The 111000-nt window shown below is 67.8% G+C and carries 116 protein-coding genes, 3 tRNA genes and 1 pseudogene (1 of these 120 only partly in view); 65 read left to right on the top strand and 55 right to left on the bottom strand.

Annotated elements, in window-relative coordinates:
* Both Q8K49_RS01595 and nhaA read right to left on the bottom strand, forming a co-directional pair.
* A protein-coding gene (locus tag Q8K49_RS01595) for a TonB-dependent receptor (RefSeq protein ID WP_305303674.1) crosses the window boundary here: on the bottom strand, window positions 1-1991 show its 5' portion. The gene continues 634 nt to the left of window position 1, outside the view; only the first 1991 of its 2625 coding nucleotides appear in the window; it begins with the start codon at window positions 1989-1991; its stop codon lies beyond the left edge, outside the window.
* Between the two features lie 228 nt (window positions 1992-2219).
* Window positions 2220-3434, bottom strand: coding sequence for a Na+/H+ antiporter NhaA (nhaA, locus tag Q8K49_RS01590; RefSeq protein ID WP_305303673.1), 1215 nt, complete (start codon window positions 3432-3434; stop codon window positions 2220-2222).
* 204 nt (window positions 3435-3638) lie between these two features.
* Between nhaA and Q8K49_RS01585 the strand changes: the two genes are divergently transcribed.
* Together Q8K49_RS01585 and Q8K49_RS01580 are read left to right on the top strand one after the other, a co-directional pair.
* Complete coding sequence (locus Q8K49_RS01585) at window positions 3639-5054, top strand: protein adenylyltransferase SelO family protein (RefSeq protein ID WP_305303672.1); 1416 nt, start codon at window positions 3639-3641, stop codon at window positions 5052-5054.
* A 174-nt stretch (window positions 5055-5228) separates the two neighbouring features.
* Window positions 5229-5657: a DoxX family protein gene (locus tag Q8K49_RS01580; RefSeq protein WP_305303671.1), complete on the top strand. Its 429-nt coding sequence runs from the start codon at window positions 5229-5231 to the stop codon at window positions 5655-5657.
* Window positions 5658-5849: 192 nt separating this feature from the next.
* Here Q8K49_RS01580 and Q8K49_RS01575 read toward each other — a convergent pair whose 3' ends face one another.
* Together Q8K49_RS01575 and Q8K49_RS01570 are read right to left on the bottom strand one after the other, a co-directional pair.
* Complete coding sequence (locus Q8K49_RS01575; protein ID WP_305303670.1) at window positions 5850-6671, bottom strand: FTR1 family protein; 822 nt, start codon at window positions 6669-6671, stop codon at window positions 5850-5852.
* A 2-nt stretch (window positions 6672-6673) separates the two neighbouring features.
* Window positions 6674-7024, bottom strand: a complete 351-nt coding sequence (locus tag Q8K49_RS01570) for a cupredoxin domain-containing protein (RefSeq protein WP_305303669.1) — start codon at window positions 7022-7024, stop codon at window positions 6674-6676.
* Between the two features lie 97 nt (window positions 7025-7121).
* On the opposite strand from Q8K49_RS01570, the gene Q8K49_RS01565 reads away from it, so the two are divergent.
* Window positions 7122-7880 carry a hypothetical protein gene (locus Q8K49_RS01565; protein ID WP_305303668.1) on the top strand — a complete coding sequence of 253 codons (759 nt, stop codon included), beginning with the start codon at window positions 7122-7124 and terminating at the stop codon, window positions 7878-7880.
* 60 nt (window positions 7881-7940) lie between these two features.
* Here Q8K49_RS01565 and Q8K49_RS01560 read toward each other — a convergent pair whose 3' ends face one another.
* Entirely contained in the window at window positions 7941-8111 is a 171-nt protein-coding gene (locus Q8K49_RS01560; protein WP_305303667.1) for a DUF2256 domain-containing protein, read from the bottom strand.
* Window positions 8112-8160: 49 nt separating this feature from the next.
* On the opposite strand from Q8K49_RS01560, the gene Q8K49_RS01555 reads away from it, so the two are divergent.
* The 3 genes from Q8K49_RS01555 (at window position 8161) to Q8K49_RS01540 (ending at window position 11784) form a co-directional block, all read left to right on the top strand.
* Entirely contained in the window at window positions 8161-8646 is a 486-nt protein-coding gene (locus tag Q8K49_RS01555) for a MerR family DNA-binding transcriptional regulator (RefSeq protein WP_305303666.1), read from the top strand.
* Between the two features lie 4 nt (window positions 8647-8650).
* Window positions 8651-10435: an acyl-CoA dehydrogenase C-terminal domain-containing protein gene (locus Q8K49_RS01550; RefSeq protein WP_305303665.1), complete on the top strand. Its 1785-nt coding sequence runs from the start codon at window positions 8651-8653 to the stop codon at window positions 10433-10435.
* Between the two features lie 185 nt (window positions 10436-10620).
* The gene (locus tag Q8K49_RS01540) at window positions 10621-11784 is read left to right on the top strand and encodes an acyl-CoA dehydrogenase family protein (protein ID WP_305303664.1); all 1164 of its coding nucleotides are present in this window, start codon (window positions 10621-10623) and stop codon (window positions 11782-11784) included.
* 3 nt (window positions 11785-11787) lie between these two features.
* Here Q8K49_RS01540 and Q8K49_RS01535 read toward each other — a convergent pair whose 3' ends face one another.
* On the bottom strand, window positions 11788-12153 hold the full coding sequence (locus Q8K49_RS01535; protein WP_305303663.1) for a hypothetical protein: 366 nt from the start codon (window positions 12151-12153) through the stop codon (window positions 11788-11790).
* Window positions 12154-12234: 81 nt separating this feature from the next.
* Here Q8K49_RS01535 and Q8K49_RS01530 point away from each other — a divergent pair, with 81 nt between their 5' ends.
* On the top strand, window positions 12235-13062 hold the full coding sequence (locus tag Q8K49_RS01530) for a 16S rRNA (uracil(1498)-N(3))-methyltransferase (protein ID WP_305303662.1): 828 nt from the start codon (window positions 12235-12237) through the stop codon (window positions 13060-13062).
* A 56-nt stretch (window positions 13063-13118) separates the two neighbouring features.
* Entirely contained in the window at window positions 13119-14480 is a 1362-nt protein-coding gene (locus Q8K49_RS01525; RefSeq protein WP_305303661.1) for a glutamate--cysteine ligase, read from the top strand.
* A gap of 16 nt (window positions 14481-14496) precedes the next feature.
* On the opposite strand, the gene Q8K49_RS01520 is transcribed toward Q8K49_RS01525, so the two are convergent.
* The 3 genes from Q8K49_RS01520 to Q8K49_RS01510 all read right to left on the bottom strand — a co-directional run bounded on the left by Q8K49_RS01520 (window position 14497) and on the right by Q8K49_RS01510 (window position 15855).
* Complete coding sequence (locus tag Q8K49_RS01520) at window positions 14497-15078, bottom strand: hypothetical protein (protein ID WP_305303660.1); 582 nt, start codon at window positions 15076-15078, stop codon at window positions 14497-14499.
* A 223-nt stretch (window positions 15079-15301) separates the two neighbouring features.
* The gene (locus Q8K49_RS01515) at window positions 15302-15553 is read right to left on the bottom strand and encodes a LuxR C-terminal-related transcriptional regulator (protein ID WP_305303659.1); all 252 of its coding nucleotides are present in this window, start codon (window positions 15551-15553) and stop codon (window positions 15302-15304) included.
* Window positions 15550-15855, bottom strand: a complete 306-nt coding sequence (locus Q8K49_RS01510; protein ID WP_305303658.1) for a hypothetical protein — start codon at window positions 15853-15855, stop codon at window positions 15550-15552. The genes Q8K49_RS01515 and Q8K49_RS01510 overlap by 4 nt, the downstream gene beginning before the upstream one ends.
* A 108-nt stretch (window positions 15856-15963) precedes the next feature.
* On the opposite strand from Q8K49_RS01510, the gene Q8K49_RS01505 reads away from it, so the two are divergent.
* The 6 genes from Q8K49_RS01505 to Q8K49_RS01480 all read left to right on the top strand — a co-directional run bounded on the left by Q8K49_RS01505 (window position 15964) and on the right by Q8K49_RS01480 (window position 20293).
* On the top strand, window positions 15964-16536 hold the full coding sequence (locus tag Q8K49_RS01505) for a TetR/AcrR family transcriptional regulator (protein ID WP_305303657.1): 573 nt from the start codon (window positions 15964-15966) through the stop codon (window positions 16534-16536).
* Window positions 16537-16548: 12 nt separating this feature from the next.
* Window positions 16549-16692, top strand: a complete 144-nt coding sequence (locus Q8K49_RS01500; RefSeq protein WP_305303656.1) for a hypothetical protein — start codon at window positions 16549-16551, stop codon at window positions 16690-16692.
* Window positions 16693-16709: 17 nt separating this feature from the next.
* Complete coding sequence (locus Q8K49_RS01495; protein WP_305303655.1) at window positions 16710-17459, top strand: DUF72 domain-containing protein; 750 nt, start codon at window positions 16710-16712, stop codon at window positions 17457-17459.
* Between the two features lie 59 nt (window positions 17460-17518).
* Window positions 17519-18577 (top strand): NAD(P)-dependent alcohol dehydrogenase, encoded by a 1059-nt coding sequence (locus Q8K49_RS01490; protein ID WP_305303654.1) that lies wholly within the window; start codon window positions 17519-17521, stop codon window positions 18575-18577.
* A 129-nt stretch (window positions 18578-18706) separates the two neighbouring features.
* Entirely contained in the window at window positions 18707-19432 is a 726-nt protein-coding gene (gene phbB / locus Q8K49_RS01485; RefSeq protein WP_305303653.1) for an acetoacetyl-CoA reductase, read from the top strand.
* A 24-nt stretch (window positions 19433-19456) separates the two neighbouring features.
* Window positions 19457-20293 (top strand): DUF4908 domain-containing protein, encoded by an 837-nt coding sequence (locus Q8K49_RS01480; RefSeq protein ID WP_305303652.1) that lies wholly within the window; start codon window positions 19457-19459, stop codon window positions 20291-20293.
* On the opposite strand, the gene gloB is transcribed toward Q8K49_RS01480, so the two are convergent.
* Window positions 20290-21012, bottom strand: coding sequence for a hydroxyacylglutathione hydrolase (gloB, locus tag Q8K49_RS01475; RefSeq protein ID WP_305303651.1), 723 nt, complete (start codon window positions 21010-21012; stop codon window positions 20290-20292). The genes Q8K49_RS01480 and gloB overlap by 4 nt on opposite strands.
* 45 nt (window positions 21013-21057) lie before the next feature.
* Here gloB and Q8K49_RS01470 point away from each other — a divergent pair, with 45 nt between their 5' ends.
* The 5 genes from Q8K49_RS01470 to Q8K49_RS01450 all read left to right on the top strand — a co-directional run bounded on the left by Q8K49_RS01470 (window position 21058) and on the right by Q8K49_RS01450 (window position 25813).
* Window positions 21058-21831, top strand: coding sequence for a class I SAM-dependent methyltransferase (locus Q8K49_RS01470; protein ID WP_305303650.1), 774 nt, complete (start codon window positions 21058-21060; stop codon window positions 21829-21831).
* Window positions 21800-22345 carry a histidine phosphatase family protein gene (locus tag Q8K49_RS01465; RefSeq protein ID WP_305303649.1) on the top strand — a complete coding sequence of 182 codons (546 nt, stop codon included), beginning with the start codon at window positions 21800-21802 and terminating at the stop codon, window positions 22343-22345. The genes Q8K49_RS01470 and Q8K49_RS01465 overlap by 32 nt, the downstream gene beginning before the upstream one ends.
* Window positions 22342-22698 (top strand): DUF952 domain-containing protein, encoded by a 357-nt coding sequence (locus tag Q8K49_RS01460; RefSeq protein WP_305303648.1) that lies wholly within the window; start codon window positions 22342-22344, stop codon window positions 22696-22698. The genes Q8K49_RS01465 and Q8K49_RS01460 overlap by 4 nt, the downstream gene beginning before the upstream one ends.
* Window positions 22689-23726: a quinone-dependent dihydroorotate dehydrogenase gene (locus tag Q8K49_RS01455; protein ID WP_305303647.1), complete on the top strand. Its 1038-nt coding sequence runs from the start codon at window positions 22689-22691 to the stop codon at window positions 23724-23726. Before Q8K49_RS01460 ends, Q8K49_RS01455 begins: the two co-directional genes overlap by 10 nt.
* A gap of 65 nt (window positions 23727-23791) precedes the next feature.
* Window positions 23792-25813, top strand: coding sequence for an ATP-binding protein (locus Q8K49_RS01450; RefSeq protein WP_305303646.1), 2022 nt, complete (start codon window positions 23792-23794; stop codon window positions 25811-25813).
* On the opposite strand, the gene Q8K49_RS01445 is transcribed toward Q8K49_RS01450, so the two are convergent.
* Both Q8K49_RS01445 and Q8K49_RS01440 read right to left on the bottom strand, forming a co-directional pair.
* Window positions 25756-26217 carry a very short patch repair endonuclease gene (locus Q8K49_RS01445; RefSeq protein WP_305303645.1) on the bottom strand — a complete coding sequence of 154 codons (462 nt, stop codon included), beginning with the start codon at window positions 26215-26217 and terminating at the stop codon, window positions 25756-25758. The genes Q8K49_RS01450 and Q8K49_RS01445 overlap by 58 nt on opposite strands.
* Before the next feature lie 141 nt (window positions 26218-26358).
* The gene (locus Q8K49_RS01440; RefSeq protein ID WP_305303644.1) at window positions 26359-26844 is read right to left on the bottom strand and encodes a peroxiredoxin; all 486 of its coding nucleotides are present in this window, start codon (window positions 26842-26844) and stop codon (window positions 26359-26361) included.
* A 127-nt stretch (window positions 26845-26971) separates the two neighbouring features.
* On the opposite strand from Q8K49_RS01440, the gene Q8K49_RS01435 reads away from it, so the two are divergent.
* Together Q8K49_RS01435 and Q8K49_RS01430 are read left to right on the top strand one after the other, a co-directional pair.
* Window positions 26972-27541, top strand: coding sequence for a YqgE/AlgH family protein (locus Q8K49_RS01435; RefSeq protein ID WP_305303643.1), 570 nt, complete (start codon window positions 26972-26974; stop codon window positions 27539-27541).
* A 92-nt stretch (window positions 27542-27633) separates the two neighbouring features.
* Window positions 27634-28437 (top strand): DUF2262 domain-containing protein, encoded by an 804-nt coding sequence (locus Q8K49_RS01430; RefSeq protein ID WP_305303642.1) that lies wholly within the window; start codon window positions 27634-27636, stop codon window positions 28435-28437.
* 56 nt (window positions 28438-28493) lie between these two features.
* Here Q8K49_RS01430 and Q8K49_RS01425 read toward each other — a convergent pair whose 3' ends face one another.
* From Q8K49_RS01425 to coxB, 11 genes are all read right to left on the bottom strand, one after another.
* Window positions 28494-30161, bottom strand: a complete 1668-nt coding sequence (locus tag Q8K49_RS01425; protein WP_305303641.1) for a bifunctional diguanylate cyclase/phosphodiesterase — start codon at window positions 30159-30161, stop codon at window positions 28494-28496.
* 30 nt (window positions 30162-30191) lie between these two features.
* A complete protein-coding gene (locus tag Q8K49_RS01420) occupies window positions 30192-30782 on the bottom strand; it encodes a GNAT family N-acetyltransferase (RefSeq protein ID WP_305303640.1) in 591 nt (196 codons plus the stop codon).
* 160 nt (window positions 30783-30942) lie between these two features.
* Window positions 30943-32154 carry a pitrilysin family protein gene (locus tag Q8K49_RS01415; RefSeq protein ID WP_305303639.1) on the bottom strand — a complete coding sequence of 404 codons (1212 nt, stop codon included), beginning with the start codon at window positions 32152-32154 and terminating at the stop codon, window positions 30943-30945.
* Window positions 32155-32204: 50 nt separating this feature from the next.
* On the bottom strand, window positions 32205-32945 hold the full coding sequence (locus Q8K49_RS01410; RefSeq protein ID WP_305303638.1) for an SURF1 family protein: 741 nt from the start codon (window positions 32943-32945) through the stop codon (window positions 32205-32207).
* Entirely contained in the window at window positions 32946-33449 is a 504-nt protein-coding gene (locus Q8K49_RS01405; RefSeq protein ID WP_370867713.1) for a DUF983 domain-containing protein, read from the bottom strand.
* Entirely contained in the window at window positions 33446-34354 is a 909-nt protein-coding gene (locus Q8K49_RS01400) for a cytochrome c oxidase subunit 3 (RefSeq protein WP_305303637.1), read from the bottom strand. Before Q8K49_RS01400 ends, Q8K49_RS01405 begins: the two co-directional genes overlap by 4 nt.
* Before the next feature lie 51 nt (window positions 34355-34405).
* On the bottom strand, window positions 34406-34978 hold the full coding sequence (locus tag Q8K49_RS01395; protein WP_305303636.1) for a cytochrome c oxidase assembly protein: 573 nt from the start codon (window positions 34976-34978) through the stop codon (window positions 34406-34408).
* Entirely contained in the window at window positions 34975-35154 is a 180-nt protein-coding gene (locus Q8K49_RS01390) for a hypothetical protein (RefSeq protein ID WP_305303635.1), read from the bottom strand. Before Q8K49_RS01390 ends, Q8K49_RS01395 begins: the two co-directional genes overlap by 4 nt.
* Window positions 35155-35159: 5 nt before the next feature.
* Window positions 35160-36128 carry a heme o synthase gene (cyoE, locus tag Q8K49_RS01385; protein WP_305303634.1) on the bottom strand — a complete coding sequence of 323 codons (969 nt, stop codon included), beginning with the start codon at window positions 36126-36128 and terminating at the stop codon, window positions 35160-35162.
* A 167-nt stretch (window positions 36129-36295) separates the two neighbouring features.
* Window positions 36296-37966 (bottom strand): cytochrome c oxidase subunit I, encoded by a 1671-nt coding sequence (gene ctaD, locus Q8K49_RS01380; RefSeq protein WP_305303633.1) that lies wholly within the window; start codon window positions 37964-37966, stop codon window positions 36296-36298.
* A gap of 23 nt (window positions 37967-37989) precedes the next feature.
* Window positions 37990-38970 carry a cytochrome c oxidase subunit II gene (gene coxB, locus Q8K49_RS01375; protein ID WP_305303632.1) on the bottom strand — a complete coding sequence of 327 codons (981 nt, stop codon included), beginning with the start codon at window positions 38968-38970 and terminating at the stop codon, window positions 37990-37992.
* Window positions 38971-39225: 255 nt separating this feature from the next.
* Here coxB and Q8K49_RS01370 point away from each other — a divergent pair, with 255 nt between their 5' ends.
* From Q8K49_RS01370 to tldD, 4 genes are all read left to right on the top strand, one after another.
* Entirely contained in the window at window positions 39226-39609 is a 384-nt protein-coding gene (locus tag Q8K49_RS01370; RefSeq protein ID WP_305303631.1) for a PadR family transcriptional regulator, read from the top strand.
* Complete coding sequence (locus Q8K49_RS01365; RefSeq protein ID WP_305303630.1) at window positions 39606-40190, top strand: DUF1700 domain-containing protein; 585 nt, start codon at window positions 39606-39608, stop codon at window positions 40188-40190. Before Q8K49_RS01370 ends, Q8K49_RS01365 begins: the two co-directional genes overlap by 4 nt.
* A 13-nt stretch (window positions 40191-40203) precedes the next feature.
* Window positions 40204-41085, top strand: coding sequence for a GIN domain-containing protein (locus Q8K49_RS01360; protein ID WP_305303629.1), 882 nt, complete (start codon window positions 40204-40206; stop codon window positions 41083-41085).
* A 90-nt stretch (window positions 41086-41175) separates the two neighbouring features.
* A complete protein-coding gene (gene tldD, locus Q8K49_RS01355) occupies window positions 41176-42606 on the top strand; it encodes a metalloprotease TldD (protein WP_305303628.1) in 1431 nt (476 codons plus the stop codon).
* 111 nt (window positions 42607-42717) lie between these two features.
* Here the strand turns inward: tldD and Q8K49_RS01350 are convergent, their stop codons facing one another.
* A complete protein-coding gene (locus Q8K49_RS01350) occupies window positions 42718-43674 on the bottom strand; it encodes a TraB/GumN family protein (protein WP_305303627.1) in 957 nt (318 codons plus the stop codon).
* Window positions 43675-43845: 171 nt separating this feature from the next.
* Here Q8K49_RS01350 and Q8K49_RS01345 point away from each other — a divergent pair, with 171 nt between their 5' ends.
* A complete protein-coding gene (locus Q8K49_RS01345) occupies window positions 43846-45885 on the top strand; it encodes a TonB-dependent siderophore receptor (RefSeq protein WP_305303626.1) in 2040 nt (679 codons plus the stop codon).
* A gap of 115 nt (window positions 45886-46000) precedes the next feature.
* Complete coding sequence (locus tag Q8K49_RS01340) at window positions 46001-48043, top strand: TonB-dependent siderophore receptor (RefSeq protein ID WP_305303625.1); 2043 nt, start codon at window positions 46001-46003, stop codon at window positions 48041-48043.
* Window positions 48044-48150: 107 nt separating this feature from the next.
* Here Q8K49_RS01340 and Q8K49_RS01335 read toward each other — a convergent pair whose 3' ends face one another.
* Complete coding sequence (locus tag Q8K49_RS01335; RefSeq protein ID WP_305303624.1) at window positions 48151-50184, bottom strand: peptide MFS transporter; 2034 nt, start codon at window positions 50182-50184, stop codon at window positions 48151-48153.
* Between the two features lie 282 nt (window positions 50185-50466).
* Between Q8K49_RS01335 and Q8K49_RS01330 the strand changes: the two genes are divergently transcribed.
* From Q8K49_RS01330 to Q8K49_RS01280, 11 genes are all read left to right on the top strand, one after another.
* A complete protein-coding gene (locus tag Q8K49_RS01330; RefSeq protein ID WP_305303623.1) occupies window positions 50467-51363 on the top strand; it encodes a hypothetical protein in 897 nt (298 codons plus the stop codon).
* Window positions 51360-52349: an iron ABC transporter permease gene (locus Q8K49_RS01325; RefSeq protein ID WP_305303622.1), complete on the top strand. Its 990-nt coding sequence runs from the start codon at window positions 51360-51362 to the stop codon at window positions 52347-52349. The genes Q8K49_RS01330 and Q8K49_RS01325 overlap by 4 nt, the downstream gene beginning before the upstream one ends.
* Window positions 52346-53056, top strand: a complete 711-nt coding sequence (locus Q8K49_RS01320) for an ABC transporter ATP-binding protein (RefSeq protein WP_305303621.1) — start codon at window positions 52346-52348, stop codon at window positions 53054-53056. The genes Q8K49_RS01325 and Q8K49_RS01320 overlap by 4 nt, the downstream gene beginning before the upstream one ends.
* Window positions 53057-53103: 47 nt before the next feature.
* Window positions 53104-54168, top strand: a complete 1065-nt coding sequence (locus Q8K49_RS01315) for an isoaspartyl peptidase/L-asparaginase family protein (protein WP_305303620.1) — start codon at window positions 53104-53106, stop codon at window positions 54166-54168.
* Window positions 54165-54536 carry a cupin domain-containing protein gene (locus tag Q8K49_RS01310; protein WP_305303619.1) on the top strand — a complete coding sequence of 124 codons (372 nt, stop codon included), beginning with the start codon at window positions 54165-54167 and terminating at the stop codon, window positions 54534-54536. Before Q8K49_RS01315 ends, Q8K49_RS01310 begins: the two co-directional genes overlap by 4 nt.
* Window positions 54536-55042 (top strand): isoprenylcysteine carboxylmethyltransferase family protein, encoded by a 507-nt coding sequence (locus Q8K49_RS01305; protein WP_305303618.1) that lies wholly within the window; start codon window positions 54536-54538, stop codon window positions 55040-55042. The genes Q8K49_RS01310 and Q8K49_RS01305 overlap by 1 nt, the downstream gene beginning before the upstream one ends.
* A complete protein-coding gene (locus Q8K49_RS01300) occupies window positions 55033-55299 on the top strand; it encodes a hypothetical protein (protein WP_305303617.1) in 267 nt (88 codons plus the stop codon). Before Q8K49_RS01305 ends, Q8K49_RS01300 begins: the two co-directional genes overlap by 10 nt.
* Before the next feature lie 119 nt (window positions 55300-55418).
* Window positions 55419-56180, top strand: coding sequence for a hypothetical protein (locus Q8K49_RS01295; protein ID WP_305303616.1), 762 nt, complete (start codon window positions 55419-55421; stop codon window positions 56178-56180).
* A 44-nt stretch (window positions 56181-56224) separates the two neighbouring features.
* Window positions 56225-57232: a fumarylacetoacetate hydrolase family protein gene (locus Q8K49_RS01290; protein WP_305303615.1), complete on the top strand. Its 1008-nt coding sequence runs from the start codon at window positions 56225-56227 to the stop codon at window positions 57230-57232.
* Between the two features lie 210 nt (window positions 57233-57442).
* The gene (locus Q8K49_RS01285) at window positions 57443-57988 is read left to right on the top strand and encodes a CcdC protein domain-containing protein (RefSeq protein WP_305303614.1); all 546 of its coding nucleotides are present in this window, start codon (window positions 57443-57445) and stop codon (window positions 57986-57988) included.
* A gap of 110 nt (window positions 57989-58098) precedes the next feature.
* Window positions 58099-58183: transfer RNA gene (locus Q8K49_RS01280), tRNA-Leu, on the top strand.
* 63 nt (window positions 58184-58246) lie between these two features.
* Here the strand turns inward: Q8K49_RS01280 and arsC are convergent.
* The 4 genes from arsC to Q8K49_RS01260 are packed head-to-tail and all read right to left on the bottom strand — an operon-like array spanning window position 58247 to window position 60153.
* The gene (gene arsC, locus Q8K49_RS01275; protein WP_305303613.1) at window positions 58247-58657 is read right to left on the bottom strand and encodes an arsenate reductase (glutaredoxin); all 411 of its coding nucleotides are present in this window, start codon (window positions 58655-58657) and stop codon (window positions 58247-58249) included.
* Window positions 58654-59352 carry an MIP/aquaporin family protein gene (locus tag Q8K49_RS01270; protein WP_305303612.1) on the bottom strand — a complete coding sequence of 233 codons (699 nt, stop codon included), beginning with the start codon at window positions 59350-59352 and terminating at the stop codon, window positions 58654-58656. Before Q8K49_RS01270 ends, arsC begins: the two co-directional genes overlap by 4 nt.
* 1 nt (window position 59353) lies before the next feature.
* Window positions 59354-59707, bottom strand: a complete 354-nt coding sequence (locus Q8K49_RS01265; RefSeq protein ID WP_305303611.1) for a helix-turn-helix transcriptional regulator — start codon at window positions 59705-59707, stop codon at window positions 59354-59356.
* Window positions 59707-60153 (bottom strand): ArsI/CadI family heavy metal resistance metalloenzyme, encoded by a 447-nt coding sequence (locus Q8K49_RS01260; RefSeq protein ID WP_305303610.1) that lies wholly within the window; start codon window positions 60151-60153, stop codon window positions 59707-59709. Before Q8K49_RS01260 ends, Q8K49_RS01265 begins: the two co-directional genes overlap by 1 nt.
* A gap of 244 nt (window positions 60154-60397) precedes the next feature.
* Between Q8K49_RS01260 and Q8K49_RS01255 the strand changes: the two genes are divergently transcribed.
* From Q8K49_RS01255 to Q8K49_RS01240, 4 genes are all read left to right on the top strand, one after another.
* On the top strand, window positions 60398-62353 hold the full coding sequence (locus Q8K49_RS01255) for a M1 family metallopeptidase (RefSeq protein WP_305303609.1): 1956 nt from the start codon (window positions 60398-60400) through the stop codon (window positions 62351-62353).
* A gap of 3 nt (window positions 62354-62356) precedes the next feature.
* Window positions 62357-63670 (top strand): serine hydrolase, encoded by a 1314-nt coding sequence (locus tag Q8K49_RS01250; RefSeq protein WP_305303608.1) that lies wholly within the window; start codon window positions 62357-62359, stop codon window positions 63668-63670.
* A 139-nt stretch (window positions 63671-63809) separates the two neighbouring features.
* A complete protein-coding gene (gene hppD, locus Q8K49_RS01245; RefSeq protein ID WP_305303607.1) occupies window positions 63810-64898 on the top strand; it encodes a 4-hydroxyphenylpyruvate dioxygenase in 1089 nt (362 codons plus the stop codon).
* Complete coding sequence (locus Q8K49_RS01240) at window positions 64891-65076, top strand: hypothetical protein (RefSeq protein WP_305303606.1); 186 nt, start codon at window positions 64891-64893, stop codon at window positions 65074-65076. Before hppD ends, Q8K49_RS01240 begins: the two co-directional genes overlap by 8 nt.
* A gap of 249 nt (window positions 65077-65325) precedes the next feature.
* Here the strand turns inward: Q8K49_RS01240 and Q8K49_RS01235 are convergent, their stop codons facing one another.
* Genes Q8K49_RS01235 through Q8K49_RS01225 form a run of 3 tightly spaced genes read right to left on the bottom strand, consistent with a single transcriptional unit; the run spans window position 65326 to window position 70683 of the window.
* A complete protein-coding gene (locus Q8K49_RS01235) occupies window positions 65326-68631 on the bottom strand; it encodes an error-prone DNA polymerase (protein WP_305303605.1) in 3306 nt (1101 codons plus the stop codon).
* Window positions 68604-70214: a DNA polymerase Y family protein gene (locus tag Q8K49_RS01230; protein ID WP_305303604.1), complete on the bottom strand. Its 1611-nt coding sequence runs from the start codon at window positions 70212-70214 to the stop codon at window positions 68604-68606. Before Q8K49_RS01230 ends, Q8K49_RS01235 begins: the two co-directional genes overlap by 28 nt.
* On the bottom strand, window positions 70117-70683 hold the full coding sequence (locus tag Q8K49_RS01225; RefSeq protein ID WP_305303603.1) for a hypothetical protein: 567 nt from the start codon (window positions 70681-70683) through the stop codon (window positions 70117-70119). Before Q8K49_RS01225 ends, Q8K49_RS01230 begins: the two co-directional genes overlap by 98 nt.
* Before the next feature lie 241 nt (window positions 70684-70924).
* Between Q8K49_RS01225 and Q8K49_RS01220 the strand changes: the two genes are divergently transcribed.
* Window positions 70925-72067 (top strand): GNAT family N-acetyltransferase, encoded by a 1143-nt coding sequence (locus tag Q8K49_RS01220; protein ID WP_305303602.1) that lies wholly within the window; start codon window positions 70925-70927, stop codon window positions 72065-72067.
* A 57-nt stretch (window positions 72068-72124) separates the two neighbouring features.
* Here Q8K49_RS01220 and Q8K49_RS01215 read toward each other — a convergent pair whose 3' ends face one another.
* From Q8K49_RS01215 to aroA, 6 genes are all read right to left on the bottom strand, one after another.
* Window positions 72125-72412, bottom strand: a complete 288-nt coding sequence (locus Q8K49_RS01215) for an integration host factor subunit beta (RefSeq protein ID WP_292026284.1) — start codon at window positions 72410-72412, stop codon at window positions 72125-72127.
* Between the two features lie 242 nt (window positions 72413-72654).
* Window positions 72655-74364 carry a 30S ribosomal protein S1 gene (gene rpsA / locus Q8K49_RS01210; RefSeq protein ID WP_305303601.1) on the bottom strand — a complete coding sequence of 570 codons (1710 nt, stop codon included), beginning with the start codon at window positions 74362-74364 and terminating at the stop codon, window positions 72655-72657.
* A gap of 152 nt (window positions 74365-74516) precedes the next feature.
* On the bottom strand, window positions 74517-75164 hold the full coding sequence (gene cmk / locus Q8K49_RS01205) for a (d)CMP kinase (RefSeq protein ID WP_305303600.1): 648 nt from the start codon (window positions 75162-75164) through the stop codon (window positions 74517-74519).
* A 64-nt stretch (window positions 75165-75228) separates the two neighbouring features.
* The gene (locus Q8K49_RS01200) at window positions 75229-75510 is read right to left on the bottom strand and encodes an addiction module antidote protein (protein WP_305303599.1); all 282 of its coding nucleotides are present in this window, start codon (window positions 75508-75510) and stop codon (window positions 75229-75231) included.
* Complete coding sequence (locus Q8K49_RS01195) at window positions 75510-75800, bottom strand: type II toxin-antitoxin system RelE/ParE family toxin (protein ID WP_305303598.1); 291 nt, start codon at window positions 75798-75800, stop codon at window positions 75510-75512. The genes Q8K49_RS01200 and Q8K49_RS01195 overlap by 1 nt, the downstream gene beginning before the upstream one ends.
* A complete protein-coding gene (aroA, locus tag Q8K49_RS01190; RefSeq protein WP_305303710.1) occupies window positions 75797-77116 on the bottom strand; it encodes a 3-phosphoshikimate 1-carboxyvinyltransferase in 1320 nt (439 codons plus the stop codon). Before aroA ends, Q8K49_RS01195 begins: the two co-directional genes overlap by 4 nt.
* 136 nt (window positions 77117-77252) lie before the next feature.
* On the opposite strand from aroA, the gene Q8K49_RS01185 reads away from it, so the two are divergent.
* The 4 genes from Q8K49_RS01185 to Q8K49_RS01170 all read left to right on the top strand — a co-directional run bounded on the left by Q8K49_RS01185 (window position 77253) and on the right by Q8K49_RS01170 (window position 78893).
* Window positions 77253-77711: a TIGR02300 family protein gene (locus tag Q8K49_RS01185; RefSeq protein WP_305303597.1), complete on the top strand. Its 459-nt coding sequence runs from the start codon at window positions 77253-77255 to the stop codon at window positions 77709-77711.
* A gap of 191 nt (window positions 77712-77902) precedes the next feature.
* Window positions 77903-77978: transfer RNA gene (locus Q8K49_RS01180), tRNA-Ala, on the top strand.
* A 150-nt stretch (window positions 77979-78128) separates the two neighbouring features.
* A complete protein-coding gene (locus Q8K49_RS01175; RefSeq protein ID WP_305303596.1) occupies window positions 78129-78551 on the top strand; it encodes an Hsp20 family protein in 423 nt (140 codons plus the stop codon).
* Between the two features lie 81 nt (window positions 78552-78632).
* A complete protein-coding gene (locus Q8K49_RS01170; protein ID WP_305303595.1) occupies window positions 78633-78893 on the top strand; it encodes a DUF1150 family protein in 261 nt (86 codons plus the stop codon).
* Between the two features lie 287 nt (window positions 78894-79180).
* Here Q8K49_RS01170 and ptsN read toward each other — a convergent pair whose 3' ends face one another.
* The 3 genes from ptsN to rpoN form a co-directional block, all read right to left on the bottom strand.
* Entirely contained in the window at window positions 79181-79648 is a 468-nt protein-coding gene (gene ptsN / locus Q8K49_RS01165) for a PTS IIA-like nitrogen regulatory protein PtsN (protein WP_305303594.1), read from the bottom strand.
* Between the two features lie 75 nt (window positions 79649-79723).
* Window positions 79724-80389: a ribosome hibernation-promoting factor, HPF/YfiA family gene (gene hpf, locus Q8K49_RS01160; protein ID WP_305303709.1), complete on the bottom strand. Its 666-nt coding sequence runs from the start codon at window positions 80387-80389 to the stop codon at window positions 79724-79726.
* Between the two features lie 225 nt (window positions 80390-80614).
* Window positions 80615-82153 carry an RNA polymerase factor sigma-54 gene (gene rpoN / locus Q8K49_RS01155; RefSeq protein WP_305303593.1) on the bottom strand — a complete coding sequence of 513 codons (1539 nt, stop codon included), beginning with the start codon at window positions 82151-82153 and terminating at the stop codon, window positions 80615-80617.
* 133 nt (window positions 82154-82286) lie between these two features.
* Between rpoN and Q8K49_RS01150 the strand changes: the two genes are divergently transcribed.
* Complete coding sequence (locus tag Q8K49_RS01150) at window positions 82287-83582, top strand: M20/M25/M40 family metallo-hydrolase (RefSeq protein ID WP_305303592.1); 1296 nt, start codon at window positions 82287-82289, stop codon at window positions 83580-83582.
* Between the two features lie 128 nt (window positions 83583-83710).
* On the opposite strand, the gene lptB is transcribed toward Q8K49_RS01150, so the two are convergent.
* The 5 genes from lptB to Q8K49_RS01125 form a co-directional block, all read right to left on the bottom strand.
* Window positions 83711-84502, bottom strand: a complete 792-nt coding sequence (gene lptB, locus Q8K49_RS01145; protein WP_305303591.1) for an LPS export ABC transporter ATP-binding protein — start codon at window positions 84500-84502, stop codon at window positions 83711-83713.
* 22 nt (window positions 84503-84524) lie between these two features.
* Window positions 84525-85016 (bottom strand): LptA/OstA family protein, encoded by a 492-nt coding sequence (locus Q8K49_RS01140; RefSeq protein WP_305303590.1) that lies wholly within the window; start codon window positions 85014-85016, stop codon window positions 84525-84527.
* A 2-nt stretch (window positions 85017-85018) separates the two neighbouring features.
* Window positions 85019-85675: an LPS export ABC transporter periplasmic protein LptC gene (lptC, locus tag Q8K49_RS01135; RefSeq protein ID WP_305303589.1), complete on the bottom strand. Its 657-nt coding sequence runs from the start codon at window positions 85673-85675 to the stop codon at window positions 85019-85021.
* Complete coding sequence (locus tag Q8K49_RS01130; RefSeq protein ID WP_305303588.1) at window positions 85675-86289, bottom strand: ribonuclease D; 615 nt, start codon at window positions 86287-86289, stop codon at window positions 85675-85677. Before Q8K49_RS01130 ends, lptC begins: the two co-directional genes overlap by 1 nt.
* Before the next feature lie 162 nt (window positions 86290-86451).
* A tRNA-Leu gene (locus Q8K49_RS01125) sits at window positions 86452-86538 on the bottom strand.
* A gap of 175 nt (window positions 86539-86713) precedes the next feature.
* Here Q8K49_RS01125 and Q8K49_RS01120 point away from each other — a divergent pair.
* Entirely contained in the window at window positions 86714-87685 is a 972-nt protein-coding gene (locus Q8K49_RS01120) for a complex I NDUFA9 subunit family protein (protein WP_305303587.1), read from the top strand.
* A gap of 262 nt (window positions 87686-87947) precedes the next feature.
* Here the strand turns inward: Q8K49_RS01120 and Q8K49_RS01115 are convergent, their stop codons facing one another.
* Together Q8K49_RS01115 and Q8K49_RS01110 are read right to left on the bottom strand one after the other, a co-directional pair.
* A complete protein-coding gene (locus Q8K49_RS01115) occupies window positions 87948-88808 on the bottom strand; it encodes an undecaprenyl-diphosphate phosphatase (RefSeq protein WP_305303586.1) in 861 nt (286 codons plus the stop codon).
* 25 nt (window positions 88809-88833) lie between these two features.
* Window positions 88834-89961, bottom strand: a complete 1128-nt coding sequence (locus tag Q8K49_RS01110) for a citrate/2-methylcitrate synthase (RefSeq protein ID WP_305303585.1) — start codon at window positions 89959-89961, stop codon at window positions 88834-88836.
* 189 nt (window positions 89962-90150) lie between these two features.
* Between Q8K49_RS01110 and Q8K49_RS01105 the strand changes: the two genes are divergently transcribed.
* The 3 genes from Q8K49_RS01105 to queG all read left to right on the top strand — a co-directional run bounded on the left by Q8K49_RS01105 (window position 90151) and on the right by queG (window position 92983).
* Entirely contained in the window at window positions 90151-91113 is a 963-nt protein-coding gene (locus Q8K49_RS01105) for a cation diffusion facilitator family transporter (protein ID WP_370867712.1), read from the top strand.
* A gap of 108 nt (window positions 91114-91221) precedes the next feature.
* Window positions 91222-91908, top strand: coding sequence for a glutathione S-transferase family protein (locus Q8K49_RS01100; RefSeq protein WP_305303584.1), 687 nt, complete (start codon window positions 91222-91224; stop codon window positions 91906-91908).
* 34 nt (window positions 91909-91942) lie between these two features.
* On the top strand, window positions 91943-92983 hold the full coding sequence (queG, locus tag Q8K49_RS01095; RefSeq protein WP_305303583.1) for a tRNA epoxyqueuosine(34) reductase QueG: 1041 nt from the start codon (window positions 91943-91945) through the stop codon (window positions 92981-92983).
* Between the two features lie 46 nt (window positions 92984-93029).
* Here queG and Q8K49_RS01090 read toward each other — a convergent pair whose 3' ends face one another.
* Both Q8K49_RS01090 and Q8K49_RS01085 read right to left on the bottom strand, forming a co-directional pair.
* Window positions 93030-93572 (bottom strand): FKBP-type peptidyl-prolyl cis-trans isomerase, encoded by a 543-nt coding sequence (locus Q8K49_RS01090; RefSeq protein WP_305303582.1) that lies wholly within the window; start codon window positions 93570-93572, stop codon window positions 93030-93032.
* Window positions 93553-94755, bottom strand: coding sequence for a threonine ammonia-lyase (locus Q8K49_RS01085; RefSeq protein WP_305303581.1), 1203 nt, complete (start codon window positions 94753-94755; stop codon window positions 93553-93555). The genes Q8K49_RS01090 and Q8K49_RS01085 overlap by 20 nt, the downstream gene beginning before the upstream one ends.
* Window positions 94756-94896: 141 nt before the next feature.
* Between Q8K49_RS01085 and Q8K49_RS01080 the strand changes: the two genes are divergently transcribed.
* From Q8K49_RS01080 to Q8K49_RS01070, 3 genes are all read left to right on the top strand, one after another.
* Window positions 94897-95406, top strand: coding sequence for a hypothetical protein (locus Q8K49_RS01080; protein WP_305303580.1), 510 nt, complete (start codon window positions 94897-94899; stop codon window positions 95404-95406).
* Between the two features lie 64 nt (window positions 95407-95470).
* Window positions 95471-96118 carry a BA14K family protein gene (locus Q8K49_RS01075; RefSeq protein ID WP_305303579.1) on the top strand — a complete coding sequence of 216 codons (648 nt, stop codon included), beginning with the start codon at window positions 95471-95473 and terminating at the stop codon, window positions 96116-96118.
* A gap of 236 nt (window positions 96119-96354) precedes the next feature.
* Window positions 96355-96552 carry a hypothetical protein gene (locus Q8K49_RS01070; protein WP_292026258.1) on the top strand — a complete coding sequence of 66 codons (198 nt, stop codon included), beginning with the start codon at window positions 96355-96357 and terminating at the stop codon, window positions 96550-96552.
* Here Q8K49_RS01070 and Q8K49_RS01065 read toward each other — a convergent pair.
* The 3 genes from Q8K49_RS01065 to rplU form a co-directional block, all read right to left on the bottom strand.
* Complete coding sequence (locus Q8K49_RS01065; RefSeq protein ID WP_305303578.1) at window positions 96549-97082, bottom strand: GNAT family N-acetyltransferase; 534 nt, start codon at window positions 97080-97082, stop codon at window positions 96549-96551. The two genes, Q8K49_RS01070 and Q8K49_RS01065, sit on opposite strands and share 4 nt — an antisense overlap.
* Window positions 97083-97247: 165 nt before the next feature.
* On the bottom strand, window positions 97248-97529 hold the full coding sequence (rpmA, locus tag Q8K49_RS01060; protein ID WP_305303577.1) for a 50S ribosomal protein L27: 282 nt from the start codon (window positions 97527-97529) through the stop codon (window positions 97248-97250).
* A gap of 26 nt (window positions 97530-97555) precedes the next feature.
* On the bottom strand, window positions 97556-98155 hold the full coding sequence (gene rplU, locus Q8K49_RS01055; RefSeq protein ID WP_305303576.1) for a 50S ribosomal protein L21: 600 nt from the start codon (window positions 98153-98155) through the stop codon (window positions 97556-97558).
* A 195-nt stretch (window positions 98156-98350) separates the two neighbouring features.
* Here rplU and Q8K49_RS01050 point away from each other — a divergent pair, with 195 nt between their 5' ends.
* The 8 genes from Q8K49_RS01050 (at window position 98351) to Q8K49_RS01015 (ending at window position 108346) form a co-directional block, all read left to right on the top strand.
* The gene (locus Q8K49_RS01050) at window positions 98351-99826 is read left to right on the top strand and encodes an alpha/beta fold hydrolase (protein ID WP_305303575.1); all 1476 of its coding nucleotides are present in this window, start codon (window positions 98351-98353) and stop codon (window positions 99824-99826) included.
* An 89-nt stretch (window positions 99827-99915) separates the two neighbouring features.
* A complete protein-coding gene (locus Q8K49_RS01045) occupies window positions 99916-100548 on the top strand; it encodes a hypothetical protein (RefSeq protein WP_305303574.1) in 633 nt (210 codons plus the stop codon).
* Window positions 100549-100558: 10 nt separating this feature from the next.
* Window positions 100559-101503, top strand: a complete 945-nt coding sequence (locus Q8K49_RS01040; protein ID WP_305303573.1) for a cation diffusion facilitator family transporter — start codon at window positions 100559-100561, stop codon at window positions 101501-101503.
* A 40-nt stretch (window positions 101504-101543) separates the two neighbouring features.
* The gene (locus Q8K49_RS01035) at window positions 101544-102611 is read left to right on the top strand and encodes a GTP-binding protein (RefSeq protein WP_305303572.1); all 1068 of its coding nucleotides are present in this window, start codon (window positions 101544-101546) and stop codon (window positions 102609-102611) included.
* A complete protein-coding gene (locus tag Q8K49_RS01030; protein WP_305303571.1) occupies window positions 102608-103576 on the top strand; it encodes a WD40 repeat domain-containing protein in 969 nt (322 codons plus the stop codon). The genes Q8K49_RS01035 and Q8K49_RS01030 overlap by 4 nt, the downstream gene beginning before the upstream one ends.
* Window positions 103577-103644: 68 nt before the next feature.
* Window positions 103645-104346 carry a monofunctional biosynthetic peptidoglycan transglycosylase gene (gene mtgA, locus Q8K49_RS01025; RefSeq protein ID WP_370867715.1) on the top strand — a complete coding sequence of 234 codons (702 nt, stop codon included), beginning with the start codon at window positions 103645-103647 and terminating at the stop codon, window positions 104344-104346.
* A gap of 83 nt (window positions 104347-104429) precedes the next feature.
* Window positions 104430-106295, top strand: a complete 1866-nt coding sequence (locus Q8K49_RS01020; RefSeq protein ID WP_305303569.1) for a M2 family metallopeptidase — start codon at window positions 104430-104432, stop codon at window positions 106293-106295.
* A gap of 203 nt (window positions 106296-106498) precedes the next feature.
* The gene (locus Q8K49_RS01015; protein WP_305303568.1) at window positions 106499-108346 is read left to right on the top strand and encodes a ubiquitin-activating E1 FCCH domain-containing protein; all 1848 of its coding nucleotides are present in this window, start codon (window positions 106499-106501) and stop codon (window positions 108344-108346) included.
* Between the two features lie 49 nt (window positions 108347-108395).
* Here the strand turns inward: Q8K49_RS01015 and Q8K49_RS01010 are convergent, their stop codons facing one another.
* Complete coding sequence (locus Q8K49_RS01010) at window positions 108396-109307, bottom strand: isopenicillin N synthase family oxygenase (RefSeq protein WP_305303707.1); 912 nt, start codon at window positions 109305-109307, stop codon at window positions 108396-108398.
* A 239-nt stretch (window positions 109308-109546) separates the two neighbouring features.
* On the opposite strand from Q8K49_RS01010, the gene Q8K49_RS01005 reads away from it, so the two are divergent.
* Both Q8K49_RS01005 and Q8K49_RS01000 read left to right on the top strand, forming a co-directional pair.
* Window positions 109547-110221: an OmpA family protein gene (locus Q8K49_RS01005; protein ID WP_305303567.1), complete on the top strand. Its 675-nt coding sequence runs from the start codon at window positions 109547-109549 to the stop codon at window positions 110219-110221.
* 228 nt (window positions 110222-110449) lie between these two features.
* On the top strand, window positions 110450-110620 hold the full coding sequence (locus Q8K49_RS01000) for a hypothetical protein (RefSeq protein WP_305303566.1): 171 nt from the start codon (window positions 110450-110452) through the stop codon (window positions 110618-110620).
* Window positions 110621-110723: 103 nt separating this feature from the next.
* Here the strand turns inward: Q8K49_RS01000 and Q8K49_RS00995 are convergent.
* Window positions 110724-111000 (bottom strand): annotated as a pseudogene (locus tag Q8K49_RS00995) (UDP-glucose 6-dehydrogenase); the annotation flags it as partial.

Genomic DNA, 111000 nt, shown 5'->3' with positions numbered 1-111000 from the left:
AACCTCTGGTCGAAATAGGTGGCGTTGAGCAGCAGGGAGCGATCGAGCAGGGTCAGTTTGGCGCCGAGCTCATAGCTGTCCACCACTTCGGACGGGAACAGCAGGGAGGCGTTCGGCGTGATCCCGGTCTGCACACGGTCAAGGTTGTAGCCGAAGCTCTTGTAGCCGCGCGCGAACGAGCCGTAGATCATGGCCGCCGGCGAAATCCGGTAGGAGGCCTTGATGGTGCCGGACAGTTGGCCGTCGCTTTCGTTCTCCGAGACGGTGCGCCCGGCGTAGAACGGGTTGGACCAGGGCAGGCACAGCCGCCCGAGGATCAGGGGCGTATTGGCGGCGCCGATCGCCCCGGCGATGGCGGCCTGGTTGCCGAGACCGGCGGCGCAGGTGCCGGACGCCGCGCCGGTGCCGTTCGTCTGCAGCCCCCGGAGGCTCTTGTCGTCGTAGGTGTACCGCAGGCCGAGGGTGATATCGAACTGGTCGGTCACCGCGAAGGTGTTGTTGGTGAAGATGGCGATCGACTCGGAGCGCTGGGCGTAGACGTCCTCGAGCGACTGGCCGGCCGGGAAGGCCGGTCCGGTCGGGGCCAGGGGACTGGGCGAGGGCATGGCGCCGCCAGTGCCCAGGCAACCCTGGATCTGCGCCGACGTGGTTCCGGCCCGGGTGAAGCAGCCGATGATGCCCGGGCTGATTGGGATCAGGGGGTTAGCTCCGTTGAGGGCGGCGCTGAGCTGGAAGGACAGCAGGGGAGCGTAGTCGGCCCCCAGGTAGAAGCTGTCGTTACGGCCGATCTCCTCGCGGGTCATGAACAGGCCGACCAGCCAGTCCAGACGGCCCGTCTGACCTGCCAGACGCAGTTCCTGGGTCACGTTCTCGACGTCAAAGCCGAAATCGCCGTCGGGCAGACGATAGGCCACGTCGGCACCGGTGAAATCTGAATCCTGGCCGTTGACGAACTCCCAGTTACGCCACGACGTGATTGAGGTCAGGGTGGCGTTCATCGACGTGAGGTCGATATTGGCCTCGGCCGAGAGACCCATATCCTCGACTTCCTGGTCCGTTCCGCGGTTGGCGAACGCCGTCCGGGAGAAGGGAAGCGCGCCGAAGCCGGCGGCCGGAGGCGTCTGGCCCGTGCCGTTCGACAGCGCATTGACGAACGGATAGGTCGGGCCGGTGCGGATCTGGGTGCCGACGCAGCAGTACTCGTCGCGCGTCGAATAGTCGGCGATCAGCCTGATCGAGGCGCTGTCGCTCGGCAGGATCAGCAACTGGCCGCGGACGGTCGAGAAATTCTGGTTGCCGTCATCGGTTTCCCCGCGCGGGCCGTCGCCGGTGTCGATGTTCATGAAGCCGTCACGCTCGCGGGTGGCCGCATAGAAGCGGTACGCCACCTGGTCGTTGATCGGGCCGGTCACCGAACCGGCGACGCCCCAGGCGCCGTAGTTGCCCATGGTGACTTCGCCGTTGAAGCCGGGGGTGAACGAGGGCGCCTCGGTGAGGATGTTGATGACGCCGGCCGAGGTGTTCTTGCCGAACAGCGTGCCTTGCGGGCCCTTAAGAACCTCGATGCGGGCCAGTTCGCCCAGGTCGCCGAAGCCGACCGAGTTGCGCGAGCGATAGACGCCGTCGATGACCACGCCGACCGAGCTTTCCAGACCGGGGTTGTCGCCGACCGTGCCGACGCCGCGGATGCGGGCGGTGGTCGAGGCTTCCGACGCCGTCGAGGTGACGGTCATGCCGGGGGTCAGGATCTGCAGGTCCTTGATGTCGCGGACGCCGGCGTCCTGCAAGGTTTCCTGCGACAGGGTCGTGACCACGATGGGCACGTCCTGAAGGTTCTGCTCACGCTTCTGGGCGGTGACGATGATGTCGTCGATGGTCTGTGGTCCGTCCTGGGTCGTGTCCTGGGCGGAGGCGGCGCCGGCGAAGCCGAAGGCGCAGGCCCCGACCACGGCGGCCGACACAGTGGTGCGAAGAAGATTGGTAAGGCGCATGGTGGCTCCCCGACATGGGCCGGGCCCCCGTGATGAACGGCGGCCTCAGCGTTTCCTGATCCCTCGACCGCACCCTTCTGTGGAGCGCGGAAAGTCCAGTCTCCGGGGTAGTCCAAGCCGGACTCAGCGACAAGGCGTGGCGGGCCTCAGCGCCTCATTTCCGCCACGGCGGAAGCCTGACTGTGACGTAAAAGCGACAGAAATCGATGACGCTAGGTCAATATTCACCTAGTCCGTGTGAGTATCCGTGGACGCTTCGGCCAAAATCGTGCGCCGACGCGTCGCCACGGCAAGAACCGCGGCCCCCGCGACGGCGGACAGGAACGAGCCGCCCAGCACCCCCAACTTGGCCTCGACCTGTTCGGCCGAGTCGATGGCTCCCGGAAAGGCCAGGATCCCGACAAACAGGCTCATGGTGAACCCGACCCCGCACAGCAGACTGACGCCATAGAGTTCCAGCCAGGTCGCATCTGTGGGGCGGCGTCCGATTTTGAGGGCCGAAGCGAGCCAGGCGGCGCCGAACACCCCGATCTGCTTGCCCGCGAACAGGCCCAGGGCGACGCCCAGCACCAGCGGCGCGAAGGCCTGCTCCAGCGACAGGCCGGCGAACGATACGCCGGCCTTGGCGAAGGCGAACAGGGGCAGGACCAGCCAGGCGACCCAAGGGTGCAGGTCGTGCATCGCCTCCTTCAGCGGGCTCTGGCCGTCATCCTTGCGATCGACCACGGGCACGATCAGGGCAAAGGCCACCGCCGTCAGCGAGGTCGACAGGCCGGACAGGACCGTCAGATACCAGACCAGGCCGAAACCGAGCACCCAGAAGGGGGCGGCGACCCGTCGCCCCCTCGCGAACACGGCCCCGACCGCCAGCAGGCCGGCGATCCAGGCCAGCGGAACCCAGTCGACTCCGCTGGAAAACAGGACGGCGATCAGGGCGATGGCGCCGAGGTCGTCAACGATCGCCAGGGTCAGGAGAAAGACCCGCAGCGAGGACGGCAGTCTGCGCGCCGCCACGGCGAAAACCGCCAGGGCGAAGGCGATGTCGGTGGCCAACGGGATCGGCCATCCGCCGTGCGGCCCGTTCATGAGGCCGGAGACGGCCAGATAGACCGCGGCCGGAGCGACCATACCGCCCACCGCCGCCAGCACCGGCGTAGCCAGCTTGCGCGGATCGCTGAGTTCGCCCTCGAGAATTTCGTATTTGATCTCCAGCCCCACCACGAGGAAGAAGATCGCCATCAAGCCTTCCTTGATCCACTCAGAGATCGTCAACTCCAGCAGCAGAGGGCCGACCTGCAGGATGTGTTCGCTCGTCAGCCAGCCGAAATAGGCCGGAGAGAGGGGCGAGTTGGCCACGATCAGAGCCGCCACGGCCGCAAGCCCCAGCACCATGCCGGAGGCGGCCTCGGTCTTGAGGAAGTCGAGAGTGATCTTGCGCGCCACGGCGGTCTCCGGAAGTCTGGAAAGGACTGTCGTGGCGTCAGGTTATCGACGGACGCCGGACCGGATTCGCACCATTTTGCATGGGCGCCAGCCTGACCGGGGCGAACCGGCCTGATCTCTGCGTCCCACAATACCCGGGGGCGCGCGGCGTTCAACCGCAGGCCAGTGGTTGCGTCCCAAGGCGGGAGACCGCATCTGCGCCGGATGCCCGTCTCGCCCGCCTATGCCGCTGATCCGCGCTTCTTCGAACTGGGAGGGGACTATGGCGACGCCGTCCGGGCGGCGGACTTCCCGCAGACGATCCTGCGCGTCCGCAACGACCGGGCCGCCGCGAGCGTCGGTCTGGAGGCGCTGACCGACGCCGAATGGATCGCCCATTTCGGCCGGTTCGAGCCTCTGCCCGGCCAGCCCGGCCCCCTCGCCATGCGCTATCACGGGCATCAGTTCCGCACCTACAACCCCGACCTTGGCGACGGGCGGGGCTTTCTGGCGGCCCAGATGCGGGACGCCCGGGGCCGGTTGCTCGACCTGGGAACAAAGGGCTCGGGGCAGACGCCGTGGTCGCGGGCCGGGGACGGACGGCTGACGCTCAAGGGCGGGGTGCGCGAGGCGCTGGCCGCCGCCATGCTGGAGGCGCTGGGCGTGCCGACCAGCCGGGCCTTCTCCCTGATCGAGACCGGAGAGGATCTGGAACGCGGGGATGAGCCGTCGCCGACGCGGTCGGCGGTGCTGGTGCGGCTGTCGCACAGCCATATCCGCTTCGGCACCTTTCAGCGGGCGGCCTATCTGGGCCGGGCCGACATGGTCGAGGCCCTGATCGAGCACGCCCGGGCGCTCTACCACCCGGCCGTGGCGGCGGGAGACGTGCCCGGTTTCCTGCGCGCCGTGGTCGAGGCGTCGGCGCGGCTAGCGGCGCGATGGATCGCGGCGGGCTTCGTCCACGGGGTGCTGAACACCGACAATCTGAACGTCACGGGCGAGAGCTTCGACTACGGCCCATGGCGCTTCCTGCCGCTCTGTGAGCCCGGCTTCACCGCCGCCTATTTCGACCAGACCGGCCTGTATGCCTTCGCGCGCCAGCCCGAAGCGGTGTTCTGGGCCCTGACCCAGCTGGGCGGGGCGCTGAAGCTGGTTGCGGACGCCGAGCCCCTGACCGAAGCCCTGAACGGATTCGGCCCGGCCAATATTCGCGAGCTGCGGGCGGCTTTTCTCGAACGGCTGGGGGTACAAACCCTCGGCGAGGCGGCCGACCAGCGGCTGCTGGACACGACCCTGGCCCTGTTGCGCGAGGGCGGCGAGGCGCTGCGCTGGGAGCCGCTGTTCTTCGACTGGTTCGGCGGCTTCGCCTCCTCGGCGCGGGCGCTGCAGGGACCGCGCGGCAGGTTGTATCAGGGCGAGACCTTCGACGCCTTCCGCTTCGCCCTGTTCGAACACGCGCCGGACCGGCCGGAACGGCTGGAGGCGCCGATGTTCGCCGCTCCCGAGCCCGAGGAAATGTTGATCGACGAGGTCGAGGCCCTATGGGCCGCCATCGACGCGGATGACGACTGGTCCCCGCTGTACGCCAAGCTGGCCCGTCTGGAGACCGCCCGCCAGGTTCTGTCGCTTAACCCCGCCTAAATCGAAGTCAGATTACAAGGAATTATGCATACGGCCACGCTCTGGCCCCGTAGCTCACGCAGAAGGCGGTCACGGATGGTTACGCTCACGCTTCGCACCCTTGCGGGACGGCTATTGCGATCCGACATCGCTGCTGTTGCAAATAACAAGAGCGCCCTCCCCGGCGTAACCAAAATGACTTCTCAGACTCTCTCCCCCTCCCGTTCGCGCCTCAACGCCAGCTACCGCAATCTGACGCTCTGGACGCTCCAGGGGTGGATCGCGATGTTCTTCATCGCCGCCGGCTACGCAAAGCTCAGCGAGCCGATGGCCAATCTGATCGAGCTGATGCGCTGGCCCGCCCTGGTGGCGCCGACCCTGGTCCGCGGCCTCGGCATCGCCGAGATCATCCTCGCCGTCCTGGTGCTGGCCCCGCTGGTGTCCTGGAAACAGGGCCGGCCGTTGCTCGTCATGGCCGCGAGCGGCCTGCTGGCTCTGGAGGTCGTGATGCTGGCCGTCCACGCCACCGGCCTGGATGTCGGCCCGGCGGTGACCAACCTGGTGCTGATCGCCATCACGGCGCCGGTCCTGTGGAAAAGGGCGCGCGAAGTTCGCCAAGGGTGATCGGCTGGGGCTTCGTCCACCTTCGACGAGCGGATATTCGCAATGGCGGGCCGGTCGGGAAGCGGACATCGTTCTAACGTGAGGGTGGACTGGGGATTCACGCTCCAGCTTTCGGGCACACGAGAGCGCCAGATCCATGCGCAGAAGCCCAGACGCCGGATGGATAGGGGCAGGGCTATCCTTGGTGAAAAATCACCCAGTGCCGCGCGGGACCGGGGCGGCCATGCGGCGCTGCAACAACAGCAGGCTGACCAGCACCACCCCGTAGGCAGCCAGCTGAATCCCCATCGGGCGATCGGAATAGCCGACCAGCACATGCAGCGACCGGCCAAGCAGCCCGTTGTCCGGCAACCTGGCCGAGGTGTCCCACATCTGGTCGCCCAGTGGCGGCAGCAGGCCGGCGCGGACCAGATAAACTGCTGCCTGTCCCGCCATGCCGGCGGCTAACAGGCTAAGCAGCAGGTTGGTGACCCCGAACAGCCGGCCGGTCGGAATGATCAACAGGCCACGATAGATCAGCCAGGACAACAGCCCGCCGACGACAATGCCGCCCAGGCCGCCAAGCAGGACGGCCGCCGGGGCCTCGCCGCCGGCGACAACGATGCCGAACAGGAACAGCACCACCTCGGCCCCCTCGCGCAGGATCGCCACCCCGACGACCACCGCCAGAGCCACCAGCGTCCGGTCGCCGACCGCCACCGATCGGCCCAGTGCGGTCATGTCCTGTGACAGGGCCCGGGCATGGCCGGCCATCCAGACGGTGTGCCAGGCCAGCATCAGGACCGCGACACCCAGGACGGCGGCATTGAACAGGTCCTGCCCCGCCCCGGCGAAGGCTTCGGCCAGACCTTGGGCGAACACCGCCAGCAGACAGGCCCCGGCGAGACCCCCGGCGGCCCCGTAGCCGATAAAGCGCAGCCGCCCGGGCGTGCCGACGGTCGCTGCCAGCACAATGCCGATGATCAGTCCCGCCTCAAGCACTTCGCGAAAGACGATCAGGAGCGCCGCCAGCATGACTATTGCCCCGCGACGGCGACGATCTGGCCCTGGGCGGTAAGCGGATGGAACTCGCCGACGAACTCATAGGCGCCCGGCCGCAGCGGGCCGATGAAGAAGCGCACCGTCGCGCCCGGCGTAACCATCTTTTCGATGCGCAGGTCGTGGCTGTCGAACTCCTCGGTGGCGCGATCCTGATTGATCAGCACCACCTGCACCCGCTGCCGTGCCGGCACGGTTACCGTCGCCGGGGTGAAGCGGTGGTCCCGCAGCGTCACCGTCACCGATGGCTCACCACCCGCGAAACTGCCGGTCGCGGAAAGTCCGGATATCAGGGCCACGGCCAACAGCCGCAGGGACAGGCGCTTCATTGTCATAACACTCCAAAACCAGGCGTGGGGGATTACCGCGATTGACAATCGTTCGCAAGATGGAATACGCGATTGCCTCTCAACTACAGGAATGACTATGACGAGAGCACGATCCGCGGCCGCCGGCGTTTTCACCCTGGCCCTGTGCTGGGCCGGCGCGGCCGCGGCCGAACCCGGCCTGGGCCAGACAGTCTATACGCCCTACGTCAACAACGGCCTGACCGAGTTTGAGGTACGCAGCGGACGTTTGTCCGGTGGCAGCGCCGACGGCGACCAGACCACGGTCTACGAGCTGGAGCACGGCTTCAGCGACCGTTTCAGCCTCGCCGTCCTGGCCGAGGTCGAGGACGAGCCGGGGGCCGCACGCAAGCTCGACGCCATCGCCGTCGAGGGCGTCGTCTATGTCGGCCAGATCCCGGGCCTCGGCATCGATGTCGGCCTCTATGGCGAATACGAACAACGCATCCACAATGAATCCGGCGTCGCCGAGGGCAAGCTGCTGCTGGCCAAAACGCAGGACAATTTCCAGGCCCTGCTCAATCTGGTCGTGAAAAAGCCCCTGACCGACCGGCCCGGCGAGAACACCACTGAATACGGCTACGCCGCCTCCACCACCTGGGAGGTCGCGCCCTATCTGCGTCTCGGCCTCGAGGCCTTCGGCGACCTCGGCGTTGCCGGGGCCCTCGGCGGCCGTCAGGCCCACTACATCGGCCCGATGGCCAAATGGGAGACCCACCCGTCCTGGCTGCCCGCCGAACTCGAGATCGAGGCCGGCTACCTGTTCGCCGCCGGCGCCGCCCGCGACCATACCGACGGCCAGATCCGCCTGCTGGTCGCGCTTGAGCGACGGTTCTAGAACCCGGCTGCCGAGCTCGCGCCGCCAGCGTGACCGTAGCTAGGCGGGTATGAGCTGATATTACCGACGTCGCCTAAGGGCCCGGCGACGGTCCGAACAGACCTTCACCGCCTCCCGGTCCCGCGCCCGTTTCCGGCGCCAGGAGAACGGCCGGCCGCAGACGACCCAAGTCTGCTGCGGCAGATCGCGTTTGTCAGGGGCATTGCAGAGGTTGACGTGTTTGCGACCCATGCCGAGCTAAAGGCTTCCCTTTACGTGCACGTCAAGTTATGACGGCTGTATGGCGACCGCCGACGATCATCGCACCTATTCCATCCGTCAGCTCTGTCGCGAGTTCGGGGCGACGGCGCGCGCCCTGCGCTTCTATGAGGACAAGGGTCTGCTGACCCCGGCCCGCAAGGGTCAGACGCGGGTCTATGACGCCCGCGACCGGGCACGGCTGAAGCTGATCCTGCGCGGCCGCCGCATCGGTTTCAGCCTGCTGGAGATCCAGGAGATGCTGGATCTCTACGACCACGATGATCACAACGCCCATCAGATGTCGGTCGCCCTGCGCCGCCATCGGGCCCAGATCGCGGCGCTGAAACAGCAGCGCGAAGACCTCGACGCCGCCATCGAGACGGCCGAGGAAGCCTGCGCCGTGATGGAGCGCAAGCTGGGCGAGCACCGCCCCGACCTGCTGCCCGGCGCCGACGAATACGCCAATCTCCTCAAGGCCCGGCTCAACCCGGACCACCACCACCAGCCCTTCAAAGCGAGAGCATAACTCCATGGCTTACAAGGCGCCCGTCCGTGATCTGACCTTTATCCTCAATGAAGTGCTGGAGATCGACCGCTACGCCAACCAGCCCGGGTTCGCCGACGTCTCCTCCGACCTGGTCGGCCAGATCCTCGAGGAAGGCGCCAAATTCGCCGAGGAGGTCATCGCGCCCCTGAACCGCATCGGCGATCAGGAAGGCTGCAAATGGGATAACGGCAAGGTCACCGGCCCGACGGGCTGGAAGGAGGCCTACAAGGCCATGGTCGAGGCCGGCTGGCCCGCCCTGTCGGCCCTGCCCGAGCATGGCGGTCAGGGGATGCCGGCTGTGGTGGCCATGGCCTTCGGCCAGATGACCGCCGCCGCCAGCGCCGCCTTCTCGATGTATCCGGGCCTGACCGCAGGCGCCTACTGGGGCCTGAACGCCAACGGGTCGGATGAGCAGAAGGCGATGTATCTGCCCAGGATGGCGACCGGCGAATGGGGCGGGACCATGAACCTGACCGAGCCGCAGTGCGGCACGGACCTGGGCCTGATCCGCACCAAGGCGGTGCCGAATGGCGACGGCAGCTACAACATCACCGGCCAGAAGATCTGGATTTCGTCGGGCGAGCACGACTTCACCGACAACATCATCCATCTGGTGCTGGCCCGGATCGAGGGCGCGCCCGAGGGGATCAAGGGCATCAGCCTGTTTGTCGTGCCCAAGGTGTTCGTCAATGAAGACGGTTCGCTGGGCGAGCGCAACGTCGGCGCGGCCTGCGCCGGCCTCGAGCACAAGATGGGCATCCACGGCAATTCGACCTGCGTCATGGCCTATGACGGGGCGAAGGGCTGGCTGGTCGGGACCGAGAACAAGGGCATGGCGGCCATGTTCGTGATGATGAACGAGGCCCGCCTCGGCACCGGCCTGCAGGGCCTGTCGATCGGGACGGCCGCCTATCAGGCCGCCGTCGAGTTCGCCCATGACCGGTTGCAGGGCCGTTCGCTGACCGGGCCGAAGAGTCCCGAGCTGCCGGCGGATTCCATCATGGTCCACCCCGACGTGCGCCGCATGCTGCTGGAGGCCAAGGCCTTCGTCGAAGGCGGTCAGGCCTTCATTTTGTGGACGGCGCTCCAGGCCGATCTTCAGCACTCGGACGATGCGGCAGAGGCGCAGAAGGCCCACGACTATATGGGTCTGATCACCCCGGTGCTGAAAGCCTATCTGACCGACAAAGGCTTCCACGTCGCCAGCCTCGCCATGCAGGTGCACGGCGGCAGCGGCTACACCGAGCATTTCCCGGCGTCCCAGTATCTGCGCGATGCGCGGATCACCATGATCTACGAGGGCGCCAACGGCATCCAGGCGCTGGATCTGGTGGGCCGCAAACTGCCCGCCAACGGCGGCCGGGCCATCATGAGCTGGTTCGCCGAAATCGACGCCTTCGTGTCGGAGAACGGCGGCGACACGCCGATCAAACCCTTCATCGACGGCCTGACCGACGCCAAAAAGAAGCTGCAGGAAGGCACCATGTGGCTGATGCAGAACGGCATGGCGAACCCGGACAATGCGGGCGCGGCCTCGACCGACTATCTGCACATCTTCGGTCTGACGGCGCTGGCCTACATGTGGGCGCAGATGGCCATCGCGGCCCAGAAGCAGATCGACGCCGGGACCAGCGATCCCTTCTACGCCAACAAGCTGATGACCGGCCGCTATTTCGTCGAGCGCATCCTGCCCGATACGGGGGCGCATCTGGCCAAGCTGAAGACCGGCGCCGAGGTGCTGATGGCGATGCCGGCGGAGGCGTTTTAGAAACCCCTCTCCCGAGGGGAGAGGGAGGGGCCCGCTCGCGCCAGCGAGTGGGAGGGTGAGGGCGTCCCGCGGAGGACGTCCGGGCGCCGTATCCCCTCACCCTTTCGCGCAAGAACGATCGCTGGCGCGATCGTGCGCTCAAGCCCTCTCCCGCCGGGAGAGGGGCCATTGAAGCGGATTTGATCATGAACGTCCTCAACGTCCCCGAGCCCGCCTTCATGCAGGAAGAGGAGATCACCCTCTTCTCCGACAGCGTCGGCAAATGGATCGACGAGCATGCGTCGCCTGAGGTTGTGCAGTCGTGGATCGCCAAGGCGTCCGTGCCGCGCGCGCTGTGGAACCAGTCCGGCGAGGCCGGCCTTCTGGGCCTGTCGATGCCCGAGGCCGACGGCGGCATGGGCGGCGACTACCGGCATGAGGTGGTGCTGATGCGCCAGCTGGGCTGGAAGGGCGCGGATCACTTCGGCATCTCGCTGCACAATGCGATCGTCATGCCCTACATCTGGCACTACGGCACCGAGGAGCAGAAGGCGCGCTGGCTGCCGCGGCTGGCCTCGGGCGAGCTGGTCGGGGCCATCGCCATGACCGAGCCGGGCGCGGGCTCGGACCTGCAAGGGGTCAAGACCACCGCCGTCAAACAGGGCAACCAGTATGTGGTGAACGGGTCCAAGACCTTCATCACCAACGGCCAGCTGGCCAACTTCGTCATCGTCGTGGCCAAGACCGATCCGGCCGAGGGCGCCAAGGGCACGAGCCTGATCATCGTCGAGACCGACGGGGCGGAGGGCTTCGAGCGCGGCCGCAACCTCCACAAGATCGGCATGGAGGGCAATGACACCTCCGAACTGTTCTTCAACGAGGTGAAGGTCCCCGGCGAGAACATCATCGGCGGCGGCGAGGGTCAGGGCTTCATCCAGCTGATGCAGCAGCTGCCGCAGGAGCGGCTGAACATCGCCGTCCAGGGCGTGGCCGCTGCCGAGCGCGGGCTTCAGGAGACGCTGGCCTACGTCAAGGAACGCAAGGCGTTCGGGAAACGCGTCATCGACTTCCAGAACACCCAGTTCAAACTGGCCGAGGTCAAGACCAAGCTGACCGTGGCCAAGGTGTTCGTCGACCACTGCATCGGCCTGCACCTTCAAGGCAAGCTCGACGCCGCCACCGCCTCGATGGCCAAATACTGGGTCACCGACATCCAGGGCGAGGTCATCGACGAGATGCTGCAGCTGCACGGCGGCTACGGCTATATGAACGAATATCCGATCGCCCAGCTGTACAAGGATGCGCGGGTGCAGCGGATCTACGGCGGGACCAATGAGATCATGAAGCTGCTGATCGCGCGGACGCTCTGAGGGTCAGCCGGCTTGCGTTCGACGTTTGAACGTCCGCCACGCCCATCGGACTGCAAGGATGATCGCGCCCACCCAGACGATCAGAATGGGCAAGCCGATTATCGGGGCGAGCGGCACGAAGAAGCCCAGCAGCCAGAAGCACCCCCAGGTCAGGTACCAGGCCCATGTGAGAATAGGCTCAACGAAACCGGGAACGCCGTCACCGCAGGCGATGAATACGATGAGTGCGTCGCCGAAATAGCAGCCTTCCAGTGGCGGGCCCCCACGCCAATACGGAAAGGCGAATTGGGCGTAGGTCCCAAGCAACATCACTACGGCAACGATTGACGCCGCGACTGCTCCTAAATAGCGATCCAGGATTCGGAGCATGCACGGTCCAGAACAACCAGCGGCGGTGCGCGATGTTGGATGATATCGAGCTGCACAGCAACGGTGCGCAAGGGTGACCCAATGATCCGCCTCCACGTCCCCACCCCGCTCGCCCCCGAAGCCGCCGTCCTGCCGACGCTGGACCAGTCGCGCTATCTGACCCAGGTGATGCGGCTGAAGATCGGGGACAGTCTGCTGGTCTTCAACGGCCGCGACGGGGAGTGGCGCTGCGTCATCACCGAGGTGCTCAAGAAGGGCGCGGTCCTGAGGGCCGAGGAACAGGTGCGTCCGCAGGCCATAGGGCCGGATGTGCAGTTGCTGATCAGCGTGGTGAAGAAGAGCGCGCTGGAGTTCGCCGTTGAGAAGGCGACTGAGCTGGGTGCGCGGCGGGTCGGGCTGGTGGTCACCCACCGGACCCAGACCCAGCATGTGCGGATGGACCGGCTGGACGCCATCGCCATCGAGGCCGCCGAGCAGACCGGGCGGCTGGACGTGCCGATGGTCGACGAGCCGGTGAAGCTGGCGGACCTGCTGGACGGCTGGGAGGCCGGGCGGCGGCTGATGTTCTGCGATGAGACGGGCGGGGCGCCGGTGAGGGGGGCGCTCAGTCCTCCCCCATCGGGGGAGGGGGACCATCCGAAGGATGGTGGAGGGGGCAAGCCCCTGACGCCGGCGGATGGGTCGGCCCCCTCCATCGCTTCGCGGTCCCCCTCCCCCGATGGGGGAGGAATACCTTGGACCATTCTGATCGGGCCCGAGGGCGGTTTTTCCCCCGAGGAGCGCGACCGGCTGCGGGCCCTGCCCTTCACCACCGCCGTATCGCTGGGGCCGCGCATTCTGCGGGCGGACACCGCCGCGATCGCCGCCCTGACCCTGTGGCAGGCGGCCGTAGGGGACTGGGAGCGCTGACCCCTTGAGTGGAGCCTCGATCTCTCCCATCTAGCCGCGACAACAGGGCTGAACGCATGACCGACGCCGCGCCGCTTTCCCGGGACGATCTGATCGGCGCCATGGCGAAGGGCGCCAAGCCCAGGGATCAGTGGCGCATCGGCGCCGAGCACGAGAAATTCGGCTTTGATCGCTCGACCCTGCGCCGCCCGACCTATGAGGGAGAGAGCGGAATTCTGGCCATGCTGACGGGTCTGCAGCGGTTCGGCTGGGCGCCCGTTGAGGAGGCCGGCCACGTCATCGCCCTGGAGCGCAGGAACGACGAGGGCATGACCGCCTCCATCTCGCTGGAGCCGGGCGGTCAGTTCGAACTGTCGGGCGCGCCGCTGAAGGACGTGCACGACATCTGCAACGAGACCGGCCAGCATCTGATGGAGGTCAAACAGGTTGCCGACCAGATCAACCTCGGCTTCCTCGGCGCCGGGTTCGACCCGATGTGGCGGCGCGAGGATGTGCCGGTCATGCCCAAGGGTCGCTATGGCGTCATGCGGGCCTATATGCCGAAGAAGGGCAAGCTGGGCCTCGACATGATGCTGCGCACCTGCACCATCCAGTCGAATCTGGATTTCGCGGACGAGGCCGACATGGTGGCCAAATTCCGCACGTCCCTGGCGCTGCAGCCGATCGCCACCGCCTTGTTCGCCTGTTCGCCCTTCATCGAGGGCAAGCCCAGCGGCTTCCTGTCGGCGCGCGCCAATGTCTGGACCGACACCGATCCGGACCGGACGGGGATGCTGGACTTCGTCTTCGAGGACGGCTTCGGCTTTGAGCGCTACGCCGACTATGCGCTGGACGTGCCGATGTATTTCGCCAAGCGCGGCGAAACCTATGTCGACCTGTCGGGCCAGTCGTTCCGGTCGTTCATGACCGACGGACTCGACGCCCTGCCCGGCGATCGGGCCACGCTGAAGGACTGGAACGACCACCTGACGACGCTTTTCCCCGAGGTGCGGCTGAAGTCGTATCTGGAGATGCGTGGCGCCGACGGTGGGCCGTGGAGCCGGATCTGCGCGTTGCAGGCTTTGTGGGCCGGGGTCTTCTACGACGGAGCGGCGCTGGCCGCGGCCTGGGACCTGGTCAAGGGCTGGGACATCGCGGACCACGAACGCCTGCGCCGCGACGTGACCCGTCTCGGCCTGAAGGCCGAGGTGGCCGGGCGGTCCGTACGCGACGTGGCCGTCGATCTGGTCGACATCGCCCGCGAGGGACTGAAGAACCGCGCCCGCTTCTCGGGCGGCATGGTCGATGAGCGCGGCTATCTGGCGGAGCTGGAAGACATCGCCGATAGCGGAATCACCCCCGCCGACCGGTTGCTGGCGCTGTATCACGGCGAGTGGGCGGGGGATGTGAGCCGGATGTACCGCGACTTCGCCTATTAGGTCGTGGGCCGAGCCGTCAGGTCGGCGGGTCGGGCCTGGCCCTCAACGCCTGATGAGGGGCAAAATCCAGGGGCGGCGAGGACGAGCGGCGCGAGGGCCGGCCCGTCTTGAACGCGCCCTGCCGAAGGCCCGAATTCGCCGGCGAGATCGACAATCTGGTGGATGAGAGGCCACCGTCGTTTTGCGGCGTCCGGGACTGCGGAAGACCCCTCGGGTTGTCGAACCCGGCCCGCGCCGCGTCCCCGGAGGACCGAAGGGGGGAGGGATCGCCGTCCGGGTCGAACCGTCTACTCATCAGCATCTCCATGAGCAGACGACGCTCCGACGGGTCGTGATAAAGGCTGTCGTAGCGAAACCGGGGCCCGGCCTCCGGGCGGTGGATCGCAAGCGGCTTTTGCTGGAGGGCGACGACGGCGCGCGCCAGGCGGCGCACGCCCGGGACAGAGCCGCGCTGATCGACGGGGCCATCGACTTCGCCTTCCGCGAGCCGCTCGAGGTGAGCGGCGAGGGCGTTATAGGGTTTGAGCGTCGCCCGGCGGATGGCGCGCGTGATGAGGGCGCAGACCGCCCAGCACACAAGCCCGGTCAAGCCCGCCACTGCCGCGGTTTGAATCAGGGCCTCCTGACCGGTCGGATGCAGGAGCCGGTCTCCGAAGGCGATGACGAGGTCCAGGTGCAGCGCTGTCAGGGCGCCCAGCAGTGTCGCGCCCAGTGCTCCCCAGATCAGGACCGCATGGCCCCGGAAAGGAAAATTCCAATGGTGGCGGGAGATCTCCGAGATCCTTGTACGCCCCGGACCAGACTATGGCGCGACTTCCGTCTCAAGGGTAGATTAATTCTACCAACGGGCCCTCTGACGTCTCCCATCTCGCGTCGACCCAGAGCCTGGAGACGGTCACCAGACTGCGTGTCTGGAGCTTTTCCATCACGTGTAACCGGTGCATCTCGACCGTCCGGACGCTGACCCCCAGGTCGTGGGCGATCAGCTTGTTGGGCCGCCCTTTAGCCCGGCCGTCGCCGACGGCCAGACCTTCAAAGATGCGGGTCAGAAGAGCGCCATTGGCGGCGCTCACCGGACCGCCGCGGTATTGCATTGGGCCAGCTGCGCCTCGGTCAGGGCCGCGCCGTCCCGCTCGTACCGGGTGACCATGCCGAAGCGGGCGACGAAGCGGCGGCACTCGCGGGTGACGGGCTGGGAGATGCCGGAGCCGCGGGCGACACAGACGCCGTCGGGGCCGCAGGTCCAGTTCCGTCCGTCGAAGATTTCGCTGCGGGCCTCGCCGGGTGCGGCCAGGACAGCGGCGGCGCCGAGCGCAGCGGGAGCGGGTTGGGCGGAGATCAGGGCCGCCGTCGAGATCAGGGTCATGAGAAGCATGGCGCTTCCTCCAAAGGGACTTTCCAAACCGACCCGTTCGAGATAAAAGTAACCGGTCGGTCACCGATAAGTGCACGATCGGTTACTTTTGGTCAAGAGGCAATTTCGTTGGGCAAGGGCGAGGACACCCGGGCGCGAATTCTGGACGAGGCGATGCGTCAGGTCAGCGTGCGCGGCATGACCGGCGTCAGCCTGGGCGATCTCGCGACCGGGATGAACCTGTCCAAGAGCGGCGTGCTGAAGCATTTCCAGTCGATGGAGACGCTGCAGCTGGCCCTGCTGGACGCCATGACCGACCGCTTCGTGACCGAGGTCTGGAGGCCGGCGGAGCCGTTTGAGCCGGGTCGTGAGCGGCTCGACAAATTGTTCGAGCGCGAACTGGCCTGGAACGACAGCGAGCATCTGCCCGGCGGCTGTCCGCTGACTGCCGCGGCGACGGAGCTGGACGACCAGCCGGGTCCGTTGCGCGACAAGTTGAAGGACAACCGGGTGCGCTGGGGCCGGACGCTGAAGCGCGAATTCCACGCCCTCCGGCCCGAGGCCGACGATGCCACGCTGGAGACGCTGGTGTTCCAGTGGAAGGGCATACTGCTGGCCTACGGCCATTCGAAGCGGCTGCTGGACGACGAGGCGGCCAGGGCCCAGGCGACGGCGGCCTGTCGGATGTTGATCGGCGGCTGAGGCGACAGCGAGATGCCCGAGGCCATGGACGCGCCCTTGGAGGTCTTGCCGGCGCTGGAGCCGTTCGTCGCCTATGCGGTGACGCGCGCGCGGCAGGGCGAGTTCGTCAATTCCCGGTTGGCCGATCCGGGCTATGCTGCATTCCTGACCTACTGACCTGTGCGGAGCCCATCATGACCGGAACCATTCGCGTCGGCATCGGCGGCTGGACCTATGAGCCGTGGCGCGGCGTCTTCTATCCTGAGAAATGGAGCCAGAAGCGCGAGCTGGAGTACGCGTCCGGCAAGCTGACCTCGCTCGAGATCAACGGCACCTACTATTCCGGCTTCAAGCCCGAAACCTGGATGAAGTGGCGCGACGAGACGCCCGACGATTTCGTCTTCGCGGTCAAGGCCAGCCGGTTCTGCACCAACCGGAAAGTGCTGTCCGAGGGCGGCGAGAGCGTCGGGCGATTCCTTGATCAGGGGCTGACGGCGCTGGGCGACAAGCTGGGGCCGATCAACTGGCAGTTCATGGCCACCAGGAAATTCGATCCGGTCGATTTCGAGGGCTTCCTGAAGCTGTTGCCGAAAGAGAAGGACGGGGTCCGGCTGAGGCACGCGCTGGAGGTCCGCAGCGGGACGTTCGACACGGCGCAGTTCATCGACCTGGCCGCGAAATACGGGGCGGCCATCGTCTATGCGATCGACGAGGAGGCGCCGGAGTGGCCCCGGATCGATCAGGACACCGCGGAGTTCAAATACGCCCGGCTGATGTCGAGCCGCGAGGACGAGCCGACCGGCATGTCCGCGGCCGAGCTCGACGGAATCGTCAAACAGACCCGCGACTGGGCGAAGAACGGCGACGTCTTCGCCTATTTCATCGCCGGGGCGAAGGTGCGCAATCCGGCGGCGGCGCAGGCGCTGATCGAAAAGCTGGGCTGAACCCGTTGCGCCGGGTCATCGGCGCGCACACTTGAGCCCGGCCTTTCAGGAGCCCGCCCATGCCCATCGCCACCCGCGCCTTCGCCGCGACGTCCAGCACCGCGCCCCTGTCGCCCTACGACTTCAACCGGCGCGATCCGGGTCCGGATGACGTGGCCATCGAGATCAAATTCGCGGGGGTCTGTCACTCCGACCTGCACATCGTGAAGAACGACCTGGGGAACACCCGCTATCCGATCGTTCCGGGCCACGAGATCGCGGGCGTGGTGACAGCGATTGGCGCAGACGTCAGCCGCTTCAAGGTCGGCGACCGCGTCGGCGTCGGCTGCATGGTCGACAGCTGCCGCCAGTGCCAGCCCTGCCGCGACGGCGAGGAGCAGTACTGCGTGCCCGGCATGGTCCAGACCTATGGTTCGCCCGACCCCAAGGCGGCCGGAACCGGCCAGAGGATCACCCAGGGCGGCTATTCCACCGCCATCGTGGTCGACCAGAACTATGTCGTGACCATTCCCGACAGCATCCCGCTGGACGCCGCCGCGCCGCTGCTGTGCGCTGGCATCACCACCTATTCGCCGCTGAAGCACTGGAAGGTCGGGCCGGGGTCGAAGGTCGCGGTGATCGGCCTGGGCGGTCTGGGTCATATGGCGGTCAAGCAGGCCGCGGCGATGGGGGCGGAGGTCACCGTCCTGTCAACCTCGGACCGCAAGAAGGCGGACGCCGAGCGGATGGGAGCGAAGCATTTCCTGATCAACTCGGACAAGGCGGCGATGCAGGCGGCGGGCGAGAGCTTCGACCTGATCATCAACACCGTCTCGGCCACGCACGAGATCGCCAGTCACGTCCAGTTGCTGGCCAAGGACGGGACCATGGTCATGCTGGGCCTGACCACCGAGGGTCTGCCGGTCTACGCCATGGGCCTGCTGTGGCGGCGCCGGGCGGTGGCCGGATCGCTGATCGGCGGCATTCGCGAGACCCAGGAGATGCTCGACTTCTGCGCCGAGCACGGCCTGGCCTGCGACATCGAGGTGATCGCCCCGGATCAGATCAATGAGGCCTATGCGCGACTGGAGAAGTCGGACGTGCGGTACCGGTTCGTGCTGGATATGGCGCGGATCTAGTCCTCCCCCTTCCCCTGTCGCTCCGCTCCGGAGGAATGACGGAGACTTCCCGCGCAACCGCCATCCCGCTAAAGCGTAACGCTTGAAGGCCCCGCACCAGACGCGGCTCCAAGGGACAAGGAAACGCACATGGCTCGAGTGGCTCTGGTCACGGGCGGCACCCGCGGCATCGGCAAGGCGATCGTTCAGCGGCTGAAGGAAGACGGCATGCTCGTCGCCGCCGGCTATTCCGGCAATGTCGAGGCGGCCGAGGCTACGGCGAAGGAACTGGGCGTCTCCATCGTCAAGGGCAACGTCGGCTCGTTCGACGACTGCGCCCGGGCCGTTAAAGAGATTGAGGACCAGCTCGGCCCCATCGACATCCTGGTCAACAACGCCGGCATCACCCGCGACGGCTTTTTCCACAAGATGAACTCGGAGCAGTGGTCCGACGTGATCCGGGTGAACATGGACAGCGTATTCAACATGACGCGTCAGGTCATCAACGGCATGCGCGACCGCGGCTTCGGCCGCATCGTCAACATCAGCTCCATCAACGGTCAGAAGGGCCAGATCGGCCAGACCAACTATTCGGCGGCCAAGGCCGGGATGATCGGCTTCACCAAGGCACTGGCGCTGGAGAACGCGCGCAAGGGGGTCACGGTCAACTGTATCGCGCCGGGCTATATCGACACCGAAATGGTCGGGGCCATGGACGAGAAGGTCCTGGCCGGAATCATCGCCCAGATTCCGGTCGGAAGACTCGGAAAAGGCGAGGAAATCGCCGACATGGTCTCGTGGCTGGCCGGCGAACGTGCCGGATATGTCACAGGTTGCACCCTGTCCCTGAACGGCGGTCAGTATCTGGTCGGCTAAGCTGGTCTGCCCAAAATCCGCCGCGTGGCTATCGCACCACTGCTCGCCATGGAGTTGACGGCGAGGGTCAGAACGGCACGAACGCCGCTTCCGGCCGCGATGGCGATCGCCCTCGCGGCGGCGGCGCTGTCGATGCTGCCCCTCGCCTCCCAAGCCCAGAACCAGGGCAACGCCCAGGCCGAGCAGAGCCAGTCCCTGCGCAACCGCAATGCGTCCGCCGCCCGTGCCCTGCCCCCGACCGGCCGCTATGTCGCCGATTCCGGCGAGGGCTTCATTCTCGACCGGTCCGGACAGCGGCCCCTGTTGCGTTTCGACCGCCGGGACGAGACCTGGGTGCTGCGGCCCACCGCGGCCCCGCGCGGCGACGTGATCTATCGCAATGACGCCGGCGACCAGCTGCTGCGGGTGACCCCGGGCGGCGGCATGACCGTCTATACCGCGCAGGCGCCCGGCGGCTCGCCCGCCTCCTTCTCCGGCCCCGGCCAGAGCCTGACCCCGCCGACCCTGGGCCCGACCCAGCTGTTCCAGCTTATGGCCCGGCGCAGCGCCATGTTGAGCCAGACCATGGGTCGCCTGATCGAGATCAATGTCGATACCGATGGACAGGCCGAGGGCCTCGCTGTCGAGGCCCTGATCCTGTCCACCGACGCGGTTCTCCGGATCGCCCGCTCCCCGACGGCCCGGTCATCGCTGGACCGACTGCGCAGCATCACCATTGTTGAGGGCCAGCGCGCCTCGGTCACTTATGCTCGCGGGGACCTGCGGATCGTGGTGGCCCCGGTGCAGGGCGTGGCCGGCCGCCCGTCGTCGGCCCGTGTGATCCAGGCCTTTCTGGCGTCGCCGGCGCCAACCAGACGCTAGAACACGTCCTTGGCCGCCCGCACGGCCGCAAAGACCTCGGCGTCACCTGCGCGCAGGAAGGGATTGAAGGCCTTTTCCGCGCCGATGGTGGTCGGAACGGTAGCCTCGCCGCGCTCCCGCATCGCGAAAATCTCCGCCGCCCGCGCCGCCATTTCGGGTCGGTCGTCGACGCTGAGGGCGAAACGGGCGTTGGCGGCGGTGTATTCGTGGGCGCACCAGATGACGGTATCGTCCGGCCAGCCCGCCAGGACCTGCAGACTGTTCCACATCTGCGCCGGCGTCCCTTCGAACAGCCGTCCGCAGCCGAGGGTGAACAGCACGTCGCCGACGAAGGCCTGGGCGTCCGCGGGCGAGCGATAGACGATGTGGCCGAGGGTGTGGCCGGGTGCGTCGGCAACCTCCAGCGCCGTGGCTCCCAGCATGACCGTGCCGCCCCCCGCCACGATCCGGTCGATCGGCGCGGCCTTGCGCACCTCTTCGGGGCCGACGATCTCGCAGCCCGTTTCGGCCTTCAGCCGGGCGTTGCCCTGGGTGTGGTCGGGGTGCCAGTGGGTGTTGAGGATCAGGTCGAGCCGGCCCCAGCCGCTGCGCTCCAGGTCGGCCAGAATGGCGTCCGCGTCGGGCGTATCGATCGTGGCGACCGCCCCGGTGTCCCGGTCCCGGACCAGAAAGCCGTAGTTGTCATTGAGGCAGGGAAACAGGCGTACGTCGAGGGTCATTCGCGCATTCTAGCAGCCGCTCCCGGCGTGGCCTATGGTGGTGGCATGCGGCGCAGTATCGAGGAACTCCGGACCTTCTACGGCGAGCCCACCGGCGCCTTGGCGCGTCGGTTGTTGGCGCGACGGCTGGAGGACGCCTGGGGCGAAGCGGCCAACAGCGACGTCCTCGGCATTGGCTACGCCACGCCGTGGCTGGAGGCCTTCGTCGGAGCCCGACGCGTGGTCGCGGCCATGCCGGGCGGTCAAGGCGTCGAACCATGGCCCTCGGTCGGAAAGAACCGCAGCCTGCTGGTCGATGACCGCCGCCTGCCGTTCGCCGCAGGTTCCTTCGACCGAATCCTGCTGATCCACGCCCTGGAAGAGGCGGACGACGCCCAGGGACTGATGAATGAGGCGGTGCGCGCCCTGTCTCCGGCCGGGCGGATCATCCTGGTCGCGGCGGCGCGGGGCGGGATGTGGGCGCGGGCCGAGGCCACGCCCTTCGGCCACGGACGGCCCTTCACCCGCCGCCAGCTTGAACGGCTTGTCCGCGGCGCGGGCCTCGAGCCCACGGCCTGGTCCCAGACCCTGTATGTGCCGCCCTGGGGCCCGCTGTTGCCGCTGGCCGACGGTTTCGAACAGATCGGCAAGCGGGTCATGCCGGGCGCGGCGGGGGTCATCCTGCTGGAGGCGACACGGCAGGCCTACGCCCGTATCCGACCGGGCGGGGCGGTGGCGACAGCGCCCGTGCTGACGCCCGCCATGCAGCCGCAGCCGGCCTCACGATCATCGCGCGATCAGACCGGTCATGATCTGGCGGGAAGCGGCAAACGCCCTTAAAGCCCTGCGCATGCAGCGACTGATCCTTATGCGTCACGCCGAGGCGGAGCGGGCGGCCGGTTCCGGTCGGGACCGCGACCGCGTGCTGTCGGCGCGTGGCCGGGGGGACGCCGCCGCGATGGGCCGGGCCCTGGCCGGGCGGGGCATGCGCCCCGATCTGGCGTTGGTCTCGCCCGCCGCCCGCACGCGCCAGACCTGGGATCTGCTGCATGACGCCTTTGGCGACGTGGAGGTGCGCGAGGACGAGCCGCTGTACAACGGCGGCTCCGAAACCCTGCGCCGGTTCGTGGAAGCGGGAGAGGAGGAAGCCGGCTGTCTGATGGTGGTGGCCCACAATCCGGGGGTCCATCTGCTGGCGGTGGAATATCTGGTCGAGAGTGCAGCCTCCCCCGCCATTCTGGACCGGATGAGCGGCGGCTTTCCGCCCGGTGCGGCGGCGATCTTCACCGTGGATGTGGCCGGGCGCTGCACCTTCGAGGGCTTCATCCAGCCGCGCGATCTGGGCGGCGAATGAGCGCGGTCGCCTACAAGTTGGTGGACCGGGTCGAGTGGACAGCGGCGCTGGCCGACGGCGCCTATGCGGGGTCGGCGGTCGATCTGGCGGACGGCTATATCCACATGTCCACGGCGGCCCAGTTGGCCGAGACGGCGCGGCGGCACTATGCGGGGCGGACCGATCTGGTTCTGGTCGAGGTCGCCCTGGCTCCGCTGGGCGAGGCGCTGAAGTGGGAAGCGTCGCGCGGGGGCGACCAGTTTCCGCACCTGTTCGCTCCCCTGCCCGCCACGGCGGATGCCCCTCAGCGCGGGCTGTCGGTCGATGCTGAAGGCGTCATGCGATTTGAAGACGGGACCGTTGGATGGCCGTGACCGACATCGGCGCCGCCCTGCTGCGCGTGCTTGATCCGGAAACCGCCCATGGCCTCGCGATCCGGGCCTTGCAGTTGGCGCCCCTGCCGCCCGCGCGGACGGACGATCCCATTCTGGCGACCACCGTGGCGGGACTGGACCTGCCCAATCCGCTCGGGCTGGCCGCCGGTCTGGACAAGAACGGCGAGGCTCTGCATGGCCTGTCGCGGCTGGGCTTCGGCTTCCTGGAATGCGGCTCGGTTACGCCGCTGGCCCAACCGGGCAATCCGAAACCGCGCCTGTTCCGCCTGAGCGAGGACCGGGCCATCATCAACCGGATGGGGTTCAACAATGCGGGTCTGGAAGCCTTCGCCGCCCGGCTGGCCGACCGGCCCCGCAACGCCGTCGTCGGCGCGAATCTGGGAGCCAACAAGGACACCGACGACAAGGCGGCGGACTATGTCGCCGGGCTGATCCGGCTGAAGGGCCTGGCCGACTATCTTACCGTGAACGTGTCCTCGCCCAACACGCCGGGCCTGCGCGCCTTGCAGGGGCGGGCGGCGCTGGACGACCTGCTGGGTCGGCTGGCCGAAGCGCGCGGGGACGATCCGACGCCCGTCTTCCTGAAGATCGCGCCCGACCTGACCCCGGCCGAGATCGCCCTGATCGTCGAGGCCAGCCTCGACCACGGCATCGACGCCCTGATCGTGTCCAACACCACCCTCGATCGGCCCGACAGCCTGCGGTCACGCGACCGAAACGAGGCCGGTGGTCTATCGGGCGCGCCGCTAAAGGCACGGGCCGGAGCCGCCCTGCGCGCCGCCGCCGAGGCTGGAGGCGGCCGCCTGCCGCTGATCGCCGCAGGCGGAATCGACAGCGGGGCCGAGGCCTATGCCCGCATCCGGGCCGGGGCGTCCGCCGTCCAACTGTATTCCGCCCTGATCTATCAAGGTCCGGCCCTGATCGGAGGGATCAAGCGGGACCTCGCCGGGCGCCTGCGCGCCGACGGGTTTTCCACAGTCTCGGAGGCAGTTTCCGCCGCTCGTTGACGGAGCGTTAGGGCAAGCCGGTCATGGTCGCGGGACGGGCGAATTCGCTCACGCCGAGGGGCCGCATGGGGAACGCCACAGCCGACATGCCTGCTGACGCGTCCGTCGCCGATCCCGGCGACTGGGCCGCCGCGATCCGTCAGCGGCGCAAGGCGTTGCTGCAGCGGCTTGGCATGGCCTCGGCCAGCGCCCTGATCTTCAGCCCGCTTCTGGGTTGGTCTTTGAGCTTTGCCTGGGTCGTCGGCTATTTCGTCGTCCAGCTGCTGGACCTGTGGGTCTTCGCCCCGATCATCGGTGGCAAGGCCGAGCAGCTGCGCGGCGCGCGCGGGGTCGCCGGCTGGGTCGTATTGACCCTGAATGCAGGGTATTTCGGCAGTCTGTCGGTGCCGCTGTGGCTGATCGGCGGACCGATGGGCGGGATCTGCGCGGCCATGCTGCTGTCGGCGGGCGCCATCTATTCGGTGATCAATGCGCCCCGGTCGACCTCGGTCATGCTGATGACCGCCTCGGTCCAGTTCGTCTATCTGGCGGCGACACCGGTGTTCATGGCCCTCCACGGCGCCACGCCGGGCTTCGTCACGGCGGCGGCCATCGCCGTCGGCGTCTTCATCACCTACTGTCTGTCGACCTGGCAGCGCATGAACGAGGCGCGCCTGTCAGAAGGCGCCGCCCGGATCGAGGCCGACCAGAAGCGGATGGACGCCGAGCGCATCATGGCGGGCCGCAGCGCCTTCCTGGCCGCCATTGGCCACGATCTGCGCACCCCCATCAGCGCCATCCTGACCGGCGCGGCGGAGCTGGAACGGGGCGCAACTGACTCCAGCGCCCGGTCGCAGGCCCAACTGATCACCGACGCGGGCTTCATGATGAAGGCCATGCTCGACGACCTGCTGGACCACGCCAAGCTGGACGCCGGTCACATGACGGTCGATCAGGTCGATTTCAATCTGCGTGACCTGTTAAACCAGACCACGCGACTTTGGCGCGGCCCGGCCCGCGCCAAGGGTCTGAAGCTGCGGGTCGAGGGCGCGGCGTCGATCCCGGCCAACGTCCGGGGCGATCCGATGCGGGTCCGTCAGGTGCTTAACAACCTGATCTCCAATGCGATGAAATTCACCGAGACGGGGTCGATCACCCTTCGTCTCAACGCCTGGAGCGAGGAGCCGGGCGGCCATGCGGTGCTGATCGCGGTGGAGGACACCGGACCCGGCATGACCCCCGATCAGGTCGCTCGCCTGTTCACACCTTTCGACCAGACCAGGTCGGGGGTCAGCGCCCTGCATGGCGGCACTGGTCTGGGTCTCGCCATCAGCCGTCAGCTGACGGAACTGATGGGCGGACGGGTCACCGTCCGCACAAGCCCCGGCGCCGGCGCCAGCTTCACCCTCGCCCTGTCCTTGCTTCAGGGCGAGGCTGTGGAGGCCGCGCCGCAGATGCTGGATCAGGAAAGCCGCGACGCCGTCGCGCGCGCCCTGTCCGGCCGCCTGACCAGCCCCTCCACGCCGGCCCCCGCTGCGCAATCGCTGACCCCGGTTCTCCGGCCCGTCGCAGCGCCGGCCCCCCACATCCTGGTCCCAGCGTCCGAGCCGGTCGGCATCGCCGTTGCGGTCGAGGCCCAGCCAGACCCCGTGATGGATGAAGGCGACGAGGACGAGGGCCGACCGATGCGGGTGCTCGTAGTGGACGACCACGACATCAACCGCCGCGCCATCCAGCTGATCCTGCAGCCGCTGGGCTGCGACATCGCCACCGCCGCCGACGGTATGGCCGCGCTGAAGATCTGCGAGAACACGGCGTTCGACCTGATCTTCATGGATGTGCGGATGCCCGAACTGGACGGCCGCGAGACCACCCGCCGCATAAGGGCTGGAAATGGTCCCAACGTCGGCGTGCCGATCATCGCCGTCACGGCCGACACGGCGGCCGAGGACATCGCCGCCTGTACCGACGCCGGCATGACCTATTTCGTGCCCAAACCGATCACGCCGCCGATGCTGCTGGGCGCCATCACCCATGTGATGACCATGGTTCAGGCGGACGAGGTCCCGGAGGACGAGGTCCCGGAGCCGGAAACCGTCGCGGCCTGAGCGCGGACTTCGGCGACCAAGGCCCCGGCGAAACCGGCGGTTCTCATGCCGCACTCCCAAACCGTGACCACCCGCCAGCCGGCCGATTGCAGCGCCGAACACACCGCGACGTCGCGGGCGCGATTGCGTCCGATCTTGGCGGACCAGTAGTCGGCGTTGGCCTTGGGCTGGCGCGCGCCGCGGGCGCAATCGTGGCCGTGCCAGAAGCAGCCGTGGACGAAGACCGCCACCCGCCGCCCGGGCATCACCAGATCAGGCCGCCCCGGCAGGCCGCGGCCGCCCAGCCGATAGCCGATGCCCGCCGCACGCAGAATGCGGCGCACGGCCAGCTCCGGCGCGGTTTCGCGGCCCTTCACAGCGCGCATCACCGCACTGCGCTTTTCGGGCGTGAAGACGTCGCTCATCAGGTCCTGCCCCAACGGGGGAGGTGGCGCGGCGCGGCTCCGCGCCTTGACAGAGGGGCCGTGAAGCCGCCGCTGGCGCTCCACCACCCTTCGCCTTCGGCTTCGGGTGGTCCCCCTCCCCCGATGGGGGAGGAACTCATCTCAGAGCTGAGCCAGCAAATGCTCGGCCGAGGACACCCGGAACTCGCCCGGCTGTTCGATGTTCAGCTGGCTGACCACGCCGTCCTTGACGATCATGGAATAGCGCTGCGACCGCTCGCCCATGCCGAAGCCCTTGGCGTCCATCGACAGGCCCAGCTGGCGGGTGAAGTCGCCGTTGCCGTCGCCCAGCATCAGGATCTCGTCCTTGCCGATGCCCTGGCTGTCCGCCCAGGCGCCCATGACGAAGGCGTCATTGACCGAGACGCAGGCGATGGTGTCGATACCCTTGGCCGACATCTCCTCGCGGTGGTCCTTGAAGCCGGGCAGGTGGCGCGCCGAACAGGTCGGAGTGAAAGCGCCGGGAACGGCGAAGATGGCCACGGTCTTGCCGGCGAAGATCTCGTCGGTGGTGACGGGTTTGGGGCCGTCGTCGGTGGCGCGGGTCAGGTTGGCCGAGGGGATGCGGTCGCCGATCTGGACGGTCATGGCAGGCTCCGGGAGTGTGTGAGGACGCAATGTCCCCGACCAGATAGGCGTTGCGGCGCCCGACGCCAACCGCGTCATCTCCATCCGCCGCCTTGCGCCCGCCGCCCCGCGTGCCGATGATAGAATCATGGACGATTTCCAATCCCTGGTCGGGCGGCTGCTGGTGGCCATGCCGGGCATCAGCGACAGCCGGTTCGAACACGCCGTGATCCTGATCTGCGCCCACCGGCCGGACCACGCCATGGGTCTGCGGCTGGACCGGCCCGCGCCGGGGGTGACCCTGAAGAAGGTGCTGACCCGACTGGAAACCACCGCTCCGGATGACGCCGCCGGGCGGCAAGTGCTGATCGGCGGGCCGGTGGAGCGGGAACGCGGCTTTGTGCTGCACACCGACGACTGGTTGGTCGATGACGCCTCGGTGGCCTTCGCCGAGGGCCTGGCCATGACCGGCACGCGCGAGGCCTTGCTGGCCATGATCGACCCGGCGTCCGGCCCCCACCGGTCGGTGCTGCTGCTGGGCTACGCCGGCTGGGGCGAAGGCCAGCTGGAGGATGAACTGGGCGAGAATGTCTGGCTGACCGCCGACGCCGACCCGGAGTTGATCTTCGATCCCGACTACGACGGCAAATGGGCCAAGGCACTGGCCGGGCTGGGGGTCGATCCGGCGCAACTGTCAGGGCAGAGCGGGCGGGCGTAGCAGGCGGAGGACGGTTTCGGCCCTGAGCCGAACTGGCCGGTGTTTAATGGGCATGATACGCCGACACCTCTTTCGGAGGCTTTCGTTCGGCCATGCTCGACTGGTTTGACAAACAAAAGAAGCAGGATCGCGCTCGCCGCGATCGTGCCCAGAGGCAGCTCGCCGTCGAGGTGACAGGTATTGTTCCTCCATACGGCGCGGCCCTCGTGCGAATGCGCGACAGGCCAGCTGAGGAGGTTGTTACCTTTTACGTTTGGCGGGTCGGAGAGGGGCCTCTTGAGGCAGGAAACCTTCGGCTGGTTCAGGAGAGTATAGGCGACAGTCCGCCGTTTGGCTCGCTCAGAGCCTTTCCCCCCGGATCGGTCATAGCAGCCAAGGCAAGGTTGGCTCGTACCGACGAAGGAGCGTTCGGCGTTGTTGCCGGGCCCGTTAAGCTTGTTGATCCCGACAAGGCTTTTGCCGAGGCAATCGAACTTCAAAAGACGCCGCCCACATTCCACGATCCACACTTGGGAATCCTCACCTCCGATGTTCTTTTGGGTTGGGTCGGCGAAGCCAAGTGGCTGGGCAAAGACTGCGCGTTGTCGATCGATCAACTGGACGACCTCGCGGTCGCGCACGCGCTTTGGGGTGATCAGCAGCGATGGACCATGAACGCAATCAACTTCGCCACTGAACGACTTCTCGTCCTGAAGAACAACGAGTGGCTCGGTGAAGAAGAGGAGCAAATATCGCCGACTGAATTTGGGGATAGACTCTCGCTGACTTCAATTTCGATTGAAGCCGGCGGAGACTTCATTCTCGACTTCGATGACGGCAACCTGTTCTGGGGCCACACCATCACGGTCGAAGGTAGTCTGCCGGACGGACTGACGGACGCTGGTCTCGCCGGGTAGAGTTCGCTGGCTGGCCGCTTCCCACCATAGCGGACGTCAGTCCGTGAGACCGCAGCCTACGCCGACCGCGCCTTGATCGGGGCCGTGCCGTCGGCGAGCGATTCGTTCAGATAGACCTCGGCCTCCTGGGCCGGCAGGGCCTGGGCGTAGCCGAAGCCCTGACCGTAGTGGCACTGAGCCTCAAGCAGGAGTTTGGCGAGGCCGGCGTTCTCGACGCCCTCGGCGACGACTTCCAGCGACAGGTCACGGCCCAGGTTGACCACGGATTTGACGATCTTGGCCGAGCCCTCGTCCTTGTCCATGGTCAGAACGAAATAGCGGTCGATCTTCAGCGTATCGAACGGCAGCTTGGCCAACCAGGTCAGGGACGAGAAGCCGGTGCCGAAGTCATCGAGCGCCAGCGAGGCGCCGGCCTCGCGCAGCCGGGTCAGGGTGTCGGCGGCGCGCGAGGTGTCGCGCATGATGTCGCCTTCGGTGACCTCCAGCTTCAGCGCGCCCTTGGGCAGGCCGGCGTCGGCGATGATGCGGGTCACGTCCTCGACCAGATTGGCCCGCTCGATCTCACCGACCGACAGGTTGACGCTGCAGAACAGCTTGCCCGCCGACGGGTGCCGCACCAGCCATTCGGCCAGTTGCCGCGAGGCCTGGGTCATCATCAGCAGGCCGAGGTCGTTCATCAGGCCCATCTCGTCGGCCAGACCGAGGAATTCGTCAGGCGGGACCAGACCGCGCTTGGGGTGACGCCAGCGGGCGAGGGCCTCGAACCCGGCCACGGCCCCGGTCAGCAGATTGACGATCGGCTGGTAGAAGGGCTCGATCTCCCCGCGCACGAAGGCGTTGCGCAGGTCGGCCTCCAGCGCCAGTCGGGACAGGCTGTCGCTTTCCAGCGCCCGGCCATAGGCGGCGACCCCGCCGCGCCCCGCCGTCTTGGCCTGTTCGACCGCCAGCTCGACGCGCCTCAGCATTTCGGCCGGATCAGGCGCGTCCGGCCCGCCCTCGGCCTGGGCCGAGCCGATCGAGACGGTCGGATAGATGTCGAAGCCGGCGACGCGCAGCGGCTGTTCCAGCGCCTCGCGCACCCGTTCGGCGACCATCCCCGTGCCCCGCAGGGCGAGGACCGCGAATTCGTCCTCGCCGATGCGGGCGGCGTGGGCGTCATGGGCGAAGGCGGCGTTCAGGCGGGATCCCAGCGCCGACAGCACCAGATCGGTGCGCTCATGCCCCAGCGCTTCGTTCAGACGGCGCAGGCGATCCACGTCGGCGACCACCAGCTCATAGTCGCCGGGTTGGGTCAGTTGTTCGCCGGCGCGGGTCAGGAAGGTGCGCCGGTCCAGCAGGCCGGTCAGATGGTCACGGTGCGAGGCGGCGAACTTGGTCTCCAGAGCCACCACGCCGGCGGCGCGAAGGCCGTCCTCCAGCCAGACGCCGCGCCAGATACAGGTCTCGGAATCGCGCATGCGCAGGCGAATGGCGACCTCGGTCCCTTCCGCCTGGGGCTTCAATATCTTTTCGGCCAGCGACCGGTCCTGCGGAATGGCCACGGCGGTGAAGGCGGCGCCCGAACACTCCGGCGCCAGCGGACCGAGCCCCAAGGCCCGGGTCGCGCCGGTGAAGCGCATCTGGTCGTCGGACGGCGTCCATATCCACAGGGCGGTGTCCGCGGCGGCAAGCGCCTCAATGGCGGTCGTCGCGTCCCAGGCCAGACTTCTGGAGCGAGTGTTCAACGCCTGAAGAGCCCCACAGGACGGCCGGAATCAGCCGCCGCGCCCAGCCGCGTCATTGACGATGCCGAACAGCAGATGATCTGCCCATGCGCCGTTAATTTTGAGATAAGCCCGCGCCTGTCCCTCAAGCTGGAAACCGGTCTTTTCGAGCACCCGGCGGGAGGCGAGGTTCTCCGGCACGCAGGCCGCTTCGACCCGATGCAGGTTCAGGTCGTCGAAGGCATAGGCGACCATGGCCTGGACGGCGGCCGCGCCATATCCGCGACCGGCGAAACCCTGACCGATCCAGTAGCCCAGCGTCCCGGTCTCGGCCACGCCACGGCGGACGTTGGACAGGGTGATGGCGCCCACGAGCGACTGATCCGAATCGGCGAAGACGAAGAAGGGCCAGGCGTGGCCCGCCTCCATCTCGCGCCCGTAGAGCGACAGGCGGCGCTTGAAGGCCGGGCGGGTCAGGTCATCCTCGGGCCAGACAGGCTCCCAAGGCTGGAGCCAGGCGTGGGACGCCTGACGCTGGGCGGCCCAAGCCTCGTAGTCAGACGCGCGCGGGGGACGCAGGGTGACGCCCCGGCCCTTCACCACCGGCCCGGTCGCCTCATTGATCCAGTCCAGCAGGGCCATGAGTCTGTTTTAGCGCAGTGTTCTCGCGGGGTGAACCGTCTCGGTGCGTCGCCGGAAGACCCGATGCAGTTTGCGTTGGAGGCTGCCCAGAGACCTTGTCATCCTGTGTATTGGCGCGGCCCGATGCGGCAATACACAGGGATGACAAGGGCAATCAGGACTATCCGAACAACGCCTCGCGGAAAGCCGCGCCCGCGGGGGCCGCCGCCTTCGGGCCCAGCACCGCCGTGGCGCAGCGACCCGCGGCCAGCGAGGCGGCGGCGGCCATGCGCACCGAGTCCGTGGTCTGGGCCAGCGTACGTTCCGACATGGTCTGGGACGGGATCAGGGCGCCGAAGATCAGCACCTGGGCCGCGGCGCGGCCGGCGCGGGCGGCGGGGCTTTCGTCCGACATCCACAGTCCGGCGTTGAGCACCGCCTTGGCGCGGGACAGTTCGGCGGCGGTGGGTCCGGTCTCGGCCAGCGCCTTCAGCTCGGCGGCGCACACCCGGGCCAGTTCGACGGCGCGGTCGGCGGCGGCCCCGGCGTAGATGCCCAGCAGGCCGGCGTCTTCATAGGACTCGTGCCAGGCGTCGATGGCGTAGGCGAGGCCCCGCTCCTCGCGGGCGCTCTGGAACAGGCGCGAAGCCATGCCGCCGCCGAGGATCTCGGTCATCAGCCGGGTCGCCGCATAGGCCGGGTCCATGGCAGAAGGCGCGGGCAGCTGGAAGACGATATTGGCCTGTTCGATCCGCCGGGTCAGGGCCGCGTCGCCGCCGGTGAAGCGCGGCGCCGCCGGCGCCTCGGCCGGGGTCGAGGTCTCGGCGCCGAACCAGCGCTCGGCCAGGACCAGAAGCTCGACCTCCTCGACCGCGCCCGAGACGGCCACGACCATCCGGTCGGGGGAGTACAGGCGCGCGCGCCAGTCGCCGATCGAGGCGCGGGTGATCGGTTTGAGGCTTTTCACCGAACCCAGGATCGGCCGTCCCAGCGGCTGACCCTCGAAGGCGCGGGTCTGGGCCATTTCGAAGACGTGGTCGTCGGGGGTGTCGAAGGCCTCGGCGATCTCCTGGGCCACCACGTCCTTCTCGCGCTCGATCTCGGCGGGGTCGAGGGTGGGGCGGAAGATCAGGTCGGACACCACCTGCATGGCCAGCGGCAGGGAGCCGTGCAGGGCGCGGACCTCGAAACTCGTGCGCTCATAGCCGGTGGCGGCGTTCAGAGAGCCGCCCTCGGCCTCGATCCGCTCGACGATCTCGCGTGCGCCCATGTCGCCGGCGCCCTTGAAGACGAGATGCTCGAGGCAGTGGGACCAACCGGATGTCGCCTCCGTCTCCCACTTCGCACCGCCGCGCACGGCGACGGTCAGGGCCAGGGTGCGCAGGCCGGGCATGGGATCACAGACGACGCGCACGCCGTTGGACAGGGTGTGGAGTGTAGCGGTCAGGGCGTGTCCTTTGTCCCTAGCGCCTCGCTCGTGGAGCGAGGCTGCTTGAGGGAGGGCTTTCTGCGAAGCAGGGCGATGTAGAAGCCAACGACGGCCAGCGCGAGTCCGAACCACGTCAACGCATAGCCAAGATGGTTGTTCGAGAAGGCGGCGGGCGGTGCGGACGGCTGCAGCGCCTGCCATTCCGGATTGGATGACGTCAGGGCGAACAAGGTGTTCGGATCGGGATCGGCCACGCCGAGCGCACGCGCCATGCCTTGCGTGTCCCGGGCGAAGAACCGGCCCTCATCCGCGGGCAGGGCCATCGGACCTGGCGGCGGAACCTCACGCAGCTCGGCCGTCACATGGAACGGAACGACCGAGGCCGCGACCGGCGGTCGCGACGAAATACCCTCAGCGACAAAGCCTCGGTCGATCAGGAACTCCGCCGGAAAGTCGGTCGGACGGCAGGCCGAGATCAGCCGGACGCCCGCCTGCCCTTCATGGATGGTCTGGAGTTCGACATAGGGCGCGGTGGCCAGACCGGGGCAGTCGATCAGGACTTTGCGAAAAACCGGCTCATGCAGAACCAGCACATCGACCAACGGGGCCGGCGGCAGCGCCGCAGCCGCCTCGGCCTGGGCGATCAGTCCGTTCTTCCACTGCATCCGCTGGACCTGCCAGACACCGAGGCCGCACAGCAGGACGAGGGTAGTGGCGCAGACGATCGTCAGGCCCCAGGGGAAACGGGCGCGCATCTATTCCTCCCCTTTCAGGGGAGGGGGACCATCCGAAGGATGGCGGAGGGGGCCGACCGCCGGCGTCGGTACGAGGGGTTGGCCCCCTCCACCGCTTCGCGGTCCCGTCGTCGGATCGGCTTCGCCGACCCTTCCTCCACCCCCTGCGGGGGAGGAACGCATCTGCAGGGCGATCATCACGCCCTTGCCGGGCCGCATCAGACCCAGCGACAGGCCGGCGACCAGCGGCAGGGCGGCGAGAAGCATGGCCCAGATCGGCGGATTGTACGCGACCTGCACGAACAGGGCGCCGAACACCACGATCCCGCCGGCTATCTGCATGATGAAGATGGCAGCGCCGTCGCCGGTGTTCAGGCGGGTGAAGTCAAAACCGCAGGCGGCGCAACGGTCGACTACCTTGAGGAAGCCCGTGAACAGCGGACCCTTGCCGCAATGGGGACAGCGGCAAAGCAGACCGGCGCGGACCCCGGCTTTCGCCGGGGTGAGCGAGGGGCCTGGATTCACCCGAAGGTGACGTAGACGAAGGCGAAGAGGAACAGCCAGACCACATCCACGAAATGCCAGTACCAGGCCGCCGCCTCGAAGCCGAAATGCTTCTGGGGCGTCATCTGGCCGGCCATCAGGCGCAGCAGGCAGACCAGCAGGAAGATGGTGCCGAGCAGGACGTGGAAGCCGTGGAAGCCGGTCGCCATGAAGAAGATCGAGCCGTAGAGCCCCGAGTTCGCCGCTTCCGCGTTGAAGAACAGGTGCTCGTGCAGAATGTGGTTGTACTCATAGACCTGCACGGCCGTGAACAGGACGCCGAGCAGGACGGTGATCAGCAGGCCGAGCTTGGCCGCCTTGCGGTCGCCGACCTGTAGCGCGTGGTGGGCCCAGGTCACCGTCGTACCGCTGAGCAGCAGGATGACGGTGTTCAGCAGCGGCAGCTGCCAGGCATCCAGGGTCTCAACCCCCTTGGGCGGCCAGGTCGACCAGGCGGCGGCGGTGCCGGCCCAGTTGCTGACTTCCGGGATGTGGGCGCGGGCCTCGTTGAAGACCGCCATCTCGAAGAAAATCCAGAAGAAGGCGGCGAAGAACATCACCTCGGAGGCGATGAACATGATCATGCCATAGCGCAAGCCGATCGAGACGACCGGCGTGTGGTCGCCGCCCTTGCTTTCCTTGATCACATCCGCCCACCAGGCGAAGGCGGACAGCAGCACACCGGCCAGACCCGCGAAGAACAGCGCCGCCTTGCCGTCGGACAGGAGGGCGGTCGCGATCGGGCCCGCATCGGGTCCGACTATGCCCTTCATCCACACCACCGCCCCGACCATCATGATCGTGACCGCGATCGAGGCGATCAGCGGCCAGGGACTGGGGTTCACCAGGTGATAGTCGTGATGCGGAGTGGCGTGGGCGTCGGCCATCGGGGTCTCTTGCAACAGTCGAGAGTCGTGTGAGGCAGGCTATAGCGTCGGCTATCCGGCCGCGCCAGTAGGCGAGGTCGCGATTGCGGCCTGATCGAAGCCCCTGGTCGGATAGAAGGTGTAGCTGAGGGTGATTTCCTCGACCCCGCGGGCCTCGCGATCGGTCGCCATTTCGGGCGCCACAAAATACTGGACCGGGAATTTCACGGTCTGGCCGGGCTGGATGGTCTGCCCCTCGAAGCAGAAACACTGCAGCTTCTGGAAATAGGGCCCCGCCCGTTCCGGCACGACATTGTAGGACGCCGTCGCATGGATGGGCGCGTCGGAGGTGTTGGTCACGTCGAAGAAGGCGATGCCGGTCTCGCCGATCCGCACCCGTTGGGTGACCTGTTCGGCGCGGAAGGTCATGGGCAGGCCGCGCACATTGGTGTCGAAGCGGATCAGCACCGACTGATCCAGCTGCACGTCCGGCGCCTTGTCGGCCTTGCGGACCGTGCCGTCGAAGCCGGTGACCTGGCAGAACATGCGATACAGTGGCACGGCGGCGAAGGCCGCGCCCGTCATGAACATCACGCCGACCGCGCAGGCGATGGCCGCGACGGCGTTGGCGGTGGGCTTCTTCATCGGGCGTAGTCGACCGGCTGGCCGGCCGCGATGGCGTCGGTCCGGGCCTCGATGTTGCGCTTGAGGTTCAGCACGGTGACGGTGAACACCAGCACGATGAAGGCCACCAGGGCGCCGGCGATGGCGAGGTTGCGCTTGTTGCGGGCGGACATTTCTTCGGGGGTCAGGCGGCGCATGGTCGTTACAATCCGGGAAGGGCGGTCAGGCTCTCGACCAGCAGGGCCGCGAACAGGGCCATCAGGTACAGGATGGAGAAGGCGAACAGGTTGCGCGCCGGTTTGGCCTCGGCGCGGACATCATACAATGCGGCCTCTCGTCCCACAGCCTCGGCCTTGTCCGGTTGATCGCCGGCGCGGCTGCGCGAAAGGCGGGCAGCGAGAAACAGGAAGCCCAGGCCGCCGATCGCCGACACCGCCAGATACAGGTACCCGCCGAGGCCCAGCAGGCCCGGAGCGACGGCCACCGGAACGAACACAAGGCTGTAGATCAGGATCTGCAGCCGTGTGCTCTTCGCGCCGCGCGCCACCGGCATCATGGGAATGCCTGCGCGGGCGTAGTCGCCGGCCGAATACAGGGCCAGGGCCCAGCTGTGCGGCGGGGTCCACAGGAAGATGATGGCGAACAGCAGCCAAGCCTGCCACGGGGCCTGACCGGTCGCCGCCGCCCAGCCGATCACCGGCGGAAAGGCGCCTGCGGCGCCGCCGATGACGATATTCTGGGGCGTCCGGCGCTTCAGCAGCAGGGTGTAGAAGACGGCGTAGTAGAGGATGGTCATCAACAGCAGGCCGCCGGCCAGCCAGTTGGTCGTCATGCCCAGCAGCATGACCGAGAAGATCGACAGGATGACGCCGAAGGTCATGGCGTCGTTCTTGTTGACCCGTCCGGCCGCCACGGGCCGCCCGCGGGTGCGCCGCATCAGGGCGTCGGTCTTGCCCTCCAGCGCCATGTTCAGCGCGCCCGCCGCGCCGGCGCCGACGGCGATGCAGAGGATGGCGATCGCCGCCGAGAGCCAGTCGAGATCGCCGCCAGCGACGACCAGGCCGACCACGGCGGTGAAGATGACCACCGACATGACGCGCGGCTTCAGCAACTGGAAGAAGTCTTCCGGCTGGGCGGTGGAGATCGCTGCTGGCGTGGCGTCGGCAGGCATCCGCGACCTTCTACTCCGTCATCCTCGGGCCTGTCCCGAGGACCCCTTCGTCCGTCGCAATGGACGAGGACCCAGACGCACTGACGTCTGAGCCCCTTCTCATTCTATCCTGCCGGTCCGCCATGGGTCCTCGGGACAAGCCCGAGGATGACGGGAACCGGGTAGGCCTAGTGGTCGTCGCCCTTGACCACCGGCAACTCGTTGAACTGGTGGTGGGGCGGCGGTGAGGACAGGGTCCACTCCAGGGTCGTGGCGCCTTCGCCCCACGGATTGTCGACGCCCGGACGACGGCGGATGGCGGCCTCGGCCAGCATGACCAGGAAGACCAGCACGCCGACGGCGGTGATCACATAGCCGATCGACGAGACGTGGTTCCACAGAGTGAAGGCGTCTGGATAGTCGACGATCCGGCGCGGCATGCCCTGCAGGCCGAGGAAATGCTGCGGGAAGAACACCAGGTTGACGCCCACGAACATCAGCCAGAAATGCGTGCAGCCGAGGAACTCATTGTACTTCACGCCGAACATCTTCTCGAACCAGTAGTAGAAGCCCGCGAAGATGGCGAAGACGGCGCCGAGCGACAGCACGTAGTGGAAGTGGGCCACGACATAGTAGGTGTCGTGCAGGCTGTAGTCGATGCCCGCATTGGACAGGACCACGCCGGTCACGCCGCCGAGGGTGAACAGGAAGATGAAGCCGATCGCCCAGAGCATGGGCGTCTTGAAGCTGATCGACCCGCCCCACATGGTGGCGATCCAGCTGAAGATCTTCACGCCCGTCGGCACGGCGATGATCATGGTCGCGGCGATGAAGTAGGCGCGCAGGTTCACGCCCATGCCCACCGTGTACATGTGGTGGGCCCAGACGATAAAGCCCACGAAGCCGATGGCGACCATGGCGTAGGCCATCGCGAGATAGCCGAAGATCGGCTTCTTCGAGAAGGTCGAGACGATGTGGCTGATGATACCGAAGCCCGGCAGGATCAGGATGTAGACCTCGGGGTGGCCGAAGAACCAGAACAGGTGCTGGAACATCACCGGGTCGCCGCCGCCGGCGGGATCGAAGAAGCTGGTGCCGAAGTTGCGGTCGGCCAGCAGCATGGTGATGGCGCCGGCCAGGACCGGCAGCGACAGCAGCAGCAGGAAGGCCGTGACCAGCACCGACCAGGCGAACAGCGGCATGCGGTGGATAGTCATCCCCGGCGCGCGCATGTTGAAAATGGTGGTGATGAAGTTGATGGCGCCGAGGATCGAGCTGGCGCCCGCGATGTGTAGCGAGAAGATAGCCAGGTCCATGGCCGGCCCGGGATGCCCCTTGGTCGACAGGGGCGGATAGATGGTCCAGCCGCCGCCGAATCCGAGGCCGCCGCCGGGTTCGCCGGGCACGAACATGGACAGGATCAACAGCACCCAGGCGGCCACCAGCAGCCAGAAAGAGACGTTGTTCATGCGCGGGAAGGCCATGTCGGGCGCGCCGATCATGATCGGCACGAACCAGTTGCCGAAGCCGCCGATCATGGCCGGCATGACCATGAAGAAGATCATGATCAGGGCGTGGCCGGTGACCACGACGTTGTACCCGTGGTTCGACTGCTGGATCAGGCCCAGCAAATGGACCGACGAGCCCTCACGGAAGATCTGGATGCCCGGTTCGGCCAGTTCCCAGCGGATCAGACCCGACAGGGCGCCGCCGACCAGGCCCGCCATGATGGCGAACAGCAGGTACAGGGTGCCGATGTCCTTGTGATTGGTGGACAGGAACCAGCGGGTGAAGAAACCCGGCTTGTGGTCATGATGCCCGTCGTGGTCGTGGGCGAGGTTTTCGGCTGCGGTGGCCATGTCTATGGGGCTCTCGCGGTTCGTTACTGAGCGGCCGGGGCGACGGCGGAAGCCGTGGCGGGCGCTGCGGGTTGAGCAGGGGCGATGACGGCTGTGTCGGAGGCGGTCGGGGCGCCGGTAGCGCCGGCGGCGACCTGGGCGGTGGTGCCGCCGGGCGCCTGTTCCGCCGTGCGGGGCGTCATCGAGCCGCCCTTGGAGGCGACCCAGGCGGCGAACTCAGCCTCGGTGACGACATTGATCTGGATCGGCATGAACGCGTGGTCGACGCCGCACAGCTCGGAGCACTGGCCGTAGAAGACGCCCGTGCGGTCCGCGCGGAACCAGGTCTCGTTGATCCGGCCCGGCACGGCGTCGGTCTTCAGGCCGAAGGCGGGCAGGGCGAAGGCGTGGATCACGTCGGTCGCGGTGACCAGCACCCGCACCGTCTTGCCGACCGGCACCACGATCGGCTCATCGGCGGCCAGGCGATACAGGCTGTGCGGCATGCCCCGCGCCGCGATTTCGTCTTCCGGTATCATGCTGGAGACGTATTCGGCGATGCCCTGGTCCGGATACTCATAGGACCAGTTCCACTGGTTGCCCGTGGCCTTCACCGTCAGGTCCGGCGTCGGCATGTCGTGATAGGCGAACAGCAGCCGGAACGAGAACAAGGAAATGCCGACCAGGATCAGCACCGGCAGGACGGTCCACACGATCTCGATCATCGTGTTGTGGCTCCACTTGGCCGGAACCGGGTTGGCCTTCTTGTTGTAGCGGATGCAGATCCAGATGATCAGGCCCAGCACCAGCAGGGTGATGAAGGTGATGATCGGCATCAGGATGGCGTCGTGGAAGAAATGCGCCTCGACCTTCAGCGGCGAGGCGGCCGGCTGAAGACCCAGACCGCCCGGCGTCGGCTGACCCACCAGCTCGGTGGCCCACGACGGCGTGGCGGAGAAAACGGCCAGGCTCAGGGCGGTGATGCCACCGCCGATGATCGCCCGGGCCCGCGTGCCCATCCCCATGCGAGATATCCTCATTAAACCGTTTCGCCGCAAACGCTTGCGAGTGAATCGCAAACAATCGCCGGGACTCGGCGGTCCGCAGCGGTACTTCGCGCGGTCCATATCGCCCCCTCCTGCGCTTGCCAAGCGATTGCCGGTGGATTGAACGACGCAGGGCGTCGCGTCCCCGGATTAATTCTCCGTCATGTTATGACAGCTACCTTGCGTAACCAGCTACCTTGCGATACGTCTTGGTCATCACAAGGAGGGCCTACGGTGCCTGAAACAATCGAGATACAGCTGAAGAAGGGGGTGTTGACGCTTTGCGTCCTGGCCCTGCTGAACCGGCACGACAACTATGCGTATGAAATCGCCTCGACCTTGTCGGACGCGATCGACATGGGCGAGGGCACCATCTACCCGCTGATGCGGCGGATGCAGTCCGACGGACAGGTAGAGACCTATTTGGTCGAATCGCCTTCCGGGCCGTCGCGCAAATACTATCGCCTGACCGACGCCGGCCGACGGGCGCTTGACGCCCAGACGACCGAGTGGCGCGCCTTCGCCCGCGCGGTCGAATCGGTTCTGGAGGAGCCGGCGCAATCCGCGACGCCCGCCCGGACCACAGATGTCACTGCCGAAAGGGGAGCTGAACAATGACCCGCGCCGAATTCATGGGCCGGTTGCGCCGCGGACTGGTCGGCATGCCGACATCCGCCGCTGCCGACATCGCCTCGGACTATGAGACCCATTTCGAGGACGGCGCCGCCGCCGGCCGCTCGGAAGCCGAGGTCGCGACCGCCCTGGGCGACCCCGACCGCCTGGCCCGCGAACTGAGGGCCGAAGCCGGCGCCCAGCGCTGGCATCAGGAGAAGAACCCGTCGGCCGCCGCCGGGGCGGTGTTCGCAGTCCTCGGCCTGGGCGCGATCGACCTGCTGATCCTGCTGCCCATCTTCATGAGCGTCGTCGGCGTCCTGTTCGGCTTCTTCATGGCCGCCATTGGCCTGTTCATCGGCGGAGGGGCGACGATGATCGCCGGTCCGTTCGCGGGCTTTCCCGGCGGCGTCGCAACGGCGATTCTAGCGGGCATCGGCCTGATGGCCGGGGCGACTGCTCTGGGCGCCCTGACCGCCATCGTCACCATCCTGCTGGTCAACGCCACCGTCTGGTACGCGCGCCTGCATTACCGCCTGCTGAAGCCGGCGCTGGGGGATCAGACCCCGGCCGACGCCAAGTTCTGAGGGAGGAACCGACATGATCCGCACGCTTCTCATCATCACCGGCGCCAGCCTCGTGCTCTGCGTCGCTACCCTGTCCGGCGCCGCCGCCATCGGAGGCCATGAACTGAACCGCCACGGCTGGACCTGGACCTTCCGCGAGGATGGCAAGGATCGCACCGTCCGCTTCCGGCGCGGCGACGACGGTCCGTCGGTTACCCGCAACCTGACCTGGACCGGCGGTGATCGTCTGCAGATCGAGATCCCGGGCGACGTGACCTATATCCAGGGCGACACGCCCTCGGTCGTGGTCACGGGCAAGAAGTCGATGGTCGATCAGGTCAACCTGCTCGAGGGTCGTCTCACCTGGAACCGGGACGACGACCCCGCCAACCATGTCGTCTTCGGCTGGGGCCATCATGACAGACTAAGCGTGGTGATCACCGCCCCGGCGGTAAAGGCATTCGACCTCGAAAGCTCGGCCGACCTGACGATCCGGAATTACAACCAGCCGACGTTCGATCTGACCGTTTCGGGATCGGGCGATGTTACCGCCACCGGTACGACGCAGACGGCGGCGATCAACACGACGGGGTCAGGCGATTCTGACCTGTCGGGGCTTCGGATGGTCGACGCCAGCGTCGATACATCCGGGTCAGGCGACCTCAGCGTGGGGCCGACGGGAAAGGCGGACATCTCCATCTCGGGCTCCGGTGACGTGGACGTAACGACACGGCCCGCGACGGTGACCCAGAACATTTCGGGTTCGGGCGATGTCAGTATCGAAAGCGTCCGGAGTGACGGTGTGAGCAGCGATGAGCCGCGGGTAACGGTGCAGACCACCACCACCACGACCCGAGAGATCGCTGAACTGCCCGGCGTGTCCGTAAAGACAACCCGGACGGTCCCCACGCCCTAGTTCTGCTGGCGTCGTATCCAGGCTTGCCGTCCTGCGAACGGAAGGCAGGCCGCAGGTGACGCGGGGACGGTCAGCCCCTACTTAGGCTCCATGACCGTCCCCGTTTCCCTCCCCGCGATTCTCGATTCCGCCGACGTCGGCTCTGATGAGGCCCTGTCCATCCTGCAGGAGGCCCTGACCGGGGCGGACGACGGCGAACTGTTCCTGGAACGGTCAGAACTCGAATCGCTGGTCTTCGACGACGGCCGGTTGAAGTCCGCCGCCTATGACGCTTCCGAGGGCTTCGGCCTGCGGGTGGTGGCCGGCGAGACCGCCGGCTACGCCCACGCCAATGAGATCAGCGGTCCCGCCATCCGCCGCGCGGCGGACAGCGCGGGTCTGGCCCGATCCGGCCATGCGGGAGTCATCGCCGAGGCGCCACGCGCCACCAACCAGCAGCTTTACGAGGCCATCGATCCACTGGCCTCCCCCGCCTTTTCCGACAAGATCGCCCTGTTGGCCGAGATCGACGCCTGGGCGCGGGCCCGCGATCCGCGCGTGGTCCAGGTCTCCGCCTCCATGGTCGGCGAGCGGCGCCATATCGAGATCCTGCGCGGCGACGGTCGGCGCGTCACCGACATCCGCCCCCTGGTCCGGCTGAACGTCTCGGTCACGGTCGAGAAGGACGGCAAGCGCGAGAGCGCCTCGTCCGGCGCCGGCGGCCGGGCCGGGTTCGAGACCTGGATCGCGCCCGATCGCTGGCAATGGCAAGTCGACGAGGCCCTGCGTCAGGCGCTGGTGAATCTCGAGGCCGTTGACTGCCCCGCCGGCGAGATGGACGTCGTGCTCGGCGCAGGCTGGCCGGGCGTGCTGCTGCACGAGGCCATCGGCCATGGGTTCGAGGGCGACTTCCACCGCAAGGGCAGTTCGGTCTTCACCGGCATGATGGGCAAGCGGGTGGCGGCGCCGGGCGTCACCGTCGTCGACGACGGCTCAATCGCCGGCCGCCGCGGCTCGCTGTCGGTCGATGACGAAGGCACGCCGACCTCGCGCACCGTCCTGATCGAGGACGGGATCATGGTTGGGCTGATGCACGACCGCCTGTCGGCGCGTCAGCTGGGCGCCCGGGCCACGGGCAACGGTCGGCGCCAGTCCTTCGCCCATATGCCGATGCCGCGCATGACCAACACTTTCATGGAGGGCGGCAAGGACTCGCAGGCCGACATGATCGCCTCGACGAAGCGCGGCCTCTACGCCGCCAATTTCGGCGGCGGGCAGGTCGATATCACCAACGGCAAATTCGTCTTTCAGTGCACAGAGGCCTACCTCATCGAAGACGGGAAGATCACCGCGCCGGTGCGCGGCGCGACCCTGATCGGCGACGGGGCCACGGCCCTGCAGCATGTGCAGATGATCGGCGACGACTTCGCCTTCGACCCCGGCGTCGGCGTCTGCGGCAAGGGCGGTCAGGGCGTCCCGGTCGGCATCGGCCAGCCCTCGTTGAAGATTGCCGGGTTGACGGTGGGGGGGACGGCGGTCTGAGGGAGTAGGCAACAGGCAGTAGGGCGAAGGCCGCGCCCGTCGCGGGCTCAGACTCGAGACCCCCGTCCCCTGCTGCCCGTCCCCTGCTGCCCGTCGCCTACTGCTTAACCCCTATTTCCACTCCGGCCCGACGACGTCGAAGCCACGCGCCTCGAGCCCGTCCAGCACCCCGCCTTCGTCCGCCAGCAGGCGGATCGGGGCGACGCCCATGGTCACACCCGGGGAAATCATCGCCGTTTCGATCGCCGCCGCCCATTGTTGCCGCAGCTGCGGTGCAATCTCAGGGTCGCCCCAAGGCCAGCACTGGTTCAGCGCCCGATCGATGGGCGAGGCGACGACGTCTGCGACCCGCAGGGCGCGCCAGTCCTCGGCCCGCTCGCGGGCGGCGTCAGGGCCTTGTTCGGCCGCAGCGATGGCGGCCTCGACACAGGGAACGTGGGCCGTTTGGGGGGCGGTGATCAGGCTGTCGATCAGCTCGTCGCCGCGGACCGTGCCGACCGGCCGCATCTCCACCCGGGCCCGGCGGGCTGCGCGCCGGATCACATCCGTCGCGTCATCCCCACTTCGGCCCCGCGTATAACCGGCCTTGTCCTGCATCAGGTCGATCCCGACAAACAGCAGGCTGGTGCGCCGCCAGTTCTGACTACGCTCGTCCGCCATCACGGCCTCCAGCCGCGCTTGGTATTCCGGCGTCAGATAGTCGGCGGACGTCCGGCCCTCGGGCAGCAGACCGATGGTCCGGGCACGCCAGATGGCGCGGAACAGATCGGCGCCCGAGAGCCGGCCCTCCTGCGGGAACAGGATCTGGTTCGAGCGGGCCGCCGCCGCCTCGAGGTCGTCGGGCCGCCACGACAGGTCGCGTGGAATACGGGTGATGGCCCCGACCAGGATCAGCGTGCTGTCGCCCCGGGTCACGGTCCACATCGGGGCGCCGGAGCGACGGGCCAGCACCACGACATCGTCCAGTTGCGACACCTGGGACCCGGGAGTCTGGCCATAGGTCATGCCCGGGAACCCGGCTCCGGCCATCAGAACCAGTGCTGCAGCGACGACTGCGAATATTCTCACAACTATACCTGCTTCGATTGAACAAGACCGAGTAACGCCACGCCCATTTCAGAACACAAACGTGACAGCGCCGTAATGATAACTTCGAATTAATCCACCTGTCTGTCTTGTAACTGGAGAGCGGAACGACAGGACGCCACACCTTCGTCACACGACGAGGGGAATCCTGCAATGACCAAGACCATCCTGCTGGCGACGACGGCCTTTCTGCTGACTGCGGGCACGGCCGCCGCCCAGACTCCCGCGCGCGCCCCGGCGCCCCAGGCGGAAACCTCACAGCAGGGCGTGCTGGTCTTCACCCCCGACTTCTTCGCCGACCAGCGCCCGAATACCGCCCTGGACATGGTCAGCCGGGTGCCCGGTTTCTCGGTTCAGGACGGCGACGGCTCGCGCGGCTTCGAGGGTGCAGTCGGCAACATCCTGATCAATGGGTCGCGACCGGCCTCCAAGAACGACACCGGCTCCTCGGTCCTTTCGCGGACCTTGGCGCCCCAGGTCGAGCGCATCGAACTCATCCGTGGCGGAGCCCCGGGCATCGACATGCAGGGCTATGCAGTAGTCGTGAACGTCATCACCCGCAGCCAGGCCAGCACGGAACAGATCCTGACGGCTAATATGGCCTTCTTCGAAGGCGGCGCCGATCGCGGCTTCGGCCAGTACCAGTTCACCCGCCGCAACGGCGACCGGGTCTGGGGCTTCACCCTGGCAGACGGCGTGGCCATCGACGATTCCAACGGCGTCGGCAGGGTCATCCGCCGCGACGCCAACGGCGCCATCCTGCGCGACGAGGGCTACTACAGCGACCAGACCGGCGGAGGCCAGGGCGTGCGGGTCAATTTCGCCAACGCCTTCATGGGCGGCAAGATCGACCTCACGGCCCGCCTGGGTGTCAACGACTACAGCCAGTACAGCCTCCAGGACGGACCGGGCATCCTGCGCGACAACCGTTTCGCCGAAGAAGGCACGAGCGGCGAAGTCGGCGCCGTCTTCACCCGGTCGATTAGCGAAGGCCTGACGTCCGAGACCCGCTTCATCCGCGAATGGAACGATTTCGAGAACGCCTCGACCTCCCGGACAACGGCAAATGGCGTCGCAAGCCCCGAGCAGCGCTTCGCCTCGGAGGGCAATGCGTCCGAGACGATCCTGCGTTCGTTGATTCGCTGGGAACGATCACCGTCCCTTACGCTGGAGGCCGGCGGCGAGCTCGCCTACAATATGCTCGAAATCGACCAGGCGCTCACGGTCGGCGGCGTCGGCATTCCCCTGCCGTCCGATCAGATTATGGTCGAGGAGACGCGGGGGGAGCTGTTCAGCAAGGCGACATGGCGCATGCGTCCCAACCTGAGCGTCGAGGGCGGGCTGCGGCTCGAGGCCTCGACCATCACCCAGTCCGGCGATGCCGATCAGGAGAAGAGCTTTTACTACGCCAAGCCGCGGCTGCAGCTGACCTGGACGCCCCGTCCCCAAAATCAGGTCCGTTTTCGCTTTGAACGCGACGTGGGCCAGCTGGACTTCGGCGACTTCGCGGCGGGCGCGGATCTGGAAGACGAACAGCTGTTCGGCGGCAATGTTGACCTCGAGCCCGAGGAGCGCTGGATTTCGGAACTCACTTATGAGCGGCGGTTCCTCGGCGACGGCATCGTCTCCATCGGCTACCGCCATGACGAGATCATTGGCGTCATCGACCGCCTGCCCTTGCCGCAAGGTCTGTCGGCGGTGGGCAACATCGGCGACGGGACGCTGGACCAGCTGGCCGTCAATGTGCTTGTTCCGCTCGATTGGACCGGCTTCTCGGGGGGCCAGTTCCAGTTCAGGAACACCTGGAACGACACGACCGTGACCGATCCGACCTCGGGCGAGGAACGGCCCATCTCCGGCATCCGGCCTTCACAACCCGCCTTCACCATCTCCCAGGACATCACCACCTGGAAGATCAACTGGGCGGTGACATACCTCGAGAGCCTGCGCCAATTCCGCTTCGACCCGGACCAGGTCTCGGGCTTCACCGGCAGCGACTATTTCGAGGCCAACATCGAGTACAAGCCGACGCCGACCTTGGCCATCCGTGCTCAGGTCAACGTCTGGAACGACTTCCAGGCCGAGCGCACCGTCTTCGCCGACCGGTCGGCCGCCCGCCCCGTCGCCTTCACCGAACTGCGCTCCACGGATCCACGCACCTTCTGGCAGATCCGGATCAGGAAGACGTTCTGACGATGGGCCACCCCGCCGCCCCAAGCCTGTCGGCGATTTAATCCACCTGTCCAGCTTGTAACTGGAGACGCCGCCGGCCGCCGGGCACCGTTTCCTCCAACAGGGAGAGGGACGGATGAACAAAGCGATCTGGCTGGCCGGGGTGGCCGTATGCGGGTTGGGCGGGCCAGCGATGGCCCAGACCGCGCCCGTCCAGAATGGGCCGGTCGCCGCCGCCCAGCAGGGCGTGCTGGTTTTCGAACCGGCCTTCTTCGCCGACGCCCGGCCCGACACGGCCCTGGACATGATCTCCCGCCTGCCCGGCTTCGCCTTCGAGTCGGGCGACAGCGGCACGCGCGGGCTGGCGGGCACAGCGGGCAACGTCCTGATCGACGGCGCCCGGCCCTCAACCAAGAGCGACAGCCTGGATCAGATCCTGCGCCGCATCTCGGCGGCCGGCGTCGCCCGCGTCGAACTGATCCGCGGCGGTGCGCCCGGGATCGACATGCAAGGCCGATCCGTGGTGGCCAACGTCGTCCTGATCCGCACCGTAACGACCGAGCGGGTGATTGAGGCGAACACATATGTCTATCCCGACGGCTACCTCGGCTCGGTGCTCTCGGCGCGTTGGTCCAGGCGCGAGGGTGATGAGCAGATCGAAGGCTCGATCAGCGGCTTCTCGGACCGGACTGACGGCACAGGGGAAGGCTTCCGCCGCCGCTATGACGCAGGCGGCGCCCTGATCCAGGACGCCGATCTGGTGCTCTGGGACCGGATCCGCAATGTGCGCGCCACCGGCGCCGTTCAGCGCCGCGTCGCCGGCGGTCTTTTGCGTGTCAACGGCCTGCTGGGCTGGTTCGGCAAGGAGAACTCGCAGGACCTGCTGATCCGCTCCGGCCCCGGCGCCGACAGCTTCAACGATGAGGAAGCAAGCAACGTCAACAGCGAGCTGGGCGTCAATTGGACCTGGGACCTGAGCCCGCGCACCGGGCTGGAGTTGACCGGTCTGCAACGCTATTCCACCGAGGAATACACCGGCGTTTCGGAAAGCAGCGGCGACAGTTCGACCTTCACCGCCGACGGAACCTCGGGCGAGTCCATCGGTCGCGCCGTCCTGCGATTCCGCCCCAACGACCGCTGGTCGCTCGAGACCGGCGGCGAGGTGGCCTACAACTTCCTGGACAGCGCCACCGCCTATTCAGAGAACGGCGTCCCGATTCTTCTGCCGTCATCCTCGGTCAAGGTCGAGGAACTGCGGGGCGAGGTCTTCGGCCAGGTCACCTGGCGCCCGAGCCCGACCCTGACCGTAGAAGGCGGACTTCGCGTCGAAGTCTCTGAAATCAGCCAGTCCGGCGACAGCGACCTGACCAAGTCCTTCGTCTATCCTAAGCCCCGCCTCCAGGCGACCTGGACGCCCTGGACCGGCCACCAGTTCCGCTTCCGCGCCGAGCGCGAGGTGGGCCAGCTGGATTTCGGCGACTTCATCGCCTCGGCCGACATCGACATCGGCCAGGTCGAGGGCGGCAACCCCGATCTGGAGCCGCAGAAATCGACCGTGCTGGAAGCCATCTACGAGCGCCGCTTCTGGGGCGAGGGCGTGTTTGACGCCACCTACCAGTACGCCGAGGTCGAGGATGTGGTGGACGTCATCCCCCTGACCGGCGGCTTCGACGGCGTAGGAAATATCGGAGACGGAACCGCCAGCTTCTTTCAGCTGCGCCTGACGCTGCCGACCGACCGGCTCGGCATTCCCAACGGCCGCTTGCAGACGCGCGGCAGCTGGTCCTCGACCTCGGTGCTTGATCCGGTGACGGGCGAGGAGCGCCGCTTCCAGGGTAATCAGGCCTTCGGTTGCGGCATCGGCTTCAATCAGGATCTGGCGGGCGGCCGCTGGTCCTACGGTTTCGACCACGGCTGCAACGTCGATAAGGGCCGCGCCTTCCGGGTGCGCGAGGTGCGGACGTTCCATTCGGAGCCGAACGTCAGCGCCTTCGTGCAGTGGAAGCCAGAACGCGACCTGACCGTCCGTCTCGATCTGGGCAACGCCACCGACCGCGCAAGGGGTTACGACCGCGACATCTACACCGGCCCCCGCGACACCGCCCCGCTGGCCTTCCGCGAGGTGCGCCGCACCCATATGAGCCCGTGGCTGTTCGTCCAGATAAGAAAGACCTTCTGAAGAAGGCGTCCCCACGTCCCCGAAACTGACGGCGCGCCCGCCCTCGACGCGCCAAAAAGGGCGGAACCTCGCGGTTCCGCCCTTTCTGTATTCGGCGGTGGTCCCGATCAGCCCGCGGTGCTGGCTCCGGGATTGGCGACGTTGCCGTCTTCCTGACCGCGATCGGTCAGGGTCGGGCCGGGGTGGTTGCCCGCGTCATTGGCACCATGCGACCAACCCTTGATCAGGAAGCTGATCAGGATGAAGCCGATGCCGATGCCGACGCCCCAGAGACCTAGCTGGTTGAAGACACCCAGAGATGTCTCGAGTGCGCCGGCAGGGTCCAGTACTTGTCCCCCCACGGTCTCGGTGCCCGCAAGGCCCGAGATGACGCCGCCGACGTACTGGGCGATGGAACTGGCGAGGAACCAGACGGCCATCATGAAGCTGACCACCGAGGCGACAGACAGCTTCGTGATTTCCGAAAGACCGACCGGCGACAGGAAAAGCTCGCCGGTGGTATGGAACAGATAGAGCAGACCCAACGTGATGAGCGGCACCCGAAAGGCGCTGTCCACCATACCCGCTCCTGCTGCCCAAACCACGATCAGGAAACCAAAACCAACCTGAACGATCCCGAGACCGAACTTCATGGTTGGGTTCGGGTCCATCTTGCGACTGGCGAGGAAGGCCCATAGGGCCGCCAGGATCGGCGCGAAGATCAGGATGAAGCCGGCGTTGAACGACTGGGTCTGGGCGGCCGTAATGGTCGCGTCGATCCAGAAGCCGGTGGGTGTCGCGATCCCTGCGGCCTCCAACTGCGCCGGCGTGCCCACGGTGACGCCCAGCAGGTTGAAGGCCGTCGGCGTCAGGCTGAGGTCGACGTTGCGGTCGGCGAACAGGTTCAGCGAAGTGCCGGCCTGCTCGAACAGGGTGAAGAACACGACGGCGCCGACGATCAGCACCATGGCCAACTGCATCCGCTCGCGCTGGACCTTGTCGCACTTGGTGACGAGGAACCAGACTATGTAGGCCACGGAGGCAACGGTTGCGGTCAGCAGCAGGGCGCCGATGACGTTGAGGAACTCGATCGCCTTGACGGCGAAGGAGACCTCGCCGCCCATCGCCGCCACCGTCGCTACGGTTTCGGCGACCCAGACCCGCACCGCAGCATCAGCCACGAACAGCAGGACGATCGGAATCACCCCGAGGACGCCGAACAGATAGATCGTCCATTCGCGGTTCAGCGGACCGAACGCCCTCTCACGCAGAAGAGCCGGGTTCGGCGGCTCGCCATTGCCGTCCAGCAGGGGCTTGCCGAGCATGAACACGACCCAGCCCAAGGCCATACCGATCCCGGCAAGACCGAAGCCCGCCCACCAGCCGACCGTCTGGCCCAGCAGGCCGCAGAGAACTGCGGCCCAGAAGGCCCCCAGGTTGATGCCGTAGTAGTAGAGGGTGAAGCCGGAATCCCGCCGCGGATCACCCTGCGGATAGAGCTGTCCGACGATCGTCGAGATGTTCGGCTTCAGGAAGCCGACCCCCATGATGATCAGTGAAATGGCGAGGTAGAAGACGTTGACGCCCATGGCGTCGCGAGACTGCTTCATCTCGTAGGAGTCGGGGGCCAGCGTCGCCGGCAGCGGCGAACCCGCCGGCAGGTCTGCAATGGCGATTCCACCGCCCTCGGCCGGGCCGAAGGTGTAGTTCTTGCCATCAACAACGATGGCGACCTCGCGAGCCGCGCCACGTCCCTCCGCAGCGATCTCATAGGCAGTGCCGCCGTAGGTCAGGGTCTCCGTCGCGGGACGGCCCTCAAGCGCCATCATTCCGTGCCCGGCCACCAGCAGCAGGGCGCCGAAGGCGATGGCCTTGCGGGTGCCGAGGAACCGATCCGCCATCAGACCGCCCACCAAGGGCAGCAGATAGACCAGCGAAGTGTAGGAGCCGTAGGTGGAACCGGCTCGCGCATCATCGAACAGGAAATGTTGGGTCAGGAAGAAGATCAGGATGCCGCGCATGCCGTAGTAGGAGAAGCGCTCCCACATCTCGGCGAAGAACAGGATGATCAGTCCGCGCGGGTGGTTCTTCAGGATCTGCATCAGCACGGGGATGCCCGTGAGCAGGGTGATAATCAGGCCTGCGATAATGACGATATTCATGCCTGGTCTCCCCAGATGCATCGGGACTCAGTCCCGCCGGGCGTCAAAAGCGCCCCCCCAGTGTCCGTTCTACTCAACGGCCCGCTCCCATATTGCTGCGCCCCACCTGACGCGCGAGGTCGCATAAGCAGCACGCGGAGGAAGACCGGACAAGTGTTAAGGGTAAATTGGCTGTGAGGTGGCGCGTCAGCGTGCGACGCGGCAGGATGGCCGAGAATAGGTTTTGGGCGAGCTGCAATGACCACGACGCGGCGATCAGCGCTGATAGGATTGGGCGGTGTCATGGCCCTCGCGGCCTGCACGCGCGACGCGGGCGGTCGTGCCGGAGACGTGGTCGCGGCGGGCTCCCCGGCGGCCCTGCTGATCTGGGCGGTGGCGCGGGAACGGTTGGCCGGCTGGCCGCGCAAGCCGTCAGCGCAGGCGCTGGCGGCCCTGCCCTCCCTCGCGGCGGACCTGCCTGAACTGGGCGCGTTGGGCGGTGGCGGCCGGCCCGCCAATCTGGAGGCTCTGGCCGCGCTCAAGCCCCGGCTGGTCATCGACTACGGCGACACCGATCCCGAGAATCAGGCCCTCGGCGAGCGCATGAAGACCCGGTTGGGCGTCGACTGGCGTCTGATCGACGGCGCCCTGGCCCGGATTCCCGAGGCCATTCGCGAGGCCGGCGCCCTGCTGGACACCGACCGCGCCGCCGTCGGCCTGGCCGAGGAGGCCGCCAGGGTGCTGGACCGCTGGCGGCGCGCCCTAGGCGGGCCGAGTTTCTACTATGCGCGCGGCGTCGACGGGCTGGAGACCGGGTTCCGCGGCGCCTTGGCCACCGAGGTGCTGGAAGGCGCCGGCTGGACCAATGTCGCCGAGGGGTCACGCGACATCGGCCGCGTCACGCGCGAACAGGTCGCCGCCTGGGACCCCGAGGTGCTGGTCACCCTGAACCCGGCCTTCGCCGCCGCGACCCGTCGCGATCCTGTCTGGCGCACCCGCCGCAACGGCGGCCGGCGACGACTGTTGCTCCTGCCCGACAGGCCATTCGGCTGGATCGACCGCCCGCCCTCGGTGAACCGCCTGCTGGCCTGCACCTGGCTGGCCGATCCGGCCGGGTCGCCTCTGGCGCTCGCGAGCCTGACCCGCCGCCTCTACGGCATGGCGCCGGTCGAAGTGCCCCTGCCGAGATGGACCGATTGAGCGCGTTGAGGGCCGCCCTGATCCCGGTCGGCCTGATTGCGTTGGCGCTGGCCGGGGCGCTGGCCGTGTTGGCGACCGGGCCGCTGGCCGTGACGCCGGACGCGCTTTTGGCCGCCGTGATCGGGCGGGGATCGCCCGAGGCGGAACTGGCTCTGAATTTGCGCGGACCCCGGCTGCTGGCGGCCCTCACCACCGGCGCGGCCCTGGCCGGAGCGGGGGCCGGGTTCCAGATCCTGTTCCGCAATCCGCTGGCGGCGCCCGACCTGCTGGGCGTCTCGTCCGGCGCCGGGCTAGGCGCGGCCCTGGCCCTGCTGCTGGGCGCGGGAGCGGCTCTCGTGCAGGGCGCGGCCTTCGCGGGCGGACTGGCCGCCGGCGCCTTGGCGCTCGCCTGCGCCGCCCTGACCCGCAGCGGCGACGGCCGGCTGGCCCTCATTCTGTGCGGCGTCGTCGCGGGCGCCCTGGCCTCCGCCGGTCTGGGCCTCGTGGTCATCCTCGCCGAGCCCTATTCGCAGCTGCCCTCGATCACCTTCTGGCTGCTGGGGTCTTTTACGCGGGCGACCTTGGCCGAGGCGGTCGTCGCCCTGGTCCCGGTCGCGGTCGGCGCCGCGGTGCTGATGGGACTGGGGTTCCGGCTCGACATCCTGTCGCTCGGCGACGAGCAGGCGCGGTCGCTGGGCCTGCGCGCCCGTCCGTTGCGACTGTTGGCCCTCGCCGGCGCCGCCCTGATGACCTCCTCGGCGGTGGCCGTGGCGGGCGTGGTCGGCTGGATCGGCCTGCTGGCCCCCCACGCCGCCCGGCTGATCGTGGGCGAGCGGGCCGGGCGGCTGATCCCCGCCGCCATGGCGCTGGGCGGCCTGTTCGCCCTCGTCATCGACCGGCTGGCCACCGCCTTCGGCCCGGCGGAAATCCCCGTCGGCCTGTTGTCCGCCGCCATCGGCGCGCCCGCCTTCCTGATCCTGTTCGTCGCCACATCGAGGCGGACATGAGCGGTCTCCGGCTGGAGGGCCTGGTCGCCGGACGGGCCAAAGGCTTCCGCCTGCCGCCGCTCGACCTGACCGTCGAACCCGGCGAGGTTCTGGCCCTGGTCGGCCCCAACGGGGCGGGCAAGACAACCCTGTTGAAGACCCTGGCCGGACTGTTGCCGCCGCGGGCGGGCGGGCTCGTCGATACCGGCGCCCCGGCCTATCTGCCGCCGCCGGGCGCGGTGTCCGCCGGCTTTTCAGCCCTGCATCTGACAGCCCTGGGCCGGGCTCATCTGCGCCGCTGGTCGCCGGGCCTGACGCCCGGGGACATCGACGCCGCCCGCGGCGCTCTCGACCGGCTGGATGTGCTGGACCTCGCCGAGCGGCCGTTCGACCGGCTATCCAGCGGCCAGCAGCAACTGGTCCTGATCGCCCGGCTGTTCGTACAGGACGCGCCGGTCTGTCTGCTGGACGAGCCGCTGGCCCTGCTGGACCCGTCGCATGCGCAGGCCGTCGAGGCGGCGATCCGGGCGCTGGCTGCCGAAGGCCGGGTCGTCATCGCCTCGACCCACCACCTGCCCTTCGCCGCCCGCGCAGACCGGGTGCTGGCCATCGGCCCCGACTGGATGGAGGTGGGCCCGCCCGCCGAGGCCCTGGCTCCCGACCGCATCCGCGCCCTGTTCGGGGTCGAGGTCGCCGGCTGCCCATGCTGCGGTCAGGCCTTGAGTTGAGCCTTCGCTTGGCCGAGGTTGACGCATCGCTTTTTGGAAGGCCGACCATGTTCCGTTCCCGCCTGACTCTCGCCGCCGTCGCCCTAGCCTTGTTCGCCTCACCCGCCGCCGCGCAGGAGGCGCCGCGCTGGTCTTTCGCCATCCATGGGGGCGCAGGGGTGATCGAGCGCGACAGCCTGAGCCCAGAACAGGACGCCGCCTATCGCGCCGCCCTGCACCGCGCGCTCGAGGCCGGGTCGGCGGTGCTGGCCGCCGGCGGCTCGGCGCTGGACGCGGTCCAGGCCGCGATCGAGCTGATGGAGGATGATCCGCTGTTCAACGCGGGTCGCGGCGCGGTCTTCACCGCCGCCGGGCGCAACGAGCTGGACGCCGCCGTCATGAACGGCTCGGACCTGAGCGCCGGGGCCGTGGCCGGCCTGACCACCACTCGCCATCCGATCGCCGCCGCCCGGGCGGTGATGGAACAGTCGCCGCACGTCATGCTGATCGGCCAGGGGGCCGACAGTTTCGCCGCCTCGGTCGGGCTGGAGCAGGTCGATCCAGCCTTCTTCTTCACCGAGCGCCGCTGGCAGGGACTGGAGGCGGCCTTGCGGGCGCAGAATCTGCCGGTCCCGGAACGGCCCGCCGGGGCGCCCGGACCGCAGGCGGAGAACACCCTGCCGGCGCCGCCGCTGAACGAGCGGAAATTCGGCACGGTCGGCGCGGTGGCTCTGGACAGCGAGGGCCGGCTTGCCGCCGGCACCTCGACCGGCGGCATGACCGCCAAACGCTGGGGCCGGGTCGGGGACGTGCCGGTGATCGGGGCGGGGACCTATGCGTCGAACCGTGAGGGGTGCGCGGTGTCGGCGACGGGAGACGGGGAGTTCTACATCCGCGCCAGCGTGGCTCGCGACATCTGCGCCCGCATCGCCGGGGGATCGACATCTCAGACCGCGGCGCAGGCCGAGGTTGATGACGCCCTGTCGCTGGGCGGTTCCGGCGGGGTCATCGTCATGGACCTGCAGGGCCGACCCAGCTTCGCCATGACCAGCTCAGGTATGTATCGCGGCGCCGTATCCGACAGCGGAGCCGCGGGCGTCGCCATCTACGGCGACGAGGACCTCCGTCCGTGACCCATCCCGGCGTCCTGGATCTGGCCGACAAGTTCGCCGGGTTCTCCGACCACTGGCGGCCGCGTGTGGCGGCGCAGCTGAACGGGCAGGACGTGCGGCTGGTCAAGGTGCAGGGCGTCTTCCCGTGGCACAGTCACGCCGAGGCCGACGAACTGTTCCTTGTTTGGAAGGGCCGGTTCCGGGTCGAGTTCCGGGATCGGGTCGAGACGCTGGATCCCGGCCAGTTCATCGTCGTGCCGCGCGGCGTAGAGCACCGCACCGCCGCCGACGCGGAGGCCGAGGTGCTGGTCTTCGAACCATCGGAGGTGGTCAACACCGGCGACGCCGCCGTCTCCGAATTCACCGCCCCGATGGGACTGACGATCTGATGAACAAGTCCGACATACCCGGCGTCATCGCCCCGCCGCCGCTGATCTATCTCGGCTTTCTGCTGGCAGGCTGGGGTCTGGCCGAACTCGGCGCCCGGCCCGAGGCGGTGGAGGCCGGTTTCGGCTGGCTGGCGGCCCCCTTCGGGCTGGCGATCGAGGTCCGGCGCGGCGTCGCCCTGACGCTGATCGTCGGCGGCCTGTTGCTGGACGGGATGGCGGCGGGGCTGTTCCGGCGCCGGGGCACGGCGGTCCAGCCGTGGAAGCCGTCGACCGCCCTGGTCATCGAGGGTCCCTATCGGTTCAGCCGCAATCCGATCTACGTCGGCTTCGCCATCACCTATGTCGGCCTGGCCATCGCCATGAACAGCTGGGTCGCCCTGCTGCTGCTGCTGCCCTGCCTTGTGGTCGTCGACCGGTTCGTGATCCAGCGCGAGGAGCGGTATCTCGCCGCCAAATTCGGCGCCGTCTATGAGGCCTATCGCGCGCAGGTGCGCCGATGGCTGTGAGCGATGACGAACTGTCGGCCATGGCCATCGAGGAGCTGGATCAGGCCTGCAGCTTGATCTGGCCCGAGCTGATGAAGGTCACGCCATGGGGCGACAGCTTCATCGGCATCGCCCCCTCCGGGCGTGAGGTCGAGATCGAGCGCCGCTACCTGTGGGCGCATGAACCCGAGGGCGCTGTCGCCGTCGAGATCGAGGTCCGCGACGTCGGCGCCCGCACCGGGGCCGAGGCGCGGGCGCTGATCACCCCGCCGTGCTGATTGCCGCAAAGATCGCCTCCGACGGGAATCGATTACACCGTTAACCTTTGTCGTTGCCAAGCGTAGCGGTGGGGGCAAGATGCGCCCCGCACGGTTCACGGTCTTCAGGGGAGAGCAGCATGTCCTACGGCGCCGACTTCGCCAACGCCGACCCGGCCAACGCCCCGCTGGACGGGCCGCTGTTCATCGGTGCCGATCCCTTCTTCTGGGGCGCTATCCTGCTGGGGCTGGTCGCCGCCCTGATGCTGGGATGGTATCTGGGCGCGCGGTCGAGCTCGCGCCGTGGCGACGCCGCCCACGCCATCTGGGAGGCGATCAACGACGCCGCCCGCTCCGCTATGGCTGTCGACGACAATGCCTTGCGGGGTCGCGCCGAACATCTCCAGAAAGTGATCCAAGCCCGCTTGGGCAAGACGCTCGGCCTTGCAAAGGGCATGTCCCGACAGATCAGCCGGCTAAAGGACGCCGTCGATGGCAAGGCGCTGGCCGAAGCCCACGGGCACGGCGGTCACGGTCATGGCGGCGGCCACGGCGCCGCGATCCACTCCCCGGCTCACGACGCCCCTGCCGCACACGACGTCCACGCCAGTCCCGCGGTCACCATCGTCAATGTCAACGCCGCGGCGACGGGCAACACGACCGGTGATCATCCCCCGAGTCCCGACGCCAGGCCGGAGATGCGCGACCTGAACCGTCGCGAACAGACCGACGCCCTGCGCCTGGCCGTCGCCCATTTCGCCGAACACTGGCGCGAGGAAGGAGCCCGGGTCCGCGAACTGCGCGACGCCCACGCCGAGCTGGGCAACCCGGGTCCGCCGCGTGCGGTCCGCTCGACGCGCCCGCCCGCCGGACGCATCAGCGGAACCCGCGCCACCCATTGAAAACCCGGTTTCGTCCCCCGGAGAAACCGCCTAAGCCTTGAGCCATGAAACTCGCCTCGCTCAAGCACGGCCGTGACGGTCGCCTCGTCCTCGTCTCCAACGACCTCGCCTGGTTTACCGACGCCTTCCTGATCGCCCCGACGCTACAGGCGGCGCTGGACGACTGGGACCGGCTCGAGCCCGACCTGCGCGCCTTGGCCGAAAGTCTCGAACACGGCGGCGTGCCGCGAGGGCGGTTCCACGAACGCGAGGCCGCGGCGCCCTTGCCGCGCGCCTATCAATGGGCCGACGGCTCGGCCTATGTGAACCACGTCGCCCTGGTGCGGCAGGCGCGCGGCGCGGAAATGCCCGACAGTTTCTGGACCGATCCTCTGATGTACCAGGGCGGCTCCGACGGCTTCCTCGCCCCACGCGACCCCATCCCCCTGGCCGACGAGAGCTGGGGCTGCGACCTTGAGGCCGAGGTGGTGGTCGTCACCAGCGACGTGCCCCAGGGCGTGACGCGCGAAGAGGCGCTGGACTGCATCCGCCTGGTCGGACTGGTCAATGACGTCAGCCTGCGCAACCTGATCCCGGCGGAATTGGCCAAGGGCTTCGGCTTCGTCCAGTCCAAACCCGCCTCCGCCCTGTCGCCGGTGTTCGTCACCCCGCGCGCGCTCGGCGGCCGCTGGGCCGACGGCAAGCTGAAGGGCGAACTGAACGTCCAGCTGAACGGCGCCGAATTCGGCAAGGCCGACACCGGGACCGACATGACATTCGACTTCGGCGCCCTGATCGCGCATCTGGCCAAAACTCGCGCGTTGTGCGCCGGAACCATCATCGGTTCAGGCACCGTCTCGAACCGCGACGCCGACGGCGGCCCGGGCAAGCCGGTCAGCGACGGCGGCCTCGGCTATTCCTGCATCGCCGAGGTCCGCACCGTTGAGACCATTCTGCGCGGCAAGGCCGAGACGCCCTTCCTCAAGGCCGGCGACACCGTCCGCATCGAAATGCTGGACGACCACCACCACTCGATCTTCGGGGCCATCGAGCAGACGGTCGCTGCGGTGTAGGTCTCGCGCGCCATCACCGCAGCCGGTCCCTGACAGGACAGCACCAGGCCGCTCAGGGCGATTGTCAGCCATCGTCTCATCGCGCGCATCCATCGGTTTCCCGGACCAGAGGCGCTGACGGCGCTTTACGGATGCGCCGGACGGATTAAGCTTCCGCCACGTCTGCGCCCCGAACGCGGGCAAGCGGCGAACTGTCGATAGGGGATCACCATGCCGGAAATGTCGCCACAGGTCCTCGGACCGCTGATCGGGCTGGCGATCGCCCTGCCGCTGATTTTTCTGCGCAACCGCAAGCCCCGGACCCTGAATCCGCAGTGGATGTGGGTCATGCCGGCGATCATCGTGCCGTTGATGGGTCTCGCGCTCTGGGGAACCAGCATGGACCCGGCGACCCCGCACGTCGCGTTCGACGGACTGGCGTGGGCCATCGTGGCGATCGGTCTCATCCTCGGCGGAGCCTTCGGCTGGGGGCGGGGCAAGATGACCACCATCGAGAAACACGCTGACGGAACGCTGAGTGCGCAGGCCTCGCCCATCGGCCTGATCCTGATCATCGCCGTTATGCTGGGCCGCCGCGCCCTGAGCGGTTTCCTTGAACCGCACGCTGCGGAGTGGGGCCTGAATGCGCTGGCCATCACCGACGCCTTCCTCGTATTCGTCGTCGGCATGATCGTCATCCAGCGCGTCGAGATGTTCATCCGCGCCCGCCGCATCCTGGCGGGAGGGACGGACAGCCATGTCGAGGCGGCGGCGTGAAGCCCCGTCACCCCATCCGACGTCGGGCCGGCATGAACACCGATCCGCATTGACCTGATCTAACCCCCCACGCTACCAAGCGCGCCTGCCGAAGCGAGCAACCGGCCTGTGCGGGCGTGGTGGAACTGGTAGACGCGCCGGACTCAAAATCCGGTTCCGAAAGGAGTGCCGGTTCGACCCCGGCCGCCCGCACCATCTCTTTGTTGGCCTATCGCCTTTCGGCTGCTTGAGGCCGGTTTGGCCTGTCGCGCCGTCGCGCTACCTGAGGCGGACCACTTCCCCGTCTTCCTTTACGAAACTGTCCGGCGTCCGTTCGAGCAGGTCGAAAACCCGTTCCGACGGCCGGCAAATCGCGGCGCCCTTCGGCGTGCGCACCATGGGGCGGTTCACCAGCACCGGATGTTCCACCATGGCGGCGAGGATGGTCGCGTCGGACACATCGGCAGCCAGCAGGCCGAACTCGGCGGCGACCGCTTCCTTCTCCCTCAGCGCTTCGCGCGGCGTGATCCCCGCCTCGGCGAACAGGGCTCCCAGCTGGTCCAGGGTCCAGCCGGCCTGCAGATATTCGACCACCTCAGGTCGATAGCCCGCGGCCTCAACCATGGCCAGGACGTTGCGAGAGGTGCCGCAGGCGGGGTTGTGAAAGACAGTGATGGGGAAGTCGGTCATGGGGCGCTCTCCTCGCGCAGAAGCCATCGGAAAACAACCAGCGCAGCGAGGGCGCCGGCGATCTGGGCGGCGATGAAGGTCGGCGCGGACGAAGGCGCGATCCCGGCGAAGGTGTCGCTCAGGCTCCGCGCCAGCGCCACCGCCGGATTGGCGAAGGAGGTCGAGGCGGTGAACCAGTAGGCGGCGGTGATATAGAGGCCCACGAGCGCGGGGACGGCCTGCGGCCGGAACTGGAGTCCGGCAAGGATCACACCGATCAGTCCGAAGGTCGCGATCCCCTCCGACAGCGCCTGCGCCGGCCCGTCCCGCAACCGGGTCGAGGTCTGCATGACCGGCTCGGCGAACATCAGGTGGGCCAGCCAGACCCCGGCGACCCCGCCCAGAGTCTGGGCAATGGCGTAGGCCGCCGCCAGTGGGGGCGGAAGTTCGCGGCGCAGTGCCAGCACCAAGGTCACCGCCGGATTGAAATGGGCGCCGGACACCGGTCCCAGTGTCGCGATCAGCACCGCCAGACCCGCGCCGGTCGCGACCGTATTGGCCAGCAGGGCCAAGGCCGCATCCGGCGTCAGCCGCTCGGCCATGATGCCGGAACCGACAACCACCGCCAGCAGCAACGCCGTTCCCAAGGCTTCAGCGGCCAGCCGGCGGACCGGGTCGAAACCCGGCGCGACCGGCGCAGGAACCGCTTCGGTCATGTCAGGACGCCGCCACGGACCGGCATGCCGCCCGTGCCGCCGCCTCCGCCACCGGCCCGCAGACTTCGGCGGCGCCGCCGCAGCAGTCCTCGGCGAGGAAGGCCATCAGCGCCGCCATCCGGTCAAAACGCGCCGAATAGACGATGGAGCGGCCGGCGCGCCGCGACGCGACCAGGCCGGCCTGGAGAAGGACGTTCAGATGGGTGGACAGGGTGCTGGGCGTCACCTCGACGCGGCGGGCGATGACGCCCGCGGCGAGACCCTCGGGCCCCGCCCGCACCAGGGCGCGGAACACCGCCAGCCGGCTGCTCTGGGCCAGGGCCGACAGGGCCTGGATCGCGGTTTCGCCGTCCATCAGCAGCAGGTCGCCAAAGCGTCCGGCCGACAGCGCCCGCGTTCGCTGGGGACATCGCGTGGCCCCATGTCCTCGCCATAGGTCGTCGCTTCACCGAAGGTGTGGAAGGTTTCCCAGGCCAGGCCGGCCGGATCCCGCACCCATGTCTTGTCCGACCGGGCATAGCAGCAGGTCGCCCCGACCTGATCGACGACAGACTCGCCCGCATCCCTGAGACGCCGCGCGAGCTTCGCGAGGTCTTCGACGCTTTCGACCTGGATGCCCACGTGGTCGACGCCCGTCGATGAGCCTCGCGTTGATATCGCGAAATTCACCGCAGGATCGTCAAGCATCCATTTGGCGTAGTCGTCCTTCACGACCGAGGGACCCGCGCCGAACAGCGCCTGATAGAAGGCGATCGAGGCGGGCAGATCGGCTACTCCCACATGCAGATGAAAGCGGCTCATGATCTGAACTCCCAAAATTTCGATATTACTCGAACTATCGAAGCATCAAGTCAAGCGTCCTGTTTTCGGTGGCGCCCCGGGCGTCGTCCTCGTAGTTGAACGCAACCGGCTGTTCAGGGCGAGGAAACCCCCGGCCGATCCCGGCTTGATCTTTTTGGCCCGCCGGGGCGTTGTCCCACGACGCAGGGAACACGGCCTCAAGCAGCCCGAAGGGCGGTAGGCCAAGCATGAAGGACACGCCGCAATGATGCGCAAGCTCGGACTGGTCTCCGCAATGGCGCTTGCCGCCGCCCTGGGAGGTTGCGCCATGATGCCCGGCTTCGGCTCCGGTTCCGACATGCCCGCGGTCCCGCACTCGGCCACCGCGCCGGTCGAATATGTGCGCGACATCCATTCCCATGCCCGGCCCGAGATCGCGCGGGTCAAGCACGTCGCCCTCGACCTGACGGCCGACTTCGCCGCCAGCACCCTGTCGGGCACGGCAGCGCTGGACATCACGGCCGAGCCGGGCGCCCGGGAGATCGTCCTCGACGTCCGCAACCTCAATATCCAGGACGTGCGGGACGCATCCGGCGCGCCACTCCAGTTCCAGACCGGCGACAACGATCCCCTCCTCGGCCAGCCGCTCACCATCCGCTTCCCGGCCTTCGCGCCCGGCGAACAGCGCCGCATCGTCATCCGCTACGCCACCCGTCCCGACGCCGCCGCCCTCCAATGGCTGACCCCGGCCCAGACGGCGGGCGGCGAGCAACCCTATATGTTCAGCCAGGGCCAGGCGATCCTGACCCGCACCTGGGTTCCTACCCAGGACAGCCCCGGCATCCGCCAGACCTGGGACGCGCGCATCACCGCCCCGTCCGAACTCAAGGTGGTGATGAGCGCCGAGGGCCTGACCACCAGCGGCGAGCCGGCCGGCCCCGGCATGACCGCCTGGCGCTTCCGCATGACCAATCCCGTGCCGCCCTATCTGATTGCGGTGGCCGTCGGCGACGTGGCCTTCGCCGCCATCGACGAACGCACCGGCGTCTGGACCGAGCCGTCGATGCTGGCCGGCGCCCGGGCCGAACTGGTCCCGACGGCCGAGATGGTCGACGCGGCCGAGGCTCTGTACGGCCCCTACCGCTGGGGCCGCTACGACCTGCTGGTGCTGCCGCCCTCCTTCCCGTTCGGCGGGATGGAGAATCCGCGCCTGACCTTCGCCACCCCGACCATCATCGCCGGGGACCAGTCGCTGGTTTCGCTGGTGGCGCATGAGCTGGCGCACAGCTGGTCGGGCAATCTGGTGACCAACGCCACCTGGAACGACTTCTGGCTCAACGAAGGCTTCACCGTCTATTTCGAAAACCGCATCATGGAGGCGCTCTACGGCCGCGACCGCGCCCTGATGCTGCAGTCGCTGGGCTGGGGCGACCTGCAGTCGACGCTGGCCGACCTGCCGCCCGCCGACACCCGGCTGAAGCTCGACCTGGCCGGGCGCGACCCGGACGAGGGCCTGACTGACGTGGCCTATGAGAAGGGCGCCGCCTTCCTGCGCACCATCGAACGCACCGTCGGCCGCGAACGGTTCGACATCTGGCTGAAGGGCTATTTCGAGCGCAACGCCTTCCGGCCCATGACCACCGAACGGTTCCTCGAAGACATCCGGACGCATCTGGTGCGGGGCGACGCCGCGCTGGAAAGCCGGCTGATGATGGACGCCTGGATCTATCAGCCCGGCATGCCCTCCAACTGGCAGCCGCCCGTCTCGACCGCCTTCGCTCCGGTCGACGCCGCCGCCCGCGCCTTCTTCGCCGACAAGGGGCCCGCCTCGGCCATCCCCTGGGCGGGCTGGTCGACCCAGGAGCGCCAGCGCTTCCTGGCCTGGCGTCCCGAGGCCGCCGCCGGCGGCGCCGACTGGCTGACCCCGGCGCAGTTGGCCGATCTGGAGGCGACGCTGAACCTCCGCGGCGAGGGCAATGCCGAACTGGTGTTCGCCTGGCTGCAGATCGCGGTCCAGCACCGCTACCAGCCCGCAGTTCCGACGCTGGAGCGGTTCCTGACCACCATGGGCCGACGCAAATTCGTCCTGCCGCTGTTCACCGGCCTGTGGGCCGAGGGTGACTGGGGCCGGTCGATCGCCACTCCGTTGTATGCCCGGGCCCGCCCCGGCTATCACCCGGTGACGACCAACTCGGTCGACGCCGTGGTGGGCCGGCCCTGACCCATGCGCCTTGACCGCCGCAGTCTGATCGCCGCCGCCGCAACCCTGCCGTGGATCGGCGGCGCGGCGCGGGCGAAAGCGGACGCGCTGGCGCTCGGGGGCCTCGCCGATCCGGCCCGGCCGGACACGGTCATGGGTGTGGGTGTGATCGCTCGCGACGGCGGCGGGGCGGTCGTGCTGGATCAGGCCCACGGTTCGGGCCGGCTGACGATCGACGGCGGCCTGAGAACGCGCCCCTTCACCCTTGATACGCCGATGCGCATCGCCTCCATCACCAAACTGGTCGCCATGACCGCGCTGATGACTCTGGTGGAGGCGGGTCAGCTGTCGCTGGACGACGACGCCGGCGACCTCGCCGGCTTCCCCCTGAGCCACCCCGCCCATCCGGACATCCGCATCACTCCGGCCATGCTGGTCAGCCATACTTCGGGCTTGCGCAACGGACCCAGCTATCCGGTGCCGGTGGGCCGGCCGCTGGCCGAGGCGTTCACGCCCGGCGGCCGGCATTTCGACGAGGGCGGCTGGTTCGCGCCGGTGTCCGAACCGCCGGGTTTCTTCACCTACGCCGACGTCAATTTCGCCGTCCTCGCCCAGATCGCCGAGCGCGTGTCCGGTGAGCGGTTCGACCGCTTCCTGAAACGCACCACGCTGGATCCGCTAGGGCTCGACAGCGGGCTGAACTGGAGCGGCGTCTCCGACGCCGTGCGCGCCCGCGCCTCGGCGGCCTGCCGCCTCATCAACGGCGTCTGGGCTCCGCAGGTCGACGGCGAGGTCCCGCCCGCCCCCGCCATCCGCGTCACCACGCCGCCCGAGGCGCCCGGCCTGACCGCCGACGACTATCGTCCCGGCGAGAACGGCTTTGTCTTCTCGCCACAGGGTGGCCTGCGCGCCTCCGTCCGCGACCTCGACCGTCTGGCCCGGTCGTATGCCGGTCATGACGGGGCTCCACCGCTCGTCTCCCGCGAGACCCTCGACCGCATGAGCGCGCCGCTCTGGACCTGGGACCCGGCCCGCCCGAACGGCCATACCGACCGTGGCCTGCTGCAAAGTTACGGCCTCTCCGTCCACATTCCGACCGGCCGCGACGGCGACGCCTTCTTCGGACCCGGATCACAGGACTGGCGCGGTCATTTCGGCATCGCCTATGGGCTGCAGTCCGGTCTGTTCTGGAACCGCCGCGATGGGCGCACCCTGACGTATATCATCTCCGGCACACCCCGCGACGGCGAGGGCCTGTCCGGCGCCCGCTCGGCCGCCTCGCCGTGGGAGGAGGTCATTTTCGACGCCGCCCTGGCCGCGTGGACGGAACGCTGGTGACGCTCCCGGTCCTGTGACTACGCCCAGCCTTCCCTTCGCGCTTCTCCACCCCTAGGTTCCGCCCCACAAACGGCGGCCAACGCCGACACGCGCTTTCAGGAGACGCCCCATGCATGACGCGCCCCCCCGGGAATCAGAAATGGCAGACGCGGCTGCCCGCCTCGACAAGGAAAACCCGCTCGGCGTCGATGGCTTCGAATTCGTGGAGTTCACCGGCCCCGATCCCGCCGCCATGGTCGCCCGTCTGGAGCTGATGGGCTTCACCCAGACACACGTGAACCCGGCCAATGACGCGGTGCGGCTGAAGCAGGGCGACATCACCCTGCTGGTCCACCGCTCGCCCAAGGGTCAGGCCGGCGAGTTCGCGACCGAGCACGGCCCGTCCGCCAACGGCATGGCCTTCCGGGTCGCCGATGCGAAGGCCGCGTACGACGGCGCCGTGTCGCGCGGCGCCCGCCCGGCCGAAGGCCACGACGGCGGCGCCCTGGGGGGCGGCTACCCGTATGTCCTGCAGGGCATCGGCGGATCGCTGCTGTATCTCGTCGACCAGTATGGCGACGCCGGCTCGCTCTATGACGGCTGGGACGAGATCGAGGGCTGGGAAGAAGCCGAGCGCAAGAACTCGGTGGGCCTCTATCTGCTCGACCACCTGACCCACAACGTCCGGCGCGGCCAGATGCGCACATGGTCCGGCTTCTACGGCGACGTCTTCGCCTTCGAGGAGCAAAAGTACTTCAACATCAAGGGCAAGGCGACCGGCCTGCTGTCCCAGGCCATGATCGCGCCCGACCGCGCCATCCGCATCCCCCTGAACGAAAGCCAGGACGAGAACTCCCAGATCGAGGAGTTCCTCAAGCGCTACAACGGCGAGGGCATCCAGCATATCGCCCTGGCGACCGACGACATCTTCGAGACGGTGGAAGAGCTGAAGCGTCGCGGGATCCCCTTCCAGGATACGATCGAGACCTATTTCGACCTGATCGACAAACGCCTCCCGGGCCACGGCCACGACGTCGCCCGCATGCGTCTGAACCGCATCCTGATCGACGGCTCGGACGAGGACGGCCTGCTGCTGCAGATATTCACCCAGGACACCTTCGGTCCCATCTTCTTCGAGATCATCCAGCGCAAGGGCAATCAGGCGTTCGGCGAGGGCAATTTCCAGGCCCTGTTCGACTCCATCGAGCTGGACCAGATCCGGCGCGGCGTCATCAAGGTGGATGCCTAAGCCCCCGTCGTGGCTGCCCTGGCTCGGCCCCCTGCTCGCGGCGGGGGTCGGGGCGGCGGTCGGCGAATACGGCCTCGGCGGCGGCTTCTGGACGGTGCTGATCGCCGCCTTGGTCTGCGGGTTCGCGCCGATCGTGGGGTATCGGGTGTGGAAGTGGCGGTTTCAGCGGCGGGGGTAGGTGGCAGTGGATCGCGAACGTTCGATCTGCCAGATTGACGTTATGTCGCCGTTTCAAAGAGCCGTCTCGAATAAGCCTCCAGAAGGCTGGTCATTCACCGTTACGGAAGTCACGGCGGGAATGTATCGGGTCCGGGGCATCGGGCCCGATGGGTTGGCGATTGAGCGACATGGAGCCGACGACGGCAGTCTTCTGGATCAGTTGATTGAAGATGCCGCAAAACTGGCTCGGTGAACGCCCGGAGTGCGACTAATGAAAATCCCGTGACCCCGGCAACACCCGCACGTCCCGCGGATGTCGCCCCCGCGCCGGCGAATGGCCTGATCCCGGCGCGTTGTCGGACGTCAGTTCCCCCAGCATCGGGGTCCAGTCCTCCAGATGATCCACCACCAGATGGGTCACCCCCTCGGCCGTCTGCACCTTGCCCCGCGCCAGCACCATGCGCGCGCCCATGGCGACCGGCCGGAACCGCTCGAACACGTCGGGCCACAGCACCAGATTGGCCACGCCGGTCTCGTCCTCAATGGTCATGAAGCAGACCCCCTTGGCCGTGCCGGGCCTCTGCCGGACCAGCACCACCCCGCCCACGGCGACGGTTCGACCGTTGGGCCGCCCCGGATAGTCCCGCGCCGTCACCGCCCCCGCCCGCGCCAGCCGTTCGCGCAGGAAGGCGACCGGATGGCCCTTCAGCGACAGGCGGATGGTCTGGTAGTCGCCGACCACCTCCTCGGACGGAGCCAGAACCGGCAGGGCCTCGGGCGGGCGGCCGTCGGCCTCGTTCAGCCCCATGGCTTCGAACAGCGGCGCTGTTGACGCCGGGGGGGCGCCCTTGACCGCCCACAGCCCCTGCCGGCGTGTCAGGTCCAGCGAGCCGAAGGCGTCCGCCTCGGCCAGCCGGTCCAGCGCCGATGGCGGCAGCGTCGCTCTCAGCCTGAGGTCTTCCAGGTCGGCGAAGGGCGCCGTCTTGCGCACCGCCTCGATCCGCAAGGCCCAGTCCTTCTTGAAGCCGTCGATCGACCGCATGCCCAGCCGCAGGGCGCAGGGTTCGCCCGGACGGGGCTCCAGCGAGGCGTCCCATCCGCTCTGGTTCACATCCGGATGCCTGACCTCGGCTCCGTGCTCAACGGCGTCCCGCACCAGCTGCGCCGGCGCGTAGAAACCCATCGGCTGGCTGTTGAGCAGGGCGGCGGTGAACACCTCCGGATACCAGCGCTTCATCCACGCCGAGATGTAGACCAGCAGGGCGAACGAACAGGCGTGGCTTTCCGGGAAGCCGTACTCCCCGAACCCCTTGATCTGATCGAAACAGCTGCGGGCGAAATCGGGATCGTAGCCGCGCGCGATCATCCGGCCGGTAAACCGTTCCTCGTGCTCGCCGATGGTGCCCATGTGCCGGAAGGTGGCCATGGCCCGTCTCAGGCTGTTGGCCTCGGCGGGCGAATATTTCGCCGCCTCCATGGCGATCCGCATCGCCTGTTCCTGGAACAGCGGCACGCCCAGGGTCTTGTGCAACACGCGCCTCAGTTCGTCCCTGTCGCCGTGATCGGGGTGGGGATGGGGGAAGTCGATCACATGGGGGCGGTCCAGTCTCTCCGCCTCTCGCCGTTCCGCCCGTCGTTTCAGGTAGGGATGCACCATCCCGCCCTGGATCGGGCCCGGCCGCACGATCGCCACCTCCACCACCAGGTCGTAGAAGGTGCGCGGCCGGAGCCGCGGCAGCATCGACATCTGGGCCCGGCTCTCGACCTGAAAGACCCCGAGGGAGTCTGCCTTGCACAGCATGTCATAGACCTCCGGATCCTCCGCCGGGACCGTATGCAGTTCGAACCGGCGCCCATAGTGGTCCGCGATCAGGTCGAAGCCGCGCCTCAGCGCGGTCAGCATGCCCAGCGCCAGCACATCGACCTTCATTAGCCGCAGGAAATCGATGTCGTCCTTGTCCCATTCGATGAAGGTCCGGTCCGGCATGGCGGCGTTGCCGATCGGCACGATCTCCAGCAGCGGCGTCTGGCTCAGCACATAGCCGCCGACATGCTGGCTGAGATGCCGCGGGAATTTGATCAGTTCGGACGTCAGCTCCAGCGCCAGCCGCATCCGCGCGTCGTCGCGGCTCAGCCCGGTCCTGTCGACATGCTCGTTCTTCACGCTGTCGCCCCAGGAGCCCCAGACCGTGTCGGCCATCCGCGCCGTCACGTCCTCGGTCAGCCCCAGAGCCTTGCCCACGTCCCGGATCGCCGAACGGGGCCGGTAGTGGATGATCGTCGCCACGATCGCCGCCCGGTCGCGCCCATAGCGGCGATAGACGTACTGCATCACCTCCTCGCGCCGTTCATGCTCGAAATCGACATCGATATCCGGCGGCTCGTCCCGGTCGGCCGACATGAAGCGTTCGATCAGCACGTCCTGCTCGGCGGGATTCACACTGGTCACGCCGAGGCAGAAACAGACCACCGAGTTCGCCGCCGAGCCCCGCCCCTGACACAGGATCGGCTTGTCCTGTGATCGCGCCCAATGGACGATGTCGTGCACGGTCAGGAAATAGTTTGGGTATTTCAGAAGCTTGATGAGCTTCAGCTCCTTGACGATGGTCCTGACGATGCGGGCGCTCACCCCTTCGGGCCATTTCTCCCGCGCGCCCTTGAAGGTCAGCCGGATCAGCTGGCGCTGCGCCGACCAGCCCGACGGCACCGGTTCGTCCGGATACCTGTATTCGAGTTCCCGCAGCGAAAACCCGCAGGCCCGCGCCACCGCCATCGTCCGCGTCAGCGCCGCCTCATGCCCCCGGAACAGCCGGGCCATCTGCGCCGGCGGTTTCAGATGGCGTTCGGCGTTGGCCTGCAGCCGCCGTCCCGCCTTGTCGATGGTCGTCCCCTCGCGGATACAGGTCAGAACGTCCTGCAGCATCCGCCGGTCGGGGTGGTGGTACAGCACCGCATTGGTCGCGATCATCGGCGCCCCCGTACGATGCGCCATCGCCGCCAGCCGGTTCAGCCGCTTGCGGTCGTCGCCGCGCCACAGGGGCGCCGCCGCCAGATACAGGTCGTCGGGCCAGGCGCGACGCCACGCTGACAACCGGGCCTCGAATGCGGCGTCGGGCTTTTCCGGCGCGGGGGCGAGGGCGATCATGCCTTCGCCCAGACCGATCGCCTGTTCAAACGTCAGCCGCGTCTCGGCCTTCTCGATACGCTCAGCATTCGGATCGGCCCCGGCTTGCGGCACAGCCTCGCTCTTGCCCAGCGACAGCAGTCGGCACAGCCGGCCATAGGCGGCGCGGTCGCGGGGGAAGACGATCAACTCGCTCCCGTCGATGAAGCCCAGCCGCGACCCCACGACCAGCGGAAGATCGACATCCTCCGCCCCCATGAGCGCCCGCACCATCCCGGCCAGGGTGTTTCGGTCGGCCACGCCGACGGCGGCCAGGCCGAGGGCCTTGGCCTGATGCATCAGTTCGCCCGGATGCGACGCCCCCTCCAGAAAGCTGAAGTTCGTCATCGCCCCCAGCTCGGCGTACCGGCCGTCCCAACCGGTCACGGCAGCACCCCGTGCATCCACCATGAGGGCGCACGCTCCTGAACGTCGCCGGAATATTCCCGTCCATACAACCCCTCGCGAAACAGCCAGTAACGGCCGCCCGTCTCGTCCTCGACGCGATAATAGTCTCGGGTGCGGACCTGCCGGTCGTCGGGGCGGGGTCGCCACCATTCGGGCGACAGCCGCTCGGGACCATCGGCGCGGGTCACCCGCCGCGACAGCCTGCGCCAGGTGAAACGAGCCGGCGCCCCGTCTGGAAGTTCGGCGATGGCCTCCACCGGCTCCGGCGGATCGAGCAGCAGGATGGGGCGACGGGCATCCGCTTCTGGCAGTGACAACGGTTGCCCCAGCGCCGGCCGCCACCGCTCGGCCCGTTCCGGAATCCAGCTATCCACCGGTTCGGGCGTCAGCACGCAGTCCTCGCCCAGCCGCGCGGTCAGGCGGTCGATCAGGGCGGCCAGGCTCTCGGCCTGTTTCGCCTCGGCCTCGCTTTCCAGCGTCCCCTGCCGCGCCGTCATCGCCTCAACGGCGTCGGCGGTCAGCATCATGGCGTCCAGACCGAACCCCAGCTCCAGCCGCCCAAGCCCGGCCTCGCGGAACAGACGCAGCCAGATGCCCGCGTCGCGTCCGGGCCGGGCCATGCGCACCGACAGGCTGGTGGTCCCGCCGTCCGAGCGGAAGCCGGTCAGGGTCAGGGCCTTGGCCCCCTGTCCGTCGCGGAGCAGCGGCGCGGACAGGTCGGCGGTCAGCTCCGTCAGCCGCGCCTCCACCCCCTCGATATCCTCGACCGGCTCCATCCAGGTCCGCCAGGCGCGGTATTTCGGCGGCGGCCGTACTGGCGTCAGGGCCTCGCCCGCAAACCCCAGCGCCTGATCCAGCCGTTGGACCAGACCGACCCCCGCCCCGTCCCGGAACCGTCGCGCCAACCCGGCGCGGGGCATGGGATAGAGGTCGCCGATCCGCTTCAGCCCGAACCGCCGCGCCTGCGTCAGCGTACGGTCGTCGATGCGCAGGGCCTCGACCGGCAGGGGCGCCAGCAGGCCGCGCGCCGTCTTTTCATCCGCGATGGGCGGATGGCCTTCCCTCCCGCCCCAACGGGCCAGAGCCCAGACCGCGCCGACGGTGGGGGCCATGGCGACGCGCGCCGGCGCCCCGGCCTCGGCCAACCGCTCCCGGATCTGCGCCAGCAGGGCCGCTTCCCCGCCAAACAGATGGGCCGCGCCGGTGACGTCGAGAAACAGCCCCTCCAGCCCCTCCGACGCCGGATCGACGCTCACCGATGGCGACCAGCGCTCAGCCCAGACCGCCAGCGCCGTCAGAGCCCGGGCATCGGCCTCAATATCTGCGGGCTTGCAGATCAGGTGCGGGATCATGGCCCGGGCGTCGGCCTGGATCTGGCCCCGGCGCAGACCGACCCGGCGCGCGGCCGGATTGAGGGCGTGCAGGACCGCCGCGCCCCGGCTGTTCTTAAGGATCAGGGCGAACGGGTTCTGTGGATCAAGGGCGGGGTCAGGCGGCGAGGCCGGACGGCGCGCCCGCATGGCCGATCGCCGCCAGACCGTCACCGGCCAGTCGATCAGCCAGACGGAGACGATGCGTCTCATCATCCTGCTCCAGCATCCAGGCCCCGGGCCGCTCGCCCCGGCCGCGGACCAGTTCGGCGATCAGCCGGGCCGGACCGGGCGCCCGAGGATCGTCGGGATCCGTCGCGCTTTCGCAGGTCGAGATGCGCCAGCGCCGCCGCGCCGCGCTGAGCCCATCCAGTCGTCGTGGCAGCACCAGCGCCACGCACTCGCCTTGTTTCGCCGCGAAATACAGCCGCCGCGTCTGGGCCAGGGTCGTCCCGTCCACCGCGCCCAGCGCCAGGGATACAGCCCCTGACCGCAAGGCCTGCTCCAACGTCCACAATGCCTCGGCCGCCGTCGTGACCGGAGCCAGAATCGGGGAGACTCCCGACAGGCCGGGACCGTAGGGCCGGCCCTGTTCGCTGAGCCACGCCCGGGTCGCGGTCACCAGCACGGGCCGCGCGTCTCCTTCCAGCCGACGTGACAGGGCGAACAGCAACAGGGCCGCCATGTCGCGCGGCTCGGACGCGCACGCCTCTTCCAGCGGCGAGGGCCGCTCGGGCCAAGGGTCAGAAGAGGGAGGGGGAGCGGGGTTCATGAAAGTCCGGATATCAGATTGTTCACTCTTTGTTCCAAATCATCCGGGAGTCAAACCTGAACCAGAACGTTACGTCTTTGTGTCTGAATGGCCCGGCTGATGCAGCGAACCCTTCATGGGATCCCTTCGCTCCATATCGAGACGCTCGCTCGCCATGACCTGTCGACCCATATCCGAAGCCGACTTTCCAGCCCTCCAGGCTTTGCACCGCCATGTGGGCTGGCCCGAGAGGTCGCTGGCCGGCTGGCGATGGCTGCACGCCAATCCGGCGCGGGTCCGCGCGGGCGCGCCCGCGGGGTGGGTCGTCGACGGCCCGGATGGCCAACCGGCGGGACATGTCGGCAATCTGATCCAGCGATATTGGCTGAACGATCAGCCGCTGAATGGCGCGACGGGTTTCTCGATCATCGTGACCCCGCCGGTTCGCGGGGCCAGCGGAGAGATGCTCGGCGCCTTCGCCAGCCAACCGGGCATGTTCGCCGCCTGGGTCTTCAACGCGAATCGCAAATCCCAGCCCCTGTACGCCCGTCACGGCATGGATCCCTGGCCCGAGCCGACCCACGCGCTGAAACTGAGCTGGATTATCAATCCCGTGACTCTGGCCTGCGGCCGGTTTTACCGGGCGGCCCATCGGCTGGCGCCCGACATCGTGTCGCGCTGGGGCGAGCGACTGCTGAACAACCGTCTGTCCGAAAAGCCCCGCCTGGCCTTGCCGCCGGGGGTATCGGTGCTGAGCGATTTTCGGGATCAATCGAGATATGCGGAATTCTGGGCGGCCCTGCGCGCCGAAGGCCGCCTGCTGGCCGACCGGAGTCCCGAGGTCCTCCGCTGGCGGCTGGCCGACCCGGACCTGACCGATCCCCCGCTGGTGCTCGCCTTCAACCGGGGGCGCGAGATCACCGGCTACGCCACGGCCATGGTGGCCAAGTCCAACATACTGGAGCCGCCGGTTCTGGAGATCCTGGACCTTGAGGCCCTGGCTGGCGAGGCAGAGGCCATTCCGGCCCTGATGAAAGCCCTGAGGGGCGCCGTGGGACAGATGGGCGCGGCCAAGCTGCGCCTCCAGATGGTCAGCCCTCATATGCTGGAAAGACTGGGCGACCACGTCCGGGGCACGCGGCGCGAGGGCGGCTGGGGACATTGCCATGTGCGGTTCGCGCCGGGCGGTCCCGATCCGACGCTGTGGTCGCCGACCCCCTACGACGGCGACTACGCCATGTGCCTGAGGCCTGTGCCGGCCAGAGCCAGCGCAACCTTCCGCGCCGGCGGAGTGTCACATGGCGGCGGCCGGGCGTGAAAAAGTTTGCCGCGCGAGATGAAGTCCTTGAACCCGGCGGCCATCCCCATGGGGGCGTCAGGCGTCCCCGGCGTTCAGCCGCTCTCGCAGTTCCTTGCCGCTCTTGAAGAAGGGCACCGCCTTGGCCGGCACATCGACCGTCTCGCCGGTCCGGGGATTGCGGCCCGCCCGCGCCGGACGACCCCGCACTGAAAAGGCCCCGAAGCCGCGCAGCTCGACACGACCGCCGTCGCCGAGCGAATCCACCATCCGGCCCAGGACGATATTGACCACCCGCTCGACCTCGGCGTGGGTCAGGTGAGTGTTCTCGGCTGCGAGCTTCTCGATCAGCTCGGATTTTATCATCAGCAGGCCCCCGTCCAGTTGCGCGCTTCCCCAGGACGCATACGGGTGCATCCGAGCGCAGGATGCAACCCCACCCTAGCCTTCACCTGCCGGGGGAAAAAGGCCCCGTGACGGATTCAGCGCCGAAATGTCGGTTAATGAGGGCAAGCGGGGGGAATACCGTCAATGCGGTACGGGCCTGGGCCACGAAAAAGGCGGCCGGATTGCTCCGGCCGCCTGTCCATTTCGACGGATGAAGGAAACTAGTCCTTCGACGCCGCCTTCTCACGCATGGCCGCGCCCAGGATGTCGCCCAGCGAAGCGCCCGAGTCGGACGAGCCGAACTGTTCGATCGCCGCGGTTTCGTCCTTCATTTCCAGGGCCTTGATCGACACCGAGACACGGCGCGAGGCCTTGTCGATGCCGGTGACCATGGCGTCGACGCGGTCGCCAACCGAATAGCGCTCGGTGCGCTGGTCGTTGCGGTCGCGCGACAGGTCGGACTTGCGGATGAAGGCGGTCGCCGGCGCGTCGTCTTCACCGAACTTGACCTCGATGCCGCCGGTTTCGATCGACGTCACGGTGACGGTGACCTGCTGGCCCTTCTTGAAGGTGTCGCCTTCGATGGGATCGCCACCCAGCTGCTTGATGCCCAGCGAGACGCGTTCCTTCTCGACATCGACGTCGAGAACCTTGGCCTTGACCGTTTCGCCCTTGCGGTAGCGCTGGATGGCTTCCTCGCCCGAGACGTTCCAGTCCAGGTCCGACAGATGGACCATGCCGTCGATGTCATTGTCCAGGCCGATAAACAGGCCAAACTCGGTGGCGTTCTTGACCTCGCCCTCGACCGTCGCGCCGATCGGATTGGCGGCGACGAAGGCGTCCCACGGATTGTCCTGGGCCTGTTTGAGGCCGAGCGAGATGCGGCGCTTGGAGGCGTCGACATCCAGCACGACCACGTCGACTTCCTGCGAGGTCGAGACGATCTTGCCAGGGTGAACGTTCTTCTTGGTCCAGCTCATTTCCGAGACGTGGACCAGACCTTCAACGCCGGCTTCCAGCTCAACAAACGCGCCGTAGTCGGTGATGTTGGTGATGCGGCCGGTCATCTTGGCGCCGACCGGATATTTGGCTTCAACGCCGTCCCACGGATCGGTCTGCAGCTGCTTCATGCCGAGGCTGATGCGCTGGGTGTCCGGGTTGATCTTGACGATCTGGACCTTGACGGTGTCGCCGACCGCGAGGACTTGCGAGGGGTGCGAGACGCGCTTCCAGCTCATGTCGGTGACATGCAGCAGGCCGTCGATGCCACCCAGATCCACGAACGCGCCGTAGTCGGTGATGTTCTTGACCACGCCTTCGCGGACTTCGCCTTCCAGCAGCTGGCCGACCAGTTCGGTGCGCTGTTCGGCGCGGGCTTCTTCCAGAATGGCGCGACGCGAGACGACGATGTTGCCCCGCGGACGGTCCATTTTCAGAATGGCGAAGGGCTGTTCCTTGCCCATCAGCGGGCCGACGTCGCGCACGGGGCGGATGTCGACCTGCGAGCCCGGCAGGAAGGCCGAAGCGCCGCCCAGATCGACGGTGAAGCCGCCCTTGACGCGGCCGACAATGGCGCCGTTGACCGGCTGGCCTTCGGCGAACACGACTTCCAGACGGGTCCAGGCTTCTTCGCGACGCGCCTTGTCGCGGCTGATGACGGCTTCACCCAGGGCGTTTTCGACGCGCTCGAGGTAGACTTCGACATTATCGCCGAGCTTGGGGATCACGGCGCCTTCGCCGATGCCGAACTCGCGGGCCGGGATGCGGCCTTCGGTCTTCAGACCGACGTCGATGATCAGGATGTCTTTCTCGATGCCGACGACGCGGCCGTGAACGACCTGGCCTTCGCCGAGGTCACGGCCCTGAAGGGTTTCGTCGAGCAGCGCGGCGAAGTCGTCGCGCGAGGGGGAGAAGCTTTGGGTGTCAGTCATGCAGTTGTTGGGTTTCTAACGGTTATGGCGCGCGACCGAAGGGCCCCGCGCGAGGTGAGTGAAACGTGAGATCAGGTCGTCGGGATGCGAGGCGAATGAGCCAGAACGCCCGCGGAAGCCGAGGATGACGCGCTGGATTTGCCTTGGGGCCCCTAAAGACCGTGCCGGACACGCGCCGCCTCGACGATACGGCGGGCCGCATCGAAGGCGGTCTCTATATCCATATCGGTCGTATCCAGCAAGACGGCGTCGTCGGCCTGCACCATCGGAGCCGCGCCCCGGCCCGCATCGCGCTCGTCGCGGCGGACAATGTCGGCCAGCATCTCTTCATAGGCGATGGCGTCGCCGCGGCCGGCCAACTGCTTCCAGCGGCGCAGAGCGCGGACCTCAGGCGTCGCCGTCACGAACAGCTTGGCCGGGGCGTCCGGGGCGATGACGGTGCCGATGTCGCGCCCGTCCAGCACCGCCCCGCCGGGCTGGGCGGCGAAGGCGCGCTGGAAATCCAGCAGGGCGGCCCGCACGCCCGGATAGCCCGCGACCCGGCTGGCCGCCTCGCCGGCGTCGCCACTGGTCAGGCGCTCGGTGTCGCTGAGGTTTTCGGCCTTCAAGGCGCGCGCCACGGCTTCGGCGGCAGCTTCGTCGTCCAGCGATCCACCCGCGTCCAGCACACCCAATCCCACGGCGCGGTAGAGCAGCCCGGTGTCGAGGAACGGCAGGCCAAAGGTCCGCGCCAGCCGGGCGGCGATGGTGCCCTTGCCCGAGGCGGCGGGTCCGTCGACGGCGATGATGAAGGACGTCACGCGGCGGGTTTCTCTGCGGCCGCTTCCGGTGTGTCGAGGTGTTCTGCGGAGATAGTGGGAGACATCACGCGGCGGACTTGACCGTTACTGGCGTAAGCTTGAGCCCAAGTCCGCTGATGACCTTCAGAAGCGTCGGCCAGGTTGGCGGCGGCGTAGCCGGCATATCCCTCGTCAGGCCAGCCGCTTCGGCCACGGCCACGAGCCCCTTGGCTCGCGCGATGACGACCAAAGCATCAGCGATCTCGATGGGTTCGTTCGAGTCCAGCGCGTCCTGAAGGAAGGCCTCAACGGCCTCATCGCAATCGAGATAGTCTGCTGCGTCTAACGGAAAGGTCTTCAGGGGCATCAAACATCCTCCGCAAGTTCACGGGCGCGGACGATATCACGCTTCTGGCTCGACTTGTCGCCTCCGCTTAGCAGAATGACGACCGTTGTGCCTCGTTGAACGAAGTAGAGGCGGTAGCCGGGGCCATGATCGATCCGCACCTCGCTCACCCCTGAGCCGACGGGTTTGACGTCGCCGAAAGAGCCGCGCGACATACGATTGAGGCGGCGGCCGATGATGGCGCGAGCACGTATGTCGCGTAGACCGTCCATCCAATCTGTGAACGCCTGTGTGCGGCGGACTTCGATCATCGCTCACCCCATGCGATCTCTGCCCCCAGCCCGCGCATCAGCTCCACGAACCCCGGAAAGCTTGTGGCAATCATCCCCGGCTCGTCCACGGTGACCGCCTCCACCGCCGCCAGACCCAGCACCAGATGGCTCATGGCGATGCGGTGATCGCCGTGGGTGGGCACGGCCGCCCCGCCACGGACCGACCCGCCGAAGACGGTGAAACCCGTCGGCTCTTCCTCGACCCGGACGCCGCAAGATGTCAGCCCCATCGCCATCAGGGCGATGCGGTCGCTCTCCTTGACCCGCATCTCGCCGATGCCCCGCATCACCGTGGCCCCGTCGGCGAAGGCGGCGGTGGCGGCCAGCACCGGATATTCGTCGATCATCGAAGCGGCGCGGTCCGGCGGAACGATCACACCCTTCAGCTTCGAATGCCGGGCGGAGACGTCGCCGATCTCCTCGCCCCCGGCCATGCGGCGGTTCGAAACGGTCAGGTCCGCCCCCATCTCGCGCCATGTCTCGAACAGGCCGGTGCGCAGCGGGTTCAGCATCACGCCCTGGACCGTGACCTCGGACCCCGGGACGATCAGCCCCGCTGCCAGCGGAAAGGCGGCGGAGGACGGGTCGCCGGGCACGGCCACGGCGGTTCCCGTCAGCGTCTGGCCGCCCTTGAGGCTGACGCGCCAGCCGCCGTCGATCGGCAGGACGCCGACCTCGACGCCGAAGGCCCTCAGCATGCGTTCGGTGTGGTCGCGGCTGGGCTCGGCCTCCGCCACCGTCGTGACGCCGTCTGCATTGATCCCGGCCAGCAGGATCGCCGACTTGATCTGGGCCGAGGCGACGGTCTGGACATAGTCGATGGCCGACAGGTCGCCGCCGGCGACCGCGACCGGCAACCGGTCCTCGACGCCCTGCCAGTCGAACCGGGCGCCCATGTCAGCCAGAGGCCCGGTCACCCGCTTCATCGGCCGCTTCCTGAGCGAAGCGTCGCCGTCGAAGGTCACGGTGATCGGATACCCCGCCGCCGCTCCCATCAGCAGCCGCACGCCGGTGCCGGCGTTGCCGCAGTCGATGGTCCCGGCCGGCTGCTGGAACCCGCCTTGACCGGTCACCCGCCAGCGGCCCTCGCCCAGTCGTTCGACCGTCGCCCCGAAGGCCTCGACCGCGCGGGCCGTGGCGAGGATGTCGTCGCCCTCCAGCAGGCCCTCGATATCCGTGACGCCGGTCGCCATGGCCCCAAGGATAAGGGCGCGGTGGGAGATCGACTTGTCGCCCGGAGCCCGCATCCGACCGGCCAGCGCGGGGCTGCGGCGGGCGGTCAGATGGGCGGGAATCGACACCCGGCGGTCTCCGGAAAGGCTCAGCGAGCCCAGAGTTCGAGGGCGCGCGCGGAGATGGCTTTTGACAGCGGCGTCAGGGGGTGGCAAGGGAGCCGCCCCATTTCCCCACTCCCGCCAAAGGTCTTCAACCGTGGCCAAACCCGAACTGGGCCAGAAGCAGGTCTGCCCGAACTGCCAGGCCAAATTCTACGACCTGGGCCGTCGCCCCGCCCACTGCCCCAAATGCGCGACCGACTTCGATCCTGAGGAGGCGCTGAAGCTGCGCAACCGCCGCGGCCGTCCGGCCAGCTATGCCGCCGACGACGCCGATGAGGATCAGGTCAAGGACAAGAAGGCCGACGGCGACGAGGACGAGGAAGAAGAAGCGGTCGCGACGCCCGAGATCGATCAGGAAGGCCACGAGCCCATCCTGACCCCGGACGACGACGACGACGCCCCCGTCGACCCGACCGAAGAGTCCGGCATGGGCGAGGCGACCGAGGACGACGACGTCCTGGCCGACGACGACGACGATTCCGTCCCCTTCATCGAGGACGAGGACGACGATGGCTTCGAGGACGAAATCATCACGCCCAAGGAAGACGAATAGGCGGATTTTTCGACCCGACGCCTCCATCCAGAGCGCGTCGGGTCGAGAAGTCGGAGCCTTCTGATCGCGCTCAAAATAAATCCCTGAACCGGGCTTGATCGCGATCAGGGCCTGACATAGGTTCCGCCGCCTCGCCGCAGGGCCTCCCGGCCCCCACGTGATCCGACCGACAGGCCACACGCCTGAGGTTCGGGGCTTTAGCTCAGCTGGTAGAGCGCTTGCATGGCATGCAAGAGGTCAGCGGTTCGACTCCGCTAAGCTCCACCATCGAAGGCCCCGCGGGAAACCGCGGGGCCTTCGTCCCATCCGGCTCCCGTTGATCTCTCCGCAATCCCGCCCCATCTAGGGTGCTGGCCGACGCCTCGCCGATCACGGGGGGCGCAGACGGTCCAAGGCCTGCTTCGGGGGCGAGAGACGATGACGACGCGCACCATCCTGTTCGACAGCCCGTTCCTGCTGGGCTTCGACCACACGCGGGCCCTGATCGACCGGGCCGCCCGCGCCGCGGCGGACAGCTATCCGCCTTATAACGTCGAACAGCGGGGCGAGCATTCGGTGCGCATCTCCCTGGCCGTCGCCGGCTTTGGCCCCGATGATTTGGTGATCACCCTGGAAGGCCGCCAGCTGACCATCGCCGGCAAGCGCGAGCCGATTCCCGACCAGGCCGATCAGGCCTTTCTGCATCGCGGCATCGCCGGGCGTGGGTTCGTGCGCAGCTTCGTCCTCGCCGATGGGCTGGACGTCGATGCAGCCCAACTCGAGCACGGACTGTTGCACGTCGATATGAGCCGACCGGAAGACCTGCCCGCGGTCCGGCGAATTCCCATCACGGCAGGCTGATCGGCTGTTTCGGTCCCAGCCTTCGGGGCCGGACCCCAAAGCCCGTTCCGGGCGTTAGCTCAGTACAAGGAAGCGGTCTCGATGACGCCCACCACGATCATGACCAAGGAAGACTTCAGGGGGCTGGGCGCGCCGGACCTGGTCTATGTGCGCGAGATCCGCGCCTCTGATGTGCTGGCCGATGTCGCCGTGACGGCCGCGAAGGGCCTGTCGATCGATCCCGAAGCCACCCTGTACGCCGTCCATGGCGCGGACGGCGAGCGTCTGGCCGTGATGATGGACCGCGAAGCCGCCTTCGCCGCCGCGGTGGCCCATGAGCTGGAGCCGGTCTCGGTTCACTAGCCGCCCTGTACGATCCTGCCCGACGGGAGATGGTTCATCACGAAGGGCACAAAGGATCCACGAAGAACACGAAGAGTCTTCGAAGATGGCGGGGCCAGCCCTCGGTGCGGGGGAGACACCCTGATCGACGCCGAGGCGTCGATGGGTGAATGCGGCGTACGCCGCGATCATGCGACCAGCAGAAGAAGCCGCCGACAGGGACACATCTCCGGTCCCGTCGTGTCCTTTGTGAATTCTTTGTGCCCTTTGTGATGAACCATCCGGCGGTCGCCGCCAGAGGTCTCTGATCAGGCAGCTGTGGCCGGGAGGCTGTCGCGCACGAACAGGGCGCGGATCGCGTCGGCGGTGCGGGCCTGACGCAGCTGTTCGCGCATCTCCGGCGAGCGCAGGGCCCGCGAAATCGCGGCCAGGGCGCGCAGATGCTCGGCGCCGTCTCGCGGCGGAGCGAACAGGGCGAACAGCAGGTCCACGGGGCGGTCGTCGACCGCGCCATAGGCGACCGGAGTTTCAAGCCGGACGAACACCGCCGTTACCCGGGCGATACCCTCGAGCCGGGCGTGCGGGACCGCAACGCCCGAGCCGAGGCCGGTCGAGCCCAAGGCCTCGCGCTCGAGCAAGGCCTCCATGATGCGGCTTTCCGGCATACCAAGGGCCTGCGCGGCGGCTTCAGCCACTGTGTGCAAGGCCTGACGCTTTGACGAGGCGCCGCTGCGCAGGACGACGCCGCCGTCCGCCAGCAATTCACCAATGTCCATGAGGAGTTCCCGACTCTGCCCATACATCCCGAATGGGCGGGGGCCCTTTAGACCACCCGCCTCGATTGGGGAAGACTATACGCCGCTACCGTTTACCGAACCGTGTCCGTTGATCGACTTCACCGTTCGCTCGGGATCGATCCAGCCGATATTGCCGTCCGGGCGGCGATAGACCACCGAAAGACCGCCGTGGGCAGCGTTCCTGAACAGCACGACCGGATAGCCGGTCATATCCAGTTCAAGCACCGCCCGGCCGACGGTCAGGGTTCGAATCTCGTGCTCGGTCTCGGCGATAACCATGCCCACCGGCGGCGCTTCGTCGAGGGCCCCGGCGTCACCGAAAGCCTCGTCGTCGACGCTGTCGGGATCGCGCAGCACCATGCTGGAAGCCAATTCGCGGGCCGCGTTCTCGGTCTTCTCGGGCGAGAGGCCGCGCGGGCCGGCATGGTGGTTCTTGAGCCGGCGCTTGTAACGCCGGACCCGTTTTTCGAGCTTCTCGAGCGAGTCGGAGAAGGCGCCGTGAGCGTCGCCGCCCAGGCCGCTGGTGACGATAGCCTCCCCGGACGCGAGGCGAACCCAGCAGTCCACCTTGAAGCCATGGCCGTCCTTGGACACCACGACTTCAGCGTCCTGCGCCCCTCGTTCGAAATATTTGCCGATCCCGTCTTCGAGTTCTTGGGAGATGCGCGAGCCTAACGCGTCGCCGACATCCACGTGCTTACCGCTGACTTGGATTTGCATGGCAATAGAACGCGACCGAATGGGAATGGTGTCAACGTCGATCACCGAAATGTGGTGAAGGTTACCCTGCCCGTTCTCCCTCCCCTTCATGGGGAGGGTGGTCGCGCAGCGACCGGGTGGGGAATGGGAAGCCGGGCGCCGCCTGTTCGGGACTGGCGTTCCCCACCCGGGCTCCGCTGCGCTTCGCCGTCCCTCCCCACTTCGGGGGAGGGAGACCTCAAACGCCTAACCCGTCTTCAGCATCCGCTTGCGCTCGACCGACGAGGGGATTCGCAACGCCTCGCGGTATTTGGCGACGGTGCGCCGGGCGATGTCGATGCCCGTCTCCTTGAGGATCTCCACGATCCGGTCGTCACTGAGCACGTCGCCGTCGCGGCCCTCGCCGTCGATCATGGCCTTGATCCGGTGACGGACGGCCTCGGCCGAATGGGTCGCGCCGCCGTCCGAGGACTGAATCGCGGCTGTGAAGAAGAATTTCAGCTCGAACACGCCGCGCGGGGTCGAGACGTATTTGTTCGAGGTCACGCGGCTGACAGTCGATTCATGCATGCCGATGGCGTCGGCCACGGTCTTCAGATTCAGCGGCCGCAGGAACTCGACCCCGAAGGCCAGAAAGGCGTCCTGCTGACGCACGATCTCGGACGAGACCTTCAGGATGGTCCTGGCGCGCTGATCCAGCGACTTGACGAGCCAACTGGCCTGGGCGGCGCAGTCGGCGACGAAGGTCTTTTCAACCGCCGAGCGGGAACCCGCCGCCACCACCCCGTGATAGCGCTTGTCCATGATCAGCCGGGGCAGGGTGTCGGTGTTCAACTCCACCTTCCAGCCGCCGGCGGGATCGGCGCGCACATGCACGTCGGGGATGACGGTCTGGGCTGGTTCTCCGCCGAAGCCCGCGCCGGGCCGGGGCGTCAGGGCCTTCAGCTCGGCGATCATCTCGGCCATGTCCTCGCTGTCGACGCCACAAGCCCTCCTCAGCCCGGACAGGTCGCGTTTGGCCAGCAGGTCGAGATTGTCGAGCAGACAGGCCATGGCCGGATCGAACCGGTTGCGCTCGACCAGTTGCAGCTTCAGGCATTCCGGCACCGAGCGGGCCATGACGCCCGTCGGCTCAAACCCGTGACAGACCGCCAGCACCGCCTCGACCCGCTCGAGGGCGATGCCCAGCCGGTCGGCGATCTCGGTCAGTTCGCCGCGCAGATAACCGCCCTCGTCCACGCCGTCGATCAGGGTCAGGGCTATGGCGTGGTCGGAGGATGAAAGGCCCGCCTGCGAGGCCTGGGCCTGCAGGTGTTCCCACAGGGTCGCCTCGCGGCTGTCGGGCTGTTCGCGCCCCTCGCCGTCCGGCAGGCCGCCGCCCGAGCCGGCGCGGGACCAGTCGGTGAGACCGGGCTGGGCCTCGCCCACGCCGACATCCTCCATCCGGTCCGAGGTGCGCTCACCGGGGCTGGCGTCGCCGTAGACGTCGTCGGAACGGGCGTCGAGCGTCCGGTCTGCTTCCTGCACCCTGCCCTCGTCAAAGGTCATCTCAGCGGCGTCATGGCTCTCGGCCGCCGCCGGGGCGTCGGCCTCGCCGCCGGGCTCGCCGTCCTCGCGCTGCAACAGCGGATTGCGCTCCAGCTCGGCCTCGACAAAGGCGTCCAGCTCGATGTTCGACAGTTGCAGCAGCTTGATCGCCTGCTGCAGCTGGGGCGTGATGACCAGCCCCTGGCCCTGCCGTATCTCCAGCCTCTGTCCGAGCAACGTATTTCCCCCGCAAATCATTACCGGGGCGCGTGGCCCGAAACTTGCTGCGGCCACCTTGTGGCCCAAGCGGTTAACGGCGTTCTAAACCGCTGGACCTGCCGCCCGCGCTTTGCTCCCCTGTCAGGATCGTCCGTCCCGAGTGAGAGCCCTGATGCGCCTGATCCTTGCCGCCCTCCTGCTCATGGCCCTGCCCGCCGCGGCCCGGGCGCAATCCAGCCCGACGGAACAGACCATGATGCAAACCGTCGTAAACGAGCATGACCGCCACATCGCCCTGCTGGAGCGGATGGTGAACCAGAACAGCGGCACCCTGAACCTCGAGGGCGTGCGGGCCGTCCGCGACATGGTCCGCGCCGAACTCGAACCGCTCGGCTTCGAGGTCCGCTGGGTCGACATGATCGAAACCGGCCGCGCCGGGCATCTCATCGCCACACACGCCGGCCGGGGGCGCAACATCCTGCTGATCGGCCACCTCGACACGGTGTTCGAGGCCGACAACCCGTTCCAGCGTTTCGAGCGCGACGGCGCCCGCGCTGTCGGGCCGGGCATCGGCGACGACAAGGGCGGGGTGGTGGTCATCATCTCGGCCTTGCGCGCCATGCAGGCGGCGGGGACGCTGGACGACGCCAACATCACCGTCTTCCTGACCGGCGACGAGGAGCGGATCGGATCGCCCGCGGCGGTGGCCCGCCGTGACCTGATCGAGGCCGGTCGGGCGGCGGCCTTCGCGCTTGAGTTCGAGAACCTGGCCGTCGATGGCGAGGCGGATTTCGGCACGATCGCGCGGCGCAGCTCGTCAAACTGGACCCTGACCACCTCCGGCCGCACCGGCCACTCCAGTGGCGTGTTCAACGATACGCTCGGCTATGGCGCCATCTATGAGATGGCCCGCATCCTCGACGGCTTCCGCCGCGACCTGCCCGAGCCGAACCTGACCTATAATGTCGGGGTCATCGCCGGGGGTACGCCCGCCGCGATCGACGCCGAGGGCTTCAATGTCACCGCCTCGGGCAAGACCAATATCGTGGCCTCGACCGCCATCGCCCGCGGCGACCTGCGCACCCTGACCCGCGAACAGGACGAGCGTATCCGCGCCGGCATGCAGACCATCGTCGCCGATCACCTGCCGCGCACCGGGGCGGAACTGGTCTTCGCCGAGGGCGGCTATCCGCCCATGGCCCCCAGCGAGGGCAACCGCGCCCTGCTGGCCCGGCTGAACGCCGTGAACCGCGACCTCGGCCTCCCCGAGATGGCCGAATACGACCCCGCCCGCCGCGGCGCCGCCGACAGCGGCTTTGTGGCCGGGGACGTGGACACGCTGGGCGGCCTCGGCGTATCCGGCGGCGGAGCCCATGCGGACGGGGAGTGGGTCGATCTGGACAGTCTGGTGCGGCAGTCCCAACGGGCGGCGGTGCTGATCTCGCGGCTGAGTCTGGGCTCGGACTGACGCCTTGTCATCCCGGACAATCGCGCTGCGATTTCCGGGAGGGCGCAGTGGTTGATCACGCCGTCCCGGATCGCCGCTTCGCGACGTCCGGGATGACGAGAGATCACAATCTCTCGTCCGTTCGGGCCTCAGCCGTACATGTCGCCCAGATAGACCCGCCGCACTTCGGGGTCGCGGATCACGTCCTCGGCCTTGCCCTCGAACAGCACCGAGCCGCCCGAGATGATCGAGGCGTGATCTATGATCTCCAGCGTCTCGCGCACATTGTGGTCGGTGATCAGCACGCCGATGCCCTCGCCCGCCAGATAGCGGATCACCTGGCGGATGTCGGCGATGGCCAAGGGGTCGATGCCCGCAAAGGGTTCGTCCAGCAGCATGAAGCTGGGCTTGCCGGCCAACGCCCGGGCGATCTCGCAGCGCCGCCGCTCGCCGCCCGACAGGCCCGAGGCCGGGGCGTGGCGCAGGTGGTCGATGCGCAGTTCTTCCAGCAGGCGGCTGGTCTCCTCGGCGATGGCGGCATGGCCGGTGTGGTGCAGTTCGACCACGGCCTTGACGTTGTGCTCGACCGTCATGCCGCGGAAAATCGACGCCTCCTGCGCCAGATAGCCGAGGCCCATGCGGGCGCGCTGGTACATCGGCTGGGCCGTGATGTCCTCGCCGTCCAGCCAGATCGTGCCGCTATCGGGCGGGATCAGGCCGGTGATCATGTAGAAACAGGTGGTTTTGCCGGCGCCGTTAGGACCCAGCAGGCCCGCGACCTGTCCGCGCTCGACATGCAGGGAGACGTCGCGCACCACCTGCCTCTGACCGAACGAGCGGGCGATATTGTTGACCCGCAAGCCCGTCATGCGCGCGGGCTCGACCGCCGGGGACGCCGGGGTCTCGTTCACATTGAGGGCTGAGAGTTCCTTGCGCGCCACGCTTCAGTCCGGGCCCGGGGGCTCAGTTCCCGCCGTTGTCGGGAAAGAAGACGCCCCGGATGCGGCCCCCGCTCGATCCGGCTCCGCCTTCCATGCGGGCCGACTCTGTGCGGGTATCGTAGACCAACCGGCCGCCGGTCAGGACGTTCTGACCCTGGGTCAGGATCACATCCCCGGTCACCACAACCTCGTCGTTGGCAAAGGTATAGACCGCCCGGTCTCCGCGGATGGTCTGGTCAGGGGTGACGAAATAAACATTGCCCGACGCCTCGACCCGGGTCAGGTCGCCGCTGACGATCGTGCCGTTGATCGAATCTGCGCGCAGACGGTTTTGTCCCTGCACCACTTCGGCCCGGCCGCGCAGGGCGATGCCGGTCGAGGTGTATTCGCCGCCGTCGGCGCCGAAGGAGACCGCACCTCCGCCGCCGCCCGCGGGCGGCGTCTGCGCTCCGCCTGTCGCCGGCAGGGCCAGCATCGTCAGCGCGACTGCCGCCATCCCGAGAGTTCTGGTCATGCTCATCCGTTCGACCTCGCGGGGTTCATGGTTCCGCGCACCTTGTTGTCGCCCGCGCCCCGGAACTCGATGCGCTCGCCCTGTTCATGGATCACATAGGACGAAGCGGAGATGGTTCCAAGCGGGCCGGAACCCTGCACGCCCTTGTTTCCGGTTACGATGCCGGTCGCTGTGTTGACCACCGCCTCGGGCGTGACCAGCGTAAAGCCCGAGCCGCCGTCGGAAATCCGCACGTTCGGGCCGATGGTCACGGTCTTGCCGGCCTCGTCATAGACCCCGCCGTCGGCGGTCATGGTGGTGACCTTGCGGCCGCCCAGGTTCAGCCGCAGCGCGGGGCCGATCAGGCGGTAGCGGCCCGTGTCGGGATCGCGCACGGCGCCCTTGGCGCCGATGACGAAACTGCGGCCTGCCGCGTCCTGACCGTGGAACCTCAGCGTATCGAGGCGAATCTCGCGGCTGGTCCCGGCCTTGCGCTCCACGTCGGACATGACGCTGCGCAGCACGATCCAGCTCAGCGTGCCGCCCGCCAGGACGATGATCGCCACCGGCAGAACCCGGCGCAGCAACTGCACCCGCCGCGAGCGGGCGCGAAAGGCCTTGGCCGTCGCGGCGACGCGGGCCTCGTCCAGATGTGCATGGCTGTCGTCGGGATCGGTCATCAGCTATGCGCGAAGACGTCCATCTCGTCCCAGCCCGCCAGATCAAGCGCAGACCGGGTGGGCAGGAAGTCGAAACATTTGCGGGCCAGCTCGAGCCGGCCCTCGCGCGCCAGCATTTCATCCAGCCGAACCCTGGCGGCGTGCAGATAGAGGACGTCGGAGGCGGCGTACTCCAGCTGGGCCAGGCTCAGTTCGGCGGCCCCCCAGTCGCTGGACTGCTGGGCCTTGGACAGATCGATGCCGACCAGTTCACGCACCACGTCCTTCAGGCCGTGACGGTCGGTATAGGTGCGGGCCAGTTTCGAGGCGATCTTGGTGCAATAGACCGGCCGGGTTTCGACCCCGAGGTGCAACTGGAACATGCCGATGTCGAAACGGCCGAAGTGGAACAGCTTGAGCACGGCCGGGTCGGTCAGCAGCCGCTTCAGGTTGGGGCAGTCATAGCCGGGCCGGGCCATGCGCACGACATGGGCGTCGCCGTCGCCGGCCGACAGCTGGACAACGCACAGCGGATCACGGCGGAAGCGCAGCCCCATGGTCTCGGAATCGATGGCGACCTCGGGACCGAGATCGAGGTCGTTGGGCAGGTCGCCTTCGTGGAAATGGATCGTCATGGGTGGGTCTTGTGTCAGTGAAGAGTGCTAGTGAGCAAGAGGTGAGCGATCGGGATCCGCCGCCTGCGCCAGCCGCTCACCCCTTCGCTCACTAGCACTCTTCACTCCCGAGCGCCCAAAACAGAAACGGCGCCGCACCGAAGCGCGACGCCGTCTGCACATTGGTGCCCAGGAGAGGACTCGAACCTCCACGACATTTCTATCACTGGCACCTGAAGCCAGCGCGTCTACCAATTCCGCCACCTGGGCCCAGACCTTGCGCGCTTGCACACGTTTCGCCCGGAAGGCGCGGACCCTTAAGGCAGGGTCCGGGGCCGGTCAACAGGGATTTGCGGCCTTTGCGTTGCGAGCGCCGCGACCATCGTCTAATCCCCGGCGCGTCGAGGGTTTCGCTTCCTCGCGCCGTCGCCTTTCGGAGCCTGCCATGAACGAAGTCGCCCCCGGCCTGGTCACCGTCTTCGGCGGCTCCGGTTTCGTCGGCAGCCAGGTGGTGCAGGCGCTGGCCCGGCGCGGCTGGCGGGTGCGCATCGCCTGCCGCCGTCCTGACCGGGCATACAAGCTCCAGACCTCGGGTCAGGTGGGCCAGCTCCAGTCGGTCCGCTGCGATGTGACCCGGCCGGAAGACGTCGAGGCGGCGCTTCGCGGCGCCGGCGCGGCGATCAATCTGGTCGGCATCCTGTACGAATCGGGCCGCCGCACCTTCCACGCCCTGCACGTCGAGGCCTCGCGCAACATCGCCGAAGCCTGCGCCGCGGGCGGCGTCGGCCGTCTGGTCCAGGTTTCGGCCATCGGCGCAAACCCGGAAAGCCGCTCGGACTACGCCCTGTCCAAGGCCGCGGCCGAAATGGCTGTGCGCGAGGTCAAACCGGATGCGGTGGTGATCCGTCCGTCCATCGTCTTCGGAGCCGGCGACGGCTTCCTGAACCGGTTCGCCGCCTTGGCCTCCATAGCGCCCGCCCTGCCACTGATCGGCGGCGGCCAGACGAAATTCCAGCCCGTCTATGTCGCCGACGTGGCCGAGGCCATCGCCCGCGCCACCGCCGCCCCCGAGGCAGCCGGCCGCACCTTCGAACTCGGCGGACCCGGGGTGATGACCTTCGAGGACGTTCTTAAACTGATCCGGCGCGAGACCTATCGCAGCTTCGGCCTCATTCCCCTGCCTTTCTTCGCGGCACGCGCCATCGGCTCCATGGCCCAGCTGACCGCCATGGTCGGCATCGCTCCCGTGTTGACCCGCGATCAGGTCGTGCTGCTGGAAAGCGACAACGTCGTCGCCGATGGCGCCGAGGGACTGGCTGCGCTCGGCATCGAGCCCACCGGGATCGAAGCCATCGCCTCGTCCTATCTCTGGCGCTATCGGCGCGGCGGGCAGTTCGCGGAAGCGCCTGCGACCTGAGCCCTGCGCTGGCGACGGCTGGTTCGCCACAACGAACACAACGGGGTCACGACGGACACAACGGGTTCTGAGAGGCCGAAAGAGCCGAACTCACCGCCGATCAAATAAATGCGGCGGACGCCGCAATTCCAGGCCGCGCGGAGGAAGACACGAACTTGGAAGCATCTCCGGTCCCGTCGTGTCCTTTGTGACCTCGTTGTGCCCGTTGTGATGAACCTTCCAGCCGCGGCGCGCCGCCCAGAACGGCGCCGCGTCGGCCAAGTCAGCCGTACAGCCAGATCGCCAGCAGGCCCACGATTCCGACAAGGATGCGCCACGCCGAGAACGGGGCGAAGCCATAGCGGCCGACGAAATCCACCAGGAAGCGGACCACAAACAGGCCGCTGATGAAGGACACTACGAAGCCGATCGCGATCAGGCCGGCGACGTCGCCCGTGATCAGGTCGCGGCTCGACCAGAAATCCAGAGCGAAGGCGCCGACCATGGTCGGGATGGCGAGGAAGAACGAGAATTCGGCCGCCGCCTTCTTGTCGACGCCCAGCAACAGGCCGCCGACGATCGTCGCACCGCTGCGCGACACGCCCGGAATGATGGACAGGCATTGCCACAGGCCGACGCCAAGCGCCGTCTTCCATGACAGTTTCATCGCGTCCTCGGTCAGTTCGCGCTGTTCGAGGGTCTCGACCCCGTTCCTGACCACGCGCCTCAGACCCATGGTGCCCGCATCCGACCAGCGTTCCAGCACGATCAGGGCGATGCCGCCGACGATCAGCATGACGCAGACGATGGTGGTGTTGAACAGCACGTCCTTGATGAAGTCGTGAAATAGCAAACCCAGCACTGCGGAGGGGAAGAAGGCCAGCAATACGGAAATAGCGAACCGCCTCGCCGCAGGGTCCTTGCCCGGCAGGCCCAGCAAGACCTTCCACAGTCGGGCGAAATAGACCGCCACCACCGCCAGGATGGCGCCCAGCTGGATCATGACGATGAAGGTGTCCCAAGGCGTGTTGGATAACCCCAAGGCTTCCTTGGCCAACAGCAGATGTCCTGTCGAGGACACCGGGATAAATTCGGTCAGGCCCTCGACAAGGCCCAGAATGATCGCCGCAATCCAGTCCGCCACGCACGCCCCCCAAGACTATGGGCCGTCAATGCGCGCCCGGTTCGGGTCCCACATAGCGCAGCCGCGCCCGGATAGGCGAGCCATTCGTCGATTGATCCAGCGCATGACCCAGCAGCCCGGCCAGCCGGCCCAGCAACAGCAGGTCTCCGGCGGCGTCGCGCGGCAGTTCCAGACGCCGGGCGACCACCGCCAGCGCCAGGCGGAAATTTGCAGGCCGACCAGTCGCCGCCTCGCCCTCCTGCACCGCCCGTGACAAATCGGGCGGCAGGTCTGTCGCGTTCAGCAAGGCGGCGGCCCGCGGATCGCCGGCCGGATAGTCGGCGCTGCCGAAGCCCACCAGTCCGCCGGCCGCATGGGCCCGCCGGGCTGCGTCCGTCGCCTGACGCCGCACCGCGACGATCCAGTCCGAGGCCCGGGTCAGTTCCGCCATCATATCGGAGCCAGTCAAGGTCAGCAGGCCGGCGAAGGCCGCCGCCGCAGGGGCCGCGCCTCCGTCCGCCGCCGCCCGCGTGGCCAACACCGCCGCATTCATTTCATTGTCCGCCGACAACACGAGCGCGCGGCGAATCAGGTGGGCGTCACGATCCGGTGTCTTCCAGGAACGCGCCAGCCGCTGATGCAGAAACAGGCGCGGACCCGATCCGGCGGCGGCGTCCACCGCCTCGTCCAGCACCCGGGCGCATTCGAGCCGCAGGGTTTCGGCCGTACGCGTCTTTGGATCCGCGTCCTCCTCAGCGCGGCGGGCGAGGGCCGCGAACAGCCGGGCCCGGATCGAGCCGCCGGGCACAGCGCCGACGCGCGGCCGGATTTCGGCGAAGGGATTGGTCGACCGGGCATCCCACAGACGACGGGCCACATCTTCCAGCGTCGCCGTCTCGGCCAGCTGTGCCGCGTCCAGTCCGCGATAGAACAGCCGCCCGCCGGCGATCACCGACAGGGACGACGAAACCTCGGCCTCGCCCCGGCTGGCGACGCGCGGGATGGGCCGCTGGGCAGCCTGCTGGTCGTCATCGACCGCCCCGCCGCTCAGACGGGCGATATCCTGAACGGCGTAGAGGCTGCGGCGCGGGTCTGACGGGTCCGGTCGGGCAGCGATGCGCCCGCGGCTGACATAGGCATAGAGGGTTTGGGTCTTGACCCCGAGCCGGGCCAAGGCCTCTCCCCGTCCGATCCACCGGACGGCCTCCCGGGCTGGGTCTGCAGGTTCCAGGTCGCAACCTCCGCAGGGAGCGTCAGGCTCCTGCCCCTATGGGGCTCGCAACATGGGGCGGTTTCGTGACGATCCCGCTAACAGGCTGATCGGACTGGCCTTGGCAGGGAGCAGGCTTTCCGCGACAAGGCGATGATGACGTCCCCCACCGCTGCCGCCGCCCCTGACGATGCCCACGCCGACGCCCATACGGCGACCCGGGCCGTAACCCGTCTTTCGGTGGCCGTCGCCGTGGTGTTGATCGCGCTCAAGGCCTTCGCCCTCGGTGCCTCGGGCTCGGTGTCGATCCTGGCCTCTCTGGCGGATTCCGCCCTTGATCTTGTAGCGTCACTGGGAATTTTCTTCGCCGTGCGCTGGGCCGCGGCGCCCGCCGACGAGGACCACCGTTACGGTCACGGCAAGGGTGAGGCCCTGGCCGCCCTTGTCCAGGCCGGACTGGTCTTCGCCTCGGCCCTCTTCATCGGCTGGGAGGCCGTTCAGCGCATCTTCGATCCCCGGCCCGTCACCTCGGGGTATTGGGGCGTTCTGGTCATCCTGATTTCGATCGCCCTGACCGGCTGGCTGGTCTGGATGCAGGGCCGCGCCATGCGCAAGAGCGGCTCGATGGCGGTCGCGGCCGACCGCGCCCACTACGCCAGCGACCTGGCGGCCAATGGCGTCGTCCTGATCGGGGTGATCTCCGGAACCTTCCTGGCCGCCCCCGGCCTGGACGCCGCGGCGGGCCTGATTGTTGCGGTCTGGCTGTTCTGGGGCGCGCTGGCGGTCCTGAAGACGGCCGCCGACCATCTGGTCGACAAGGCCGTGCCCGATGCAGACCGCATCGCCATCACCACCGCCGTCCTGGCCGATCCCCGCATCTCGGGCGTGCACCAGCTGCGCACACGGATGGCCGGCGCGGTGACGATGATCCAGATGCATATCGATCTTGAGCCGACCCTGACCCTCGACGCTGCTCACGCCATTGTCGTCGAGGCCGAGAACCGCTTGCTGGCCGCGTTTCCGCGCGCGGATATCCTGATCCACCCCGACCCCCGCGGCCGCGCAGAATCCTATCCCGGGGTGTTCGTCGAGAGCGGGCAGGACGGCCTGAGGTAGCGCGAGGCGCGGCAGGCCAAACAACCCGCCTCAGGTAGCGCGAAGCGCGGTAGGCCCAGCGAAAGACAGCTAACGCGGACTTAACGCCCTCGCGTGCAAGACAACCCCATGTCGGCTTGCGTCCTCTACCATTTCGCCTTCGATCCGGGCTCCCGCGCCGTGCGGTTGGCGCTGGGGGAAGCGCGGATGGGGTTCTGCGAAACCCCCGTCCGCCCGTGGGAGGACGGCTGTCCGGTCGCAACGCTGAACCCGTCGGGCATGCCGCCCGTGCTCCAGATGGCCGACGTCGGCGGACGCCCCCTGACCCTGTGCGAACCCGCCGCCATACTGGGCTGGCTGGAGGAGCGCACGACCGAGCCCTTCCTGCTGCCCGCCGACACCGCCGAACGCGCCGAGGTGCGCCGGCTGCTCACCTGGTTCGAACGTCGCTTCACCGACGAGGTCAACGCCGTCCTGCTGCATGAGCGGATGGAAAAGCCCCTGCTCCGCCTCGGCCCGCCCGAGGCCCGCGCCCTGCGCGCCGGGCGCGACGCGCTGAAGTCCCATCTGGCGATGATGGATGGCCTTCTGGCCCAGCGCGACGCCCTGGCCGGCCGTCGCATCAGCCAGGCTGACATCGTCGCCGCGGCCCATCTGTCGGTGCTGGACTATTTCGGCGAGATCTCCTGGGCGTCGTATCCGGGTCTCAAGACCTGGTACATGAAGCTGAAGTCGCGCCCCTGTTTTCGCCCCTTGCTTGCAGACCGTTTTCCGGGCGTCCACGCATCGGCCTGGTACGCAGACCTGGATTTCTGATTTCGCCGTAGAGGGCGGTGTGGGAGAGAAGGCCATGCAGGCCGACCCCCGCGACATCATCCGTCACAGCGCCGCCGCCCTTGGCTTCGACGTCTGCCGGTTCGCCTCGGCTTCCGAGCCGTGGAGCGCCGGCGAACGGCTGGCCCATTTCGTCGAGGCGGGGCGGCATGGCGAGATGGGCTGGATGGAGACGACGCTGGAGCGCCGCACTCACCCCACCGCCATGTGGGACGGAGCCCGGACCGCCGTGGTGCTCGGCCTCAACTACGGCCCTGACCAAGACCCCCTGCGCGGGATGGAAGACCGTTCAGCCGGCTATATCTCGGTGTATGCGCGGGGCGATGACTATCATGAGGTTATCAAGGGCCGGCTGAAGATGCTGGCGGGCCAGATCGCCGCCCGCACGGGTCAGGACGTCAAGGTCTTCGTCGACACCGCCCCGCTGATGGAGAAGCCGCTGGCCCAACGCGCCGGCTTGGGCTGGCAGGGCAAACACACCAATCTGCTGAGCCGCAGCCACGGCAATTGGCTGTTCCTCGGCGTCATCCTCAGCGCCGCGGAGTTTGAGCCGGACCCGCCCGAGGGCGAACACTGCGGGACCTGCACCGCCTGTCTGGACATCTGCCCGACCAACGCCTTCCCGGCCCCCTTTCAGCTGGATGCGCGCCGCTGCCTCTCCTATCTGACCATCGAATTCGCCGGACCCTGGCCGGAGGAGTTCCGGGCGGCGACCGGCAGCCGCATCTATGGCTGCGACGACTGTCTGGCCGTGTGTCCATGGAACAAATTCGCGGCCGCCTCGCAGGAGGCGCGGGTGCAGGCGCGCGAGGCCCTGGTCTCGCCCCGCCTGGCGGACCTGGTCGCCCTGGACGACGCCGCCTTCCGGTCCCTGTTCGCGAAGAGTCCGGTCAAGCGGATCGGTCGCGACCGGTTCGTGCGCAATGTTCTGTACGCCATCGGCAACAGCGGGGACGCAGGACTGGTCCCCGCCGCTGAACGATTGCTGGACGACCCGGACGCCGTGGTGCGTGACGCGGCGGCGTGGGCTGTGGGGCGGCTAAGAGCGGCGGCATAAAGCGCGGTTCTCCCTCCCCACTTCGGGGGAGGGAGAAGCAGACCCCTTACCCCTGCGCCACGGCCCCGCCGCGTTCCCCGCCCGGAGCTCGCGCGATGTCCAGCAGCTTGAGGCGGAACACCATGACTGCGTTCGGCGGGATGCCCGGACGGCCTTGTTCGCCATAGCCCAGGGCGGGCGGCAGATAGACGACCCATTCGTCGCCGACCCGCATCTGCTGCAGGACCTCGGTCCAGCCGGGAACCACGTCGCTGACAGTGAACACAGCCGGCTGACCGGCCTGGAACGAGCTGTCGAACACCGTCCCGTCGGTCAGGGTGCCCTCGTAGTCGACCCGAACCAGATCGTTGCGGTCCGGGCGCTCGCCGCCCGCCGGTCCCGAGCGCACCACCTTGTACTGGACACCGGAGGGCAGGGTCTGGACGCCTTCGCGGCGGGCGTTGGAGGTCATGAAGAATTCGGCCGCGCGAAGATTCTGCGCCGCCGTCTCGTCGGGCGCCGCGGGCGCGCGATCGCAGGCCGCCAGAGATCCGCTTACGGCTACCACTATCGCCAGCGCCGCCGCGCCTCTAGCCCATCCGCAATTCATATCCCGCCTCTTCCAGTCCATGCCTGATTTCTTCCGCGTGAGCCTCGCCGCGGGTCTCGACCATGATGTCGAACTCCGCGCCCTTGGCCGGCACGTCCAGCGCCAGCCGGTTGTGCACCACGTCGATGATATTGCCGCCCAGACCGCCGATCACGGCGCTCATCCTGGAGAGCATGCCGGGGCGGTCGTCGCCGAGGATACGATAGACGATCAGTCGCTTCTCGCGCACCAGCTCGCGGTTCAGCACCACGGCCAGCATCCGCGAATCGATATTGCCGCCGGTCAGCTCGATGCCGACCTTCAGCCCCCTGAACTTGTCTGGATAGGCCAGCAGGGCCGCCAGTCCGCCGGCCCCGGCGCCTTCGGCCACGGTCTTCTCGAGGGTGACGAGGAAGGCGACGCCCTTTTCGAAATCGGCCTCCTCGACGACCAGCACCTCCTCGATCAGTGGATCGGCCAGGGCGAAGGGTATCTCGCCCACCGTCTTGATGGCGATGCCCTCGGCGATGGTCTGGCCGCTGCATTTGGGCGGCTTGCCCTCGCGCCGCGCCGTGAACGACGGATACATGGCCGCCTCGACGCCGAAGATGCGGATCGAGGGCTTCATGGCCTTGGCCGCGATGGCCGAGCCCGCGATCAGCCCGCCGCCGCCGACGGGAATGATCAGCACCTCGAGATCAGGCGCGTCCTCCATGAATTCCAGCCCGCAGACGCCCTGACCGGCGATGATCCTCTCGTCGTCGAAGGCCGAGACGAAGATGAAGCCCTGCTCGTCGCGCAGGCGGTGCGCCTCTTCGGTCGAGCCGGTGAAGTCGAGACCCTTGATGACCACGGTCGCGCCGTGGGCCCGGGTGCCGTCGGCCTTCACGAAGGGGGTGCCCTCGGGCATGACGATGGTCACCGGCACCCCGAGCCGGGCGCCGTGATAGGCAAGGGCTTGGGCGTGGTTGCCGGCGCTCGCCGCCACCACGCCGCGTTTGCGCTCGTCCGGGGTCAGCTGCAGCAGCCGGTTCAGGGCGCCGCGCTCCTTGAAACTGCCGGTGAAATGCAGGTTGTCGAACTTGACCCAGACCTCGGCGCCGGTCAGCTGCGACAGTCGCCGCGAGTAGCGCACCGGGGTGCGATCGACCTGACCGGCGATACGGTCCCGCGCCGCCAGAATGTCGTCAAACGTGACTGTCATGGGCCTTCCCTATAGCCGGTCTTTCGCTGGCTTGATGCGCGCTTTTGGCCCACGGCCCGACGCGCCGCAACCTTGACCTTATGACGGCGTTGAGCGTCTGATCGGGACGTTCGACCCGCGCCCCTGACGGAGAGAGCCTGCATGTCCGCCCGCCACCTGATCACCATCGCCGCCGTCGCCGCCTCACTGGCCGCCTGCGAGACCGTTCCGATGAACGCCTCCAGCTACGGCCCGCAGCCCACCTCCGCCGCCTTCAGCGCCGACGACTTCGCCTGGTCGGCCCGATCGGGGCGCGGCTCCATCGACGGCCGCGTCGCCTTCAGCCGCGACGGCCAGACCTTCGCCTGCACCGGTTCGGTCGCCCTGACGCCCGACACGCCCTACACCCGCGCCCGGTTCCAGACCCTGTACGGCTCAACCGAGCGGGCGGCCATCCCGGAAGCCATAGTGCGGGCCCGCACCGTGGAGAACCCCAGCGCCGACTATCGCGCCTTTGTCCGCTCGACGACCTGCCAAAACGGCCGGTTCGAATTCTCGGGACTCCCGGACGGCGACTGGTTCATCATCACCCCCGTCAGCGCCGGTGGCGACCGCATCGTTCTGATGCGGCACATCGGCACCCGCGGCGGACGCGTGTCCGTCACCCTCTAAGCGTCTCGTCTGCCAGTGCCTGTGTCTTTGGGGCCGCGTATCTGGCCGCTTCGGAGAGTTAACCATGTTCCGTCTTGTCCTGATCGCCACCGCCGGCCTGAGCCTGTCCGCCCTTCCCGCCGCCGCCCAGTCGTGGGGCGGAACCTATGACAACGGCTATGGAAGCGGCGACAGCTACCGCTCGTATGACAGCGATTACGGACAGCGGTCCTATGGCTACGGCTCCGAACCCTCCAACGCCGTGCCGTCGAATTTTGACTGGCGCAGTCAGCTGGACCGGCCGGGCGACTACCGCTGCGACCAGTTCTGGGACGCCAACCGCAATGACTGCGGCGCCCGCTGGCGCGACCAGCGTCATCGCGTCAGCCCCCAGGCCCGGCGCGACTATCGCGAACTGGCGGGGTACGGTCGCGCCTACGACAGCTACGGCCATGGCTACAACCGGTCCGGACATGGCCACGGACGCGGCTATTCCCGGCGCGGCTACGGCTCGGCCTACGGCCACGCCCAGGGCTCGACCACCTACCACGGCGCCTATGGCCGGCCCGACCACGTCTATCCGGGCGGCGGGGTCAGCTACGGCGGCTACACCGGCGGCCATGGCGGCGGCTACAACTCGCGCGCCGACTGGTGCCGGGCCACCTACCGCTCCTACGACCCGTCCAGCGGCTACTACCGGGCCTACAGCGGCCGGCTGGTCTACTGCGGCTGACGCGCTCAAGCAGGGAGCGACCGCATTCCTCCCCCCGCAGTGGGGAGGGGGATCGCGAAGCGGTGGAGGGGTCCGGTCGCGACCGCGACCGGTGGGCGAGCGTTAGCGCGCTTGCAACTAACCCCGTTCAACCGATCACGGATCGGTGCATAACCACCGTTCGCCATTGTTTCGCCTTGTCGAACCCGCTTCGGTGCATGTGACCCGCAAGGGGCGGTGGATCAGGGAGCGCGTAAATGTCCCAGCACAATATTTCCGGTTCGGAAGTCTTCGGACCCAAGCCCGGCGTCATGCTGCGATCGGTCAAGACCAGCGGCCTGCGGCGCCAGCGCGCCGCCCGCACCTGGGCGGCGTTTATCGCCGGCGCCGTCGTCGCCGTAGCGGGTGGGGCTATCGCACTGGCCGCGGTCTTCGGTCCTACGCTGTTCGGCTAGGCCAGCCACACCATCCGGCGCGTCTGAGCCTCGGCGCCGCGCGCGCGGCTGAAGCCCATGCGCACCTCGCCCGTATAGAGGAAGCCCGCCTTTTCCAGCACCCGGCCTGACGCCGGATTGTCGCTGAAATGGCCCGCCATCAGTGCACGGCGCTTCCATGCCTTCGACGCCCAGGCCGTGGCCCCCTGCAAGGCCTCCGTCGCCAGGCCCCGACCCCAGAAGGGGCGGGCGATCCAGTAGCCGACCTCGGGCGCGGGATCGGCGTCCTCAAACAGGCCGATGACGCCGACCGGGCCATGGTCCTCATGTTCGATCAGGAAGGTCCGCGCGCGCGCCGGATCCTGCACCGCCACCTTGAGCACGAATTCCTCGGCGTCCTCGAGTCCGTACGGGTGCGGCATGCGCAGCGTCATGCGCGCGATCGACGGATCATTGGCGAAGACCGCCAGCCGGGGGATATCCTGGGCGCCGGGCGAGCGCAGGACCAGACGCCGCGTCTCGACGACGGGAGAGGGTTCGATCACGCACATGACACAGGCCTCGTTCGATCTGCCGCCTCCTTGGAGGGCTCGGACGGCGTCGAGGCGGGGAACGAAAACGGGGAGCCTGGTGATCCAGACTCCCCGCGGAAACTTGTCCCTGGTCCGGATCGCGGCTCTCGAGCCTTGCGCGATCCGGGTGTCAGTCGGTCTGCGCTACTCGGCGGCCATTGGCATTTCGGCGGTGGCCGGGAGAATCGACACGTAACAACGGCCGTTCGCCTTCTTGGTGAATTTCACGGCGCCGTGGGTGGTCGCGAACAGGGTGTGGTCGCGGCCCAGGCCGACGTTGTCGCCCGGGTGGAAGGTGGTGCCGCGCTGGCGCACGAGGATGTTGCCGGCCAGCACGCGCTCGCCGCCGAACTTCTTCACGCCGAGGCGTTTCGACTCGGAGTCGCGACCGTTACGCGACGAACCACCGGATTTCTTGTGAGCCATGGGGCTGTCCTAACTCGTCTTTGTTCTTAGGCTTCGTCGGTCTTGGCGGGCTTGGCCTTGGGCGCGGCCTTCTTGGCGGCGGCCGGCTTTTCAGCGGCGGCTTCAGCCTTCGGAGCAGCAGCCTTCTTGGCCGGCGCCTTGGTGGCCGGAGCGGCCTTGGCTTCGGTCTTCGGAGCAGCGGCGGCCTTCGGGGCCTTGGCCGGCTTGGCCTTGGCTTCGGTTTCCTCAGTACGCGGAGCCAGGCCACGGGCACGCAGGTTCATCTCGGCCTTGGTCATCAGCGAGGTCTCGCCGTCCCACTTGGCCTTCTCGCCGCCGCCGTCGATGCCGGTGATGCGCAGGACCGATTCCATCTGGCGATGGCCGTTGGTGCGGCGATAGCCCTGACGGCGGGTCTTCTTGAAGATCTTGATCTTCTCACCCTTGCGGGTCTCGACCAGGGTCGCGGCGACCGCGGCGCCCGCGATCAGCGGAGCGCCCAGGGTCACGCCCTTGTCGCCGCCCAGCATCAGCACGTCGCCGAACGAAACGTTCGAACCGACATCGCCATCGAGCTTCTCGACCACGATGACGTCGCCCGGCTGAACCCGGTACTGTTTGCCGCCGGTCTTGATCACCGCGTACATGTTGAAGCCTCAGCGAAACGCAAAAAGAATAAGCCCGACGGGGGATCCCCTCGGGCGAAGAGCGGCGACATAGACGCAGAGGGGTGTTCGAGTCAACGCGATTTGGCCGAAAAACAGCGTCCACGCGGCCCCGGAAGACCTTGCCACTGGCCTCGCCCGGGCTTCAAGTGACGCGTTCCACGAGAGATGATGTCCATGCTGCTCCGACTGCTGACCGCGACCGCACTATCCGTCGCCGCCCTGTCCGCCGGCGCCTGCGCCACCCTCTCCGAGCCTGCCTTGGCCGTGGAACCCGTTTTCACGACCAGGGCCTGCCCCGCCGACTGGGTTCCGGGCGGCCGCGCCGTCGAGTGCGGGACCCTGACCGTCGATGAGGCCCGCGACGGTTCGGGCGGCCGCCGCATCGACATCGCCGTGGCCATCGTCCGCGCCAGTGCGCCTTTCCGTGACGCTTCGGGACAGGCGCTGCCCCCCGTTGTCGTGTTCCATGGCGGTCCCGGCGGGGCTGAAGTCGCGGGCGTCGGCGCCAGCCTGCAGCGCCTCGCCGCCCGTCCGGGCGCCAATGTACTGATGGCGGTGGACCAGGACTGGATCTTCTTCGACCAGCGCGGCGGCGGCCAGGGCGACCCCTCGATGGACTGCCCGGGCGTCCAGCTGACCGACGCCGGCCTGCCCTCGGACGCGGACGCCGACGGGTTGAAAGCCTGTCTCCGGGCCTTCGCCGATCAGGGCGTCGACTTTCGCTGGTACAATGTCGCGGCGGTGGCCCAGGACGTGCGCGACCTCACCCATGTCCTGAACCTGCCGAAGATCGACCTGTACGGCGGCTCCTATGGTCCGCGGGTCGAGGCCGCCGTCATTACCCACGCACCCGAGATCGTCCGCGCCGCCGTCATGGACAGTCCCTGGCCGCCCGAGGGCAATTGGGCCGTCGGCACGCCGGAACAGGTCTCGGCCGCAGTGAAGATCATCCTCGCCAAATGCCAGGCCCAGGCGGCCTGCGCCGCGCGCCACCCGGACCTTCAGGCCCGCTTTGAGGCCAACGCGCGCCTGTGGCTGGAGGGGCCGCGGACCGGCAAGGACGGCAAGACCTTCACCGTCGATGACCTGTCCGCCTTCCTGATGGACACCACCTATTCCCGAACCGGCGTCCGCCGCCTGCCCGCTGACCTTGAAAAGATCATCGCCGGCGACCTGTCGCCCGTCGCCGGCATCGCCGAGGACCGGACCTATTATTTCGAGGGCCAGCACATGGCCTACATCTGCAAGGAGGAATTGCCCTTCGAGTCCAGAGAGCGCCTCGCCGCCGGAGCCGCGGGCGATCCGGTCGCTGAAGTCCTTGTTCCCTCGCTGTCGCGTCTGTTCGACGTCTGCGGCGCGGTGAACTCCGGCCGGGCTGACCCAATAGAGAACCAGGCTGTCACGACGACCATCCCGACCCTGTTCGTGGCCGCCGAGATCGATCCGGGCTGTCCCCCCGCCCTGACCGAGGCCGCCGCGCGCGGCTATGCCAACAGCCAGGTGGTGATCGTCACCAACGCCACCCACGGCGTCATCAACGCCAGCCCCTGCACCCAGCGCATGGCCCGCGACTTTCTGCGCGATCCATCGAAGCCGGTTGATCGGACATGCCTGCCCGCCGCCGATACGCCGCTGGACTTCATTGAGTAACCTTCCGCGTTCGAGGCGGAAAGCCCTCGACTGTTATAAAGTAACACGCTAAACAGGCCGCGATGACGCCGTCCGACCTCGAGCAACCCGTGATCTTGTCCCTTCTGGGCGTGGGCTTCGTGACGGCCTTCCTGCACGCCGCCCTGCCGACCCATTGGCTGCCATTCGTGCTGGTTGGCCGGGCGCAGCGGTGGAGCCTGGCGCGCATGCTGGGCGCTGTGACGGCGGCGGGCCTCGCTCATATCGCCACCACCGCCGTCGTCGGCGGCCTGATCGTGGCGGCCGGGCAGGCCGTGGACCAATGGATGTCGGGCCTGCTGCCGTACCTGTCCGCAACCCTGCTGTTCCTGTTCGGCGCCTTCTATCTCAGCCGGTCCCTGCTTCGACGGCCGGTTCCCGCCGACGGTCCGCCGCTGGAAGCTGTTGAACCTGCGGGAAGTCACGCCGCCGCCTTCTGGGGGCTGGTCGTCCTTATGGCCGCATCGCCCGGCGAAGTGCTGCTGCCCATCTATCTGTCCCAGGCCGGAGAAGGCCTCGGCGTTCTCGCCGCCCTGACGGCGACCTTCGCGGTCGGCACCGTCGCCGGCATGGCGGTCTTCACCTCGGCGGCCCGCGCCGGCTGGTCCGTCCTGCGGCTGGAACGTTGGGCGCGGTACGAAGGGGCGGTGCTGGGCGGAGCATTGATCCTGATCGGCCTTCTCGTCGTGGCCCATCAGCTCTAGGACTGGTCCCATGGCCCACCCGCATCACGACCATTCGCACGACCATGACCATGGGGATGGCCACGGCCACACGCACGGCGGCGACCATCACGGCCCGGTCGACACCGGAGACTGGCGCTACGCCGTCGGCCTGCTCGTCAATCTGATCTTCGTGGGCGTCGAGTTCGGCGCAGGCGTTTTCAGCGGCTCCACGGCCCTGATGGCCGATGCGGGTCACAATCTGTCGGACGTGCTGGGTCTGGCCATGGCCGGCGGCGCGGCCTGGCTCGCGCGGCGGGCCAGCGGCTCGCAGCAGACCTATGGCTACGGCAAGGCGACGGTGCTGGCCGCCCTCGCCAACGCCCTGCTGCTGATCTTCGCCTGCGGGGCCATCGCCTTCGAGGCCGTCCGCCGTCTGGCCGAACCCGCCCCGGTGATGAGCGGCCTGATCATGATCGTCGCCGCCATCGGCTTCGTCATCAACCTGGGCACCGCCCTGCTGTTCATGCGCGACCAGCATTCCGACCTGAACGCCAAGGGGGCGTATCTGCACATGATGGCCGACGCAGCCGTCTCGATCGGGGTGGTCATCGCCGGCGGGGTCATCATGTTCACTGGCTGGTCGATCCTCGACCCCCTCGTTAGCCTCGTCATCGTCGCCGTCATCCTGATTGGGACCTGGGGCCTGCTCAAGGACTCGGTCAATCTGGCCCTGGACGCCGCGCCGCGCGGAACGGACGTCGAGACGATCCGCGCCGCCTTCCTCGCCCTGCCCGGCGTCAGCGCCGTGCACGACCTGCACGTCTGGGGCCTGTCCACCACCGAGACGGCCCTGACCGCCCACCTCTGCCACGACCGCCCCGACCCCGACGCCCTGCTGGCCGAGGCGCAGGTGATGGCGCGAAGCACATTCAACATCGGCCACACCACGCTTCAGCTGGAAGCCGAGCCGCTGGCCGACTGCCCGACCTGCTGACCCCTTCCCATCCGGCGCCGCAGCCGCCATCTAGCCGCTCATGTCAAACAAGATCCCCGTCACCGTCCTCACCGGCTACCTCGGCGCCGGCAAGACCACCCTGCTCAACCGCATCCTCACCGGCGACCACGGCAAGCGCTATGCCGTCATCGTCAACGAGTTCGGCGAGATCGGCATCGACAACGATCTGGTGGTCGGCGCCGACGAGGACGTGTTCGAGATGAACAACGGCTGCGTCTGCTGCACCGTGCGCGGCGACCTGATCCGCGTCGTCGCCGGCCTGATGAAGCGCCAGCGCCCCGGCAAACCGGCCTTCGACGCTATCATCGTCGAGACCACCGGCCTGGCCGACCCCGGCCCGGTGGCCCAGACCTTCTTCGTCGACGAGGACGTCAAGGCGAAGACCCGGCTGGACAGCGTCACCGCCCTGGTCGACGCCAAACACGTCATGGCCCGGCTGGATGACTCGAAAGAGGCGCGCGAACAGGTCGCCTTCGCCGACCGCATCATCCTCAACAAGGTCGATCTGGTCACCGAGGCCGAACTGGTCGCGGTCGAGGCGCGGCTGCGCCGGCTCAATCCGTTGGCCCCCATCACCCGCGCCACCCGCGCCGAGGTGCCGCTGGATCAGGTGCTGGGTCTCGGCGGTTTCGACCTCGGCCGCATCCTCGACATCAATCCGCAGTTCGCCAATCCGGGCCATGGCGAGCACGGTCACGTCCACGACGAGCACTGCGGCCATGACCACCACGACCACGACCATGCGCCCGATCAAGGCCATCACCACGGCGCACGCGGCCACGCCCATGAGGACGACATCAAGGGCATCTCCCTGTCGCTGGACCGGCCGATGGACGGCGCCAAATTCACCGCCTGGCTCGACCGCCTGCTGGGCGAGCAGGGCCAGAACATCCTGCGCGCCAAGGGCATCATCGATGTCGACGGCGAGGACCGCCGCCTGGTCTTCCAGGCCGTGCACATGATCCTGGAGGGCGACCTGCAGAAGCCTTGGGGCGCCAACGAACGCCGCTGGTCCCGCGCCGTCTTCATCGGCCGCGAACTCGACGAGGCCGCGCTGAAGGCCGGGTTCGAGGCCTGCGCGGCGTGAGAACCACCGCTTTCGACGCCCAGATCACCGCCGCCGTGTTCGACAACACGGGCGCCGTCTTCGCCCTCGGCGACGGCTCGGTCCGCTTCGAGGGCGGCGAGTTCAGCGCGGCCCATGACGGGGCGATCCTGTGTGCTGTGGCGCACCCGTCCGGCGACGGCGTGATCACCGGTGGCGATGACGGCCGCCTGATCTGGCACCGGCGCTCCGACGCCGGGGTGCTGGCCACCAGCGCCCGGGGACAGTGGATCGACGCAGTCGACGCCTCGGCCGAAAGCGGCCTGATCGCCTTCTCCGCCGGCAGGACCCTGACCGTGCTGGATGCCAGGGACGCCGGTTTCCGCCGCGACTTCCAACACGAGCGCACCGTCTCGGGCGTGGCTTTCGAGCCCAAGGGTCGGCGGATCGCGACCTCGACCTATGGTGGGGCCGCCCTGTGGTTCGCGCGCATCGCCGAACAGAAGCCGACCTTCCTCAAATGGGCCGGATCGCACACCGGCGTCGCCTTCTCACCCGACGGGGCCTTCGTGGTCACCACCATGCAGGACGCCCAGCTGCACGGCTGGCGACTGAAAGATCAGAAGAATCTGCGCATGGGCGGCTATCCGTCCAAGGTCCGGGCCATCAGCTTCCTGTCCAACGGACAACTGCTGGCGACATCCGGCGCCCAGGGGGCCGTGCTCTGGCCCTTCGTCGGCTCGAACGGACCCATGGGGCGGGAAGCCACCGAGATCGGTTTCGACGAGGGCAGTCTGGTCGCCCTCGTCGCCTCGCAGCCGAAGCACGGCCTGCTGGCTGCGGGCCTGAACGACGGGCGGGTCTGGCTGGCCGATCCGGCGGGTCAGGGGCTGAGTTTTCTCAAGGCTGAAAAGGGCTCCCCGATCACCGCCCTGGCCATGAGCGCCGATGCCTCCCGGGTCGCCTGGGCCGACGAGGACGGGAAGGCCGGAGTGGCTGACGTCTGACTTCTGACCATGAGAGAAGGGCGCTTGCCCCTCATCGCCGCCCGTGCTGCCATTCCCACATGTCGGGGCTGACCAGAAACGTGAAGAAGGGCCGCCCGGTGCTGACCCTGGTCCTGCTGCTGCTCCTGCTTAGCTCCAGCAGCATCGTCATCCAGCGCTGGGCCGCCCCGCCGACCACCTTCCTGATGGTCAGCCGGGCCCTCGGCGGCGACGGCCTGTCCTACCGCTGGCGCTCGCTGGACGACATCTCGCCCCGGCTGGTCCAGGCTGTGATCGCCTCGGAGGACTCGACCTACTGCACCCACCGCGGCTTTGACATGAAGGCCATCGAACGCGCCCTGAAGGCCAACGCCCGTTCGGAGAAGCGCGGCTCGGGACGGGTCCGCGGCGGCTCGACCATCAGCCAGCAGACGGCCAAGAACGCCTTCCTGTGGCCCGGCCGCGACTGGATCCGCAAAGGGCTGGAGGCCGGCTACACCGTCGCCATCGAGACCGTCTGGGGCAAGCGGCGGATTATGGAGGTCTATCTCAACATCGCCGAATGGGCCCCCGGCGTCTACGGCGCCGAGGCCGCCGCCCGGCACTGGTTCGGCAAGCCGGCGAGCGAACTGACCCCTGGCGAGGCCGCGCGTCTGGCCGCCATCCTGCCCTCGCCCCGGCGCTACAGCGCCGCCTCGCCCGGACCCTATGTCCGCCGCCGCGCCTCACGCATCCAGGCCGCCATGGGCACGGTGCGAAACGACGGACTGGCGAGGTGCGTTCTGGGCTAGCGGCCACGCTTGACGCCACGGCCCTGCTCCCTTCACCTGCGCTCCAACGGCGCGGCGTCAGACCGCGCGAGGAGGACAGCCCCATGAAACGCTCCCTGATGACGGCGGCCGCCGCCTGCGCCCTGACCCTGGTGGCCGGTTGCGCCAGTCTGGGCATGAACGGCTCCGGCGAGACCGCAGAGGTCGCGCCTGTGCCCGTTCCCGCCGCACCGCCCGCGACCGCCGAAGCCGCCGTCGCCTTCGTCGCCGACGCCGAGACGCGGCTGGCCGCCCTCAGCGAGGAAGCCGCTCGCATCCAGTGGACCCGCGCCACCAACATCACCTTCGACACCATGTGGCTGGAGAGCCGGATCAACGCCGAATATACCGAGCTGCAGGTCCAGCTGGCCAATGGCGCGGCCCGTTTCAACGAGGTCGAGGTCACCCCCGACGTGCGCCGCAAGCTGAACCTGCTGCGTCTCGGCATCGTCCTGCCGGCCCCCAACCGCCCCGGCGCCGCCAGCGAGCTGGCCGAGATCACCACCCGCCTCGACTCGACCTATTCGGTCGGCAAATTCGAATATCAGGGCCGTCAGATCACCCTGGACGAAGCCAGCGCCATGCTGGCAACCAGCCGTGACCCGGTCCAGACCCGGGCCCTGTATGAAGGATGGCGCACCATTTCGCCGGTCATGGCGCCCGACTATGCCCGCATGGTCGCCATCGCCAATGAGGGTGCCACCGAGCTGGGCTTCGCCGACACCGGCGCCATGTGGCGCGCCGGCTACGACATGGAGCCGGATGCCTTCGCCGCCGAGACCGACCGGCTGTGGGAACAGGTCAAACCCTTCTACGAGAACCTTCACTGCTATGTCCGCAGCCGCCTCAACGCCCGCTACGGCGACGCCGTCCAGCCCGACAGCGGTCCGATCCGGGCCGACCTGCTGGGCAATATGTGGTCGCAGCAGTGGGGCAACATCTATGACGTGGTGGCCCCGGCCACCGGCGGCGCATCCAGCTATGACATGACCGAGCGGCTGGTCGCCAACAACTACGACGCCCGCAAGATGGTCGAGACCGGCGAGGGCTTCTACGTCTCCCTGGGTCTGCCCGAGCTGCCCGAGACCTTCTGGGAACGCAGCCAGATCACCCGCCCGCGCGACCGCGAAGTGGTCTGCCACGCCTCAGCCTGGGACCTCGACAACGCCGACGACATCCGCATCAAGATGTGCACCGAGGTAAACGCCGAGGACTTTTACACCGTCCACCACGAGCTGGGGCACAACTACTACCAGCGCGCCTACAAGGATCAGCCCTTCCTGTTCAAGAACGGGGCGAATGACGGCTTCCACGAAGCCATAGGCGACTTCGTCGGCCTGTCAGCCCTGACCCCCACCTATCTGAACCAGATCGGCCTGCTGCAGACCGTGCCGGGCGAGGCGGAGGACATCCCCTTCCTGCTCAAGATGGCGCTCGACAAGATCGCCTTCCTGCCGTTCGGCTTGATGGTCGACCGCTGGCGCTGGGGCGTGTTCAACGGCGAGACCAGCCCGGCCGAATACAATGACGCCTGGTCGGCCAATATGCTGCGCTACCAGGGTCTGGTTCCGCCCGGACCGCGGCCGGAGAACGCCTTCGACCCCGGCGCCAAATATCATATCCCGGGCAATACGCCGTACACCCGCTACTTCCTGGCCCACATCTACCAGTTCCAGTTCCACCGGGCGGCCTGCCAGCAGGCGGGCTGGACCGGGCCGCTGCACCGCTGCTCCGTGTACGGGAACAAAGAGGTCGGCGCGCGCTTCAACGCCATGATGGAGATGGGCCAGTCCCGGCCCTGGCCCGAAGCCATGCAGGCCTTCACCGGTCAGCGCGAGAACGACGCCTCGGCCGTCGCCGACTATTTCGCCCCGCTGAACACCTGGCTGACGGCCCAGAACCGCGGCAAGGACTGCGGCTGGGAGGCCTAACATTCCTCCCCCATTGGGGGAGGCGGACCACCCGAAGGGTGGTGGAGGGGTGGTGGAGGATCGCATGCGATCCGATGTCCGCCGAACAACGGTCTCGTTAACCCTCGACGTGAAGCCTTCTCTTAACCGGCTTGGTCCATTTTCGTCCGTATGAGCGCGGGCGAATTGCGCCCGCGACCCACGGGGCGGACGCGGCGATGGGGTTGAGCGCCTGGATTGACGGCATGGGCCGGGGCCTGCGGGCGTTCACACGCCGTTTGGCCGATGACGCACGCGGCAATGTCGCCATGCTGTTTGGTCTCAGCTTGCCCGTGCTGGTCCTGATGACGGTCGGAGGGGTCGATATCCACCGGGCCTCGACCGTGCGGGTCAACCTGCAGGATGCGTTGGACGCCGCCGCCCTGTCCGCCGCCCGGTCGCCCTACACAGCAGCCCCCGATATCCAGCGGGTCGGCCTGGCTGCTCTGCGCGCCAATCTGAAGGCCTATCCCGACATCATCCTGCGCGAGACAGACACCAGTTTCGTCCTGAACAGTGACGACGTGGTGATCGCGTCCTCCAGGGTCGATGTGAAGACCCTGGTGGCCAACCTCTTCCTGCCGCCCTATGGCAAGTTCATGGACGACTACCTGCCGGTCGGCGCCCATTCGGAGGTCGACCGGTCGTCGCGGAACATTGAGGTGGCGCTGGTGCTGGACACCACCGGTTCGATGGCGGGCCAGAAGATCATCGACCTGCGTGCGGCGGCCAAGGATCTGGTCGACATCGTTGTGCAGGACCTCCAGACACCTTGGTACTCCAGGGTCGCCATCGTTCCCTATTCCATGGCCGTCAACGTCGATAGCTACGCCGACAGCGCGCGCGGCTCCATCATCGGCTCCACCAACATCACCAACATTAGCTGGTACACGGGGGTGCCCGGAACCGTCACCCGGGCGACCAGGGCGAATCCCGCCGTGATCACGGCCTCAAGGCATGGGTTCAGCAACGGCGACAAGGTCGCCTTCTGGAACGCGGCAGGGATGACCGAGCTGAACGGGGTGTCCTTCACCATTTCCAATGTGACGGCCAACACCTTCAGACTGAGTGGCGTCGACAGCCGGAATTGGGGAACATTTTCGGGCACGGCTTCTGTGGCGGTGTGCGCGCGCAGCGACTGCAATCCCACGGTGACCGCGCCCGGCCACGGCATTCCCAACAACGGCTATGTCTATTTCACCGACATCGTCGGCATGACGCAGTTGAACACCCAGACACATCGGGCGTCCAACATCACCGCCAACACCTATACGATCGACACCGTCGGCGCCCGATCCTATCTATCCGGCGGCAGGTCCTGGTGCGCCCAACAGGGCTGCACCTGGTTCGCCTTCGAGAACGTCTATGACGACCTGGTGACCCACCGGGTCAGCACCTGTGTGACCGAACGAACGGGCAGGAACGCCTACACCGATGTGTCCCCGACGTCGGCCCGGGTGGGGCGCAACTATCCCTCGACCTCGAACCCCTGCCTGACCAACACCTTGCGTCCCCTGTCCAGCAACAAGGCCGCGATCAAGGCCAATATCGACACCTTGGCCGCAGCCGGTTCGACCGGCGGTCACATCGGCGTGGGCTGGGGCTGGTATGCGGTGTCGCCGAACTTCAGCACTCTGTTCGGATCGTCTGCGGGCGGCGCCTACAACACCGCCGATACGCTCAAGGCCGTGGTGATCATGACGGACGGCGAGTACAATAGCGGCTATTGCAACGGCGTGATCAGCGCAGACTCGACCACCGGCTCGGGCTCGCCGAGTCAGCACATCAACTGCAACGCCCCGAACGGCCACCCCTTCGACCAGAGCCTGGCGATGTGCACGGCCATGAAGGCCGCGGGCGTCATCGTCTACACCGTGGGCTTCCAGGTGGTGAACGACCAACGGGCGCGCGATCTCATCAATGGCTGCGCCACCAGCGCCAGCCACGTCTATCTGGCGGATTCAGGAGCCAGCCTGCGCACCGCCTTCGCGGCCATCGGGCGAGATATCAGTCAGCTGCGGATTTCGAGGTAGCCGGGGCGCATGCGCACTCAAGCAACCAGCGGAGCGGGCGATAGCGCCCTTAAATCAGCCGGATTTCCTTCAGCCGTTCGGTCAGGAAGTCCTCGGCCATGATCGCCTTGCCGGCGTAGCGGTCGGGGTTCTCCGTCGAGATCATGGTCGGCAGGGTCTCGATGACGAAGTCGGGATTGAAATGCAGGAAGAAGGGCGTGGAGTAGCGGGCGAAGCTGGCCCGCTCCGGCGCCGGATTGATAACCCGATGGCTGGTCGACGGCAGGACGTGGTTGGTCAGCCGCTGCAGCATGTCGCCGATATTGACCACCAGCGCCCCCGGCGGCGGCGCGATATCCAGCCATTCGCCATCCGCGTCCTTCAGCTGCAGGCCAGCCTCCTCGGCCCCCAGCAGCAGGGTGATGACATTGATGTCCTCGTGCGCCCCGGCCCGCACACCTGACGCCCCCGCGGGCACCGGCGGGTAGTGCAGCATGCGCAGGATCGAGTTGCCCATCTCGACCTTGTCCTCGAAGTAGCGGTCGCCGAGTTCCAGATAGCGGGCGATGGCGCGCAGGATCTTCGCGCCCAGTCCGTCCATGGCGGCGAACATACCGTAGAGATGCGGCCGGAAACCCTCGACCTCGGTCGGCCAGACATTGTCGCGCATGTATTGGCGATAGGGATGGCCAGCCGGCAGTTCGCGTCCGACGTGCCAGAACTCTTTCAGATCGACCGTGGCCGCGCCCTTGGCCGCCTCGACCCCGAACGGGGTCAGGCCACGCGCGCCCCCGGTGCCCGGCTGGTGATACTGGCGCTTGGTCTCCTCCGGCAGGGCGAAGAAGGCTTTTGTGTCGGAGATGGCCGCGTCGATCACAGTCTGGTCCAGCCCGTGGTCGGCGATGACCGCGAAGCCGTAGCGTTTGAACGACGCCCCCAGCCTGTCGGCAAAGGCCTGGAAGTCGGTGTCGTACAGCGTCATGGAAACCGGCTCGATCGCCTTGCGGGCGGATGCTGCGGTTTCTTGGCTGGGGGTTGCGCTCACGGCAGGGCCTCATCGTTCTGGTGCAGGCGGTTCCATACGCCCTAAGGCGCGAACTTGGCAAAGCCGAGACAGGTCGCGCACCGGGATTTGCTCGTTCAGGCGCGGTACAGGTCGGAACCTTCACCGTAAGCTCGCGTTTCGGCGCCACACAGTTTTTGCAAACGGGACACCCTACCATGCACAGCAAGCTCCTCCTTACCGGCGCTACGATCGCCATCCTGCTGGGCGGCGTCGCCTGCACCACCACCGACCCCTACAGCTCTGCGCCGCGCCGCAACAACACCGGTACGGGCGTGATCGCCGGCGCCTTGGGCGGCGCCCTGCTGGGTTACCTGACCAACACCTCCAACTCCGAGGAGGGCCGCAAGAACGCCCTGATCGGCGCCGGCATCGGCGCATTGGGCGGCGCTGCCGTCGGCCAGTACATGGATCGTCAGCAGCGCGAACTGGAAGCCGAACTGTCGGGTTCTGGCGTCGGCGTGGCCCGCCAGGGCGACAACCTGATCCTGCGCATGCCGTCCGACGTGACCTTCGCCTCCAACCAGTCGTCGATCAACACCCGCTTCTACGCCACCCTCGATGACGTGGCCGGCGTGATGAACCGCTATGACCAGTCCATCGTCGATATCGTCGGCCACGCGGATTCCGACGGCGCCGACGACTACAATCTGAACCTGTCGCGCCAGCGCGCCTCTTCGGTGGCCCAGTATCTGGTCAGTCGCAACGTGCTGGCCGACCGGCTGTACGTCGACGGTCGCGGCGAAAGCGCCCCGATCGCCTCGAACGACACGGCCGAAGGCAAGGCGCAGAACCGGCGGGTCGAGATACTGATCCGTCCGTTCCGCGGCTAGGCGCTCATGTAGCAAGCGACCGCATTACCTCCCCACGCAGTGGGGGGGGGGACCGCGAAGCGGTGGAGGGGTCCGGTCGCGTTCGCGACCGGTGGGCGAGCGTTAGCGCACAGGAAAAAGGGCGGAGCTTCGCGGCTCCGCCCCTTTTTGCCGTCAGACACCGTTCCGTGACTTGCGGACGAACGCGTCCGGTGCTGGAAACAAAGCGCGCTCGTTGCGGGGAATCGTTTGCGTCCGGACCATCAGGAATTCGCCGACGGGGTGAAACTGGCCGCCATCGCCGCGGTCTCGGCCGTGCTAACGGCCACCGTCGTCATCGGCGCCGGTCGGACATTGTTTCCTCAGGCCGAGGTTGTCGCGGCCGAACGCCCTGAGCTGACCTCCGTCGTGCTGCGTTAGGCTCGCCCGATTGAGCTGTAGCGGAAGCCGCGGGCCCGCATTTCCTCTGGCCGATAGACGTTTCTCAAATCGACGAGGACCGGCTGGTGCATCAGCAGCTTGAGTCCTCGATCGCGGCCGCCTCGCGCAGGAACTCCGGATTGGAGACCACGGCGAAATCGGCGTTGGGGCGGCGTTCGCGGATGATGCGCTCGATCTCGTCGCCCGTGCCGACCGGAACCGTGGATTTGGTCACCACCACGGTAAAGCCCTCGATCAGGCCCGCGATTTCCTCGGCGGCGGCATGGACATAGGACAGGTCAGCGTGGCCGTCGCCGCGCCGCGACGGCGTGCCCACGGCGATGAAGACCGCATCCGCCCCGCGGATCGCCTCGGCGCCG

This window comes from Brevundimonas sp. (assembly GCF_030682035.1).
In the GTDB taxonomy this organism is placed as follows: Bacteria; Pseudomonadota; Alphaproteobacteria; order Caulobacterales; family Caulobacteraceae; genus Brevundimonas.
The sequence above is the reverse complement of the archived record's forward strand: the minus strand, read 5'-3'. Positions and strand labels throughout refer to the sequence as shown.

Coding starts and splice junctions, on each gene's coding strand:
- Q8K49_RS01585 (WP_305303672.1), top strand. CDS start 3,639: ATGCCCGTCTCGCCCGCCTATGCCGCTGATCCGCGCTTCTTCGAACTG.
- Q8K49_RS01580 (WP_305303671.1), top strand. CDS start 5,229: ATGACTTCTCAGACTCTCTCCCCCTCCCGTTCGCGCCTCAACGCCAGC.
- Q8K49_RS01575 (WP_305303670.1), bottom strand. CDS start 6,671: ATGCTGGCGGCGCTCCTGATCGTCTTTCGCGAAGTGCTTGAGGCGGGA.
- Q8K49_RS01570 (WP_305303669.1), bottom strand. CDS start 7,024: ATGAAGCGCCTGTCCCTGCGGCTGTTGGCCGTGGCCCTGATATCCGGA.
- Q8K49_RS01565 (WP_305303668.1), top strand. CDS start 7,122: ATGACGAGAGCACGATCCGCGGCCGCCGGCGTTTTCACCCTGGCCCTG.
- Q8K49_RS01560 (WP_305303667.1), bottom strand. CDS start 8,111: ATGGGTCGCAAACACGTCAACCTCTGCAATGCCCCTGACAAACGCGAT.
- Q8K49_RS01555 (WP_305303666.1), top strand. CDS start 8,161: ATGGCGACCGCCGACGATCATCGCACCTATTCCATCCGTCAGCTCTGT.
- Q8K49_RS01550 (WP_305303665.1), top strand. CDS start 8,651: ATGGCTTACAAGGCGCCCGTCCGTGATCTGACCTTTATCCTCAATGAA.
- Q8K49_RS01540 (WP_305303664.1), top strand. CDS start 10,621: ATGAACGTCCTCAACGTCCCCGAGCCCGCCTTCATGCAGGAAGAGGAG.
- Q8K49_RS01535 (WP_305303663.1), bottom strand. CDS start 12,153: ATGCTCCGAATCCTGGATCGCTATTTAGGAGCAGTCGCGGCGTCAATC.
- Q8K49_RS01530 (WP_305303662.1), top strand. CDS start 12,235: ATGATCCGCCTCCACGTCCCCACCCCGCTCGCCCCCGAAGCCGCCGTC.
- Q8K49_RS01525 (WP_305303661.1), top strand. CDS start 13,119: ATGACCGACGCCGCGCCGCTTTCCCGGGACGATCTGATCGGCGCCATG.
- Q8K49_RS01510 (WP_305303658.1), bottom strand. CDS start 15,855: ATGCTTCTCATGACCCTGATCTCGACGGCGGCCCTGATCTCCGCCCAA.
- Q8K49_RS01500 (WP_305303656.1), top strand. CDS start 16,549: ATGCCCGAGGCCATGGACGCGCCCTTGGAGGTCTTGCCGGCGCTGGAG.
- Q8K49_RS01495 (WP_305303655.1), top strand. CDS start 16,710: ATGACCGGAACCATTCGCGTCGGCATCGGCGGCTGGACCTATGAGCCG.
- Q8K49_RS01490 (WP_305303654.1), top strand. CDS start 17,519: ATGCCCATCGCCACCCGCGCCTTCGCCGCGACGTCCAGCACCGCGCCC.
- phbB (WP_305303653.1), top strand. CDS start 18,707: ATGGCTCGAGTGGCTCTGGTCACGGGCGGCACCCGCGGCATCGGCAAG.
- gloB (WP_305303651.1), bottom strand. CDS start 21,012: ATGACCCTCGACGTACGCCTGTTTCCCTGCCTCAATGACAACTACGGC.
- Q8K49_RS01470 (WP_305303650.1), top strand. CDS start 21,058: ATGCGGCGCAGTATCGAGGAACTCCGGACCTTCTACGGCGAGCCCACC.
- Q8K49_RS01465 (WP_305303649.1), top strand. CDS start 21,800: ATGATCTGGCGGGAAGCGGCAAACGCCCTTAAAGCCCTGCGCATGCAG.
- Q8K49_RS01460 (WP_305303648.1), top strand. CDS start 22,342: ATGAGCGCGGTCGCCTACAAGTTGGTGGACCGGGTCGAGTGGACAGCG.
- Q8K49_RS01455 (WP_305303647.1), top strand. CDS start 22,689: ATGGCCGTGACCGACATCGGCGCCGCCCTGCTGCGCGTGCTTGATCCG.
- Q8K49_RS01450 (WP_305303646.1), top strand. CDS start 23,792: ATGGGGAACGCCACAGCCGACATGCCTGCTGACGCGTCCGTCGCCGAT.
- Q8K49_RS01445 (WP_305303645.1), bottom strand. CDS start 26,217: ATGAGCGACGTCTTCACGCCCGAAAAGCGCAGTGCGGTGATGCGCGCT.
- Q8K49_RS01440 (WP_305303644.1), bottom strand. CDS start 26,844: ATGACCGTCCAGATCGGCGACCGCATCCCCTCGGCCAACCTGACCCGC.
- Q8K49_RS01435 (WP_305303643.1), top strand. CDS start 26,972: ATGGACGATTTCCAATCCCTGGTCGGGCGGCTGCTGGTGGCCATGCCG.
- Q8K49_RS01430 (WP_305303642.1), top strand. CDS start 27,634: ATGCTCGACTGGTTTGACAAACAAAAGAAGCAGGATCGCGCTCGCCGC.
- Q8K49_RS01420 (WP_305303640.1), bottom strand. CDS start 30,782: ATGGCCCTGCTGGACTGGATCAATGAGGCGACCGGGCCGGTGGTGAAG.
- Q8K49_RS01415 (WP_305303639.1), bottom strand. CDS start 32,154: ATGCCCGGCCTGCGCACCCTGGCCCTGACCGTCGCCGTGCGCGGCGGT.
- Q8K49_RS01410 (WP_305303638.1), bottom strand. CDS start 32,945: ATGCGCGCCCGTTTCCCCTGGGGCCTGACGATCGTCTGCGCCACTACC.
- Q8K49_RS01400 (WP_305303637.1), bottom strand. CDS start 34,354: ATGGCCGACGCCCACGCCACTCCGCATCACGACTATCACCTGGTGAAC.
- Q8K49_RS01395 (WP_305303636.1), bottom strand. CDS start 34,978: ATGAAGAAGCCCACCGCCAACGCCGTCGCGGCCATCGCCTGCGCGGTC.
- Q8K49_RS01390 (WP_305303635.1), bottom strand. CDS start 35,154: ATGCGCCGCCTGACCCCCGAAGAAATGTCCGCCCGCAACAAGCGCAAC.
- cyoE (WP_305303634.1), bottom strand. CDS start 36,128: ATGCCTGCCGACGCCACGCCAGCAGCGATCTCCACCGCCCAGCCGGAA.
- ctaD (WP_305303633.1), bottom strand. CDS start 37,966: ATGGCCACCGCAGCCGAAAACCTCGCCCACGACCACGACGGGCATCAT.
- coxB (WP_305303632.1), bottom strand. CDS start 38,970: ATGGGGATGGGCACGCGGGCCCGGGCGATCATCGGCGGTGGCATCACC.
- Q8K49_RS01365 (WP_305303630.1), top strand. CDS start 39,606: ATGACCCGCGCCGAATTCATGGGCCGGTTGCGCCGCGGACTGGTCGGC.
- Q8K49_RS01360 (WP_305303629.1), top strand. CDS start 40,204: ATGATCCGCACGCTTCTCATCATCACCGGCGCCAGCCTCGTGCTCTGC.
- tldD (WP_305303628.1), top strand. CDS start 41,176: ATGACCGTCCCCGTTTCCCTCCCCGCGATTCTCGATTCCGCCGACGTC.
- Q8K49_RS01345 (WP_305303626.1), top strand. CDS start 43,846: ATGACCAAGACCATCCTGCTGGCGACGACGGCCTTTCTGCTGACTGCG.
- Q8K49_RS01340 (WP_305303625.1), top strand. CDS start 46,001: ATGAACAAAGCGATCTGGCTGGCCGGGGTGGCCGTATGCGGGTTGGGC.
- Q8K49_RS01335 (WP_305303624.1), bottom strand. CDS start 50,184: ATGAATATCGTCATTATCGCAGGCCTGATTATCACCCTGCTCACGGGC.
- Q8K49_RS01330 (WP_305303623.1), top strand. CDS start 50,467: ATGGCCCTCGCGGCCTGCACGCGCGACGCGGGCGGTCGTGCCGGAGAC.
- Q8K49_RS01320 (WP_305303621.1), top strand. CDS start 52,346: ATGAGCGGTCTCCGGCTGGAGGGCCTGGTCGCCGGACGGGCCAAAGGC.
- Q8K49_RS01315 (WP_305303620.1), top strand. CDS start 53,104: ATGTTCCGTTCCCGCCTGACTCTCGCCGCCGTCGCCCTAGCCTTGTTC.
- Q8K49_RS01305 (WP_305303618.1), top strand. CDS start 54,536: ATGAACAAGTCCGACATACCCGGCGTCATCGCCCCGCCGCCGCTGATC.
- Q8K49_RS01300 (WP_305303617.1), top strand. CDS start 55,033: ATGGCTGTGAGCGATGACGAACTGTCGGCCATGGCCATCGAGGAGCTG.
- Q8K49_RS01295 (WP_305303616.1), top strand. CDS start 55,419: ATGTCCTACGGCGCCGACTTCGCCAACGCCGACCCGGCCAACGCCCCG.
- Q8K49_RS01290 (WP_305303615.1), top strand. CDS start 56,225: ATGAAACTCGCCTCGCTCAAGCACGGCCGTGACGGTCGCCTCGTCCTC.
- Q8K49_RS01285 (WP_305303614.1), top strand. CDS start 57,443: ATGCCGGAAATGTCGCCACAGGTCCTCGGACCGCTGATCGGGCTGGCG.
- arsC (WP_305303613.1), bottom strand. CDS start 58,657: ATGACCGACTTCCCCATCACTGTCTTTCACAACCCCGCCTGCGGCACC.
- Q8K49_RS01270 (WP_305303612.1), bottom strand. CDS start 59,352: ATGACCGAAGCGGTTCCTGCGCCGGTCGCGCCGGGTTTCGACCCGGTC.
- Q8K49_RS01265 (WP_305303611.1), bottom strand. CDS start 59,707: ATGGACGGCGAAACCGCGATCCAGGCCCTGTCGGCCCTGGCCCAGAGC.
- Q8K49_RS01260 (WP_305303610.1), bottom strand. CDS start 60,153: ATGAGCCGCTTTCATCTGCATGTGGGAGTAGCCGATCTGCCCGCCTCG.
- Q8K49_RS01255 (WP_305303609.1), top strand. CDS start 60,398: ATGATGCGCAAGCTCGGACTGGTCTCCGCAATGGCGCTTGCCGCCGCC.
- Q8K49_RS01250 (WP_305303608.1), top strand. CDS start 62,357: ATGCGCCTTGACCGCCGCAGTCTGATCGCCGCCGCCGCAACCCTGCCG.
- hppD (WP_305303607.1), top strand. CDS start 63,810: ATGGCAGACGCGGCTGCCCGCCTCGACAAGGAAAACCCGCTCGGCGTC.
- Q8K49_RS01240 (WP_305303606.1), top strand. CDS start 64,891: ATGCCTAAGCCCCCGTCGTGGCTGCCCTGGCTCGGCCCCCTGCTCGCG.
- Q8K49_RS01235 (WP_305303605.1), bottom strand. CDS start 68,631: ATGGTGGATGCACGGGGTGCTGCCGTGACCGGTTGGGACGGCCGGTAC.
- Q8K49_RS01230 (WP_305303604.1), bottom strand. CDS start 70,214: ATGATGAGACGCATCGTCTCCGTCTGGCTGATCGACTGGCCGGTGACG.
- Q8K49_RS01225 (WP_305303603.1), bottom strand. CDS start 70,683: ATGGCGGCCCTGTTGCTGTTCGCCCTGTCACGTCGGCTGGAAGGAGAC.
- Q8K49_RS01220 (WP_305303602.1), top strand. CDS start 70,925: ATGACCTGTCGACCCATATCCGAAGCCGACTTTCCAGCCCTCCAGGCT.
- Q8K49_RS01215 (WP_292026284.1), bottom strand. CDS start 72,412: ATGATAAAATCCGAGCTGATCGAGAAGCTCGCAGCCGAGAACACTCAC.
- rpsA (WP_305303601.1), bottom strand. CDS start 74,364: ATGACTGACACCCAAAGCTTCTCCCCCTCGCGCGACGACTTCGCCGCG.
- Q8K49_RS01200 (WP_305303599.1), bottom strand. CDS start 75,510: ATGCCCCTGAAGACCTTTCCGTTAGACGCAGCAGACTATCTCGATTGC.
- Q8K49_RS01195 (WP_305303598.1), bottom strand. CDS start 75,800: ATGATCGAAGTCCGCCGCACACAGGCGTTCACAGATTGGATGGACGGT.
- Q8K49_RS01175 (WP_305303596.1), top strand. CDS start 78,129: ATGACGACGCGCACCATCCTGTTCGACAGCCCGTTCCTGCTGGGCTTC.
- Q8K49_RS01170 (WP_305303595.1), top strand. CDS start 78,633: ATGACGCCCACCACGATCATGACCAAGGAAGACTTCAGGGGGCTGGGC.
- ptsN (WP_305303594.1), bottom strand. CDS start 79,648: ATGGACATTGGTGAATTGCTGGCGGACGGCGGCGTCGTCCTGCGCAGC.
- hpf (WP_305303709.1), bottom strand. CDS start 80,389: ATGCAAATCCAAGTCAGCGGTAAGCACGTGGATGTCGGCGACGCGTTA.
- rpoN (WP_305303593.1), bottom strand. CDS start 82,153: ATGATTTGCGGGGGAAATACGTTGCTCGGACAGAGGCTGGAGATACGG.
- Q8K49_RS01150 (WP_305303592.1), top strand. CDS start 82,287: ATGCGCCTGATCCTTGCCGCCCTCCTGCTCATGGCCCTGCCCGCCGCG.
- Q8K49_RS01140 (WP_305303590.1), bottom strand. CDS start 85,016: ATGACCAGAACTCTCGGGATGGCGGCAGTCGCGCTGACGATGCTGGCC.
- lptC (WP_305303589.1), bottom strand. CDS start 85,675: ATGACCGATCCCGACGACAGCCATGCACATCTGGACGAGGCCCGCGTC.
- Q8K49_RS01130 (WP_305303588.1), bottom strand. CDS start 86,289: ATGACGATCCATTTCCACGAAGGCGACCTGCCCAACGACCTCGATCTC.
- Q8K49_RS01120 (WP_305303587.1), top strand. CDS start 86,714: ATGAACGAAGTCGCCCCCGGCCTGGTCACCGTCTTCGGCGGCTCCGGT.
- Q8K49_RS01105 (WP_370867712.1), top strand. CDS start 90,151: ATGATGACGTCCCCCACCGCTGCCGCCGCCCCTGACGATGCCCACGCC.
- Q8K49_RS01100 (WP_305303584.1), top strand. CDS start 91,222: ATGTCGGCTTGCGTCCTCTACCATTTCGCCTTCGATCCGGGCTCCCGC.
- queG (WP_305303583.1), top strand. CDS start 91,943: ATGCAGGCCGACCCCCGCGACATCATCCGTCACAGCGCCGCCGCCCTT.
- Q8K49_RS01090 (WP_305303582.1), bottom strand. CDS start 93,572: ATGAATTGCGGATGGGCTAGAGGCGCGGCGGCGCTGGCGATAGTGGTA.
- Q8K49_RS01085 (WP_305303581.1), bottom strand. CDS start 94,755: ATGACAGTCACGTTTGACGACATTCTGGCGGCGCGGGACCGTATCGCC.
- Q8K49_RS01080 (WP_305303580.1), top strand. CDS start 94,897: ATGTCCGCCCGCCACCTGATCACCATCGCCGCCGTCGCCGCCTCACTG.
- Q8K49_RS01075 (WP_305303579.1), top strand. CDS start 95,471: ATGTTCCGTCTTGTCCTGATCGCCACCGCCGGCCTGAGCCTGTCCGCC.
- Q8K49_RS01070 (WP_292026258.1), top strand. CDS start 96,355: ATGTCCCAGCACAATATTTCCGGTTCGGAAGTCTTCGGACCCAAGCCC.
- Q8K49_RS01065 (WP_305303578.1), bottom strand. CDS start 97,082: ATGTGCGTGATCGAACCCTCTCCCGTCGTCGAGACGCGGCGTCTGGTC.
- rpmA (WP_305303577.1), bottom strand. CDS start 97,529: ATGGCTCACAAGAAATCCGGTGGTTCGTCGCGTAACGGTCGCGACTCC.
- rplU (WP_305303576.1), bottom strand. CDS start 98,155: ATGTACGCGGTGATCAAGACCGGCGGCAAACAGTACCGGGTTCAGCCG.
- Q8K49_RS01050 (WP_305303575.1), top strand. CDS start 98,351: ATGCTGCTCCGACTGCTGACCGCGACCGCACTATCCGTCGCCGCCCTG.
- Q8K49_RS01040 (WP_305303573.1), top strand. CDS start 100,559: ATGGCCCACCCGCATCACGACCATTCGCACGACCATGACCATGGGGAT.
- Q8K49_RS01035 (WP_305303572.1), top strand. CDS start 101,544: ATGTCAAACAAGATCCCCGTCACCGTCCTCACCGGCTACCTCGGCGCC.
- Q8K49_RS01020 (WP_305303569.1), top strand. CDS start 104,430: ATGAAACGCTCCCTGATGACGGCGGCCGCCGCCTGCGCCCTGACCCTG.
- Q8K49_RS01010 (WP_305303707.1), bottom strand. CDS start 109,307: ATGACGCTGTACGACACCGACTTCCAGGCCTTTGCCGACAGGCTGGGG.
- Q8K49_RS01005 (WP_305303567.1), top strand. CDS start 109,547: ATGCACAGCAAGCTCCTCCTTACCGGCGCTACGATCGCCATCCTGCTG.